Origin of the sequence: Microbacterium sp. LWH11-1.2 (assembly GCF_038397745.1) — a bacterium.
Taxonomy (GTDB): Bacteria; Actinomycetota; Actinomycetes; order Actinomycetales; family Microbacteriaceae; genus Microbacterium.
Window position 1 is genome coordinate 3,970,557 of record NZ_CP151636.1, and the last position, 113,679, is coordinate 4,084,235.

Consider the following 113,679-nt stretch of genomic DNA (forward strand, 5'->3'; position numbering starts at 1 on the left):
CCCCACTGTCCCCACGGCGACCGCGGAAGGCGCGATCCACCACCACTCGGCCACGAGCAGCAAGGGGTCCATCCTTCGATGCTACCCAGGGGCAGGTTGCGGCACGCGGGCTTGGGCGTCTTCTGCGGCCGATTCCCACCTGACGAGGCGACCGGCCCTCACCCCTCCGGTGGCCCCTCGAACTTCTGCGGCCGATCCGAGCTTCTGCGGCCACATCGATCGGATGTGGCCGCAGAAGTTCGAGATGGCCGCGGAAGTTGCGGCGATACGGAAGCGACGCGGCTAGACCAGGGTCTCCTGCCACGCCGCATGCAGCTGCGCGAACTTGCCGGTGCCGCTGATGAGCGCGTCGGGGGTGTCGTCCTCGATGATCTGCCCGTGCTCCATCACCAGCACACGATCGGCGATCGCGACCGTCGAGAGGCGGTGCGCGATGATGATCGCGGTGCGGTCCTTGAGCAGGGTCTGCAGCGCGTCCTGGATCAGTCGCTCCGACGGGATGTCCAGCGAGGCCGTGGCCTCGTCGAGGATCAGCACCGCCGGGTCGGCGAGGAACGCGCGGGCGAACGAGATCAGCTGACGCTGTCCCGCCGACACCCGGCCACCGCGCTTGTTGACGTCGGTGCCGTATCCGTCGGGCAGGGACGAGATGAACCCGTCAGCGCCGACGGCCCGAGCCGCCGCGCGGATCTCATCCAGCGTCGCGTCCGGCTTGCCGAGCGCGATGTTGTCGGCGACCGTGCCGCTGAACAGGTACGCCTCCTGCGTGACCATGACGATCGCGCGGCGGAGATCCTTCGGATGCAGCGAGCGCAGGTCGACGCCGTCCAGCGTGACGTGTCCCTCCGACGGATCGTAGAACCGCGAGATCAGCTTCGCCAGCGTGGACTTGCCCGCGCCGGTCGTGCCGACGAGCGCGATCGTCTGACCCGCGGGGATGTCGAGCGAGAAGTTCGGCAGGATCGTCTTCTCGCCGTTGTAGCCGAAGGTCACCTCGTCGAAGTTCACGTGTCCGCGCGACTCCCACAGATCCACGGGCTTCTCGGGGTCCGGCACCGTCGGCACCTCTTCGAGCACGCCCGACACCTTCTCCAGCGCGGCCGTCGCCGACTGATAGGAGTTCAGGAACATCGCGATCTCCTGCATCGGCGCGAAGAAGTTCCGTACGTAGAGCACCGCGGAGAGCAGCACACCCACCGTGAGCGCTCCATCGGAGACCCGGATGCCGCCCCAGAGCACGACGATGCCGAGCACCAGCGCTGCGACGCCCATGAGCCCCGGCTCGAACGTGCCGAACAGCAGCATCGACCGGCGGTTGACGTCGCGGTAGTCGCCCGCGACCTCCTGGAACGACGTGTCGTTGCGCGGCTCCTTGCGGAACGCCTTCACGGCGCGGATGCCGGTCATCGTCTCGACGAACTGCACGATCACCTTCGCGCTGATGACGCGGGACTCGCGGTAGACGAGCTGAGAGCGCGAGTAGAACCAGCGCATCAGGAAGAACAGCGGGATGCCGCCGACCGCGAGGATCAGCCCCGACTGCCAGTCCCAGAAGCACAGGGCGATGAACGTGAACAGGCCGAAGAGCACACCGGAGACGAGCTCGTTCAGACCTCCGTCCAGCAGCTCCTTGATCGAGTCGAGGTCGCTCGTCTGACGGGAGATGATGCGCCCCGACGTGTACGACTCGTGGAACTCCAGGCTCAGCCGCTGCGTGTGCAGGAAGATGCGCTTGCGAAGATCGAGCAGCACCGCCTGTGTGAGCTTGGCGGCGATGATCACGTACCAGGCGATCAGGATCGAGGCCAGGAGCCCCGCGAGCAGGTAGATGCCGCCGACCATGAAGGTCGGCATCCAATCGGCGTCGTTCAGCACGGCCGGCAGAGCGCGGTCGAGCCCGATGCTGATCAGGATCGGGCCGGCAACCTGCAGAGCGGTCGAGACCACCAGCACGGCAGCCGCGAGCACGATCTGCGGCTTCAGCGGACGGACGAGGGATCCGAGCAGACGGAGGGACCGACGACGGATCTCCTTGCTCTCCTCGCGGGTATACCGGGAACGATCCTCGTCCTGGGTTCCGGTGATGGCGGAGCTCATCGCTGCACCTCCTTCTTCATTTCGGTTGCTGAGTCCGACGAAGCATCGTCGGCGGCCGCCATCTCGAGGCCCTCGCGGACCTCTTCGGCGACCTCGAGCTGCTCGTCGCGGATCACGGGGATCGCCCCGGTTCGTGCCGCCTCCTCCGCCTCGAGGCTGGAGATGACATGACGGTAGTGCCGACTCGACTTGAGCAGTTCGGAGTGCGTGCCGACCGCGGTCACACGCCCGGCCTCGAGCAGGGCGACGCGGTCGGCGAGCGCGACCGTGGAAGGACGGTGCGCCACGATCATGGCCGTGGTGTCGGCGAGGACGTGCCGGAGCGCCTCCTCCACGAGGGCCTCGGTGTCGACGTCGAGTGCGGACAGCGGGTCGTCGAGCACGAGAACCTTCGGCTTCGCCGCCACCGCACGGGCGAGGGCCAGCCGCTGCCGCTGGCCGCCGGAGAGGCTGAGCCCCTCCTCGCCGATCACGGTCTCCACGCCGTCGGGCAGGGAGTCCACGAACGCCGCCTGAGCGACCTGCAGCGCCTCGCGCAGCACCCGCTCGCCCTCTTCGCTGTGCACGTCGAGGTCGGCACGGCCGAGCAGCACGTTCTCGCGGACGGTCGCCGAGAACAGGGTCGCATCCTCGAACGCCATGGCGATGTGCTGCCGCAGCTCGGAAAGCGGGAGATCGCGCACATCGACGCCGTCGAGCGTGACCTTGCCGCCCGTCACGTCATACAGACGCGTCGGTAGGGTCGTCAGCGTCGTCTTGCCGCTTCCGGTGAGTCCCACCAGCGCCATGGTCTCGCCGGGGCGCAGCACCAGGTCGATGCCGTCGAGGAGGTCGCGCTCGTGTGCGCCGGCGTCCTGGTAGCGGAAGTGCGCGTTCTCGAACGCGAGCTCTCCCCGCGGGTTCTCGATGTGCACCGGGTGCTCCGGATCCGTGATGGTGTTCGTCTCGGAGAAGATGTCGAACACACGGTCGGTCGCCGTGCGGGCGTCGAGCATGAACGAGAACAGGAAGCCGATCGACTCGATCGGCCACCGCAGCACGACGGCCATCGCGAAGAACGCGAACAGCTCTGCCTCGTCGATCGCGCCCTGGGAGATCAGCCAGATACCGGACATCAGGCTGAGTCCGAAGGCGATCTGCGGCATCAGGTCGAGCCAGAACCAGATCGACGCGATCGCGCGGGCCTTGCTCATCTCCGTCTCGCGGAGCGTCTCGGCCTGACGGCTGAACCGGCTCAGGGCGTGCTTGCCGCGGCCGAAGGCCTTCAGCACGCGGATGCCGTGCACGCTCTCCTCGACGCTGGTGGCGAGGTCGCCGGCCTGGTCCTGGCTGCGGCGGGTCAGCGCGCCGTAGCGCTTCTCGAACAGGTATCCACGCACCCACAGCGGGATCGCGGTCACGAGGAAGATCGTGCCCAGCAGCCAGTGCCAGCGGAAGAGCAGCGCCGACCCGATGGCGATCGTGAGGATGTTCACGACGAGCAGCACGAGGCCGAAGGCGAGCCAGCGCCGGATGAGGCCGATGTCCTGCATCATGCGGCTGAGCAGCTGACCGGACTGCCAGCGGTCGTGGAACGACACCGGCAGCGTCTGCAGGCGCGAGTAGAGCGTCGTGCGCATCTGGTACTCGACCTCGGTGGCCGGGTTCAGCACGAACTGCCGGCGCAGCCACACCATGACGGCCTCGCCGAGCGCGAGGGCGAAGACGACGACGGCACCGACGACGATGGCGCTGATCTCGCCGGACCGCACGGGTCCGCCGATGATCTGCTCGAGCACGATCGGGATCATCAGGGCGATGATCGCGGCGATGAGCGCACTGGCGGCACCGCCGGCGAGCCGCCAGATGACCGGCTTCACGAAGGGCTTCAGGCGCCACAGTGCAGCCGGAGTGGAGAGAGTGGAAGAGGGCGAGATGTTCTGCGAGGAAGGCGAGGAGGACATGTCTCTCAGATGAGTTTCGTATGGGAAAACGGTTGCGGAAAGGGACGGATGACAGCGCGGACTCTGCGAGCCCGGCATCCGTTGCGAGAGAAGCGGCTCTAGATGAGCGGACGCACCGGGGTCGAGCCGAGAGCGTCGATCCGCACAGCGGCGATCGTGGTCATGATGTCCTCCTCAGGGGCTCGGCGGCGTCGCCCGGTCGGCGCGACAGCCCACCAGCCTATTCCTGTGAACCAGCTGAAGGCAAGAGTCATTCCCGATTGATCGGATCGCCCCGCGCCACGGAGGTCGCAGCCGCGGCTCAGCTTCGCGTCGTGCGCCCGAGCTCGGCCCTCAGCAGACGATGCAGGTTCGCGCCGAGCACCGAGAAGATCTCCTCTTCGCCCCAGCCCCGCCGGAGCAGCGCCTCGGTGACGAGCGGGAGCCCCGTCGGCCCTTCGAGTCCCGGGATATAGCAGTCGACCGGCACGCCTTCGACCAGCTCCTCCACGCAGCAGGGGGCTGTCGTGTCTTCGAGGACCTCGCGGACGAAGTCCGGCCCCATGCCGACGTGGTCGATGCCCGCGATCGAGACGACATGCTCGAGGTGATCGACGACGGTGTCGAGCGTGTGGGTGTCGGCGTGCAGGTACGACGCGAAGAAGTTGACGCAGACGAGCCCGCCGCCTGCGGCGATCGCCGCGATCTGCGCGTCGGTGAGGTTGCGATGGTGATCGAACAGGGCTCGCGCCGACGAGTGCGACGCGATGACGGGGCGGGTCGCGAGTTCGAGCACGTGATCGACGCCGGCTGCCCCGAGGTGACTGACGTCGAAGATCATCCCGATCCGCTCCATCTCCGCGAAGGCCCGGATGCCGGGGCGCGTGAGCCTGCTCCCCGCGGCATCCTCGCCGCTGCCGTCCGCGAACGCACTGCGACCGAAGTGCGCGACGGAGCCCATGCGAACGCCCAGCCGGTGCACGGTCTCGAGCAGCTCGACGTCTTCGGCGATGCCCGGCATGCCCTCGAGTGCCAGCACGAGCGCGATGCGCCCCTCGGCGACCGCCCTGTCGATGTCGGCACCGGTGAGGCAGAGGGCCACGGCGTCGGCGTTCCCCTCCGCGAGGCGGTGCGCGGCCTCGATCATGCGGAGCGTTCGCCGCAGAGCGCCTTCGGGGCGATAGAACTCGTCGATGAAGACGGGAAGGATCTGCAGATCGACGCCGCCGGCCTGCAGCTGCGGAAGCCACTGCCTGCGGAAGAACGACGCCCACTCATCCGACGGCCGAGTCGCGACCGCGCACAGCAGATCGTTGTGCGCGTCGGCGACGAGGGCGCTGCGGTGGAGCGCGGCTGCTCGGTTATCGGTCATGCGCCCATCCTGCCGCCCTGGGACACCTGATCCGGGCATATCGCCCGAACGGCGCGAGAAGTAACGTGATCGTCACGCAGATCTCAGCGTGCGGAGGACTCTCTGGCCAGCAGGCTCTCCTTGACCGGGAGGCCCCAGGCGAAGCCGCCGAGGCTGCCGTCGGTGCGCAGCACGCGGTGGCACGGCACGAACAGCGCCGGTGCGTTCCGCGCGCAGATGGATGCCGCGGCGCGCACGGCACGTGGGTTGCCCAGTCGTGCTGCGAACGAGGTGTAGGTCAGGGGCTCTCCCGCGTCGATCGCACGCAGCTCAGCCCAGCCGGCGAGCTGCAGCGCCGTTCCGGTCTGCTTCACGGCGACCGCGTCGATCGCGGAGAGGTCCCCCGCATAGTAGGCGAGGGCCGCAGCGGCGGCATCCGTCTCTCCGTCGCGGATCGCCTCAGGGCGGGCGGAGGCTGCCAGCCGGCCGACGATCGCGTCGGCGTCGGCCGTCCAGCCGGACGAGAGCACGCGCTGCCGGTCGTCGACGAGGATCGTGAAGGGGCCGTCGGCGGTGTCGATGGTCTGGATGATCGCGGTCATGATGTCTCCTTCGAAGTGACGGTTCGGGTGATGCGGGCGGGGCGAATCGGTGCGGCTCGCCAGAGATGCGCGCTCAGGTAGCTGCGCCAGGGAGCGGCGCGCTCTGCCCAGGCCGTGAGCGCCTTGGGCTCGCCCGGGAGGCCGGAAGCCGCGGCACCGGCGCGCAGCGCCACGTCTCCGGGGAGCAGGATGTCGGGATCGCCGAGCACCCGCATCCGCACGTAGTCGGCGGTCCACGGACCGATACCCGGCATCGCGAGCAGCGCGGCGCGTTGCTCCGCTCCGTCGTCGCCGACGGTGAGGCGCAGGGACCCGTCTGCGAGGGCCGCGGCGGCTCCGGTGATCGCTCGGATTCGGGCGGCCGGCCCGCGCAGCACCTCGGTGCCGCGCTCGGCGATCGCCGCCATCGTCGGGAAGAGCAGACCGCTCTCCGTGCGCTCCCCCAGCGCCTCGGCGAGCCCGCTGAGCGCGGTGCGCGCCGCCACGACGGTGATCTGCTGTCCGATCATGGCGCGGATCAGCATCTCGTGCGGGTCGGCCGATCCGGGAACGCGGATGCCCGGTGTGCGCGCCACGAGCGGCGCGAGCTCAGGATGGGCGGAGAGAGCCTCCGCGACGGCGATCGGGTCGGCGTCGAGGTCGAAGATGCGGCGGACGGTCGCGACGAGAGGCGCGAGGTCGGAGAGCCGTGCGACGCGGGCGCGGAGGCGCAGGCGCTCGGCGGCATCTTGGCGCACCTCGAACCAGGCGGCACCTCCGCTCATGCGCAGGTGCCGGGAGAACGACGTCGGCGTCGCCTCCTCGACCCCCGGCAGCGCCCGCGCCGTCATCCAGTCGAAGATGCCGCTGGCATCGAGCGGGCCGCGGTACGGGAGCACGAGGTCGATCACGCCGGAGGCGACCTCGATGCCGGACGACCGTCGGCGCGCACGCAGCTCGCCGGGAGTGAGTCCGAACACCTCGCGGATCGTGTCGTTGCCCTGCCGGATGCTGGCGAAGCCGGCCGAGAATGCGACATCGGAGATCGACATGTCGGTTCCGACGAGGAGCATCCGCGCGGTGTGCGCCCGATGCGCCCTGGCCAGCGCGAGGGGACCCGCGCCCAGCTCGGCGCTGAGCAGTCGGGTGAGGTGACGCGAGGAGTACCCGAGCCGTGCAGCCAGCCCCGGCACGCCTTCGCGTTCGATCACGCCGTCGGCGATCAGACGCATCGCTCTGGCCGCCGTGTCGCCGCGGACGTTCCAGGCGGGAGAGCCGGGAGCCGCCTCCGGCAGGCAGCGCTTGCACGCACGGTAGCCGGCCTCGTGGGCGGCCGCGCTCGTCGGATAGAACGTGACGTTCTGCGGTTTCGGCGTGCGCGCGGGGCAGCTCGGCCGGCAGTAGATGCCGGTCGAGCGCACCGCCGTCACGAACTGCCCGTCGAAGCGCGTGTCGCGGGCGTTGATCGCCCGATAGCGTTCGTCGAAGTCGGTCAGGGGGAGGCTCATGCCCCCACTCTGTCACGACCCGCCGACATCGACTGGCGGGAATCGGACATCGCTGTGGACGCCCCGGATCAGTGGAAGAAGTGCCGCTCCCCGGTGAAGAACATCGTCACACCGGCCTTGCGAGCAGCATCGATGACCTCTTCGTCGCGCACCGACCCACCCGGCTGCACGATGGCCGTGACACCCGCGTCGATGAGCACCTGGGCGCCGTCCGCGAACGGGAAGAACGCGTCGGACGCCGCGACCGATCCGGCCGCGCGATCTCCCGCCCGCTCGACCGCGAGGCGGCACGAGTCGACGCGATTGACCTGGCCCATGCCGACGCCGACCGTGGCGTTGTCCTTCGCGAGCACGATCGCGTTGGATTTCACCGCGCGGCACGCCTTCCACGCGAAGATGAGGTTGACCATCTCGTCATCGCTCGGACGCTCACCGGAGACGAGCTCCCAGTTCTCGGCGACGGATCCGATGTCGTCGGGGAAGCGGTCGGCGTCCTGCAACAGCAGGCCACCGGAGACCAGACGCACGTCCATCCGCTCCTGCTGCCAGTCCTCCGGCAGCTGCAGCAGGCGGAGGTTCTTCTTCGCCTTGAACACCTCGAGCGCGGCCGGCTCGAACGAGGGCGCGACGATGACCTCGGTGAAGATGTCCTTCAGGTTCTCGGCCATCTTGAGGGTCACCGTGCCGTTGGCGGCGATCACGCCGCCGTACGCCGACACCGGGTCGCACTCGTGCGCGCGCAGGTGGGCGCTGGCGATGGGGTCGAGGGCGTTCGGCGCGGTGGTGGCGATCCCGCACGGGTTCGCGTGCTTGATGATCGCGACGGCCGGCTTCACCATGTCGTAGGCGGCACGCAGCGCGGCATCCGCGTCGACGTAGTTGTTGTACGACATCTCCTTGCCCTGGAGCTGCGTCGCCTGCGCGATGCCGTGGCCGCCGGCGCGCGTGTAGATCGCGGCGCGCTGGTGCGAGTTCTCGCCGTAGCGCAGCGTGGCGAGACGCTCGGCCTGGATCGTCAGGTGCACCGGCAGGTCGTCCGGCTCGCCGAGCGTTCCCTCGGCGAACCACTGCGCGACGGCGGTGTCGTAGGAGGCGGTGTGCGCGAACGCCCGGGCGGCGAGTTCGCGGCGCTGCGACAGCGAGGTGCCACCTTCGCCGATCGCCGCGACGACCGCGGGATAGGACTGGGGAGAGACGACGATCGCGACGTTGGCGTGGTTCTTCGCCGCGGCGCGCACCATCGCCGGCCCGCCGATGTCGATCTGCTCCACGACGTCGTCGCCGACGGCACCGGAGGCGACCGTCTCGACGAACGGGTAGAGGTTCACCACGACCAGCTCGAACGGGGCGATGTCGAGCTCCTGCAGCTGACGCTCGTGGTCCGCGAGGCGGAGGTCGGCGAGCAGACCGCCGTGGACCTTGGGGTGCAGCGTCTTCACGCGTCCGTCGAGCATCTCCGCAACGCCCGTGACGGCGGCGACGTCGGTCACGTCGAAGCCCGCATCGCGGATCGTCGCGGCCGTCGATCCGGTCGAGACGATCTCCACTCCGGCGGCGGCCAGCGCTTCGGCGAGCACGAGCAGATCGGTCTTGTCGCTCACCGAGACGAGCGCGCGCCGGATCGGCACGGTGTCGCGATCGCGGTAGAGCGAGGGGTCGTGGCGGGGGCCGGCCATGGTGGGCTCCTTCGTGCGTGAGGTGCGTCGGGTGGAAGCTGTCAGGGTGCGGGGGTCAGTGCGAGCTCGCCGGTGGCGATGGCGCGCACGACGTCGATGAGCAGTCGACGCTCGACGGGCTTGATGCGCTCGTGCAGGCTGTGCTCGGTGTCGCCGGGCAGGATCGGCACGCGTTCCTGCGCGAGGATCGGTCCGGTGTCCACACCGTCGTCGACCACGATCACGCTCGCACCGGTCTGCTCGACGCCGGCGGCCAGCGCGTCGCGAACGCCGTGGGCGCCCGGGAACTCCGGGAGGAACGCCGGGTGCGTGTTCAGCAGCCGCGGCGAGTACTCCGCGACCAGCGCCGGCGGCAGCAGGCGCATGAGCCCGCTGAGGACGACCAGATCCGGAGTCCAGACGGCGAGCTGTCGTCCGAGCTCTTCACCCCACGCCTCGCGACTGTCGTGCTCGTGCCACGGCACCGTGAAGCTGGGGATGCCGAACTCCTCGGCGTGCGCCAGCCCGTCGGCTTCGCGGTCGGCGCCGACCACGACGACCCTGGCGGGGAAATCGGGGTGACGAGCGGCCTCGAGGAGGGCGCGAAGGTTCGAGCCGGTGCCCGAGATGAGAACGGCGACCGTGAGCACGCGCCCAGTCTACCGGGGCGCGGGCAGTGCTCCCGCCTCGCATCCGCCGTCGTCCGAGGGCATCAGTCGAGACGGTCCGAGGGGTCGCGCTTCGGGATCGTGAACCCGCGGGGGTCGTCCAGCGGCGCCGTGTCGTCGAACGGGGAGGGGCCGGTGGTGCGTGCCGCGTCGGATGCCGGCGCCGGGTCGCCGTCCACGAGCGGCTCGGCCGACATCTCGGCCAGCCACCGATCGGTGCGCTCCTCCGCCAGCTCGTCGCGATGTCGCGGCGACAGCAGCAGGATCGCGGCCCCGAGGAGCACCTCGCCGCCCAGGGCGAGGGCGAACGGGAGCGGCGACGGCCCGACCTCTGCCAGTCGACCCGGTCCCATCGACCCCGAGGCGAGCACCGCGGCGAGCGCGGCGATCCCCGCGGTCACGGCGCCGATGCCGAGTGCGATGACCGTTCGCTGGGACATGCCGAGCGGCGTGCCCTCCCACACCAGGCGGGAGCGGACGGCCCAGCCGGCGAAGGCACCGGCGGCGATCGGCACGAGCACGATGATCAGCATCCAGATCGAGCTGTTCTCCGGGAGCAGGCCGAAGACCGGGATGCCGGGGACCACTCCCAGCTGCGTGCCCGCCGGCGACACCGCGGTCCCGGCGCCGACCGCGAAACCCGGTCCCGCGATCCAGGACGCCACCCACACGATCAGCGTCGGCAGGTAGACGAGCTGGCCGAGCGTCATGACCGTCAGCCCGAGCACGTCGACGCGGGCCGCCTGGAACAGGGCGACGACCTCCCCGCCGCGCAGCGCGATCATCACGGCGAGCGCCGTGGCCGCCGCGCCCGTCACGGCGACGATGACGATGGCCGTGCCGCGCACGATCGCGGCCGGGACCGCCGCCCAGTCCTCCCTGGCGTCGAGCGCGTCGTGGATGCGATCCAGCAGGCCCCCGTCGCCCTCCTCCCAGGCGACGCGGACTCCGCCGCACATCGCGCCGACGAGGTACACCGCAGGCGGGAGGAGGATCGCCAGGAACAAGGGGGTCTGCGCCGCCGCGAGCTCTGTGCTGAGCGCGACGCCGGTCGCGATGAGGGCGAAGACGGCCGAGCCGGAGAGCGCGCCGAGGAGCCAGGCGCCGGCGGTCGCGGCACGCTTGCCGGAGCGTGCGGCGAACAGCAGGGTGAACAGCAGGAATGCGAGCGGGGTGATCGATACGGCGAAGCTCGCGGCTTCGGTCGGGAGGCCGAGCGCGACGATGAGCTCGTCGGGGATCGTCACCGCGAGCGGCACTCCGTGACCGAACTCCCACAGGGTGCCGGTGAGCGGCCAGAGCGCACCCCAGTCGGCGGTGACGCCGAACGCCAGCGTCCAGAGCAGCGTCAGCGGCGCCAGGAGCACGGCGAGGCCGACCGCGGCGGCGATGGCGGCGTCGAAGGCGGCGAGGAGCGCGACGAGGAGGCGTTGCATATCGAATCGAGACTACGACGAGTTCCCGCTCACCTCCTGGGGGCGCGCGCTGGTCGGACGACACGATAGCGTCTTCTCCGGAGGTTCCCCCGATGACAACTGCCCCGTCCCCCGCCCACGCGCCCACTGAGCCCACGAGCGCTCTCGATCGCTACTTCGAGATCAGCAAGCGAGGATCCACGGTCGGCACCGAGATCCGCGGTGGCCTGGTGACGTTCGTCACGATGGCGTACATCGTGATCCTGAACCCGATCATCCTGTCGGGCAAACCCGATGTCGCGGGCGACATGCTCGCCTTCAACGCCGTGGGAGCTGCCACCGCCCTCACCGCCGGTGTGATGACGATCCTGTTCGGACTCGTCACGCGCCTGCCGTTCGGCTTCGCGGCAGGTCTCGGCATCAACGCCTTCGTGGCCTTCTCGGTGGTCGGCCAGGTCACCTGGCCCGAGGCGATGGCGCTCGTGATGATCAACGGCGTCATCATCGTGCTGCTCGCGGCCACCGGACTGCGGAAGGCGATCTTCGACGCGGTCCCCTTCCAGCTGAAGATCGCGATCACGGTCGGAATCGGCCTGTTCATCGCCTTCATCGGCTTCGTCAACTCCGGCTTCGTCACCGCGACGGGCGCCTCCTCTCCCCCGGTCGGCCTCGGCGTGAACGGCTCGGTGGCGACCGTGCCGAGCCTGCTCTTCGTGATCACGCTCCTGCTCACCGGCATCCTGGTGGCGCTGCGGATCAAGGGCGGCATGCTGATCGGACTCGTCGGCGGCACGGTGCTCGCCGTGATCGTCGAGGCGATCTGGCACATCGGCCCGCGCGGCTTCGACGACGAGGGGAATGTCGTCAACCCCGGCGGCTGGGGGCTGACCGTTCCCGCGCTGAACGGCTCGCCTGTGAGCGTTCCGGACCTCAGCCTGGTCGGCGCCGTCGACTTCACGTTCGACTTCGGCAAGGTCAGCGTCGTCGCGCTGGTCATGATCGTCTTCACACTGCTCTTCACGAACTTCTTCGACGCCATGGGCACCATGACTGGCCTGGCCAAGGAGGCGAACCTCGCCGATGACAACGGCGACTTCCCCCGCATCAAGTCCGCACTGATCGTCGAGGGTGTCGGCGCGATCGCCGGCGGCGCGACCTCGTCCTCCTCGAGCACCGTGTTCATCGAGTCGGGTGCGGGCATCGGCGAAGGGGCGCGCACCGGCCTCGCGAACGTCGTCACCGGCGTCGTCTTCCTGCTCGCGATGTTCCTGACGCCGCTCACGTCGATCGTGCCGACCGAGATCGCCGCTGCCGCGCTGATCATCGTGGGTGCGATGATGATGGCGCAGATCCGCCACATCGACTTCGGCGACTTCCGCGTGCTGCTGCCGGTCTTCCTCACCGTGTCGGTCATGCCGCTGACCTACTCGATCGCCAACGGCATCGGCGCGGGCTTCGTCAGCTGGGTGCTCATCCACGCGTTCTCCGGCAAGGCCAAGAGCATCAGCCCCCTGCTGTGGGTGGTCGGCGCGGGCTTCCTGATCTTCTTCGCGCGGGGCCCGATCGAGGCGCTGTTCGGCATCGGGATCTGATATCCCGATATGAAGGAGGGGGCGGATGCTGCGGCATCCGCCCCCTCCGTCTTACGCTCGTCGTCGTGACGGATCCCGGCGACGAACAGGAGTTCACGCTGCTGCATCGGATGAACACCTGGGGTCTGTCGAGCGATCGTCCGGGGAGTCTGAGCTGGGAGTACCGCGGGCAGGTCTGGCAGGCACGCCGCCCGGCCGACGGCGATCCTCCCTCGGAGGTCAGCGTCCGATGCCCCCAGTGCTACGAGACCCTCGCGCTCCGCGTCGAGTCGGTGCGAGCGATGCGTCGGCGGAAGACCATCCTCCGATGCGCAGCCCTGCTCCTCGCCCTCATCGGCGTACTCGCCATCGTCTCGTGCGCCGCCCAGGTCGGCGTGGCCGACGACAGCTCTCTCGCCGACGGCATCCGCTCGTCGGCGAGTGCCGGGGCAGCCATCAGCACGCTGCTCGTGATCGCGTCGCTCACGGCGGCGTGGACGCTGATCCTCACGGCCGCGAACCAGGTCGGAGTGCAGGGCCACGGCGCGGGAGCTCCGGCCTTCGCCCGGCATCGTGTGCAGCAGGGCCCGTCGTCACCGGCCCCGTAGCGATCCCGGCGGCTCTCTGGTAGACCGGAGGCACCTCCCGAGAAGGTGGATCCGATGTCCGCATCCGACGCGGCCGCAGGCGCCCGCTATGTCACCGACGGCGGTCTCGAGACCGACCTGATCTTCCACCATGGCGTCGAACTTCCCGACTTCGCCGCGTTCGTGCTGCTCGACGACGAGCGTGGCCGTGGCCTGCTGCGGGACTACTACCGCGGGTTCGCCGAGGTCGCGCGCGCGCACGGTGCCAGTCTGAGGCTCGAGTCCGCCACCTGGCGGGCGAGCGCGGACTGGGGTGCGCGACGGGGGTACGACGCGGCAGCCCTCCGCAGATCCAACGTCGCCGCGGTGGACCTGCTCCACGATGTCGCGGCGGACTTCCGCGATCTGCCCGAGGTCCGCCTCGTCGGGGTGATCGGTCCCCGCGGCGACGGCTACCGACCCGGCTCATGGGACGCCCGCAGCGGAGCCGACGACGCACTCGCCTACCACCGGGCGCAGGTGCGGGCGCTCAGCGATGCCGGAGTGCACGTCATCGCGGCGTACACGCTCACGGATCCCGCCGAGGCCATCGGCATCGTCCGCGCCGCACGCGAGGCCGGGATGCCGGTCGAGATCTCCTTCACCGTGGAGACCGACGGGCTTCTCGCCTCGGGACGCACTCTGGCGGAGACGATCGACCTCGTCGATGCGGCCGCCTCGCCGGACGGCTATCTGTTGAACTGCGCGCATCCGGAGCACCTCGACCGCGCGATCGATCCGACGGTCACCGCGCGGATCATCGGCATCCGTCCCAACGCGTCTCGTCTGTCGCACGCGGAACTCGACGAAGCCGAGCAGCTCGACGACGGCGATCCGGAGGAACTCGCCGCCCGCACCGTCGAGCTACTGCAGCGGATGCCGGCTGTGCGCGTGATCGGCGGATGCTGCGGCACCGACGTGCGCCATATCGCGGAGATGTGGCGTCGGCTCAGCGCGCACGAATCCGGCTGAGGCGACGAGGCTCCGTCGCCGAGCAGATCTCAGGCGAACGCGGCGGCGAACTCGGGTGCCGGCTCGATCGGCTCGATCACGTCGATGAGCACGCCGCCCGGCGCCTCGACGATGAAGTGCCGCTGGCCGAAGGCCTCGTCGCGCAGCGTGAGGCGTTCAGGGAGCTCGCGCTCCCCCACCAGCCGGGCATGCTCGGCGGTGGCATCGGCGACCTCGACGTTGAGCAGCAGTCCACGCACCGGCTCACGGAAACCGGCGGGGATCGTCTCATGCCGCCGGTCGAGGATCGCGAGCTCGCCGCCCTCGAAGCGCAGGCTCACGTACCAGTCGGTCTCGAAGGTCGTCTCGAAGCCGAGCTCGTCTCGATAGAAGGCCGCGGCTTCGGCGACGTCGTCGACCATCAGCACGGGGTAGAAGCTCGTGATGTGCATGCGGATCTCCTTTACATACTCTGTGTTTGTATCTTCGGGTCTAGAATACATACACACCGCACGTAAAGGAACCCTATGCCTCGAGCCTCCGCCGCCGACGCCGCCGCGACCGCCCGCCGGATCCTCGAGGTCGCCGGCGCCCACTTCGCCGAGCACGGCTACGCCGCAGCATCCGTCGACGAGATCGCTCGCGCAGCGCAGGTCACGCGCGGCGCCGTGTACCACCACTACACGTCGAAGCCGCTCCTCTTCGCGGCGGTGGCCTCCGCGCAGCAGGGGCTCGTCGCCGACGCGATCATGTCAGCCACGGCGGACAGCGCCCCGGATGCGGCGCTCCGCGACGGCAGCCACGCGTTCCTCGACGCGATCACGCGCGGCGCGGCCGCGCGCGTCCTGCTCGTCGACGGGCCTGCTGTGCTGAGCTGGGAGGACTGGCGACGGTTCGATGCCGAAGGCCCTGCCGTGACGTTGCACGAGGGTCTCGCCGACGCCGGGATCGCGCCGGCGCTGCGAGATGCACTGACGGCGGCACTCTCGGGAGCCATGAACGAGCTCGCGCTCTGGTTGTCGGAGCGGCCGGCGGATGCCGCGGCTCGCGCCCAGGCGCACGACGCGCTCGACCAGCTGCTGGACGCTGTGGTTCCGCAGACGTCCTGACCGCGGCCCAGGGCCCCAATTCTGCGGCCGACTCGAACTTCTGCGGCCTCCAGGGCGGCGGATGGCCGCAGAAGTCACGAATGGCCGCAGAAGTTGAAGCGCCCGGGCATGAAAGAAGGCCCCAGAGTGGAGTCCGGGGCCTTCAGATCAAGCGTAGCTCAGGTCAGAGACCTTCGACAATCGCACGCATCAGGTCAGCGGTCTCGGACGGCGTCTTGCCGACCTTGACGCCGGCGGCCTCGAGGGCCTCCTTCTTCGCCTGCGCGGTACCGGCCGAGCCCGAGACGATGGCGCCGGCGTGGCCCATGGTCTTGCCCTCGGGAGCGGTGAAGCCCGCGACGTAGCCGACGACCGGCTTGGTGACGTTCGCCTTGATGTAGTCGGCCGCACGCTCCTCGGCGTCGCCGCCGATCTCGCCGATCATCACGATCGCCTTGGTCTCGGGGTCTGCCTCGAACGCGGCGAGCGCGTCGATGTGCGTGGTGCCGATGACGGGGTCGCCGCCGATGCCGATGGCGGTCGAGAAGCCGAGGTCGCGCAGCTCGAACATCATCTGGTAGGTCAGGGTGCCCGACTTCGACACGAGGCCGATCGGTCCCTTGCCGGTGATGTTCGCCGGCGTGATGCCGACGAGCGCCTCACCGGGCGTGATGATGCCGGGGCAGTTCGGCCCGATGATGCGGGTCTTGTTGCCCTTGCTCTGGGCGTACGCCCACGCCTCGGCCGAGTCGCCGACGGGCACGCCCTCGGTGATGACGACCAGCAGCGGGATCTCGGCGTCGATGGCCTCGATCATGGCGTCCTTCGTGAAGGCGCCGGGGACGAAGGCGATCGACACGTCGGCGCCGGTCTCCTTCATGGCCTCGGCCACGGATGCGTAGACGGGGAGCTCGACGGCGTTGCCGTCCTTGTCGGTGTGCGCGACCGTGGTGCCGGCCTTGCGGGCGTTCACGCCGCCGACGACCTGGGTGCCGGCCTTCAGCATGAGTGCCGTGTGCTTGGTGCCCTCGCCGCCGGTGATGCCCTGGACGATGACCTTGGAGTCCTTGTTGAGGTAGATCGACATTTCTTCAGTCCTTGTGTCTCAGGCGTTGGCGAGCTCGGCGGCCTTGTCGGCGCCCTCGTCCATGGTGGCGGCCAGGGTGACGAGCGGGTGCGCGTACTCGGCGAGGATCGCGCGACCCTCGTCGACGCGGTTGCCGTCGAGACGCACGACGAGCGGCTTGGATGCCGTGGCACCCAGCGTCTCGAGGGCACCCTTGATGCCGTTGGCGACGGCGTCGCACGCCGTGATGCCACCGAAGACGTTGACGAACACGCTCTTGACCTGCGGGTCGCCGAGGATGACGTCGAGGCCTGCGGCCATGACCTCAGCCGAGGCGCCGCCGCCGATGTCGAGGAAGTTGGCGGGCTTCACGCCGTTGTGGTTCTCACCGGCGTAGGCGACCACGTCGAGCGTCGACATGACGAGTCCTGCGCCGTTGCCGATGATGCCGACCTCGCCGTCGAGCTTCACGTAGTTGAGACCGGACGCTTTGGCCTTGGCCTCGAGCGGGTCGGCGGCATCCTTGTCCTCGAGCGCCTCGTGCTCGGGGTGACGGATCTCGGAGGCGTTGTCGTCGAGCGTGACCTTGCCGTCGAGCGCGATGATGTCGCCCTCTTCGGTGCGGACCAGCGGGTTGACCTCGACGAGCGTCGCGTCCTCACCCTTGTAGACGTCGAAGAGCTTCACGAAGACGTCGGAGACCTTCTCGACGAGGTCCTCGGGGAAGTTCGCCGCGCGGGCGATCTCGACCGCCTTCTCCTTGTCGATGCCGGTGAGCGGGTTGACCTCGACGCGCGCGAGCGCCTCGGGACGCTCGACGGCGAGTTCCTCGATCTCCATGCCGCCCTCGACCGAGCAGAGGCTCAGGTAGGAGCGGTTGGCCCGGTCGAGCAGCACGGAGAAGTAGAACTCCTCGGCGATGCGTGCACCCTGGGCGACCATGACGCGCTTGACGACGTGGCCCTTGATGTCGAGGCCGAGGATGGCCTTCGCTGCCTCGTAGGCCTCGTCGGGGGTCTTGGCGACCTTGACGCCGCCCGCCTTTCCACGGCCGCCGGTCTTCACCTGAGCCTTGACGACGACCACGCCGCCGATCTTCTCGGCTGCCGCCCTCACCTCTTCAGGAGTGTCCGCGACGATGCCGGCGAGGACCGGCACTCCGTACTTCTCGAAAACGTCTCGTGCCTGGTACTCGTACAGATCCACTGTGGTTCCTTCACTGGGCTGCTGTCTGGTAATTCTCTCGATGTCGAGACATCGACCAGTCCCCCAGCCTACTACCTCCGCCCGAGAGCTCCCGCGGCGCACCCTGCCCGTATACCGGTCGGTTCCCGCGGATTGCACCCCCGATTGCGCTATCGCGCGGACGATCTAGGCTTTCGCTATGCGAGACTTCCCCGAACCGCGCGCCGCCGTCGTCGCCGCAGCCCTCGAGCTCTTCCAGGATCAGGGGTTCGACCAGACCTCCGTCGAGCAGATCGCCAAGGCGGCCGGAGTCTCGCGATCCACCTTCTTCCGGCAGTTCGGCGGCAAGGAGGACGTGGTCTTCGCCGACCACGAGGTGCTCCTGGAACGGCTCAGGGAGTTCCTCGCGGAAGGACATGACGACCCCTGGGGCGCCGTGTGCGCGGCATCCGAATCCGTCTTCGCCCACTTCGCGCACGATCCGGAGCTCGCACGACGCCGCTACCAGATCGTGCGGCAGGTGCCGGTGCTCCGCGAGCGCGAGATCATCACGGTCTTCCGCTACGAGCGACTGTTCGACGACTACCTGCGCGGCGCCCTCCCCGGCGTCGATCCCCTGGACGCCGTCGGCTTCGCCGCCCTCGTGACGGCCGTGCACAACCACGTCCTCCGCCAGCTGCTCCGCGGCAAGAAGAAGGTGCCGCTGTCGACGCTGCAGACGGCCCTCGCCGATGTCCGGCGGCGCTACGGCGTGGGAACGGATGCCACCGCCGGAGCTCCCGACGATGTCGTCGTCGCAGTGTTCCCGCGCTCGATGCCGATCGCCGAGATCACGCGACGATTGAAGTCGAAGCTCGACTAGCGACGGCTTCCACCGCCTCCTGGCACGCCGATCGAGATCCTGGGCGATGACTTTGTCGCCTCGCGCTAAGGTGAGCGCGCTATATATCGCGGGATCACGGGATACATGCACCTTCCGGGGTGACTCGTGGAAATATGGCCGAGGGTAGGAGGCCCTCATGATCGTCATCGTCGGTGTGGCACTCCTCGTTCTGGGGGCGGTCGTGGGCAAAGTCGGCCCGAAACTTGGCACCACCCTCGCGATCTGCCTCGTGTTGGGATGGTTCGGAGTGCTGGCGTGGTTCGGCTCGACAGGCAACCTGAGCGGCCCTGTGATACAAGATCTGGCGCTCTATCTCCTGATCGGTCTCACCGCTTTTCTTGTGGGCTCGAACCTGACGAGTAGATCCTCACGCTCGCGGAGAACGCACCAAGATCTGTGACGACGGAGATCTGATCCACCTCGAAGGGTGTCGCCAACCAGCAGTTGGCGACACCCTTCGCTCGTTGGCGAACCCTCAGGCTGAGATGCAGGAAGATGTTGATTCGTGGGACCGAGTATCGAGGAGTACGATACTTGGTGCCACGAAGGAGTGCCCATGAGCATCGAAGCCCCCCTCCCCGGCGAGCGTGTCTCGTCGTATGACATCACCGGCCGCCAGGACAGCGACTACTACGCCGTCTTCGCCGACATCCCCGCCGCCGACCGCGAGGCGTGGGACCGCGCAAAGGCCTACGTCGACGAGGTCGCTCCGCAGATGGCGGATGCCTGGGACCGCGCGGAGTACCCGCTCGACGCCGCCCGTCGCATGGGCGAGATGGACCTCGTCGTCGACGGCATCGACCACCCGTCGCTGACGCGCCTCTCCCCGCTGGCCGCAGGTCTCGTCAACATGGAGATCTCCCGCGGCGACGGCTCACTGGGCACGATCCTCGCCGTGCAGGGCGGCCTCGCGCTGCGCACTCTGGCGCTCTTCGGCTCCCCGGCCCAGCAGGAGAAGTGGCTGACCGCCCTCGCGGACGGCTCGGTCCTCGGATCCTTCGCGCTCACCGAGCCCGACCACGGATCGGACTCCGTCTCGCTGGAGACGGTCGCCCGGCGCGACGGCGACAGCTGGATCATCCGCGGCGCGAAGAAGTGGATCGGCAACGGCGCCTCCGGCGGGATCACTTTCGTGTGGGCCCGCGTCGACGATGAGGCGGCCGCCGAGCACGGCGCCGTGCGCTGCTTCCTCGTCGAGCAGGACACCCCCGGATACACCGGCACCGTCATCCGCGGCAAGGCGTCGCTGCGGGCGATCCACCAGGCGCACATCCGGCTCGACGACGTGCGCGTCCCCCTCGACGCGGTGCTTCCCGGCGCTGCGAGCTTCAAGGACGCATCGACCGTGCTGTACGCGACGCGCTCCGGCGTCGCGTGGTCGGCGCTCGGCCACGCCACCGCCTGCTACGAGGCGTCGCTGGCCTACGCCAAGGAGCGCGTGCAGTTCGGCAAGCCCCTCGCGAAGTTCCAGATGGTGCAGGAGCGCCTGACGCACATGCTCGAGGACCTCACGGCCATGCAGCTGTACTGCCGTCGCATGGCCGACCTCGAGAACGCCGGAGATCTGCGACCGACGCAGGCCTCGCTCGCGAAGTTCCACAACACGCGCGCGGCGCGCCGGGTGGCGTCGACCGCGCGCGATCTGTTGGGCGGCAACGGCATCCTGCTGGAGAACGGCGTGATGCAGCACATGGCCGACATCGAGGCCATCCACACCTACGAGGGCACCGAGAGCGTGCAGGCGCTGCTGCTCGGCCGCGACATCACCGGGATGAGCGCGTTCGCCTGATCCGCTGCCGGCCGCCAGCGATCCTGACGCATCATGCAGATGAGCCGGTCCCGCCCGTCCCAGCTCGGAACCCGCACGAATCCGCGGGATTCGTAGAGGCGCACGGCTGCGGCACGCCAGTCCCAGACCGACAGACGCACGGGGCCTTCGGCTGCGGCGACAGCGGCGTCGAGAAGAGCGGAGCCGATGCCGCGGCCACGAGCGGTGGGCGCCGCCCAGAGACGCTTGATCTCGGCCGCGCCGTCGAGCCGCGCCAGGACGACGACCCCCATCGTCACCTGGTCGACGTCGGCGAGGAGCACGGGGAAGCCGGCGTACGCGGCGGCAGGATCGTCGACCTCGGCGCGATATCGCTCAGGGAGCGCATCGCCGCCGTCGTGCCGCGGCGCGAGTCCCTCTCGGTGCTTCTCCGCCTCGGTCTGTCGGAGGTAGGCGCCGACGGCGGCGGACACGACGGCGGCATCCGGTCCGGAGAGATCCGCCGGACGGATCACGGGAGCGGAAGCATCCACTGCCATGCCCGGGCTCCGGGTCAGCTGCAGCCGCAGGCGCCGGCCGGCGTCTTGACCATGAAGCAGACGTCGCACACGCCGTAATCGCGATCGGCCACGGGCGTGGGCGCACGCTCGCCACGAGGAGCCGAGACGCGCGGCGTCGTCGTGCGCTTCGGCTTGGGCTGCGCGATCGGCATGAACTCGGTCGGGTGATTGACGTAGAAGTACGGCGCACGCCCCTCGCTCGGCTGCAGGCGCAGCGGAGCCGCGCCGATCACGAGGCGCTCGTCTTCGGTGAATCCGTTCGTGTAGGTGCGTCCGATGTGAAGGGAAGCCCCTTCACCACGACGGATCGCCTCGATGTAGCGACCGCGGTCGATGTACGAGCTGATGCCGATCGCCTCGACGATGGCCGTGATGAACGCGTAGTTGGAGATGTCGATGCGGTGCGCGCGCAGCGCTTCGTTGAGCGAACGGTATGGACGGGAGGTGCCTGCGGGGGTCGGCCCCTGTACTTCTTTCATCCTCTCCAGGATCGCACGTCTGAGCGCCGGCTTCGACCGCTTCTCTGCCGCTGCCGTGCAAGACTGGCGTGATGGCACGGGCGACGATCATCGGCGCAGGTCCCAACGGACTCGCGGCCGCCGTCGCGCTCGGACGCGCCGGCTACGACGTGCACGTGCTCGAAGCCTCCGACACGGTCGGCGGAGGCATCCGGACGCAGGAGTCCACGCTCCCGGGATTCCGGCACGACGTGTGCTCGGCCGTGCATCCCGCGGCCGTCTCGTCGCCGTTCTTCCGGGCATTCGGACTCGCCGAGCGCATCGAGTGGATCCATCCGGAGATCTCCTACGCCCACCCGCTCGACGGCGGACGCGCCGCGATCGCCTGGCACGACATCGAGCGCACGGCCGCAGGGCTGGGCGTCGACGGGCAGGCATGGCTCGCCCGTGTGCGGCCGTTGAGCACGCGCATCGAGGGTCTCGTCGACTTCACCGGCAATCAGCTGCTGCGCGTTCCGCGCGACCCGGTCACCGCCGCCCGCTATGCGATCAGGATGCTGGATCAGGGCACGCCCTTGGCCGGACGCGCATTCCTCGGCGATGCGGCCGCCGCCCTGATGTCGGGAGTCGTCGCGCATGCGAACTCTCCGCAGCCGACGCTCGCGGGCGCCGCCGCCGGGATGCTCCTCGCCGCGTTCGGCCACGCCGGCGGCTGGCCGTACCCGCGCGGCGGCGCGCAGCAGATCGCCGACGCGCTGATCGCCGACATCGAGTCCTACGGCGGGACCATCGAGTCAGGCGTCCCTGTCACCGACCTGCGGGGGCTCGACTGGGGCGATCCCGCGCGGGGCGATCTGCTGCTGCTCAGCACCTCGCCGCGCCTCGCCCTCACCCACGCCGATGTGCCCGCCGCCTACGCCAGGGCGATCTCGGCCTACCGCTACGGCGCGGCTGCGGCCAAGGTCGACTTCGCGCTCGACGGCCCGATCCCGTGGACGAACCCCGACGTCCGACAGGCGCCGACCGTGCACCTGGGCGGCACGCGCGCGGAGATCTGGGCCAGCGAGAACGCCGTCGCGGCCGGACGCGTCAGCGAGCGCCCGTATGTGCTCGCCGTGCAGCCCTCGGTGCTCGACCCCTCGCGCGCGCCGAAGGGCAGAGCAGTGCTGTGGGCGTACATCCACGTGCCGAACGGATCGGATCTCGACCCCACCGAGCTGATCACCGCGCAGGTCGAGCGCTTCGCACCCGGTTTCCGCGACCTGATCCTCGCGCATCACGCCGTGCCGGCATCCTCGCGCGAGGCGATCAATCCCGCGGAGATCGGCGGAGACATCTCGGGCGGTGTGTTCGACATCCGGCAGGCGCTGCGACGGCCGACGCTGTCCCCTGTGCCGTGGCGGACGCCGATGCGCGGGGTCTACCTGGCCTCGGCATCGACTCCTCCCGGTCCCGCGGTCAGCGGCATGGCCGGCTGGCACGCGGCGCGCACCGCCCTGCGCGATGCGGGGACGCCGACGGACCTCGGCGACCTGTTCGCCTGAGCCGGTCCCCCTTCCGCCGCACGACCCCCGCGGCCAGGATGGGACCATGCGCTACGACATCCCCTCCCCGATGCTCGCGAAGGCCGTCCCGGCGGTGCCCGACCCGGCGAAGACGCCCGGCGGACTGCTGTACGAGCCGAAGTGGGACGGCTTCCGCGGCCTCATCGCGTGGGACGGCGAGACGGTCGAGATCGGCTCCCGCGGCGCGAAGCCGCTCACCCGGTACTTCCCCGAGCTCGTGGAGGCCATCCCGGCGCTCCTCCCCGGTCCGTGCCTCCTCGACGGCGAGATCGTCGTCGCCACCGGACCGCAGGGCGCCCAGCGCCTGGACTGGGAGGCGTTGAGTCAGCGCATCCACCCCGCGGCCTCCCGCGTCGCCAAGCTCGCGGCGGAGACGCCCGCCATGTTCATCGCGTTCGACCTGCTGGCGTACGGGGACGACGATCTGCTCGGCCAGTCCTTCGAGACCCGCCGCGCCCGTCTCGAGACCGTGATGGATGCCGTCGAGCATCCCCTGCACATCACACGCACCACACGTGACCGCGACGCCGCCGTCCGCTGGCTCGCCGAGTTCGAAGGCGCGGGCCTCGACGGGGTCGTCGCCAAGCCGCTCGATCAGCCCTACGCTCCCGGCAAGCGCACCCTCTTCAAGATCAAGCATGCGCGCACGGCCGATGTGGTCGCGCTCGGCTACCGGATCCACAAGTCCGGTTCTGGCGTCGGCTCGCTGCTCGTGGGGCTCTACGATGACGACGGAACCCTGCGGCAGGTCGGCGGCGTCGCCGCGTGGAGCGATGCGCGTCGGCAGGAACTGGTCGAGGAGCTCGCGCCCCTCGTCGAACGCGACGAGAGCGGCGACGCGGTCACCGGCGAGGGCGAGCGGTCACGGTTCAGCGGCGCGAAGGACGTGTCGTTCGTCCGGTTGCGCCCTGAGCGCGTGCTCGAGGTGCGCTACGACCAGCTCGAGGGCGCGCGCTTCCGCCACACCGTGCAGTTCGAGCGCTGGCGTCCCGACCGCGATGCCCGCTCCTGCACCTACGACCAGCTCGACACGGTCGCCGGCTACGACCTCGCCGACGTATTGTCCTGAGGCAGCATCAGTCGCCTGTCGGATTGCCCTCGGCATCCCAGTTGCCGGCGACCTTCTTGCTCGGCTGCACACGCGGCGGCTCCCCGGGCATCTTCGGGAACTCCGGCGGGAAGGACAGCTCACCGAGCCCGTTCTCCTTGTCGCGCTCCCACCACTCGAGCAGGGTGTCGATGCGTCCCGGCGAGGTCTGCATGTCCGCCCAGGGGTCGCCGACGTCCGCGAGCCGCTGCGGGATGCTGCGCACCGTGAACACGGTCGGGTCGAGCCCGTCGAGCTCCTCCCACAGGACCGGTGTCGAGACGGTCGCACCCGGCAGGGCACGTGGACTGTAGGCGCCGGCCATCGTGCGGTCCCGGTTGGCCTGGTTGAAGTCGACGAAGATCCGCTCCCCGCGCTCCTCCTTCCACCAGTTCATGGTGACCTGCTCCGGCATCCGGCGCTCCAGCTCCCGCCCGGCGGCGATCACGGCATGACGCACGTCGAGGAACTCATGCGTCGGCTCGATGGGGGCGAAGATGTGCAGACCGCGGTTGCCGCTGGTCTTGGCGAACGCGTCGAGGCCGGCCTCGCGAAGCACCTCGCGCAGCGTGTGTGCGGCGGTGACGGCATCCGCGAAGTCCGTTCCCGGCTGCGGGTCCAGGTCGATGCGCAGTTCGACGGGGTTGTCGGCATCCGTCGCCAGCGACGCCCAGGGATGGAACACGATCGTGTTCATCTGCACGGACCACACGATCGCGCTGGCGCGGTTGAGGACGATCTGCGGATGCTGGCGCCCGCTGTTGTAGGTCATCATCTCGGCGTCGACGAAGTCAGGCGTGCCCTTCGGCGGGTTCTTCGAGAAGAACCCCTCCTTCCGCGGCTTTCCCGCCGCTTCGATGCCGTCGCGGAAGCGCTCGAGGGACACGGCCCTGTTGCCGTTCGCGTTGAGGAATGGGATCGACACCGACTGCACGTACTCGGCGAGCTCGGCCTTGGTGATGCCGAGGTCCGGCCACACCACACGGTTGGGGCTGGAGAGCACGACCTCGCGCTCTCCGTCGGAGTCGGCGACGGTCAGGGTCACGCGTTCGGAGGCCATGCTCCGACCCTAGGGTGCCGACGGATTCCGGGGAAGACCGCGCTCAGTCGTCGAGGTCGACCGCGAGCACCAGGACCGGTGCGAGCGCGTCGCGCTCGACGACGATCGACGGCCCCGCGGTGTCGACGATCACGCCGGCCATCTCGGCGTGACTCGAGAGCACCTTGGCGAGCTGCTCGGGTTCGAACGGCAGCGGCCGATCGCCCCGGCCGAGCGCGATGACCTCGAGCGGATGCGAGAAGAGCTGCAGGAACCGCCGACCGTCGGTGGTCTGCGCCTCGGCGATGCCGACCTGACCGGTGCCGCTGCCGTCGTTCACGGCCACCCACATGCGCTTCGACGCGAGCGCCTCCCCGACCTTCGCGGCGGAGTCCTGTTCCCGCGGCGCGGCGAGGAGCGACTTGACCGTCATGTCGACGTCGGCCTGATCGAGCGTCTTCTGCAGCAGCTCGGTCGGGAACACCACGCGGTGCGGTGCGGAGGCGTTGTCCACGATGAGACCCGCGAAGTCGCCGGACACCACCTGCTGCAGCACGGAGGTGACCGGCTGCGCCACCGCCGAGCTCGCGGCGGGATCGTCTTCCAACTGCACCGAGTCGCGCACGGCGGCAGCGGAGCTGAACGCGAGCATGAACTGGCGCTCGGCATCACGGACGACCGCGACCGCGAGCGGCTTGCCCTCGCTGATCTGCGTGCGCGCGTCGCCGATCACGCGGATGTACAGGTGCCCCTGCAGAGCCTGGCGCATGACGCCGAGCAGCTGCTCGTTCGTCGCGCCGGCCTCGACCTCCTTGAGGGCCTCGCGGAGCAGGACGTTGTCCTTCATCCCGGCGATGGTCTCGGTCTGCTCGGGCGGCAGGCTCGGCGCGAGCGGGAGCCGCCGGTCCTGCGGAATCGCGAGCTGCGGGGCGGGCTGCGCCGCCGACGGCCGCGGAGTCGGCAGACCCGACGGGGCCGACGGAGAAGCGGATGCCGCTGCCCCGGGCGCCGCCTCGGGGTCGGGCAGAGCGACCTCGGGGCCGGCTTCCTCACCGACGCCGCGGAACGCCTGGACGGAGATGCCGATCGTGGGCGCCGCGGCGACCGGTTCGGCGACAGCCGTCTCGGCTGCGTCGTCGGCGGGCGTGCGCGATTCGGTCTCGGGGGCGTCTGCTGCCGGGGCGACGGCGTCGTCGCTGGACTTCTTGCGGCGGGAGAAGAGGGCCATATGAGCCAGCCTAACCCGCTCGCGAGCCCTAGATCTTCTCGATCGGCGCGACCTTGATGAGCAGCTTCTTCTGCCCCGCGGTGTCGAAGCGCACGTGCGCGATGCGCTTCGCGCCCTCACCGGTCACGGCATCGACCCTGCCCTCGCCGAAGTCGACGTGACGGATGCGATCACCTGCGGTGAGCTCGAGGTCGCCGTTGTCGCGCATCTTGGCGGTGACGCGGTTGGGGAACTTGTCCATCGCTGTCGAGAGCGGCTTTAGCGAATCCCTGCCCGGCAGCGCCTTGACGCCGAACCGGTCGCCCGAACCCGAGCCCGATCCGCCGAATCCGCCGGAACGACGCGCGTTCAGGGCACGCGACTGCATGCCCCCACGCGAGTTGACGTCGCCCGGCGACTGGCGCCAGTCGATCAGCGCCGCGGGGATCTCCTGCAGGAAGCGACTGGGCATCGCGACCGTGACCTCGCCGAACTGCGCCCTGGTCATCGCGAGCGAGAGGTGCAGCCGCTTGCGGGCCCGGGTGATGCCGACGTAGAACAGTCGGCGCTCCTCCTGGGGGCCTCCGGGCTCGCCCGCCGAGATGCGATGCGGGATGAGGTCTTCCTCGACGCCCGTGACGAACACGGCGTCGTATTCGAGGCCCTTCGCCGTGTGCATCGTCATCAGGGAGACCGTTCCGGACTCGTCGTCGAGGTCGTCGGCATCCGACACCAGCGCGACCTCGGTGAGGAAGTCGACGATCGTGCCCTCGGGGTTGTTGCGCGCGAAGTCGCGGGCGACGGCGACGAACTCGTCGAGGTTCTCGACGCGGGCCTCGTCCTGCGGGTCGCGGCTCGCCCGGAGCGAATCGAGGTACCCGCTCTTCGAGAGCAGCAGGCTCAAGCCGTCGGCGACGGTGGTCGGGGCCGGGAGCTCGCCGGATGCCGGGAGCATGATCGCCGTGGCCTCGGCGAGAACGGCGTCGAGGTGCGCGATCGCGGCCTGGATCTTCGGGCCGAAGCCGAGTTGCGCCGAGTTGGCCAGGGCATCGCGGAAGCTGATGCCGTGCTCCTCTGCGAAGCGAGCGATCGCGGTCTCCGTGACGTCGCCGATGCCGCGGCGCGGCTTGTTCAGGATGCGGCGCACCGACATCTCGTCGGCCGGGTTCGCGACAGCGACGAGGTAGGCGAGCGCGTCCTTGATCTCGGCGCGCTCGTAGAACTTCGTGCCGCCCATGATCTTGTACGGCACCGCGGAGCGGATGAAGATCTCCTCCAGCGCGCGGGACTGCGAGTTGGTGCGGTAGAACACGGCCATCTCCGAGTACGGCATGCCGGCTCGGCGCAGCACCTCGATCTCGTCGGCCACGAACTGCGCCTCATCGTGCTGCGAGTAGCCGGTGAAGCCGATGATGGCGTCGCCGTCGCCCTTGTCGCTCCAGAGCTTCTTGTCCTTGCGGTCGAAGTTGTTGCCGATGACGGCGTTCGCCGCGGACAGGATGTTCTGGGTCGAGCGGTAGTTCTGCTCGAGCAGCACCACCCGCGCACCCGGGAAGTCGCGTTCGAACTCGCTGATGTTGCGGATGTCGGCGCCGCGGAACGCGTAGATCGACTGGTCGGAGTCGCCGACCACCGTGAGCGAGGCACCGCCGAGGGCGGGGGTCGTCTCAGGTTCGAAGATCATCATGCCGTTCGAGGCATACGGATCGGGAGCGTCGGAGGAGACCGGCCTCGTCAGCTCGTGGATCAGCGCGTACTGCGCGTGGTTGGTGTCCTGGTACTCGTCGACCAGGATGTGCCGGAAGCGGCGCCGATAGGTGTCGGCGACCTGCGGGAAGGCACGGAAGAGGTACACCGTCTGACCGATGAGATCGTCGAAGTCGAAGGCGTTGGCCTTCTGCAGCTGCCGCTGGTAGTCGGCGAACAGCTCGACGAAGATGCGCTCGGTCGGGTCGCTCATGTTGGCCTGGCGGGCGTACGACTCGGCATCGGAGAGCTCGTTCTTGAGCTTCGAGATGCGCGACTGCACGGAGGCCGGGGTGAGGCCGTAGGCATCGGCCTCGTGCTCCTTCACGAGGCGCTTGATGAGCGCGCGCGAGTCACCCGAGTCGTAGATCGTGAACGTCTTCGTGAACCCGAACTGCTCGGCCTCGCGGCGCAGGATGCGCACGCACGCGGAGTGGAACGTCGAGATCCACATGCCGCGCGCGGCGTCGCCGATGAGTCCGGCGACGCGCTCGCGCATCTCGCCCGCAGCCTTGTTCGTGAACGTGATCGCGAGGATCTGGCTCGGCCACGCCTCGCGGCCGCGGAGCAGCGACGCGATGCGGCGCGTGAGCACGCTCGTCTTGCCGGATCCGGCGCCCGCGACGATGAGCAGCGCGGGTCCGCGATAGGTGACGGCTTCGAGCTGCTGCGGGTTCAGTCCGGCGAGGAGGTCGTCCTGTCCCTCGGCCCCTGCGGAGCGGGGACCGGCGGTTCCGGGGACGATGAGGGGAGCTTCGGTCATGGCCTTATGAGTCTAGGCCGCGGCACCGACACCGCGGCACGGCGACGACGGCCGTCGAGAGACAGGAGGGGTGCACGAGCGAACTCGCGCACCCCTCCTGTCGCGGGTCGGTGTCAGGCGGTGCGTCGGCGCCGACCGACGGCGATGCCACCCGCCGTCAGCAGCATCAGCGCGAGCGCGATCGCTGCGATGGGCAGCTCCGCTCCCGTGGCCGCCAGACCGCCGGATGCCGCCGTGATGCGGATGTCCGCCCACCCGAGCAGCGTGCCGTCGGCCGCGTAGACCGCGATCCGGTGTGCACCGAGCGCGGCATCCGCCGGGATCGTGACGTTCAGAGCGCCGGATGCCGAGAGCGATCCGGTCGCGATGCGCACCGGGTCGGAGTACATCCACACCGCGACGTCCTCGCCGGCGGCATCCGCTCCGACCGTGACGGTGACCTTCTGGCCTCGCGTCGCGACCGCCGGGTCGACCGTCACGCCGTTGCGGTTGCCGTCGACCAGATCCGTGCCGGGCAGCGGCGGCGTCTCGCCACCGGGGTTCTCCCCGCCGGGGTTCTCGCCGTCGACACCCGGGAGGGTCCCGACGCGCAGCGCCTCCGACGCGAAGCCGTCGGCGAACCACCAGACCGGGCGCTGACCGTCGACCGACAGCGAGGCCGGAGCCGTGGCGAAGCCCTCGTTGTTGATGTCGGGCATCCCGGCGGGGCGCGCGTAGTGCGCGACACCCGGCTTCGCGGTGCCGTTCAGGGTGATCTCGGCCGAGCGGCCCTGGCATCCGTCGTCGCAGACCGCCCACAGCGTGTTCCGCACGCCGTCGTAGTCGAGCGCCATGACCCCGGGGAGGCCTGGGGCGATCTCCGACACCAGCGTCGCCGTGCCGTCCGCGGCGAGCGCGAAGGCGTAGACGTGTCCGTTGTCCTCGACGGCGACGAAGAACAGCCCGTCTCCGTGCCCGGCGTATGCCGACGGGTCGTACGCGGCTCCGGTGTTGTCGTCGAAGAGCTTTCCGGCGAGCGCCGCGTCAGGCACCCACTGGACGGCCTCCATGCCGAGGTTGGCTCCGACGGCCGGCAGCAGCGCGGTCAGATCCCACTCCTGCTCCGCGACGAGGTCTCCCGCCGCGGCATCCGGGGCCACCTTCAGCACGACGTTCTGGTTCACGCCCTTGGCGCTGTTGTCGCGTTCGGAGGCGACGTAGACCGCGCCTGCGCCGTCGACCGTGATGCCCTCGGTGTCAGGACCTGCGGCTCCCGGGTCCTCGGCGTCCTTCTGGAAGCGGACGCGCTTGCCGTCCTCCCAGCCGTCGACCTTCTCCACCGAGCCGTCGGCATGCGCCTCGAGCTTCCAGATGCGCCCTTCGCCGTTGTCGACCGCCCAGAGGAACAAGCCGTCGGCGGTCTCCTGCACGTCGAGGCCCGAGCTGTCCTCGAGGAAGGTCGGGACGCCGTCGAGCGCGCGCACGTCGGCGGAGCCGGGCCACGGCGAGACCGTGACCTCGCCGTCGCAGACGTTCGCCGCGCCCTTCGTGGACTCGGTCGTGGTCGCGAAGACCCCGGTGGCGTCGGGGCAGCGGCCCCACGTGGTCGCCGCGTGGCCCTCACCCCAGGTGGTCTCGTCGATCAGCAGGTCTCCGTCGAACAGGCGCACCGTGTCGCCGCCGCCGAGACCGAAGCCCAGCTGCTCGCGCTCGACGACGAGGTATCCGCCGGCCGCGATCGAGGTGCCGGCGGGGATCGCATACGCGTGTGCGTCGTCATCGTCCTTCACGACGACGCCCGAGACGTCGAGGGCCGCCGTCGTCGGGTTCACGAGCTCCACCCAGTCGTCCGGGGAGCCGCCGTCGGACTCGACCTCGTTGATGCGCACGGGGTTGCCGCAGGCGTTGCGGAGTCCCTTGGTCGACACGGCCACATCGGCGAACTCGCCCGTGCCGTCGGCGCAGCGCGCCCAGACGCCCTCGGCGTGCGCCGCGTAGACGTGCTCGTCGACCGTGTTCCCGTTGGCGTCGCGGATCGTCACGGTGTCGCCGTTGCCGAGCCCGAACACGAAGTTCGCGGGCTGGTCGAACACGAAGAAGGCGCCGGGCTCGAGGATCGTGCCGGCCGGAAGCGGCGTGGTCTCCGCGGCATGGCCGTTCGGATCGTTGTCCATCACGGACCACCCCGAGAGGTCGACCGCCGTCGCTCCGGTGTTGACGATCTCGACCCAGTCGGTGGCATCGCCGTTCGACTCGATCTCGTTGATGACGACGTCCGGCATCACGCAGGAGTTCGCCGCACCCGGGGTGGGGTGGGCCAGCAGGAACGCGCCCTCGCCGTCGGGGCAGCGTGCGAGCGTCGCTGCGGCGAAGTCCCCGTCGATGGCCGCGTGTCCGGACCAGGGCAGCGTGTCGTCGATCATCGTGCCACCGGCGTCGTAGAGACGGATGCGGTCGGCGCTGCCGATGCCGATCGGATCGCGGAATGCCGCTTCCGCGCCTCCGACGAGTCCGATCGTGCCCTCCTCCACGACGAGGAAGGCTCCCGCCTCGATCGTCGTGCCGGGCAGGAACTGCCAGCGGTGGTCATCCGAGTTGTCGCGGACCTCGTAGCCCGAGATGTCGAGTGCCGCGTCGCCGGGGTTGTGGAACTCCACCCAGTCGGCCGGCTGCGAATCCACCTCGTTGATGACGATCGCACCGTCGACGGGGGTCACCGAGCAGTCGTTGGCCGCACCGGGTGTCGCTGCCGTCGCGTGCGCCCACTCCCCTGTGCCGTCAGGGCACCGCGACCAGTCCGACAGCGGCGCGGTGTTCTCGTACGCGTAGGCGTCGATCTCCGCACCGGCCGGGTCGAACAGCACGACCTCGTCGCCCTTGCCCAGCCCGAAGCCGAAGTCGACATCCTTCTGAAGAACGAGGAACTCCCCCGGCGCCAGCGACGTGCCTTCCGGCGCAGATCCGAACGTGTCGCGCTTCTCGTCGGAGATGTACCAGCCGTCGAGGGCGACCGACTCGGTGCCGGCATTGTAGAGCTCGACCTGATCGGCGAGACCGGTCGCTGCGTCGTCGTAGATGATCTCGTTGAGCACGAGACCCGCGGACGCGGTGACGCCCGGAGCCTCCTCGACGGGACGGATGCCGGGATCGGCGCCGACCGCGGCGACCGGGGTGGCGAGCAGGGCGGCGGCGCTGAGGGCGCAGACGGCCGTGACCGCCGCTGCGTAGTGCAGGCGGGGCATGGAGGACTCCTGGGTAGGGGTTCAGACGGGTAGGCCTACAGACCACCGACTCCGCGTGGCCGCGCGGCGACTCGCACGTGCACGGGAGGTGAACGACGGGTGGCCGTTCACCTCCCGTGCCGCGTGGGCTCTGGCTCAGGCGATGCGGGTGCCCGGCGGAAGCCGTCGCGCCGGCGTGCGGGTGCGCGCCCACGCCCCGGCGAACAGGGAGCCGGCGATGACGAGCTGCACTCCCAGCCCGACGAACCAGCTCGGCACGGTCGAGTCGAGGACCTCCTGCGGTGTCCGACCGGTGACGCCACCGCTCGGATCGCACTCGTCCCAGCGCTGCTCGAGGGGTGACAGCTGCGCGCTGCGCACCCCGTACTTGATCTGCCCGAACAGGTCGACGGGGTAGCCGTCGGCGGAGAGCTCGGTCGGGGTCGCATCCGCGAGCACCACGAACGGGTTGGCGGCGAGCGCCCACCAGACGAGATCGAACCGCGGCACCTCGTAGCTGTTGCTCTCCCAGCGCTCGCAGTCGACGTTCCCGGAAGAGTCGTACGGACGGTGATAGCTGGTCGCCTCGCCGCGCACCGCCATCCCGCCGAGGAGGAAGACGATGAGCGTGCCGATCACGAGCACCGACACGACGAGGTAGGTCGTCGCGACCGAGAACAGCGGACGCGCGAGCAGTCCGCTCAGTCCCACGCCGATCGCGGCGACCACGACGATCTCCACCGCGAGGACGAGGAGGGAGACGAGCAGGACGGCGGCGTTCGCTCCGCCGCCGAGCAGGGAGAACGCGAGGAACGGCAACGCCACGACGAGGAACGCGCCGCCCGTCGCGATGGCGGCGACGAGCTTGCCGATCATGATGTCGCCGGTCGAGACGGCGGTGACCTGGACCGCGGCGAGCGTCGCGGCATCGCGGTCGCCGTTGATCGCGTTGCCGCTGAGCGTCGGCGAGACCAGCACCACCAGCAGCAGGACGATGTTGACGACGATCGAGTAGACCCCGGCTCCGACGGCGTCACCCCAGGAGTACACGGCGAACGCGAGCCCGGTGATGCCGAGCAGGACGAGCGCGAACACCCCGAGGAGGACGTACCAGCTGACGCTGCGCAGGCGCTGGGTCAGCTCGAGGCGGGCGACGGTGCCGATGTGCGCGAGACTCATGCGCCTGCCTCCGTTCCGGCCGGGGTCTGCGGGAGGTTCAGGAACGTGTGTTCGAGCGCGCTCTGCGCGGGGGCGAACTCCGCCACCGGGAGCCCGGCCTCGACGAGGCGGCGCAGCGCCTGGGCCGCGCCGTCGTCGTCGGTGAAGCCGACCAGGACGGCGCCGCGGTCGGATCCGAGCGACTCGGGAGCGAGGCCCAGCAGGGAGGCGACCTGCCAGGCGTCGGCGTTCATCCGCTCCGGCGTCGCTCCGGCGAGGCGGACCCGCCATGCGCGCACCGACGCCTGGGCCGGGGCCGCGTCGACGACCGACCCGGCGACGAGGAACACCGCATCGTCGACGACCTCCTCCAGCTCGGAGAGGATATGGCTGGAGATCAGGACCGTGCGGCCCTCCGCCGCGAAACGGCGCAGCAGGACCCGCAGGTGCACACGCGCCTCGGGATCGAGACCGGATGCCGGTTCGTCGAGCAGCAGCACCTGGGGGTCGTGCACCAGGGCGCGGGCGAGGCCCAGCTTCTGCTTCTGTCCGCGGGAGAGCACCTTCGCGGGTGCATCGGCGAGGTCGCCGAGCCCGACGAGCGCCAGCAGCTGCTCCGCGCGGGTCGCCGCCTCGGGCTTCGGCATGTCGTAGAGGCGAGCCGTCGTGACGATGGTCTCGCGGGCGGTGAGCGACGGCCAGGCGCCGAGCGCATCCGGCATCCACCCCAGTCGCCGTCGAGCGGCGAGCGGGTCTACGGAGGGGTCGACGCCGCCGATGCTGATCCGGCCGGTGTCGGGAGCAAGCAGGGAGGCGAGCATCAGAAGCAGCGTGGTCTTGCCCGCGCCGTTCGGCCCCACGAGTCCGGTGACGCGCCCCGGCTCCGCGCGGAGGGTGGCCGCCCGCACGGCCTGAACCGTCCCGAATGCTCTGCTGACGACTTCCACGACGATTCCGGTCATGCGGTCAGTCTGCCATCCGGGTGCAGCGCGGCCCGGGAGCTCGGGGCGGATGCTCAGCCGGCTCGGATCGCAGGTGACACAATCGATCCATGCGCACGATCCTCAACATCATCTGGGTGATCCTGGCGGGATGGGCTCTGTTCCTCGGCTACATCCTGGCCGGCGTCCTGCTGTGCATCCCGATCATCACGATCCCGTGGGCGATCGCCTCGTTCCGCATCGCGCGGTACGCGATCTGGCCGTTCGGCCGCGAGGTCGTCAGCAAGCCGACCGCCGGCGTCGGGTCGTTCCTGGGCAACGTGCTCTGGGTGATCCTCGCGGGCTGGTGGCTCGCGATCGGGCACATCATCTCGGGTATCGCGCTGTGCATCACGATCATCGGCATCCCGATGGGCATCGCCGACTTCAAGATGGTCCCGGTCTCGCTGATGCCGCTCGGCAAGGAGATCGTCTCCACCCGCAGGGGCGCGTTCGACCGTACGCTCGGATCCTGACGCCGCGAGGTCAGCTGCGGAAGAAGCTCACGCCCAGGTCGGGGTGGTCGACGAAGACGCCGTCGACGCCCGATCGGGCGATCACGCCCCACTCCGACTCGTAGTCGCCGAAGGCTCCCTTGCCGCCGGGCCCTCGGAACTCCGCCGCGAGGAACGCGTTCTCCGGGCGGCATGTCCATGTGAAGACCTTGAGCCCGCGCGCGTGCGCGTCCGGCACGATCGTGCTGCCGCGGGCGAGCAGCATCTTCTTGTTCACGCTGATCCCGTCGACCTTGCCGACCAGCTCGTCGAGGCCGTGCGGCGTGACCGTCGCCTTGTAGGTGAGCGCCTGCTTGCCCTCGGCGACGAGCAGGTCGTACGGGCGTCCCGCCGCCTCGATGAGATACACGTACGACGCGGAGATCCCGCGTGCGCGCAACTGGCCGAGCACGGTGGACTCGAAGCACTCGATGATCAACGGCAGCTCGCCGTCCGCCCAGCCCGCATCGCGGAGCTCCCTCTCGATGAGCGGTGCGAGATCGAGCCCGATGCTGGCGAAGTACGTCGCGTGCTTGACCTCGAGCACGACGCCGATCTCGCGACCGTGCTCCACCGAGCCCTCGCGCACGATGTCGAGCACGTCGCGCAGGCGGAGGATCGCCTGCGCGTCGTCGAAGCTCGCACTGGAGGCGCGCACCTCGGGCAGCCGCTCGCGCCCGCGCAGGGTCGACAGCTCCGCCCAGGTGAAGTCCTCGGTGAACCAGCCCGTCAGCGCCTGCCCGTCGACGCGCTTGGTCGTCTTGCGGTCGGCGAACTCCGGATGCCGGGCGATGTCGGTCGTGCCGGAGATCTCGTTCTCGTGGCGGACGACGAGGACGCCGTCCTTCGTGGCCACCACGTCGGGCTCCACCGCGTCGACACCCATCGCCAGTGCGAGTTCGTAGGAGGAACGGCTGTGCTCCGGGCGGTAGCCGGGCGCACCGCGATGCCCGATGACGAGGGGCGATTTCCTTGGCACGCTCTCAGCGTAGAACACCCCACACCCGCCACCACGCGGGTATCGTAGAGGAAAGCGACCTACGACCCCCTTTTGGAGTGAGGCCCACCAATGAGCAACTTCGCCTTCAACAACCCGGCGTTCAAGCAGCAGGATCCGCGCAATGTCGCGACCTACCCGGGCGGACCGCAGGCCGCTCAGGGTGCGCAGAACGCCTCCTTCCAGCACGCCACGATGGATGCCGCGGCCAACGCGCAGCTCGAGGGCATGTACGCGGCACCTCCCGCCGGCGCCATCGAGACCGACCGGATGTCCGTCGAGGACACCGTCTGGAAGACCGCCGGCCTGTTCGCCATCCTTCTCGTGACCGCGGCCGTCGGCTGGGTCTGGACGCTCGGCGGGGTCCAGATGAACCCGTACGGCGGCGTCTCGATGCTGCCGTGGATCATCGGCGCCCTCGGCGGCTTCGTGCTCGCCATGGTCATCACCTTCACGTCGCGCAAGAAGGTGCGCCCCGCGCTGATCTTCGCCTACGCGGCTTTCGAGGGCCTCTTCGTGGGTGGCATCTCGGCGTTCTTCGAGGTCATCTACCCCGGCATCGTCTTCCAGGCGACCCTCGCGACGGTCTCCGTCGTCGGCGTCACGCTGGCCCTCTTCGCCAGCGGCAAGATCCGCGCCTCGAAGAAGGCCACCAAGGTCTTCATGATCGCCATGGTCGGCTACCTCGTCTTCTCGCTGCTGAACCTCGTCCTGATGTGGACGGGCGTGCTGCCCGAGGGACAGGCGTTCGGCCTGCTGAGCGCGTCGATCGCCGGCATCCCGCTCGGACTCATCATCGGTGTGCTCGTCGTCATCATGGCCGCGTACTCGCTGGTGCTCGACTTCGACCAGATCCAGCAGGGCGTCCGCAACGGCGCTCCGCGCCAGTTCGGCTGGATGGGCGCCTTCGGCATCATGGTCACGGTCGTCTGGCTCTACGTCGAGATCCTGCGCATCATCGCGATCGTCCGCAGCAACTGATCACGATGATCAGCTGATCAGAGACCTCGTCGAGAGGCCCGTCTCCCCGGGGGAGGCGGGCCTCTTGCCATACCCGGGGAGGTGCGCGCAAGGGGGTGTCCTCGCGGATGGTCGAACGGCATAGTCATCTGCGAGACCCGACACCACGGGTATTCGCAACACAAAGGAGCAGACCATGAGTTTCCTCGGATTCCTTCTTCTCGGCCTCATCGCCGGCGCCATCGCCAAGCTGATCCTCCCGGGCAAGCAGGGCGGCGGCTGGATCGTCACGCTCCTGCTCGGCGTGGTCGGCGCCTTCCTGGGCGGCTGGCTCGGATCCGTCATCTTCGGTGTGGGCCTGGAGGAGTTCTGGAGCCTGCAGACCTGGCTCCTCGCGATCGGCGGCGCCATCGTCGTGCTGCTGATCTACGGCCTGATCGTCGGCCGCGGCAGCAAGGCTCGCAACTGAGCGGATACTGACGCCCGCACAGCACCCCAGAGACCCGTCCCTCCGGCAGCATCAGCTGCCGGAGGGGCGGGTCATCTTTCGTGTCCGTGCGCCTTCCGATCCAGCAGCGCTCTCTCCCGGTCATTTCCGGCCAGCCCCGCTGCCACGGCGAACTCGCTCCGCGCCTCCTCCTCGCGCCCGAGACGCAGGAGCAGCTCGCCGCGCGTCGCGGGCAGCAGATGGTAGCCGCGCAGCACGCCCGACGACGACAGCTGGTCGATGATGCGCAACGCCGATGCCGGGCCCGTGGCCATCGCCACCGCGGCCGCACGGTTCAGCTCGACCACAGGTGAGGGGGCGATGCGTCCCAGCGCTTCGTAGAGCAGCACGATCCGGTCCCAGTCGGTGTCGTCGACGGATGCCGCGACGGCATGGCACTCGGCGATCGCTGCCTGCAGGCTGTAGGCGCCGCGACCGCGACCGACGGCATCCGCCGCAGCGAGAGCCGCACGACCCCGCGAGATGCGGCTGCGATCCCAGCGGCGCCGGTCCTGATCGGCCAGCAGCACGGGGTCGCCGTTCGCGTCCACCCGAGCGGCGAACCGTGCCGCCGTCAGCTCCATGAGCGCGAGCAGGCCGTGCACGTCGGGCTCGCCGGGCATCAGCGCCGCCAGCACTCTGCCGAGCCGGATCGCCTCGTCGCTGAGCTCCGGCCGCATCAGGTCCGGGCCGCTCGACGCGGCGTGCGCCTCGTTGAAGATCAGATAGAGCACCCCCAGGACGGCTCCGAGGCGCTGCGCGTGCTCCTCGCGGGGCGGCACCTCGAACGGGGCGTTCGCGGCGGCGAGCGTCTTCTTCGCACGGACGATCCGCTGCTGCACGGTCGCCGTCGGCACGAGGAACGCGCGGGCGATCTCCTCGCTCGACAGACCGGCGACGACGCGCAGGGTGAGTGCGACCTGCGCCTCCTTCGAGAGCACCGGGTGACAGGCGATGAAGATCAGGCGCAGGACGTCGTCGTCGACGGCATCCGGATCCCACAGCATGTCCCCCGCTTCCGCCTGCTCCCGCTCCAGGTCGTGGGCGAGCAGCGCGACGCGCTCGTCGAGCCGCTCGCGACGGCGCCACCCGTCGATGGCCTTGCGCTTCGCGACCGCGGTGAGCCAGGCCGCCGCGTTGCGCGGAACTCCCTCGACGGGCCACTGCCGCAGCGCGTCGACGAGCGCCTCCTGCGCGAGATCCTCCGCCAGGCCGAAGTCGCCGACGATGCGGGTGAGGGCTCCGACGATGCGCGCGGATTCGATGCGCCAGACGGCGGCGACGGCGCGCTCCGTCGACCCCTGATCGGGGGCGGAACGCGCCGTCTCGCTGCGCGGGGAGTCGTCCATCACTGCTGTGCGCGCTGCGCCTGCTCGTCGCGCCAGCCCTCTTCCTTCTGGATCCACTCGTTGTCGGCGGGGAAGTCGGACATGTCGGTGACGCGGCGCACCTCGAGGAAGGAGCCGGGTCCGAGGGGTGCGCGGCTCGCCCACTCGGCAGCCTCCTCGCGACTGGAGACCTCGATGATCCAGAACCCGTTGAAGAGCTCCTTGGTCTCGCCGTAGGGGCCGTCAGTGATCAGGGGCGTCTCGGCGCTGAAGTCGACGACGAATCCCTCGGCGGCGTCGGTGAGGCCTTCACCCGCGGCCAGCACGCCGGCCTTGATCATGGACTCGTTGTACTTCCCCATCGCCTCGATGACCTCTTCGAACGGCATCTCCTTGAAGGACTCCACCGCTTCGTCGGTCGCGCGCATGATGAGCATGTACTTCATGATGTTCTCCTTGTTCGAGGGGCCGTCTCTCGACCCTCTCATCACAGACGTCGAACGGGAATGCCCCGGATCGACATCCTCGGGAGATTTTCTCGAGATTCTCTCTCGAGGCCGTTCCGGTCGCGCGCGGAGCTCAGCGACGCGAAGGACGCGATACCGCGTCCCGGATCACCGCGGCGAGAGCGGCGAGGGAGTGCTCGGGGTTCCAGGCCGCTGCGACCGCGGGGGCCTCGGCGCTGAGCCGCGCGCGCCACTCGTCGTCAGTGAGCACGCGCCGCAGGGCGTCGCCCAGGGCCTCGACGTCGCCGCCGGGGACCAGGACTCCCCCGCCCTGCTGCAGCACGTCACGGATGCCGTAGCGCACGTCGTAGGCGATGACGGGCGCACCATGCAGCAGCGCCTCGACCACTCCGAGCGGCTGGCCTTCGAACGCCGTGGACGTCACGACGACGGACGCACGATCGAGCACCCGCCCCGGGTCGTCGGTGTAGCCCGCGAGCAGGATCCGCTCCCCCGCATCGAGCTCGTCGAGCAGGGTCTGGATCTTCTCGTGCTCGGCTCCCTCGCCCCAGATCTCCAGCCGGGCGCCCGGAACATCGGCGGCGAGGAATGCGCGGATCGCCTGATCGACGCGCTTGGCGGGAGCGAGCCGCCCGAGCACGACGACCAGGCCGTCTTCGCGCAGGTCATCCCGCCGCTCGACCGGTGTGATGGGGTTGGGGACGACGACGTGCCGCGCCGCGTCGCCGAACCGGGCCACCACGTCGTCGCGCTGCGTCTCGGTCGGCCACACGACCGCGTCGAACCGGTCGGCCAGCGCGAGCCAGCGCTTCCAGAACACGCTCATCGGCGCATCCGGCGTGTACGGCGCCTCGAGGTGGATGGTGTGGATCGGGTGGATGATGCGCACACGGGGATCCGACCAGTCCGCGACGAGCTCGCCGAGCTGTCGGGACTCGCAGATCACGACGATGCGGCGGTCGCCGAAGGACGCCGTGACGTGGTCGAGCCACGCACAGTACAGCCCGCGGAACCCGCGGACACCGCCCACGACCTCCCCCGATGCATCGTGGATCAGCACGGGCTGCTCGGTGAGATGCCAGTCGGGATTCCCGGGGATGACCGGCAGCGCCGCGAACGGGCGGCCGTCGGCGTCGTCGAGCACCCGGTACTCGATGCCGGGCTCGGGTGCCGCCGCAGCATCCGCCGCCGCGAGGAGCCAGGCCGCCGCTCCCCCGCCGGGCGCGGCCGCCTCGTCGAAGAGATTGCGCATCCGCGACAGGTCGGTCAGCTCGCCGTGCTCGGCGAAGAACGCCCGGTGCTCCGCGTGCGCGGCCGCCGTACCGGGATCGAAGGTGAGCAGCTGCGGCCCACAGCCGTCGGCGACGCCGGCACGGGCCAGCTGCCGGGCGCGGGCGAGCGAGGCGATCGTGTATCCGCCGTCCCGGCCCGGGATCAGACGGCTGGACAGCACCAGGTACTCGGCGTCGGGGAGCTCCCCGGCCGCCGTATCCGGGGACACGGCGTCCCCTACTCCCACTCGATCGTTCCCGGCGGCTTCGACGTCACGTCGAGCACGACGCGGTTCACGTCGCGGACGCCGTTCGTGATGCGGTTCGAGATCTTCGACAGCACGTCGTACGGCAGGCGCGTCCAGTCGGCCGTCATGGCGTCTTCGCTGGAGACCGGACGCAGCACGATCGGGTGACCGTAGGTGCGGCCGTCGCCCTGCACGCCGACCGAGCGCACGTCGGCGAGGAGCACGACGGGGCACTGCCAGATCTCCTGGTCGAGGCCCGCCTTGGTGAGCTCCTCGCGGGCGATGGCATCGGCCTCGCGCAGGATCTCGAGACGATCGGCAGTGACCTCGCCGATGATGCGGATGCCGAGACCGGGGCCGGGGAACGGCTGGCGGCCGACGATCGCCTCGGGGATGCCGAGCTCACGGCCGATCGCGCGGACCTCGTCCTTGAACAGCGCGCGCAGCGGCTCGATGAGCTCGAAGTCGAGGTCGTCGGGAAGTCCGCCCACGTTGTGGTGCGACTTGATGTTCGCGGTGCCCGCTCCGCCGCCGGACTCGACGACGTCGGGGTACAGCGTCCCCTGCACGAGGAACTTCACGGGAGCGCCGCCCGAGGCCTTCGCCTCGGCGACGAGGTCGAGCTGCACCTTCTCGAACGCGCGGATGAACTCGCGGCCGATGATCTTGCGCTTCTCCTCGGGGTCGGTGACCCCCTTGAGGTGACCGAGGAAGGTGTCGGCGGCATCGACCGTGATGAGTCGGACGCCGGTGGATTCGACGTAGTCCTTCTCGACCTGCTCGCGCTCGCCCTTGCGGAGGAGCCCATGGTCGACGAACACGGCGGTCAGCTGGTCGCCGATCGCCTTGTGCACGAGAGCCGTCGACACCGCGGAGTCGACGCCGCCGGAGAGGGCCGAGATGACGCGGGCGTCGCCGACCTGCTCGCGGATGCGCTCGATCTGCTCGGCGATCACATTGCCGCTGTTCCAGTCGGAGGCGAGACCGGCGCCCTTGTGCAGGAAGTTCTCCAGCACGCGCTGGCCGTGGTCCGAGTGCTTGACCTCGGGATGCCACTGCACGCCGTAGAAGCCGCGCTCCTCGTTCGCGAACGCCGCGACCTTGGTGGCGTCGGTGGTCGCGAGGACCTCGAAGCCCTCGGGAGCCTTGGCGACCTGGTCGCCGTGGCTCATCCACACGTTCTGCTCCGCCGGCTGGCCGCCGAGCAGGGTTCCGCCGTCACCCGAGATGACGGCATCCGTCGCGCCGTATTCGCGCAAGCCCGTGTGGGCGACCTCGCCGCCGAGGGTCTGCGCCATGTACTGGAAGCCGTAGCAGATGCCCAGCGTCGGGACGCCGAGGTCGAACACGGCCGGGTCGAGGCGCGGAGCGCCCTCCTCGTAGACGGACGAGGGCCCGCCGGAGAGGATGATCGCCACCGGGTTCTTCGCCGCGATCTCCTCGGCGGTGGCGGTGTGCGGCACGATCTCGCTGTACACACCCGCCTCACGCACACGGCGGGCGATCAGCTGCGCGTACTGCGCGCCGAAGTCGACGACGAGAGCAGGGCGCTGCTCGGTCTCGGAATGCTCGGTCAACGGACACCTTCCGGGGCATTGTTCGGGTGGGTCGCCGAGCTTGTCGAAGCGTCTGCGGCCTCCCTGGTGGCGAGATAGGTCTTCACGTCGCGGGCGACGATCGTCTCCATGATGAACGAGAGCAGCGGGATCACACCGCCGAGCGCGAGCAGGATGAAGCGCAGGAACGGCCAGCGCATCAGGCTCCACATGCGGAAGCACGCGAACAGGTAGACGACGTAGAACCAGCCGTGCGCCACGAGGATGAACAGCGACAGGTTGAATCCGTCGCCCGTGGATTCGAGGCCCTCCGGGCCCTCGACGACCGGAGCGAACCAGAGCGGTCCGCCCGAGCCCCCGGCGAAGAGTTCGAGGTGGATCGGCGTGTACTTCAGCACCATCTCGGCGACCAGCAGGAGCAGCATGACTCCGGTGATGATCGACGCGATCTGGTAGAACTTCAGCGCACCGCGGATCGCCGGAAAGCTGGCGACTTTCGGTTCGGGCATGAGTCCAGTCTAGACGGCGCGCGAACAGTCCGATTCAGGTGTCGGCACCGCCTCCGCGCGTGCACGACTTCGGAGATCGAAGGCGAATCCCCGGGCGTCCGGTCCGTTCCCGCGGCGTGTCGGGCCCCATCTCCGCGGTTGTGCACGGGATGCCGCTCAGGGCGCCGGCGGACGAGCGACCAGCAGCTCGCCGTCTCCGCTGACCTCGAGACGGCCCGCGGCTGCGGGGACGAGCACCGTCGCGCCGGCGGCGAGGTGCTGCCCGGCGAGATCGACCGTTCCGCTGACCACGACGACGATCGCGAAGCCCGGCTCGACGACGGCAGCGCCGTGGACCGGCATCCGCTCCAGGCGGAAGTACCCGTCGGCATCGCGGGGGAACACCGAGCCCGACGGCGGCGCCGCATGCACGAGCGCTCCCATCTCGGCGAGACTCCGCGCCGTCCTGGTCACGGCGGCGAGCGCGAGGTCGAAGCCGAGGCCCAGGTGCCCGTGCTGAGGGCCGTCGATCTCGAACCCCTCCCACTCGAGCAGGATCGACAGATCCTCGGGCTGCTGCAGCTCGACGAGGAGCACGCCGGCGCCGATCGCGTGCAGCTCTCCCGGCGGGACCCAGACGACGTCGCCCGGCTGCACCTCGACGGCGTGCAGAAGGCCGAGGAGCGTACCGACGTCCTGGCGCGCGACGAGATCGGCGAGGGCCTCGACCGCCACATCCTCGCGCAGCCCGACGTGGACCGTGCCGCCCTCGAGGATGTACCACGCCTCGGCCTTGCCATGCGCGCGGCCGAGGTGCGAGGCGGCGAAGTCGTCGTGCGGGTGGGCATGCACGGGCAGGCGCTGACCGGCGTCGAGGAGCTTGACCAGCAGGCGGGCGTCGGAACCCCAGCGCCGCGCGTGACGCTCGCCGAGCCAGGCGACGGGATCGACCTCGATCGCGTCGCGGAGGAGCCGCCCGTCCGGGAGGCTGGTCAGGCCGAGAGCCTCCTCGCCACGGATCGTCGTCGTGGACCCGACCCAGTCCTCCGGCTCACGGGGAGCCGCCGCCGCTTCCCCTCGGAACGCGGAGATCCGGGCGCCGCCGCGGTAGAAGCGTTCCGGCGGGCGATTCGAGGGAAGGTTGATCGGTTTCACTGCTGTTCTCCGTTCCGGGCGTGGGCCGCGAGGAATCCGCCGACGAAGGTGTCACCGAGGCCGATGGTGGTGGGCGATGCGACATCGAGGGCGAACGCGGCGACGCCGACGGCATCCGGGGTGGTTTCTTCGATCGCACGGACGAGCGAGACTCCCCCGTCGTGCCGCTTCATGGCGGCCGTCTCGTCCGCGTCGGCGGCGGTGAACCCGTCTCCGAGACGATAGCGGGTCGCGGCCACCCGCACCGCGCTCTCCAACGCCGCACGATGCCGCGACGCGTCGGGTCCGACCGCGAGCGCCCAGTAGCGCGTGTGCACCACGAGGGCGGGCACGGGGATCAGCCGGTGGATCTCCCCCAGCGCCGCGGCGACCTGCGCCGGATCGAGCAGATCGACAGCCCGGCCGAGGTACTCCTGCAGCTCGTCCTCGTTCATGCCGTACACGTGGATGTGCGGCAGCAGCCGCGCGCGCACCGTCTCGGCGAACGCGCGGGTGTAGAAGCCGGCGTCCTCGTAGTACACCAGAGCCCCCGCCGCCAGGCGCGCCATCGCGGTGAGGAGCTCGCTGAGTCTCCGCACCAGCAGGTCGTGGTCCTGCATCGTGTTGAACCCCGAGATGAGGAACGCGGAAGCCTCCGCGAGCGCCTCGGAGAGGCCTGCGGCGATCGCCATCGTCCGATTCGGCGGATCGTTGGCGAAGATGAGCCGATTGGCCCCGGATGAGACCACCTCGCCGTCGGTCAGGCGCACACGCGCCCCCGCCGGATACTGCACGATCAGGTGCGGATCCAGCGTGTCCCCGTCAGCGGACGACAGGATCGTGATCCTGTCGGGAAGAAGGCGACGCACGTTGTCGTCGATGCTCACCAGATGCTGCACGCTCGGGATGCCGAGACCGTCGAGCACGAGACCGGCGCGGACTCCCGTGCCGCCGAGGGTCACGTCGTAGACGAAGTGCGCGGCGAAGCGCTCGACGACCTCGGAGGAGGCGACGAAGCGCTCCGCCCCGATCCCCTCTGCGGCGAAGGCGAGCACGGCGACCAGGAGTGAGCGCTCGTCGACGATCGGCCCCGTCGTGGTGAGGTCGCCGACGCCCACCCCATGCGCGCCGGCGAGCCGTTCGAGCACCGCGGAGTCCCACCGCAGCTCGTAGTCGACCGTGCCGCCGAGCCCGAGCACCAGCTGCCTGCCCACATCGCCGATCATCCGTCGAGCGCCCTCCCCGTCGATTCGTGCGTCAGTACAGGCCGGCCTTGCCGTCGGCACCGAACAGCTTGATCTTCTCAGCCGCCGTGGCCTTCATGGCGGCGATCGGCTCGGGCTGGATCGCGTTCGGCTCACGCAGACGCTCGTCGGTGCCGAGGATCTCGCGCATGCGGTTGTGGTACGCGACCTTGATGTCGCTGGAGATGTTGATCTTGTTGACGCCGAGTTCGACGGCGCGGCGCAGCTCGGAGTCGGGGTTCGACGATCCGCCGTGCAGGACGAGCGGGATGCCGACGGCGGCCTTGATCTGCTCGAGCAGATCGTGACGCAGCTCGGGGTTCTTCTCGGCCGGGTAGAGCCCGTGCGAGGTGCCGATCGCGATGGCCAGGCTGTCGACCCCGGTCTCCTGCACGAAGCGCACCGCGTCGTCGGGGTTGGTGTAGATGATCTCCGCCGCACCCGACTCGCCGTAGCTGTCGTTCGCGCCGATCGTGCCGAGCTCGCCCTCGACCTGCACGCCGACGGCGTGCGCGGCCTCGACGACCTTGCGGGTCAGCGCGACGTTCTCCTCGAACGGCAGCAGCGAGGCGTCGATCATGACCGAGGTGAAGCCGGCCTGGAACGCCGTGATCATCTGCTCGTACGTGCCGCCGTGGTCCCAGTGGATCGCGACCGGGACGCTCGCCCGATGGGCACGCGAGCGCATCGCGGTGATCAGATCGGTCGTGATGTGCGAGACCTCGTCGGGGTGGATCGCGATGATGACCGGGGCGTTCAGTTCCTCGCTGATGTCGATGATGCCGGTGAACATCGCCCAGTCGCTGATGTTGAACGCCGGGATCGCGAAGTTGTTCGCATTGGCGACGTCGAGGATGGATTTGCCGGTGTAGAGCACGTGTTTCTCCTGTTTCGTGGTGGTCGTTGGTCCGGTCGGACGGAGGTCAGCTCTTCACAGAGCCGGCGGTCAGCCCGCTGATGAAGTAGCGCTGGAAGAAGAGGAAGAGCAGCAGCACGGGGATCGAGCCGAGCACGCTCATCGCCATGATCTGGTTCCACTCGTAGGAGTGCTGTCCCATGAGGAGCTGGATGCCGATGGGGACGGTGCGCATGTCGATCGTGCGCGTCAGGGTCAACGCGAACAGGTACTCGTTCCACGCGATCATGAAGGTGTAGATGCCGACCGAGACGATGCCGGGGACGGAGATCGGGACGAGGATCCGCCAGAGCGCCGTCATGGAGCCGGCGCCGTCCACGCGCACGGCCTCGTCGAGCTCGCGCGGCAGGGTGTTGAAGTAGCCGGTCATCATGATGATCGCGTACGGCAGGGTGAACACCATGTACGTGAGGATCAGGCCCGCATACGAGTTGTAGAGGCCCAGCGCCACCATGAGGCCGAAGTACGGGATGAGCAGCGTGATGGGCGGCACCGCCTGCACGCTCACGATCACCACGTTCAGGATGCGCTTGCCGCGGAAGTCGAACCGGCTGAACGCGTAGGCCGCCTGGATCGCGACGATCAGGGTGAGCACGGTCACCGCACCGGCCACGATGTAGCTGTTCAGGAAGAACCGCATGGTCTCGGGGTTCGTGAAGATCGCGATGTAGGCGTCGAACGAGAACGTGTCGGTGATCAGCCGCGGGGGCAGCTCGAAGATCTGGGTGTTGGACTTGAACGAGCTCGACAGCATCCAGAGCACGGGTCCGGCGGCGAAGACCGCGCCGATGATCAGGCCGATGGACACACCCGCGGTGGCGACCCGGCGCTTGCCCTTGACGGTGAGAGCCATGGTCAGTCCCTCGCTTTCTGGTGACGGACGTAGAACACGGCGAGCACCATCGACATCAGCAGCACGAGGACGGCGGAGGTCGCGGCGAGCGAGAAGTCGTACTTGGCGAACGCCAGCTTGTACGTGAAGGTGCTGAGCACCTCGGTCACGTCGATCGGACCACCGCCCGTCGTCATCCAGATGAGGGCGAACTGCTGAGAGGTCCAGATCAGGTCGAGCAGCACGAGGCTGACGATGATCGGCCGCAGCTGCGGGATCGTGACATTCCAGAACCGCTGGATGGCGCTCGCGCCGTCGACGGTCGCCGCTTCGTTCAGCTCACCGGGGATGCCCTGGAGCCCGGCGAGCAGGCTCACCATGAAGAACGGGTACCCCGCCCAGATGTTGATGAACGTGATGGTGCCGAGCGCGAGCTGCGGCGAGGCGAGCCATTCGATGTCTGTGTTCAGCAGGAAGTTGATCACACCGTTCGGAGCGAGCAGCATGCGCCAGAGCACGGCGATCACCGCGACCGTGAAGAGCCACGGAAGGACGTAGAGGGCCCGGAAGATCGCGCGGGCCGCATGGTGGAGCAGCGTGCTGTTCAGCATCATCGCGAAGCCGAGGCCCAGGATGAGGTGGGCGATCACACTGCCGATCGTGAAGACGAGGGTGTTGCCGGTCGCCTTCCAGAATCCGGGATCGCCGAGGATCTCGACGAAGTTCGCGATGCCGACGAACTCGGGCGACTTGTTCAGGATGACGTTGTCCTGGAACGAGTAGCCGATCACCATGATGATCGGCACGATCATCAGCACGAGCAGCAGGATGATCGTGGGCGACAGGAAGGCGTAGGACTCCGTGGTCTTGCGCAGCTGACGTCGCCGGCGCGACAGCGGCACTCCCGTGACGATCACCTCGGTGTCGTCGGTCGTTCTCAGGCTCATGGGAACCGGTGCTCCTTGGTTGGTCGGGTGCCGCACCGCAGTGGCGATGCGGCACCCCGTTCATGCGGGAGGCGGGAGGCGGGAGATCAGAACTCCGCTTTCCAGGCCTCCTGTGCCTTCTTGAGCGCATCGTCGATCGACTGCTGACCGTCGAACGCCGACTGCAGCTGCTCGCCGAGCTGACGCATGAGCTCTTCCGCGACGGGAAGACCCGTGAACTCGTTCGCCGGGTAACCCGCCTGGTAGATCTCGAACGCCTTCTTGAACAGCTCGTCGTCCTCGACGAAGGCCGGGACCGATTCCGAGTTGCCCGGGAACGCGTTGGCCATGGTCGAGAGCTCCGAGTTGGTCTCCTCGCTCATCAGGAAGGAGACGAGCTTGAAGGCGGCGTCCTTGTGCTCCGAGTTCTCGGCGACGCCGATGCCCCAGGATGCGTACGGGATTCCGCGTTCTCCGTCGTAGCCGTCCTCCGCGGGGAGCGCGGAGATGGAGAACTTCAGGTCGGGGTTCGTCTCTCGGATCAGGTTGATGTGCGCGAGCGAGTCGATCATCATGCCGGCACGGCCGTTGGTGAACTCCTCGACCTTGTCCTGCTCCTTCATCGTGAACGATCCGGAGGCGATGACGCCGTCGTCCCACAGGCCGCCGATGTACTCGACAGCCGAGGTGACGTCGCCGTTGGTCAGGTCGGGCTGCCCGTCCTTCAGCATCGAGCCGCCCGACGCCCAGACCCACGACATCACGTCGTTCTGCACGCCGTTCGGTGTCTCGAGCGACAGCGGGAGCACCCAGCCGGAGACGTCTCCGCCGAGGGCTGTGACCTTGGCTGCGGCATCCGCGAACTCCGTGCGGTTCGTCGGCGGCGCGGTGACGCCGGCCTGCGCCAGCAGGTCGTCGTTCGTGAACATCGGATAGACGAAGTTCACGACCGGGATCATGTAGGTGCTGCCGTCGACCTGGATCTGGCTGGCCAGCTGACTGTCGTCGTAGTCGTTCTCCTTCATCAGCGCGGTGAGATCGGCGATCACACCCTGCGAGGCGAAGTCGTTCACCCAGGCGCCGTCGAGTCCGACGACGTCGGGCATGGTGCCGGATGCCGCTCCGGCGAAAAGCTGCTCCTTGGTCGACGCGTACGGACCGCTGACCAGTTCGACCGTGATGCCCGGGTTCGCCTCCTCGAACTTGTCGATGAGCGCGCGGAACTCGCCGTCAGGCAGCTCCGGCTCCCACCACTGAGCGAACTCGATCGTGACATCCTCGCCGTCGCCGCCCCCGTCGCCTGAGGTGCTGGGCGTGCAGCCCGCCACCGCCAGAAGGGCAACCGTCGCGGTCGCGGCGCCGACGATCATTCGGGTTCGTCCGCGCCCTCGTCCCACTGTGCTCATCACTTCTCCTCTTCGAGATCGTGCCGCATGACGCGCTTCAATGCTTCTTCATGCGGTTTTGAGCCATGTTATGCCGACATCTGCGTGATCGTCAAGGGCAACTTTGTCGCATTTCCTCCTGCCTCTCCCAGAATCACAGGGATTTCCTGCACCGATCGCTAGTGTCGCTGATGTGCGTCTTTTTGCATGACTATGCGGTGTTGGTCTCTCGAATGTGCTAAAGATGAGGTCATGGATGCTTCCGGAACGGCGCGACGCCGCCTGCCTGCGGGCAGAAAAGCCGACCTCGCCAGCTACGTCGAGCAGACCGGGCAGGTGACGGTCAGCGATCTCGCCGAGCACTTCGGCGTCTCGATCGACACGATCCGCCGCGACCTCGACCAGCTCGACCGCGAAGGCGTGCTCGTCCGCACCCACGGCGGGGCGGTCAGCTCCGCGAGCGGCCCCCTCAAGGACCGCGCGCTCGACGTGCGCATGCGCGTGCAGACCGAGGAGAAGGAGCGGATCGCGCGCGTGGCGGCCGGGCTCGTCGAGGACGGCTCGGTCATCATGCTGAACGCCGGCACGACGACCCTCGCGGTCGCACGAGCGCTGCGAAACCATCACGACCTCACGATCGCCACGAACAACCTCCGCATCCCGGGCGAGCTCTCGCCGTCGGCCTTCCGCGACCTGTACGTGTTCGGCGGAGCCGTGCGCTCGATCACCCAGGCGACCACCGGACCGGTGACGTTCACCATGACGCCGGGCGGACCGGAGGTCGACATCCGCTGCGACCTGGCACTCATCGCGGTCGGCGCGATCGATGAGGCCGGATACTCGACCTCGAACCTCGGCGATGCGGCGATGATGTCCGAGATGATCCAGCGCGCGGAGCGGACCGCGATCCTCGCCGACTCCACGAAGCTGGGTCGCCGCTTCTTCGCGCAGATCGCGCTGCTCGACCGCGCCGACTACCTGATCACCGACGCGCCGCCGCCGGCGCGCATCGCCGCCGCCCTCGCGCAGGCCGACGTGCAGGTGCTCACTCCCTGAGTCGACGACGCCCGGGCAGACGCGGATCGGTCAGGATTCGAGAAGCGCCGCCCGCTGCTGCTCCGTAGCGTCGATGACATGAACACGATCATCGATTCCGTCACCCTCGACGTCGCCGACCTCGAGGCCGCACAGTCCTTCTACGCAGACACGTTCGACCTCGGCGATCGTCTGCGATTCCGCACCTCGGATGCCGAGACATCCGGGTTCCGCGGATACACCCTCTCGCTGGTGGTCTCGCAGCCGGGGAACGTGCACGCCCTCGTCGACGCCGCCGTCGCCGCGGGAGCCAGCGTGGTCAAGCCCGTCGCGAAGTCGCTCTGGGGCGTGGGCGGCACCGTGCAGGCGCCGGACGGGGCGATGTGGAAGATCGCCACTTCGTCGAAGAAGGACACCGCTCCCCCGAGCCGCTCCGTCGACGAGATCATCCTGCTCCTCGGCGCCGAGGATGTCGTCGCCACGCGGACATTCTACACGGAGCGTGGCATCCCCGTCGCGAAGAGCTATGGCCGCAGCTACGTGCAGTTCGACACCGGGACGAGCCCGATCGGACTCGGGCTCTACCGCCACGCCTCGCTCGCGAAGGATGCGGGCGTGCCCGCTGCCGGCTCCGGATCGCACCGGCTCACCGTCAACGGCGCACTCGGGACCGCGGTCGATCCCGACGGCTTCGCCTGGGCCCCGGTGGAGGTGTACTCCTGAACGACGGAGGCCGTCGGGATCTCTCCCGACGGCCTCCGCTCTGTCATCCTGTGTGCAGGATCACCACCACCCGGTGAGCAGATCCCACAGCCAGTCGAGGATGTCCCCGATGGCGCCGCCGATGCCGCCGGCGCGGTTGACCGTGACCGTGGCCGTCGCCTCGTCACCGTCCGCCTGCGCCACCGCCACCGTGTACTTGCCCGGCTGCGTCTTCTTCGGAACCGTCACCGAGGTGCTGAACGAGCCGTCGTCGCCGACCTGGATCGTGCCGACCTCGATGGCCTGCCCCTTCTTCGGGCGCAGCTCCACCGTCACGGTCTCACCGGGCTGGTAGCCCTCGCCGGTGATGGTGAGCTTCTTGCCCGCCGTCACCTTCGAGGAGCCGAGCGCGATCGTGCCGGCGAACTCCTCCTCGCCCGCGATCGTGAACGGCACCTGCACGGTGGTCCCGGTGCCCGCGACCGCGACGGTGAGCTGCTGCTCCCCGAAGACGCCCGACGGCACCGTGAACGTCAGGCTCGCACGCCCGACCTCGTCCGTGGTGTCGACGATGGCGGGATCGATCGCTCCGGCCGCGAGCTGCGTGCCGCCCAGCGAGAGCGACACCTCGCCCGGAGCCGGCTCCCCCGCGCTGAACGCGAGCGAGGAGAGCGAGACCGTCACCTGGTCGCCGGCGCTGTAGCCGTCGGCATCCGCCGGGCTGATCGCGACGCCGACCGCGCGCTGGGCGTAGTCGGGACTCGCGGTCTTGTTCGCATCGAACCAGTCGACCATGGACTGCAGGTCGATCTTGCCGGTGTCGCGCTTGCCCGTACCGTGCTTGAAGGTGGAGAAGTTGTCTCCACCGGCGGCGAGGAACGAGTTCGCGGCGACCGTGTAATCGGCCGCCGGATCGATCGGCGTGCCGTCGAGCGTGATCGACGTGATCCGCGAGCCCTGCGCCCCTGCGGGGTCGTAGGTGTACACGAGCCCTTCGGAGACGCCGAGCTTCAGGAACGGCCGCGCCGAGCCCGCCGGCTGCCACTGCTCCTCCAGCACGCCCTTCAGCTGCGCGCCCGTGAGGGTCAGCGTCACCAGCGTGTTCGCGAACGGCTGGACCGTCGCCGCCTCACGGTAGGTGACGTTGCCGTCGGGGTCGGATGCTCCGGTCGAGGCGTACGCGAGGTTCGCCCGGATTCCGCCCGGGTTCATCAGCGCGATGTCGGCATCGGTGGACCACTTCTGCACGTCGGCGACGAAGTTGCCGATGGTGGACTCGCCACCGCGGTTCTCCGAGCCGCTGGTCTGACGCGCGCGGTTGAAGTCGGCGGTGATGTCTCCGACCTTGATCGCCCCCAGCACGTCGGCCTCGGCCTTCGCCTCGGCCACGATGTCGGCGACCTCGGGGACGGCCGGGTACAGCGGCGCACCCGCAGCCGTGAGGGGCTTGATCTCGTTGGTGATCGAGATCAGCTCCTTCGTCTTCGCGTCCACCTGGATGTTCATCAGACCGAGGTTCTCGCCGTACTGCCCCGCCGAGACGACCGGGCGGCCGTCGATGACGTGGTTGTACGCGAGGTGCGTGTGCGCCGAGACGATCGCGTTCACGTCGTCGTCGACGCCGTAGACGATCTCGCCCAGCGGCGATTCCGGGGTGATGGCCCCGACATCGACGCTCTCCGCCCCCTCGTGGACGAGGAGGATGACGACATCCGCCTCGCCGTTGGACTCATCGCCGTCGCGCAGGTCGTCGGCCACCGCGTTGACCGAGTCGACGATGCTGCGCACCTCGAGGTCGGCGATGCCTTCCGGCGACACGAGCGAGTCGAGGTCCTCGGTGACGGCGCCGACGAACCCGACCTTGACGCCGTCGAGCTCCTTGACCCATGCCGGGGCGAGCGCAGGCTCACCCGTCTCCGTCACGAACACGTTCGACGAGATGTACTCCCAGTCCGCGCGGTCCTGCACGCGATCGCGCAGGTCCTCCCAGCCCTGGTCGAACTCGTGGTTGCCCGCGGCGCTGACGTCGAGGCCGGCGGCGTTGAGCGCGTCGATCGTCGGGTTGTCGTCATTGATGAACGAGGTGAACGTCGACGCGCCGATCAGATCGCCGGCTCCGGCGAAGATCGTGTTCGGGTTCGCGTCGCGGAACTGCTTGACCGCACCCGCGAGGACGGCCGCGCCTGCGGCGGCGCCGTCGGCCTCGATCCGACCGTGGAAGTCGTTGACCGTGACGACGTCGATGCTCACCGGCGGGATCTCCGAGGAGACGCCGACGATGATCGGGTCGTGGTCGCTGGAACGGTAGGGCGTGCCCGACTCGGTGGCGCCGAACGCGTAGCCGCGGTCGCTCCACTCCGGCGAGTTGATGCCCCAGACGCCGGCGCCCGTGATCGACGCGGCGAGCGACGGCGACGCGATGACGTGGTCGAGCGAGCCGAGCTCGCCGTCGAACGTGTACGTGTACTGACCGGCGGCCCTGTCGGCGACCAGGTCGCTCCAGCCGTTCGCGGTGAAGACGTCGATCGGGTCTTCCTTGCCGTAGGCGTTGAAGTCGCCGATCAGCAGCATGTCGCCGCTGCCCGATGCCTCTTCGAGGTCGGTCGTGAACTCCAGGAGCGACTGCGCCTGCGCGACGCGGTCGGCGTTGAAGAAGCCCTGGCCGTCGGCGGGCTCTGCACCCGCACCCTGGGGCGGCGACTTCGACTTGAAGTGGTTCGCGACCACGGTGACGACCCGGCCGTCGATGTCGAACGCCTGGGCGATCGGCTCACGCGCGTTGCCCCAGACGGTCTCGTCGGTGACGGTCGCGCTGTCGCCGACGGTGGTGACGGCATCCTTCTTGTAGATGATCGCGTTGGTGATGTAGTCCGTCGTCGCCGCGTCGTTCAGCGCGTCAGGGGTGGGCACGTAGTCCCACACGTCGCTGCCGGCGTCCTCGTTGAGACCTGCCACCAGGTCCTCGAGGGCCGAGTCGATCGGCTCGCCGAGCTTGACGGAGTTCTCGATCTCCATGAGCGAGACGATCTCGGCATCCAGGCCGTTGATCGCCGCGACGATCTTCGACTTCTGGATGGCGAACTGGGCCGCATTCGCGGCACCGCGGGCATCGGGGTTCTCGGACGTCAGCGTCGTGAAGTAGTTGTAGACGTTGAACGAGGCCACCTGCACATCGCCACCGACCTCGGGAGCCGACTCGGTGCGCGGGTTCGTCGCCGCGAAGCCGACCTTGAGGTCTGCCGGAGAGGCATCGTCGATCGGGATGACGGGCTGCAGACGCCAGTCGTCGAAGCCCCACTGCAGCACGTAGCCGTTGTCGCCGAAGTCGACGGTGTCGCCGTTGCGGACCACCGCGTCCTTCGTGAAGTACGGCTGGGCACCGGGGTGGCCGTTGTTCGTCACCTGGATGGACCAGCCGTCGTCGAGCAGCAGGCGGTTGGCCCGGTTGGCCGCGGCGATGGCCGCCGCCGCGTCACCGGGGCGCGTGGTCTCGGTGCTCTTGACGTTGAGGTCCGCGCCGGCGTTGAGCCAGAGCGTGCCGAAGTTGAAGAGCTGGTGGCTCGAGGCCAGACGGTATGTTCCCTCCGGAGCCACATACATGTTCTCGTACTGCTCGCGGTCGGCGCCGCGCACGGTGTCGGGAAGCGGAGTGACCGCGGGGACTCCGGCGCCTGCCGCAAGCACCTCGATGTCGGTCACCGCGCCGGGGTTCAGCTGCGTCTGGCCGAAGTACTCGCCGACCGCGCCGGTCACGGAGACGAGGTCGCCGATCGCGAGGGTCGGGGCCAGCGCGTTCAGGAAGACGAAGATGCCGTCGGATGCTCCGGGCGTGGCGTCGGTCGCGCCGCCGGAGCCCTGGGTCTGGATGACGATCCCCTTGTAGCCGCCGGTGCGGTAGTCGGCGGTGACGACGCCCTCGACCGTGACGGTCTGGCCGCTCAGCGGTGAGACGTCGGCCGTGCCCTGCACGTCGGCGATCGCGACCGTGGTCGGATCGGGATCGGGATCGGGGTCGGGATCGGGGTCGGTGCCGCCGGTGCCCTGCGGGGTGATGGTGGCCGAGAGCGTGAAGTCGACGCTGTTGTCGTCGGTGTCGGCGCCGCCTGTGCGGTTCAGCGACTTGACGTCGGTGTTCCCCGCCGGCGCCGTGGCCGCCGCGGTCTCGAAGGTGTTGGAGGTGCCGTAGCCGAGAAGGTCGACCACGCCGTCGACGCCCGCGACCGAGCCGGGGGTGAGGGTGACGGCGGCCGTGCCCTCGACGAGCGCGAGCGTGCCGGTGGTGCCGCTCGGGGTCAGGGTGCTGACCGCGTCGGGAGCCGGGAGGTCGGCGCCGTTGGCCCCGTTGCTGTTGCCCTGCACCAGGTAGTAGCCGCCGGCCGGGATGACGCCGGTGAGCGGCGCGACGCCGTTCGAGGGCCCGGTGCCCGTCGCGGAGCGGTACTGCAGCGACATGCCGTCGAGGGTGACCGGCTCGGAGGTCGGGTTGTAGAGCTCGACGAACTTGTTCTTGAAGGCGGCCCCTGCGCTGCCACCGGAGAGGTAGGCCTCGTTGATCACCACCCCCGTCCCTGCCGGATCGGCGAAGGCGGGCACGGCGGTCAGCGAGCCGAAGCCCAGCGCTGCCACACAGGTCGCGGCGAGAGCGCCGACGCGCCCCCGGTTTCTACGGTGAGCGACGGGAGCCATGCGGTTCCCGTCCTCTGGAGCGGACATCATCGGTGCGGTCTCCTCGGTCGGTGGTGCGACATCTCTCATGAATCTGTCACGGCGCGCACCGGGGTCTCCCAGCCCGCACACATGTTGCGAGCATACGGAGCGCTCCGGACATCCTCAATGGAGTTCTCCGATTCGTCACCGACCGCTCACCGGATGGCCGCGGCGACCCCCGACGAAGGTCCATATCCCGGCATTCCGGCGCACATGTGCGCACGGATCTCCGCGCAGATGCGCGATGTGATCAGGCTGTTTCCGCGGTCCGCGCCTCGTCGAACTCCTCGACCTCGCGCTCCCAGGCGTCTTTCGCCAGGCGGTACCAGAGGTAGAACGCGAAGCCCGCGAAGATCGCCCACTCGACCGCGTAGAAGATGTTCAGCCAGTTGATCGGCGATTGCTCTTCCGGCGCGGGAGAGGAGATCTCGATGAGCCCGGCCGTCGCCGTGGTCGAGGCGAGATACGGGCGGTACACGTCGAGATCCGCGGTGTCGCTCCACCGGCTGAGAAGCGCCGCCGTCGACATCCGATCCATCCGCTCCGGGTCGGTGCGCGGCGGGACCGCCGGGCCCTCGTCGGAGATGATCCTGCCGCTGATCGCGACCTCGGAGCCGTCGTCCTCGGCGGCGAGGCGCTCGACGGCCGCATCCGCCGCTTCGCGGTCGGGCGCCCAGCCGATCGCGACCGCGATCGACGTGCGGTCGGCGACTCGCAGCTGGCCGGTGACCCAATATCCCTCGACGTCGTCGTTGAACCGGCTCGACACGACGAGGAAGTCGCCCTCGACCCACGTCCCCGATGTCTCGACGCGCTGGCCGACGAGAGGCTCGGGAAGGTACTGCCCCGGTTCCACGACATCGGTGAGCGGCCGCACCTGCTCGGTCGCCCCCGCCGGGGGCGGATCCGTCTCGATCGCGCGCTCGAGCTGCCACTGCCCGAGCCACGCGAACACCCCGGCGACGACGAGGCACAGCAGAAGCATCCCGATCCAGCGTCCCCGGAGCATGACCTCACGAAGGGTCGGCGGGAACGGCGCAGGAGTGGTCACGGTGACGCGCGGAGCCTCAGGCCTCGTACGGGGCGAGCACGACCTCGACCCGCTGGAACTCCTTGAGGTCGGAGTATCCGGTGGTCGCCATGGACTTGCGCAGCGCGCCGATGAGGTTCGCGGTGCCGTCGGCGACGGGCGCGGGACCGTAGAGGATCTCCTCGAGCGTGCCGATGCCGCCGACCTCGACGCGGCGTCCGCGCGGCAGCTTCGAGTGATGGGCCTCCGGGCCCCAGTGGAACCCGCGGCCGGGAGCGTCGGTGGCGCGGGCGAGCGCGACGCCGAGCATGACGGCATCCGCTCCCATGGCCAGCGCCTTGACGATGTCGCCGGAGGTGCCGACGCCCCCGTCGGCGATGACGTGCACGTAGCGGCCGCCGGACTCGTCGAGGTAGTCGCGTCGCGCGGCGGCGACGTCGGACACCGCGGTGGCCATCGGCGCGTGGATGCCGAGCGTCGCACGGGTCGTGGAGGCCGCTCCCCCGCCGAAGCCGACGAGCACGCCCGCGGCGCCCGTGCGCATGAGGTGCAGGGCCGCGGTGTAGGTGGCGGCGCCGCCGACGATCACCGGGACGTCGAGGTCGTAGATGAACTTCTTGAGGTTCAGGGGCTCGTCGACGCTGGACACGTGCTCGGCCGAGACGGTGGTGCCGCGGATGACGAACAGGTCGACGCCGGCCGCGGCCACGGTGTCGTAGTGCTCCTGCGTGCGCTGCGGCGTGAGGGAGCCGGCGACCGTGACGCCCGCCTCGCGGATCTCGGCGAGCCGGCGCGTGATGAGCTCGGGCTTGATCGGCTCGGAGTACAGCTGCTGCATGCGGACGGTCGCCTCGCCGTCGTCGAGCCCGGCGATCTCCGTGAGCAGCGGCTGCGGGTCTTCGTAGCGCGTCCACAGTCCCTCGAGGTCGAGCACGCCGAGGCCGCCGAGCTGCCCGAGCATGATCGCCGTCTGCGGGCTGACGACAGAGTCCATCGGCGCTCCGAGCACCGGGATGTCGAAGCCGAACGCGTCGATCGTCCACGCGGTCGAGACATCCTCGGGGTTGCGCGTGCGGCGCGAGGGCACCACCGCGATGTCATCGAACGTGTACGCGCGGCGTGCGCGCTTTCCTCGGCCGAGCTCGATCTCCATGGTCACCCGTCCAGCCTACCCGGCCCCCGACGGGGTCTGCGGCTGCGGAGCCGGTCAGCGGGAGCGCACGACCCGCCTCTCGTCCCAGACCGGCGCATCGGACTCGTAGACCTCGCCGTCCGAGCCGAACACCAGGAATCGGTCGAACGACCGGGCGAACCAGCGGTCGTGCGTGACCGCGAGCACCGTCCCCTCGAAACGCGCGAGCGCGTCTTCCAGCGCCTCGGCCGATTCCAGGTCGAGGTTGTCCGTCGGTTCGTCGAGCAGCAGCAGCGTCGCACCGGACAGCTCAAGCAGCAGCACCTGGAGCCGCGCCTGCTGCCCACCGGAAAGCGAGTCGAACGTCTGCTGCGCCTGCCGGACGAGCCCGTACCGATCCAGCGCTGAGCTGGCGGCATCCCTCGGCATCCCGGCGCGGCGGTCGTCTCCGCGGTGCAGGATCTCCAGCAGCGTGCGCCCGACGAACTCGGGGTGCGCGTGCGTCTGCGCGAAGAGCCCCGGCACGACCCTGGCGCCGAGCGTCGCCGTGCCCGTGTGCGGCACCTCGCTCAGCTGCTCTCCGGTGGACGTGACGTGACCGAGGGTGGCATCCGGATCGCTGCCACCCCTGGCCAGAAGCCGCAGGAAGTGCGACTTCCCCGACCCGTTCGAGCCGAGCACCGCGACGCGATCGCCGTACCAGACCTCGGCGTCGAAGGGCTTCATCAGACCGGTGAGCTCGAGGCCTGCGGCGACCACGGCCCGCTTGCCCGTGCGCGACCCCCGCAGACGCATGTCGAAGTCCTGCGCGGGGGGCCGCTCCTCGGGCGGACCGGCCTCCTCGAACTTGCGGAGCCGCGTCTGAGCGGCCTGATACCGCGACGCGAAGCCGTCGTTCGCCGAGGCCTTCACCTTGAGGTTCGCGACCAGGGTGCGCAGCTTCTCGTGCTGCTCGTCCCAGCGTCGCCGGAGCTCGTCGAGCCGGTCCATCCGATCGGTGCGCGCCTGCTGATAGGTCGCGAAGCCGCCGCCGTGCACCCACGCGGTGGAACCTGCGCCGCCCGGTTCGAGAGTGATCAGGCGGTCCGCGGCACGAGCGAGGAGTTCGCGATCGTGCGACACGAGGAGCACCGTCTTGGGCGTCTGCCGCAGCTGATCCTCGAGCCAGCGCTTCGTCGGCACATCGAGGTAGTTGTCCGGCTCGTCGAGCAGCAGCACCTCGTCGGGACCGCGCAGCAGCGCCTCCAGCGCCAGTCGCTTCTGCTCGCCGCCGGAGAGCGTCGTGAGCTCGCGGAAGCGCGCACGCTCGAACGGCACGCCGAGCGCCGCCACCGTGCACTGATCCCACACGGTCTCGTGCTCGTAGCCACCGGCATCCGCGTACTCCGCGATCGCCGACGCGTACGCCATCTGGGTGTCGTGCTCGTCGCGTTCGATCAGTGCGTTCTCCGCCGCCTCGAGCCCCTGTGCCGCCCCGCGGATCCGCTGCGGAGCGACGCTCACGAGCAGTTCGTGCACGGTCTGACCCTGGCGTCCGTGCCCGACGAACTGGTCCATGACGCCGAGGCCGCCGTCGATCGTGACGACGCCGTCATCGGCCGGCTGATCTCCGCGGATGATGCGCAGCAACGTCGTCTTGCCGGCGCCGTTCGGTCCGATCAACGCGCTGGTGGACCCCGCACCGACCCTGAATGTCGCCTCGTCGAGAAGCGGTCTGCCGTCGGGGAGAGTCAGAGACACTCCGGAGACATCGATGTAGCCCACTGTCCGTGGCCGTCCTTCCGCCCGCGAACAGCGAGCCGACCAGGCTATCAGCCCGCGATGGAACGGAGTGACCGGGGTCAGGGACGGAGCTGGGTGATCCGGCCCGACTCTCCCCACGCACGGTCCGTCGTGACCACCGTCACATCGAGACGTCGGGCGAGCGCGAGGCACAGCCGATCCCCGAGCGACAACCCGCTGCCGCGCTTCCACATCGCTGCGGCGACCTCGGCGTCCGCGTGCTGCACGGGCTCGATCACCAGCTCATAGCTGCGCAGCAGTCCGGAGGCGACGCCCCAGTCGGCTCCCGACGCTCGGACCTTCTGGGCCACCTCCGCCCAGTTCGCCGCCCCGATGACCGCACCGTCCAGAAGCTCCTCGACGGCATCAGCGCCCGGCTCGGCCTGCAGGAACGCCAGGACGGCTGACGCGTCGAGAACGGTCACTCGATCTCGTCCTCCGCAGCCGCTGCGGACCGACGATCGGCGAGAAGCGCCGCGACGAGGTCCTTCCCGGCGAGCTGCGACCGCACCAGGGACTTGGCCTGCTCCCGGGTGACCAGGATCACTCCGCCGTCCGTCTCGATCATCAGCAGCCGCGCACCCTGTTCCCAGTGCTGCCGCGCACGGAGCTCGGCGGGGACGACCAGGCGGCCCCGGTCGCCCATCGGAGCGACAAACGTGGTATCCATGAGATCAGAGTACCACTACGTCCTAACCGATGGGTTTCAGGAGAGCGCGCTCGCCGTGGGAACCGTGTTCGCGAAGAGGTCGAGGACCGGGCAGTGCGCGTCGACGACCTGGCGGAGGTTCTCATACTGCTCGGGGCTGTCGGGGCCCGAGATGTCGACCTTCACCCGGATGTCGTGGAACCCGGCACGGCCCGACTCGTCGATGCCGAAGAGCTTCCGCACGTCGAGATCCCCCTCGGCCGTGATCTCGATCTCGTCGATCGTGAGACCGAGCGCCTGGGCGTAGAGCCGGTACACGACCACCTGGCACGACACCAGCGCGCCCAGCGCGTACTCGACGGGGCTCGCGGCCACGTCGTCTCCGGCGAGCGCGCTCGGCTCGTCCACGAGGAACCGATGCTTGCCGGCGCGGATCTCGGTGGCGACCGACCCGATTCCTCGGCCGCTCACCCGGTAGGTCAGCTGTGCGCTGCTCGCATCGGCGGCGATGCGCTCGTTCCACGCCGTTCCCGCATCGGTCAGGCGCTGTGCGCGCTCGGCCGGCGTGACATCGGAGACGGCGGTGATCTGGTCCTGGAGAAGAGTCATGCGGCGACCGTAACCGGGGCGTCGGCGCCCGCGCACCCCCGACGTCACAGGGGTTCACGGCCCGTCATCGACCGTCACGAAGGACGGGGGGCGACGGACTCAGTCCGCGCGGCTCAGGGTCCGCAGCGTCTCGGTCTTGGCCGCCGAGGGCAGCACGAAACGGAACTCCGTGCCGACGCCCTCTTCGCTGCGCACATCCATCGTGCCGCCGTGGGCGAGGACGATGGCGCGCGTGATCGTGAGACCGAGTCCGACGCCGGGCACGGCGTTGCTCGTCGCGGTCGACGCCCGGAAGAACCGGGTGAACAGCATCCCCTGTTCGTCCTTCGGGATGCCGATGCCGGTGTCGCTCACCGACAGCTCCACTCCGCCGTCGACGGGCCGCACGCGGGCGGCGACACGACCACCGCGGGGCGTGAACTTGATCGCGTTGGAGAGCAGGTTGTCGAGCGCCTGTCCGATCCGGCCGGCATCGATGAGGATGCGGACGGGCTCGGGAGCGAGCTCAGCGGTGATCTCGATGCCCTCACGCTGCGCGTGCGGCCCCGCCGACGCCACGGCGGAGCGCACGAGCTCGCCCACGTCGACCTCCGCGCGGTCCAGCGGGAACCGCCCCGACTCGACCTGCGCCGTGAAGAGCAGATCTCCCACGAGGTTCAGCAGCCGCTGGGCATTGCGCTCGATGATGGCGACGAACTCCTGCTGCTCCTCGCTGAGCGGCTGTCCTGGATCGCTCTGGAGCAGATCGAGGAAGCCGATGATCGCGCTCAGCGGCGTCCGCAGCTCGTGCGAGATCATCCCGACGAACTCGTCCTTCATCCGCGCGACCTCGACGGCCTTGCTCTCGTCGGTCACCACGAGCAGATACCCCTGCTGCGTGCCGGAGGCGTCGCGGTGGGGGTTCACGGTCACCCGCGCGGGAACCGAGGTCCCCGCCGACGTCACGATGTCGACGTCGTCCTCGACGTTCTGGTCGTCGTCCGCGCCGGCGAACAGCGCCCTCAGCCCCGGTGGCAGGTCGGAGTCGGCATCCACACGCTGTTCCTTCGTGCAGTCGCTCGCGAGCGCGGTCAACGACGCCTCCGCGAAGAAGCGGTCGACGCGCACGTCGTCCATCGCCTCGCTGAACGAGACGCCGAACAGCCGCTCCGCCCCCGGGTTCCAGGCGGTGATCGTGCCGTTCCGGTCGGTCGCGATCACGGCCTGCGCCGTGATCGACGACCACAGCCCCTCGTACGATTCCACCAGCGAGCGGTACTGATGCTCCTTCTCCCGCAGCTGCACGATCATCTTGACGTTGTCGGCGAGCGCCGCCGTGCGTTCGCCGACCAGCTCCTCCGCCTGCTCGGCGCGCACGCGCTGCTGACGGGAGAGCTCGTTGATCACCGCGGCGACGGCGGCGAACACCAGCGGCCCGATGACTCCGCGCAGCCAGTCGACCGCGCTGTGCGGCGGATCGGCGAAGTACGGCATGAGCAGGGCGATCGAGGTCAGTCCGCCGACGACGAAGACGTAGCGGATGCCGGGCGCCGCGGCGATCCAGATGACGGGCAGCAGCACGAGCGAGGAGAAGAGCGAGCTCGCCCCACCGGTGCCGGTGCGGAACAGACCGAGTCCGACGATGTCGATCAACGGGACGAGCAGGACGACCCACCCGTCGTACACCCGGCGAGCGCTCAGCACGGCCGAATGAGCGGTCGCGGCCAGCACCAGTCCGACACCGCACACCACCGCGACGAGGTGCGTGACGGGCAGATCCGGGATCCACCAGGTCAACAGCACGGCGGCGACCGTCGCGATGAGCGTGGGGGCCTGCTTCACGAGCGGGCTGGGGTTGTCGAAGACCTGGTACCACCGGTTCTCGGCGCGGTCCAGCGGGGTCGCCCTCATCGTGTCACCCGCTCGACGATGCCGCGCAGATCCGCACCGGTGATCGGCTTGGGCAGCGCCGCATCCGCCGGCGGATAGTCCGCGGCGTCGAGGACCGAGCTGATCACGAGGAAGCACTCCGGGAAGCGCTCCTGGACGCGTCGCGCGCACTCCTGACCGGAGATCCCCGGAAGCAGCAGGTCGATCACCGCCAGGACGGGATCGATCTCGTCGAACGCGGCGATCGCGGATTCGGCGTCGTAGGCGACGAAGGCGTCGAACCCCTCGCGGTCGAGGTAGCGACGCAGAAGGGCAGCCTGATCGACGGTGTCCTCGACGACGAGGGCCAGCGGCCTCCCGCTCATCGGAGGAGCAGCTCTCGCACGATGACGATCACGGCGACGACGGCCAGTGAGAGGAGCGCCTGTGGGACGAGTCGGCGCTCCCGACGTTCATCCGCGGCGATCTCCTCCACCTCGGAACCCTGCGGCGGCGCATCCGTCATGAGACGACCCGTCCGATCTTCTCGGTCTTTATCCACGAGGCGTCAGCACGACGCCACTCCTTGATGTACGAATCCACGGTGATCGCGCACAGCAGCGAACCGTATCCACAGATGTAGACGAGCAGTCCGGCGAAGAACCGGCCGCCCGGAAGCGGCTCGACCGCGCGGGCGAGCCAGATCCCCAGCATCGAGATCGGCCCCCAGAGGTAGAAGATCACGGCCCAGGCGAAGCGGCTCTCGTCGGTCAGGGCGAGACCGACCTGCGCGAGCCCCTCCTCGAACAGCCAGGGGAACAGTGCGAGCGCCATGAGGATCAGCGCGCCGAGCCCGGGGAACATGACCGCCTCGCGCCACGACTGCCTGCCGATACGGGGATCCAGCTGCACGGCGTAGAGCATCGAGAAGAGGTAGACGCACGCCGCGGAGATCCACATGAAGCGGAACACGAACTCCGCGATGTCGCTGTGCAGAAGGAGGAGTATCAGCAGGGCCGACGCCGCCAGGAGCATGAAGGCGGGAAGGAGCAGGATGACGAACCACGCGAGCCCGAAGGTGAAGCTGCCGAGGTTGTGGGTGCGGCTCGGCCGGAACCAGAGCTTCCGATAGATCGACGTCAGTTGCACGTTGCCACGGGCCCACCGGAGCCGCTGCTTCCAGAGGCTGTCGACCGTGCGAGGCTCCTCCGCGAGGACGACGGCGTGTGGCTCGAACACCATGCGCCGTCCCTTGAGCTGGCCCTCGAAGGTCGTCATCGTGTCCTCGGCGAGGGTCCCGGTCGGGATGCGCCCGCCGATCGCCTCGAGGTTCGCCCGGGAGTGCAGCTGCGCCCCGCCGGCGAGGCACGCGATCGCGCCGCCGACGTTCTGCACCCGTCGGGCGGAGAGCTGGCCGATCACGTACTCGATGGCGATGAAGCGCGTGAGGTAGTTGCGGTCCCGACTCCCCTCGGCGATGTACGCGGTGACGGCCCCGACCTTCTCATCGGCCAGGTGCCGACTGAGCTTGCGCAGCGAGTCCCTGGCGAAGATGACGTCGGCGTCCATGATGAGCACCGCCTCGGTCCAGGCGTCCGCGAGGACGACGTCGAGTCCGTGGTTGAGGGTGTGCGCCTTGCCCTCGCCGCCCTTGTCGCGACGCAGGTGCACGACGCGACCGGGATGCGCCGCCGCCATGGCCGTGACGATCTCGGGGGTGTCGTCGGTCGAGGCGTCGTCGACGACGAAGATCCGCAGGCGCTCCGGGGCGTACTCGAGCTGCAGCAGCCGTTCGATCGCCGGCCCGATGACGAGCCCTTCGTTCCAGGCGGGGATCACGACGGCGATGTTCGGGTGGTACGGCGCCGCCTTGGCGTAGTGGTTGCGGAACGCGTGCAGCGGCAGCGTGAGGAACTGCAGCGCGGTGTTGATCACGGGCAGGGTGCCCACCAGCACGCATAGCACCAGGAACACGACGAGCGTCGCCTCGGGCCAGGTGAGCTCCGCCATCAGGCGTCGCCCTCCGCGTCGAGGAGCTCGAGGACCCGTGAGTAGCGTCCGACGTCCGTTGCGACGTGGCTGTCGGTGGACGCCACGATCCGCGCTCCCGATCGGCGCAGCGCGGCGAGCGAGCGGATGCCGGGGCACCCCCACTTCTCGTTCACCTCGACGAGCGTGTCGGTGGCGGCGGCGGCGCGCGCCCACGCGTCGGTGCGCTCGTCGCCGAGGTCGTCCTCGGACAGGCCGATCTTCGGCAGGATCGAGAAGCAGTGCGCGAGCTGGTTCCCCGGGTGCCGCTGCATCGAGGCGATCAGCGCCGCGACGAGCTGGTCCAGGACATCGTCGGTCGCCCAGCCGTCCGCGATCCGCTCACGCACGGCGGTCGGCCCGAGCGGCCCGTCGATTCCGGGGAACTGGTGGTCGGCGATGAGGATGCGGTCGATGCCTACGGGAAGAGCGGGGATGTCGAGCGTGCCCGCTGCATCGAGGATCTTCGCCTCGACGCCGGTGAGGATCTCGAGGCCGCCGGGCACGGACAGCTCCCGGACGGCGGCGAGGTACTCGGGCACCCAGGTGGTGCTCTGTCGCACGTGATCCACGAGGCGCACCGTGCTCAGCCCCGCGGCCGCAGCCGCGGCGACGTTCTCGGCGAGCGTCGACACGGCGTCGTCGGAGAACGTCGAGTGGACATGGTGATCCCCGCGCAGAGCGGCGTGGCTCACAACTCCTCCTGGTGCCCCGCGTGGGCGGAGACGAGCAGGTCGTCGACCTCGACGATCACATCCTCGAGGAAGCGCACCGAGGCGACCTCCCGGAACGGGACCCGCGTCGGGAGCTCGATGCCGAGGAAAAGATCGGCGACGAGCGAGGGGATGTCGACACCCGCGGCGATCGTCAGCGGGAGCGCTCCGGGGAAGCGCGGATTGACCTCGAGCAGCACGGCGCGGCCGGTGCGATCCCGACGCAGCTGCACGTTCGCGACGCCGACGAGGCCGATCGCCCTGGCGATGGACGCGGCCGTGTCCTCGAGCTCCGGGTCGCGGACAGTCTGCCCCGCGATCGCCACACCCGAGTCGACCCTGGCGCGCGTCCGCGGGACAGCGGCGACGACGTTCCCCGCCGCGTCCGCCATGACGTCGACCGAGTACTCCTCCCCCGGGAGGAAGTCCTGCACGATGAGTCCCTCGTCGGTCGGCAGCGCCTCCAGCGCGGCACGATCGGGCACGAGCCGGATGCCGCGGCTGCCGGCGCCCTGGCGCGGCTTCGCGAAGACCGGGAACTCCCAGTCGACCTCCTCGGCATCGGGCCCTGCGAGGACCGTACGCGGGGTGCGGCCCGTCGCGGCGCAGCGCTCGGCGAGGGCCAGCTTGTCGAGCGCGGTGTTCAGGGTGTCGGCCGAGGGCGCGGCGAGCACGGCCGGTGCCAGCTCTCCCCGACGGTCGGCCAGCGCGATGAGCTCCACGTCGACCGTCGAGATGACGAGATCGAGCGCATCCTCGGCGACCATCCGTGCGATCGCGGGAACGAAGTCCTCGTCGCGACCCGGAGGGACGAGGCGGCGCTGCGCCGGCGGGACCAGGTAGATCCCGCTCGCCCAGCCGTCCATGTCGGCGGCGAACACGGTCAGGTCGGAGCGGCGGAGGAGCGAGCGGATGACGGCCACCCCGGCCGGACCCCCCGCACCCGTCACCAGCACGCGCTTCGTCATCAGCTCTCTCTTCTCGTGAGTTCATGGGCGCCGACGAACTCCGCCGTCTCGCGCACCACCTCGAGGGGCTCCACGGCCTTGCCGCCGCCGAACCGCGACCAGTAGCGCGCCGTCGCGGTGACGAACTCGGGTTCGAGGTAGTCGCGGCTGGCGGTCTGCGACTGGAAGCGCTCGAGGAGTCGCAGCTTCTGATCGAGGTACTGGTCGATGCGCACGAACCGCGTCGGACGGAAGTCGATCGTGGCCGACGGGCTCTGGTAGCACGCCACGGTGCCGACGCGTCGGGTGGCGACGATGGTCGCCTCGCTCACGGCTCGGTGATCCTGGTGCCGATCGTGAGCGGAGTGCGTGTAGACGATGGTCGGCGTGATCTCCTGCACGACCTCCTCGATGAGGCGCACCGTCGTCCCGCCCCCGGAGATCTCGGTGTCCACCAGATCCTTGACGAAGAGCCGCGCGCCCAGCATGTCGGCGGCCGCGAGGGACTCGCTCTGCCTGCTGTCGGCGTCGCCGCCGCGGGCACCGCGCGAGAGGGTGAGGATCGTGATGGCGTCCCCGGCGTGCGCGTGGGCTGCGAGCAGCCCTCCGACGCCGATCTCGACGTCGTCCGGATGCGCGCCGATGGCCAGCACGGTCTCCTTCGGCCGGGCTTCCTCACGGCGACGTCGGCCTTCGGCGGCGAGCCGTGTGACGACCTCGATCAGGCGGGCGTTGTCGAGCGGCTTGGTGAGGAACTCGTCGGCCTGCGCGCGCAGGGCCGACACCGCGTACTCCACCGAGACATGCGCCGTCATCACGATCACGGGGACGTTCGGGCTCGTGCGCCGCAGCTCCGCGAGCAGCTCCAGACCGCTCAGCCCCGGCATCTCGATGTCGGTGACGACGACGTCGGGGCGCACCTCCGCCATCCGCTCGATCGCGACGCGGCCGTCCTGCGCGATGTCGACGATGCAGCCCGCGCGCCGCTCGAGCACCGTCTTCACGAGCAGAGCGACGTCGGGGTCGTCATCGACGACGAGGACGCGCGGAGCTTCGTCAACCATAGAGCGGCTCTCCTTGGGGAGGATCCCTGCCGATGCGAAGATCGGCGTCGCGGTCTCGGTGCCCTACCACCGGGTCCGCGGGGAAAGTCGAGCGGGGTACGTCGATTCTGGCATAGGCGCCAGCGCCGCTGCGCAGCGCCGGATCGCGGTGCGGCGCGCTCCCGTGTCAGACGGCCCTGGCTGCGCGCTTCTCCTGCTGATACACCCGGATCGCCTCATAGCGCTCGGCCGAACGGGCCTGTCGCTTGGCCGCTTCCGCCGCCCGGTTCTTCGGCGGAGCCGAGGTCACCAGGTCGTCGAGCAGCTGACGGGCCGCGCGGGCGATCTCATCGACGGCCCGGTCGAAGACCGCCTGGTTCACGCGGGAGGGCGCGTTCGCTCCAGAGATCTTGCGGACGAACTGCAGCGCCGCGTCGTGGCACTCCTCGTCGGTCGCGGCGGGTTCGAGGTTGTTCAGCGGGACGATGTTGCGACACATACCGGCACGCTACGCCGGGCCGACGACGGACGGAAGAGGTCGATCCGGTGAACGGCATGGTGCGACGCGGGTGCTGCTCGCTACGCTCTGGCTACGAGAACCGGCGACGGCCGATCCGCCGTCTCCCTGGAACAGGAGAGAACATGACGATTCCCCAGCCCCCCGATTCCCCGCAGACTCCCCCGGCCTGGAACGGCGCGCCCACCCCGGATCCCACCGCCGCCTACGCGCCGCCCGCGCCCAACGGCGGCGCTCCCTACGCTGCAGCTCCGGTCTCCCCTCCGGGTCGCGTGCTGTCGATCATCGGCCTGGTGCTCGCCTTCGTCGCGGCGCCGATCGGCCTGATCCTCAGCATCGTCGCGGCCGTCAAGCTCGGCAAGGCCGGTGCCCCCAAGGGCATCGCCATCGCGGGCATCATCGTCGGCGCGGTCATCACCCTGCTGTACATCATCGGCATCATCCTGTTCGTGACGCTCTTCGCGGGCATCATCGGGACGTGCGCGGAGCTCGGCCCGGGCGTGTGGACCGTCGACGGCGTCACCTACACCTGCAGCTGATCTCCCCGGAGAGAGACGAAGGGACCGGATGCCGCACGGCATCCGGTCCCTTTCCGTCGAATCCCTACTTCTTGTAGTTGGGCGCCTCGACGACGATCTGCACGTCGTGCGGGTGCGACTCCTTGAGACCCGCCGAGGTGATGCGCACGAACTTCCCGCGGGTCTTGAGCTCTTCGATCGTGCGCGCGCCGACGTAGAACATCGACTGACGCAGGCCGCCGACGAGCTGGTACGCGACCGCGGCGAGCGGGCCGCGGTACGGCACCTGCCCCTCGATGCCCTCGGGAATGAGCTTGTCGTCGCTCGGGACGTCGGCCTGGAAGTAGCGGTCCTTCGAGTACGAGGTCTGCTTGCCGCGGGTCTGCATCGCGCCCAGCGACCCCATGCCGCGGTACTGCTTGAACTGCTTGCCGGACTGGAAGACGATCTCGCCCGGCGACTCGTCGGTGCCCGCGAGGAGCGAGCCGAGCATCACGGCGTCCGCACCGGCGACGAGGGCCTTGGCGATGTCGCCCGAGTACTGCAGGCCGCCGTCGGCGATCACCGGGACACCGGCGGGACGCGCGGCGAGCGACGCCTCGTACACGGCCGTGACCTGGGGCACGCCGACACCGGCCACGACGCGGGTGGTGCAGATCGAGCCCGGTCCGACGCCGACCTTGACGGCGTCGACGCCGGCATCGACCAGCGCCTGGGCGCCCTCGCGCGTGGCGACGTTGCCGCCGATGACGTCGATGTGCTCGAACGTCTCGTCGGCCTTCAGACGGCGGACGAGGTCGATGACGCCCTGCGACTGGCCGTTGGCCGTGTCGACCACGAGCACGTCGACGCCGGCATCGCGCAGCGCCTCCGCCCGCTCCCACGCGTCGCCGAAGAATCCGATCGCGGCACCGACGCGGAGCCGGCCCTGGTCGTCCTTGGTGGCGAGCGGGTACTTCTCGCTCTTGTCGAAGTCCTTGATGGTGATGAGGCCGGCGAGCTTGCCGTCCTCGTCGATGAGAGGGAGCTTCTCGACACGGTGCTTCGCGAACAGCGCGATGACCTCGCCGGCCGCGACGCCCACGGGGGCGGTGACGAGGTTCTCGCTCGTCATGACGTCCTTCACGAACGTGGTCTGCCGCTCGAAGCCCGAGACGAAGCGCATGTCGCGGTTGGTGATGATGCCGACGAGCTTTCCGTCGTCGTCGATGACGGGGAGACCTGAGATGCGGTACTTGGCGCACAGTGCGTCGACCTCTTCGACCGTGGCGTCGGCCGTCGTCGTGATCGGGTCGGTGATCATGCCGGACTCGCTGCGCTTGACGCGGTCGACGTGAGCGGCCTGATCCGCGATCGACAGGTTGCGGTGCAGGATGCCGATGCCCCCCTCACGCGCCATCGCGATCGCCATGCGCGATTCGGTGACCGTGTCCATCGCGCTCGACAGCAGCGGGGTGGCGACCGAGATGCGGCGTGTGATGCGCGACGACGTGTCGGCCTCGCTGGGGATGACGTCGGTGTGCCCCGGAAGGAGCAGCACATCGTCGTACGTCAGTCCGACGAAGCCGAAGGGATCGTGCTGGTCCATGGAAGCTCCTCCTGCGCGAGTCGCGCGAATCCGAGTGCGAGTGGGGTGGTCGACGTCGGCCGGTGCGGGTCGAAAACCCGTATGAAGATTCTAAGCGAGACACGCCCGCGAACATTCCCGGAAGCGCCCCTCGTCCGCACGGGATGCCGCCGGTGTAGGTGAATCGCAAAACGCGCACTACGCTCAAAACGTCGTCCACCCTGCGGTTCACACCCGATGCCGCAGAGAAAGCACTCACAGTGGAGGTTGCGTGGGACCCACAACAATCGCCGTGCAGCGAAAACGACCCTGGGTGGTCGCTTTCCTCGGCATCCTCATGGCGCTGACCGCGTTCCTGGTACTGCCTCCGTCATCCGCCTCGGCGGAGACCTCCGACGACGAGCAGGAGGTGACGGACTTCTACTTCGCCGGGGTCATCACCTTCGACGACGAGCCTGTCGAGGGCGTCGTCATGCAGATCGAGGGCAACGGATTCAAGGGTGAGACCGAGACCGACGTCGACGGCAAGTGGCGGCTGTACGTGCCCGAGAAGGACAAGTACACCCTCACCGTCGACGAGAAGACCCTTCCGGACGGCGTGATCGTCGACGCGAGTCTGCTGCCGGAGGGCACGCAGCCCATCGCCGGCACGACAGCCTCGTTCGAGGTCGAGTTCGGCCTCACCGGCACCAAGATCATGAACCTGTTCCTCGGCGAGGGGCAGCGGATCACCGTCTCGTTCCTCGATCAGCTGCTCTCGCGACTCGTCGGCGGGCTGAACTTCGGTCTGCTTCTCGCGCTCGCCTCGATGGGCGCGGCCCTGATCTACGGCACCACCCGGCTGTCGAACTTCGCCCACGCCGAGATGGTCACCTGGGGCGGCCTCGTCGCCCTGGTGACGACCACGTTCTGGCAGCTTCCGCTGTGGGTCGGCATCATCGCGGCGGTGATCGGCGGAGGGCTCTTCGGCTGGGCCCTGGATGCCGGCATCTGGCGGCCGCTTCGGCGGCGCGGTCTCGGTGTCGTGCAGCTCATGATCGTCAGCATCGGCCTCTCGCTGGCGCTCCGCTACGCGTTCCAGTACCTGATCGGCGGCGGTACGCGGCAGCTTCCCGGTGCCAGCCCCGCCCCGATCCAGTTCGGTCCGATCTCGCTGTCGTACATCGACATGATCGGCATGGGCGTGAGCATCATCGTGATCCTCGGCGTCGCCTTCTTCCTGACGCGCACCCGCATCGGCAAGGCGACCCGCGCGATCTCGGACAACCCGCAGCTCGCCGCGGCATCCGGCATCGACGTCGACAAGGTGGTCCGCTACGTCTGGATCCTCTCCGGCACGCTCGCGGCGATCTCCGGCATCCTGTGGGCGTACTTCCGCCCCGGCGTGAAGTGGGACATGGGCGCGCAGATGCTGCTGCTCATCTTCGCCGCGATCACGCTGGGCGGCCTCGGCACCGCGTTCGGTGCTCTCGTCGGCTCGCTCATCGTCGGCATCGCGGTCGAGGTCTCGACGCTCTGGATCCCCTCCGACCTGAAGTACGCGAGCGCTCTGGTCGTGCTCATCGTGATCCTCCTCGTCAGACCCCAGGGACTGCTGGGCCGCAGGGAAAGGTTGGGCTGACGCCATGGACTTCGGAAGCATCTTCTCCAACACCGCCGTCTACCTGTTCAGCCCGGTCACCCTGGCGTACGCCCTGGCGGCGACGGGTCTCGCGATGCACTTCGGCTTCGCCGGCCTGCTCAACTTCGGTATGGCCGCGTTCATGGCGATCGGCGGCTACGGCTACGCCATCTCGGTGCTCACCTTCGGGCTCCCCTGGTGGATCGGCATGCTGATCGGTCTGCTCGGCGGCGCGCTCTTCGCGGTGCTGCTCGGCATCCCGACCCTGCGTCTGCGGGCCGACTACCTCGCGATCGCGACGATCGCGGCCGGTGAGATCGTGCGCCTGCTGTTCACCACGCAGGTCTTCGACGAGTACACCAACTCCGCCGACGGCCTCGCCCAGTTCAACGGCGGCTTCCGCGACGCGAACCCCTTCCCCGTCGGGACCTACGGGTTCGGGCCGTGGACGTACAGCGCCGACGATCTCTGGAACCGCGTGTTCGGGCTGATCGTGCTCGTCGTCGCGATCCTGCTGGTCTGGGCTCTGATGCGCAGCCCGTGGGGCCGTGTGCTCAAGGGCATCCGCGAGGACGAGGACGCCGTGCGCTCGCTCGGCAAGAACGTCTTCGCCTACAAGATGCAGGCGCTCGTCGTCGGCGGCGTCATCGGCGCGGCGGGCGGGATCGTGTTCGTCCTCCCCTCTGCCGTCGTCCCCGGCAGCTACACGACCTCGCTGACGTTCTTCCTGTGGACGGTCCTCCTCCTCGGCGGCGCGGCCACCGTGATCGGGCCGACGCTCGGAGCGATCCTCTTCTGGGTCGTGTTCGCCTTCATGGCGAACCTGCTGCCGGCGATGGCGAAGGCGGGGATCCTGCCGATGTCCGACAGCCAGGCCTCGACGCTGGTGTTCATCTTCATCGGCATCGCGCTGATGCTGCTCGTGATCTTCCGCCCCCAGGGCATCCTCGGCGACAAGAGGGAGATGACCTTTGTCAAGTGAACTGACCCCCGAGGCGGTCCCCGAGGGGACCGCCGCCCCGGCGACCGGGAGCATCCGTCGCCCGAAGACCACCGGTCTGACCAAGGGCGAGGTGAAGCCCGGCGTGGCGAAGGTCGATCCGATCCTCATCGCCGACGGCGTGGAGCGGCGCTTCGGCGGACTCACCGCCGTCGACGTGGACCACCTCGAGATCCCGCGCGGCGCGATCACGGCGCTCATCGGTCCCAACGGCGCCGGCAAGACGACGCTGTTCAACCTGCTCTGCGGCTTCGACAAGCCCAACAGCGGCACGTGGTCGTTCGACGGAAAGAACCTCTCCGGCGTGCCGTCCTTCAAGGTCGCACGGATGGGGCAGGTCCGCACGTTCCAGCTGACGAAGTCGCTGTCGCTGCTGACGGTGCTCGAGAACATGAAGCTCGGTGCTCCCGGCCAGCGCGGCGAAGGGTTCTGGTCGAGCCTGTTCCCGTTCCTGTGGCGCAAGCAGGACACCGAGATCGAGGCCAAGGCCCGCGACCTTCTGGCGCGGTTCAAGCTCGACGCCAAGGAGCAGGACTTCGCAGCCTCGCTCTCGGGAGGGCAGCGCAAGCTGCTCGAGATGGCCAGGGCGCTGATGAGCGACCCGACGCTGGTCATGCTCGATGAGCCGATGGCCGGCGTGAACCCCGCGCTCACGCAGTCGCTGCTCGACCACATCCTCGATCTCAAGGGCCTCGGCATGACCGTGCTGTTCGTCGAGCACGACATGCACATGGTCCGCCACATCGCCGACTGGGTCGTGGTCATGGCCGAAGGACGCGTCGTCGCAGAAGGACCGCCGGACGAGGTCATGGCGGACCCCGCCGTGATCGACGCCTACCTCGGCGCCCACCAGGACGTCGACCTCGGCGCCGTGACCGGCCGCATCCCCGTGATCTCGGAGATCGACCCGGTGAGCTTCCGCGAACAGGTCGAGGCCGAGGTCGAGGCCGAGGAATCCGCCGACGACGCCGAGGAGAAGAAGGCATGACCGACCAGACGCCTGTCCGGAACGAGATCAAGAACGACGATGTCATCGTCGAGCTGAAGGACGTGCACGCGGGCTACCTGCCCGGCGTGAACATCCTCAACGGAGCGAACCTCGTCGCGCACAAGGGCGAGCTGATCGGCATCATCGGCCCGAACGGTGCCGGCAAGTCCACCCTGCTGAAGGCGATCTTCGGCATGGTGAACGTGCGCGAGGGTGATGTCACGCTCCACGGTGAGAGCATCGTGGGACTCAAGGCCGACAAGCTCGTCAAGCGCGGCGTGGCCTTCGTCCCTCAGACCAACAACGTCTTCCCGTCGCTCTCCATCGAGGAGAACCTCCAGATGGGGCTCTACCAGAACCCCAAGATCTACGCCGAGCGTCTGGAGTTCGTCAGCAGCATCTTCGCCGAGCTCGGCAAGCGGCTCAAGCAGCGTGCCGGTTCGCTGTCCGGCGGTGAGCGGCAGATGGTGGCGATGTCGCGCGCGCTCATGATGGATCCGTCGGTGCTGCTGCTCGACGAGCCATCCGCCGGCCTCTCCCCCGTGCGCCAGGATGACGCGTTCATCCGCGTCTCCGACATCAACAAGGCCGGCGTCACGACGATCATGGTCGAGCAGAACGCCCGGCGCTGCCTGCAGATCTGCGACCGCGGCTACGTGCTCGACCAGGGACGGGACGCCTACGAGGGCACCGGTCGCGACCTCCTCAACGACCCCAAGGTCATCGGCCTGTACCTCGGCACGCTCGGCACCGAAGACGCCGCCTGACGCGGAAGAGAAGAGGGGCGGATGCTGCGGCATCCGCCCCTCTTCCGTGCCAGGACGCTTCGACAGGCTCAGCGACCCAGAGGGCTGGGTCCCTGAGCCTGTCGAAGGGCTGAGCCTGTCGAAGGGCCGAGCGCACGACGAAGGCCCCGGATGCTGAGCATCCGGGGCCTTCGCGTGTGATCAGTTCGTGCGGGTGATCAGGTTGTCCGCACCGTACTTGTAGGTACCGATCGAGGCACCCTGCGGGTCGCCGTTCTCGTCGAACGTGACCTCGCCGGAGTAGCCGTCGTAGTCGGCCGTGCCACCGTCGTTGATGATCTTGGCGCAGTCAGCGAAGCTGGTGCACTTCTCACCGTCGCCGGTGCCGCCGGAGACCTCGGCCATCTTGGCCGCGATGTCCGCGCCCTCGGTGGAACCGGCCGCGAGCGACGCGAGAGCGACGAGGACGACGGCGTCGTATGCCTCGGCGGCGTACGTGAAGTCGTTGACCTCGGGGTTGCCCTCACCGGTCCAGAACGTCTGCAGACGCTCGGTGAAGTCGTCTTCGAGCGCCGGGCCGGGCTTGGTGCCCTGCGCGCCCTCGAGCGAGAACGAGAAGTTCGTGTCGGGCGAGGAGCCGTAGTCCGACAGGTTTCCGTCGACCAGGTACCACTTGTCCGGCGTGATGCCGGCGTTCTGCAGCAGCGGGGCGATGGTCTTGAACTGGTCGAACGACACGATCGCGACGGCATCCGGGTTGGCTGCCTTGATCGTCTCGACCTGAGCGTCGAACTGACCGTCACCGACGTTGTACGAGGCGTCGGCGACGACCTCGCCACCCGCGCCCTCGAAGGTCGACTTGATGTTGTCGAACAGACCCGTGCCGTAGGCGTCGTTCTGGTAGATGACGCCGAGGGTCTTGTGTCCGTCTTCGGCGATCAGGTTGCCGAGGACCTCGCCCTGCAGCAGGTCGCTGGGAGCGGTGCGGAAGTAGAGTCCCTTGTCGTCCCAGTCGGTGAAGTCGGGGCCGGTGTTCGACGCCGAGATCTGCAGGATGCCGGCGCTCACGTTGCCGTCGAGGATGAGGCGGGAGACGCCGGATGCCGCAGCGCCGACGATGGCGGTGACGCCCGCGCCCTGGAGCTTGGTGATCGAGGTCTCGTACGCCTTCGTGTCGGTGTCGCCCTCGTCTTCGGCGGTCAGGTCGATGGTGACGCCTGCGGCGGCCTCGTTGACCTCGGAGACGGCGAGTCCGACGCCCGACTCCATGGGCGGGCCGAGGAACGACAGCGAACCGGTCTGCGGCAGCAGAGACCCGAGCTTGAGTGTCAGGTCGGCGGCCGGCTTGTCGTCGCCTTCGGAGGGCGAGCCCTCCGGAGTGCTGCTGCAGCCGGCGATGACCATTGCGGATGCGCTGAGAAGCGCGATCCCTGCGAAGACCTTCGCGCTGCGCGAACCCTTCAGTGCGTTCATGATGCTCCCTTGCGTAACTGAACGTGGATTGTGACCACGCTCGGGTGCTCTAACACTAGAGCGTGGGACACGCCGTCAGGGGTCGCTAGTGTTTCGGTGCGTTAACGATCCGACACCGAGTCCGGCCTGCGACAGGACCGGGGATCAGACCGGTTCGGGCTCGGCGGCGGCGCGGCCCCGGCGAGCGGCCAGGATGAGGTCCACCACGAAGACGATGATCGCGATCCACACGATGATGAATCCGGCCCATCGCTCGGCCGGCATCGGCTCCCCGAGGACCACGACGCCGAGGATGAACTGCATCACCGGGGTGACGAACTGGATCATGCCGATCACCGTGAGGTCGATGCGTCGTGTGCCCGCCGCGAAGAGCAGCAGCGGAACGGCCGTGACGACGCCGGCGAACCCGAGCACCAGGGCGTGACCCCAGCCGTTCGCCCCCATCGTGATTCCGGCGGGCGTCTGCGCGACGATGATCAGCTGCACGACGGCGATCGGGATCAGCCAGAACGACTCCAGCGTCAGCCCGCTCACCGCGTCGACGGCCGGACCGATCTTCTTCTTGATCAGCCCGTAGACGCCGAACGACGCCGTCAGCGACAGCGCGATCCAGGGGAACGAGCCGTAGGCGACGACGATCACGACGACCGCGATCGCGGCGATGGCGATGGCTGCCCATTGCAGACGGCGGATGCGCTCCTTGAGCACGAAGACGCCGAGCAGCACGGTGGTGATCGGGTTGATGAAGTAGCCGAGGCTGGTCTCGACGACGTGGCCGGTGAGCGTGCCGAGCACGAACACCTGCCAGTTGACGTAGATGAGGAGGCCGGCCAGCGCCGTCCAGCCCAAGAGCTTCGGCTGCCGCAGGATCACACCGAAGGCGGCCCATCCGCGCGTCACCGTCAGCAGCAGGAGGCAGAAGACCAGCGACAGCAGCACTCGCCAGGCGACGACCTCCCACGGCCCGGTCGGCACGAGGAGGAGGAAGTAGAGCGGGAGGATGCCCCAGAGCAGATAGGCGCCGCCGGCGTAGGCGACTCCGGCGGTCCGAGTGGCGCGGGTCGTCTCAGAGGGCACTGCACAACCCTATGCCGCGCGACAGTCCGCGGACGCCACATGGCCATGGACCGAAGGAGTCCGGCAGGAAACCGACGCCGTCTGGCGGAAAGCAGAAGGGACCCGGATGCCGAAGCATCCGAGTCCCTTCCGAGGAACGCTGGTTCAGCGGACGACGACCGCGAGCACGTCGCGGGCCGACAGGACGAGGTACTCGTCTGCGCCGAACTTCACCTCGGTGCCGCCGTACTTGCTGTACAGGACACGGTCGCCGACGGCGACGTCGATCGGAACGCGGTTGCCGTTGTCGTCGATGCGGCCGGGGCCGACAGCCACGACCTCGCCCTCCTGGGGCTTCTCCTTGGCGGTGTCGGGGATGACCAGGCCACTCGCGGTGGTCTGCTCGGCCTCGACCTGCTGGATGACGATGCGGTCCTCGAGCGGCTTGATGGAAACCGACACGGTCTACCTCTTCTTTCTTGACGCTGACACGAAAGACTTGTTCGCACTCTCAACCCGAGAGTGCTAATCCAGTCTATGCGCTCGGCTGGCACTCATGCAATGCGAGTGCCAATGCCACCCGCCGGCTCGGCGACGGGGGCGGGGGAATTAGGCTGAGGGCGTGGAGATGTCCGAGCTGCGAGCCCTGCTGACCCCCGAGGGGCTCGAGCTGCTCGATGAGCTGGGCGCCCTCGACTCGACCGCCGAGGTCGCTCGCGCCGTCTCCCGTCTGCGCGCGGCAGGGCACTCTCCCGATCTGGTCTCCGCCGTGGTCGGTCAGGCGCACCTGCGCTCCAAGGCGACGGCGAAGTTCGGCGCGTTCGCCGGTCGGATGCTGTTCACCCGCGCGGGGCTCGAGCAGGCCACCCGGCTCGCCGTCGCCGCGCGGCACGCGCAGCGCATCCGCAGCGTCGGCATCACGCGGGTCGCCGACCTCGGCTGCGGCATCGGCGGCGACGCCCTCGCCTTCGCCGGCGCGGGACTCGACGTGCTCGCGGTCGACGCCGACGAGGTCACCTCGGTGATCGCCGCCTACAACCTCGCCCCGTTCGGGGGTTCCGCGGTCGTCCGTCACGGCACGGCGGAGGACGCTCTCGACGTGCCCGGCGAGACACCCGGCGCCGTCTGGATGGACCCCGCGCGGCGCACCGCCGGCCACAGCGAGACGCGACGCGTGTCCGCCGACGACTACTCCCCCTCCCTCGACTGGGCCTTCGACGTCGCCGCACGGATGCCGACGGGCATCAAGCTCGGCCCCGCGCACGACCGCGACGCGCTCCCGTCCGACAGCGAGGCGCAGTGGGTGAGCGCCGACGGCAGCGTGGTCGAGCTGGTGGTGTGGAGCGGTGCTCTCGCGCGCGAAGGCGTGCGTCGTGCGGCCCTCGTGATCCGCGGCGAGCGCTCGCACGAGCTGACCTCCGGCGCGGACGCCGACGATGCTCCGGTCCGCGAGCTCGGCGCTTTCCTGCACGAACCGGACGGGGCGGTCATCCGTGCGCGGCTCATCGGCGACGTCGCGCGGAGCCTCGATGCGGGGATGCTCGACGAGCACATCGCCTACCTGACGTCGGATGCCGCGGTGACGAGCCCGTTCGTGCAGTCGTTCCGCGTGCGGGAGACCATGCCGGCCACGCCCAAGGCGATCAACGCCGTGCTGAAGGCGAACGGGATCGGCCGACTCGAGATCAAGAAGCGCGGGGTCGACGTCGATCCCGCGGCCTTCCGCAGGAAGCTCACACTGCGCGGCGACGCGGAGGCCACGCTGATCCTCGTGCGGGTGGGCGACCAGCGCCGGGCGATCCTCGCCGACCGCGTTCCCGCCGCGGCCTGACCGCCGTCACTCGCCGGGATCGTCCGGCGGAGCCTCGACGCGGATCGGATCGCCCGGAGGGGACTCGATGCGGACCGTGTCGCCGGGGGAAGAGGGCGACGTGAACGAGGAGTCCCTCGTGATGGTGAGGAACGGCGTCTGGTTCTGCGTGTTCTGCACGCCGATCGTCCAGGAGACGGGGACCCCGCCGTCGATCCCGTCGACCACCGCGAAGAGCCCCGCACCGGGCAGGTCGAAGGTCGTGCTGCACACCGGGCGCTCCTTCGGGGCGTCGATGATCATGCACTGCTCGAACGAGGTCGCGTCATCGCCGTCGGCGAACCGGGACCCCAGCCACACCGGCTCGTCCTGGAAGTAGCCGACCAGCGACAGCCCCATCGAGAACCCCTGCTCGAACAGCTCCGTCGCCCTGGCGCGTTCGTCGCCCTGGAACTGGTTCACCATCGTGAGGTTCGGCGTCCACCGCTGGATCGAGACCATGGGCTCGCCCGTCGTGGAGAACATCATGTAGACGTTCACGCTGGTGCCCGAGGCGACGGCGGGATCGGCATCCGCATCGACGGTGTCCGGCACCATCACGAACGTCGACAACCCGAACGGACCGACGGCGTCGCGGTCCTCACAGGAGTCGGACGACGCCTCCTGCACATCCATCACCACGCAGATCAGTCGTCCGTCCTCTCTCGTGCCGTACCAGACCAGGGCGTCGTCGTCCTGCCCGACCGCGCGCAGCGTGCCCGGGTCGTATTCGCCCTGCTCGTACAGTTCGAGTCGCCGCTGCTGCTGCTCCTCGGTGAGAGGGATGACCTCGGGGCGCTGAGCGAAGAGCGCCCAGCCCGCGCCCACGCCGATCGCGAGCAGCAGCGCCGAGGCCGCGGCCACCAGCCCCCACCGGCGTCGAGGAACCGCGAGCCACGCGCTGCGCCGCCGCTCGCCACCCATCTCGGCGGTGCTTCCCTTCTCGGCGGCGGGGCCGGCGGTGCCGTCGGTGCCCGCGAACGGTTCCTGCGCCTCGGCGCCGGGCGGCACCGCGGCCCCGCGCGAAGCGATCGCAGCTGTGCCCTGCGGCACGTGCTCGCGATCGATGAGCGTCGGCGGCTCGGCCGCGCGTGCCGGCACCGGCGGCGTCGTCGAGAGCATCAGCGCCGGCCGCGCGTCCTCGAGCTCACGCAGCCGTCGCGCCTCGGCATCCGTCAGTCCACCGGCGCGCCCGTAGGCCTTCCGCTGCAGTCTCCCCCGCTCCTCGGCGTCAGTCTCCCCCGGCACCGACCTCACCCCGCTCCCGGGTGATCACGAGGGCTGACGGTCCGTGCGGCGAGAACTCGAAGGTGGTCGTCGTGCCCGTCTGCGGATCGACGACGTTCAGGACGAGCCCCGCGCCCTGTTCCACGATGGTCTGCGGGTCGGCGCACACCATCGGAGACGGAGAGAGGGACCCGTCGTAGATGAGACATGTCCCCGGCGAGTCGAGCTGCATCGCGCTCCAGATCGGCACATCGCCGTCGTAGCCGGCCACCCAGATCGAACGCGGGTCGAAGCCCTCGTCGGCGAGCTTCTCCGCGATGCGCGTCTCGTTCTCGTTCGCGTAGATCATGCCGGCGGATCCCGAGCTGTAGTCGTAGCTGCTGACGGCGACGGCGGGTTCCCCCGATGCGGCGAACAGCAGCTGGGCGGAGACTTCGCGCTGCGTGACGCCGACGGAGTCGACGATGAGCGACCCGTACATGCCGGACTCGGCGACCATCTCGGTGAGCTGGCAGATCGGTGAGGTGCTCTCGCCGTCACCGAGGATCAGGCACGTGCGCCGACGCTCCTCCTTCGTCGCGGTCCAGACGACCACGCCCTCCTCGACGGCCAGGGCGCGGATCGACGACGGGTCATAGTCGCCCTCGGCTGTCAGCGCGTTCTGCCACACCTGCTGCTCGGCGGTGAGGGCGACCGCCGCGGCACGGCTCTGGCCGAACAGGAGCCATCCGATCCCGACGCCGCACAGGAGCACGGCCACGGCCGCGAGCGCGATCCACCGCGCGGGCGGGCGCAGCGGAGCGGGAGCGGATGCCGGAGCCTCATCGACCGGCTCCCGGACGGCCGCGGAGGTCGCGGCGGAGGCGGGTTCCGCAGGCTCGACGGCTCCCGTGACGCGGCTCTCGGTGATGCTGCCCGCGGCGCGGGCGTCGACGGCTGTCTGTCCGCTCTCCGGTGCGACGCTCGACACCCCACGCTCGACCGCGCCTTCCTGCAGGCCGCGCAGTCGCGCGGCCTCGGCGTGCGAGAGCCCGCCGTCGCGCCCGTATGCCCGCGCCTGCAGTGCACGCATCTCCGCGAGCTCGTCGGCGTCCAGCATCCGGCTATCCGAGCCGCTCGAACTGCATACCGGCCCAGACGAGCCAGCCCAGGCTGTAGACCGTCGCGCAGAGGCCGAGCACCAGCGCCCAGCGGGCGATCGCGCGGCTCTCGACCGGCCGACGCAGCGACATGATCGCGGCGATGACCGAGACGACCGCCACCGGGATGCCCCAGCCGACGAAGAAGGATGCGCCCAGCGCGACGATCGCGGCGAGGAGCGCCCACGGCGCCAGCCGGGTGTCGTCGATCACGGCGGTGTCCGTCGTGGGCTCCCACTCGGTGTCGTCGACGGCGTCGAGGTCGGGCCCGCTCACGACCACGGGCTCGATGCCGACCGGTCCGGTGGGGAGCTTGGCGTACCCGTCCCGGCGTGCACCGGGGATCCTGGTCGCACCCGCCGGCCGCTCGACCTCGCCGCTGGGGCGCTCGATGCTCGGACGCGGGGCCGGTGCGGTCCCCTCGGCGGGGGTGCGCGGGAGATCGCTCATGCCGGAACCGCCTCCGCGACCTGGATGTCCGTCACCGGGAGCGTGGAGTCCGCCCCGAACGCGAGGGTCGACGGTCCGCGCCCCGAGGAGATCAGCTCGGCGGCCAGTGCCGCGATCATCGCGCCGTTGTCCGTGCACAGCGAGAGGGGCGGGATCCGCACGGTCACGCCGGCCGCCTCGGCACGCGCGAGGGCGACCTCGCGCAGGCGCCTGTTCGCGATGACCCCGCCGCCGAGCAGCAGCCGGGGAACACCGAGATCCGCGCAGGCGGCGAGGGCCTTCGTCACCAGCACGTCGACGACCGCTTCGCGGAAGCTCGCGGCGACATCGGCGACCGGGATGGCCGCGCCCCGGTTCGCCTCGTCGGCCTCGAAGCCCTCCACCCAGCGGGCGACGGCGGTCTTCAGCCCCGAGAAGGAGAAGTCGTAGCGGTGCTTCGCCAGATCGGACGCGCGGGAGAGCCCCCGCGGGAAGCGGATCGCGTCGGGGTCGCCGTCGAGGGCCGCGCGGTCGATCTCCGGCCCGCCGGGATACGGCAGCGAGAGGAGTCTGGCCACCTTGTCGAAGGCCTCTCCGGCGGCATCGTCCATGGTCTCGCCGAGCAGCTCGACGTCGGTCGTGAGGTCGCGCACGTGCAGCAGCGAGGTGTGCCCGCCGGACACCAGCAGTGCGATGGTCGGGTACTCCAGCGGTTCGGAGTCGGGGGTCAGGATGTCGGCGGCGATGTGGCCGACGAGGTGATTGACGGCATACAGCGGCTTGTCCAACGACACGGCGAGGCCCTTCGCCGCACCGACGCCGACCATGAGCGCGCCCGCGAGGCCCGGCCCGCTGGTGACCGCGACCGCATCGAGGTCGTCGAGTGTCACCCCGGCCTCGGCCAGTGCCGCGTCGATGGAGGGCTGCAGCGCCTCGAGGTGCGCCCGGGCGGCGACCTCGGGAACGACGCCGCCGAAGCGCGCGTGCTCGTCCATGCTCGAGGCGATCGTGTTGGAGAGCAGGGTGCGCCCGCGGACGATGCCGATACCGGTCTCGTCGCAGCTCGTCTCGATGCCGAGCACCAGAGGCTCACTCATGCGTTCGCCTCCTGCGGCTCATCGGCGGACAGCGGATGCCGGCGCAGGTCGCGCCGCATGACGATGGCGTCCACGTCGTCCGGCTGATAGTAACGAGGACGTCTGCCGATCTCCTCGAAGTGCTCCGCGAGATAGAGGCCGGCCGCCGCAGGGTTGTCCGCACGCACGTCGAGGAAGACCTCGCGCGCACCGCGCTCCCGTGCAGCCGCCAGCAGGGCACGCAGCAGAGCGCGTCCCCGTCCCTCGCCGCGATGCTCGGCGAGGAGGGCGATGGTCTGGATGTCGGCATCCGCGCTCCCCTGCAGCGCACGGATGCCGCCGTAGCCGATGACGACGCCGTCGTGCTCGTCGATCAGGTACTGTCCGTGCGGACTGGCGAGCTCGGCGGCCATGGTGTCGGCGCTCCACGCGTCCGTCGGGAACGAGCGGTTCTCGATCAGCATGATGGCGTCCAGGTCGGCAGGGATCGCGGGGCGGAGCGTCATGACCGGACCTTCTTGGGTGCCCCGGGCAGGGTGACGTCGGGATGGCGCATGTAGAGGGGCTCGTCACCCGCGAGCGAGCGCCCGGCGGCGAGCGCGCGGGCACCCACGCGTGCGAGGTCGGCACCGGAGAGCGTCGAGACGTCGACACGGCGGATGCCTACGAGGTGCGCGTCGGCATCGACGGCCTTGACGAGGACGGTCTCGGCGACGACGCGCGGGATGCCGTCGGCATCCGCTCCGTCGAACACCGTGATCGCGACTTCGCGGCGGCGGGCATCGGTGACGATCGCGAAGGGGCCGGACTCGGTCTCGAGAGCGGTCAGCGCGGCTCCGAGGTGGCTGGGCACGGACACCACGGGGATGCGCCGGCCGAGCGCGAACGCGCGGGCGGCGGCGATGCCGATGCGCAGGCCGGTGAAGGGGCCGGGGCCCATGCCTGCGACGACATGCGTGATGTCCCCGGGGCCGGCCTCGGCGAGCACCTGGGCGAGCAGGACGCCGATGACCTCGGCGTGACCGAGAGGATCGACGGTCGCCGCCTCGGCGCGCCGGGTCCCGTCGGCGTCGATGAGGGCGACGGCGGTGCCCAGGGAGGTGTCGACGGCGAGGATCACCTCTCCAGGGTAGTCCGGCCCGCCGGGGGCACGCTCGTCGGCGCCTCGACCTCTGCGGCGGGCGCATCCGACGAGGTCGACAGCTTCCATCGGTCTCCGCCTGCCGCACGGGCGCGGACCGCCGCCGCTCCCGCCGCGGCGGCGAGCTCGTCGTAGTCGTATCCGGTGGAGGCGACCGTCGCCCAGCCGATGCTCGCCGACGCCCGGATGCCGTCGATGGGGTCGCCCCGCTCGATGGTCGAGATGCGGGTGAGGATGTCGCGCATGTGGAACCGGACCGCTTCCTCGCTCCCTCGGATGATGACGATCGCCCGGGTGTCGTCGATGCGGATGGCGTCTGCGGCAGCGGGAAGCGCGTCCTGGATGTCGTCGTGGAACCGGTCGGCGATCATCGCGAAGGTGGAGCCTGTCGATGCCTCACGCAGATCGGCGGGGTCGTCCAGGCGCACGTCGAGGAGCGACCACACCTGCTCGTTCTGGGCGCCGGCCTTCTGCAGCCGCCACCGGGCGCGCTCGATCGCGGCCTCGATCGCGGAGGGCGGTGTCGCCTCCGCCCTGACCATCAGCACCAGGGTGAAGGCGGCGCACGTGCTCAGCACGAGCGTTCCCACCGCGTTCATCCCGCGCAGCGTGCTGAGTTGCTCATCGGTGCTCACCCCCTGGTTCATGGCGGCCGCCACGGCTGCGGTGACCGCGACCACGATGAACGCGCACGAGGCCAGGGCGAGCGGGAGGAGGATGTCGCGTGGGCCCGGCTGCCGGCGCAGCAGCTCGTAGCCGACGAAGGCGGCGAAGACGCCGCTCACGACGAACACGGTGTGGAAGGTGAGCAGATACACCGGCGTCTTCGCCGTCAGCACCAGCAGCGACGGGACGATCGCCAGGTAGACCGCCACGGGCCACCAGACGACCCGCCGGCGCAGATGCATCCGCAGCCCGATCCAGACGAGCGGCTCGAAGCACAGCAGGAGGCCCGACGCGGCGGCTCTCATCAAGGGGTCCGACGTCTGGTTCCCGGCGAGCCAGAGATATGCGCCGAGCACGCCGAGCCCGAACGCGGCCCCCCAGGTGACGGTCGCCCTGCTGGGACGCGCCAGCGTCGCGAGGGTGAAGACCAGGGCGGCCAGGACCGTCACGACGGCGACCATGCTGGTCGTGATGTCGACGTGCACGGGCACATGGGCGGGCACGATCATTCCAGGACCTCTTTCACTCGCCGCTGCGGAAAACGCAGGGTGACGGTCGTGCCGGCGCCGACTCCGCTCTCCACGCCGATGCTTCCTTCATGTGCCTCAATGATGCCCCGGGCGATGCCCATGCCGAGTCCGGTGCCCGCGATACCCGCCTGGACGGCGCGGTCGGTGCGGAAGTACGGGTCGAACAGGCGCGGCAGCTCATCGGCGGCGATGCCCGTTCCGGTGTCGCTGATGACCACTTCGGCCTGCCCGTCGGCCGCCGTGCCGAGGCGGACGTCGATTCGGCCGCCGGCCGGCGTGTACTTGACCGCGTTGCTGAGCAGGTTGTCGAGCACCTGCCGCAGTCGGAACGCGTCGCCGTAGATGACGAGGCTCTCCGCACCGCTGATCCCGAGCTCCTGGCGATTGCCGGAGATGAGGGGCGCATATGACGCCGCGGACGCCTCGACGACCTCGCGCAGATCGACGGGTTCGAACGGCTCCGCCGGCGCGCTCTTCGTCGTCTCCAACGTGCTCGCCACGAGACCCTCCATCCGCTCACCCGCGTTCGCGATGACCTCGAGCTGCGCGGTGACCTGTGGAGCGAGATCGTCGCGCTCCAGCAGCAGATCGACGTGGCCGATGATGGCCGTGAGCGGATTGCGCAGCTCGTGCGAGACCACGGCCGCCAGCGCGCGGCGCTCCTCGGCCGCCTCCAGCAGCTCGGTGATGTCGTCGATCACCACCAGCGTGACGTGCGCGCCTTCCGCCGCGGCGGCGATCGGCTGCGTGCTCACCTGAAGGGCGCGCCAGTGCCCCTCGCTGTCGAAGAGCCAGACCCGCTCGTCGTGCAGGCGCTCGCCGTTCGCGGCGCGCGCCAGGGTCGTGCGGCCCGGCGGCACGGCGGCACCGCGCCGCCGGTCGTACTCGACCGCGGCCGACGCGAGCGTCTCGCCGAAGCGGCCTCGGCCGTACAACGCGCGGTAGGCGTCGTTCATCTGGAGGATCCGCCCGTCCCCGGCGACGACGACGAGAGCAACGCCCAGCGCGTCGATGATCTGGGTGACCCGGCGCTGGTTGGTCTCAGCCCGTTCGGCCGCGCGGTTCACCTGCTCCGAACGCCGCTCGAGAAGGCGTCGTGCGGCCCGTGCCCGCTGCGAGCCGATGCGCACCGTGACGCCGAGGAAGCTCAGCGTGATGATGACGGTGAGGACGCGCAGCAGCAGATCGGCGGTATCCCCCGTGCGCTCGGCGAAGAGCACGAGGCAGACCCCGCAGAAGGCCACCCCGGCGAGCACCCAGGGCATCGTGAAGTACGTGGCGAGCCACGTGACGGGGAAGACCCAGAGCAGTCCGAGCCGGATGTCGGGTGCACTCGTGGCGAACCCGACGGCGAGCGCGTCGAGCAGCGGAAGGACGGCCACCGCCCGGCGCGGGAGCCGGTGCCATGGCAAGACGAAGGCCAGCAGCGTCGTGACGACGACGAGGGCCAGCGCCGCGATGAACAGCGGGATTCCCAGCGTCTCCGGCGTGAATGCGGTGATCATGACGACGATCGCCACGATGCTGGCTGTGAACACCAGCTGCCATCGCCAGATCGAGACCGTGCGGATCATCCTCGCCCGCCCTCCGGTCGATCCTCAGCTTTCACGCAAGATTACTCAAAGATCGGGTCACTGCGCTCTTCAGGCGGCCTCCCGGCTCTAACATCCTGAGTGGGGGCTGACTCTGCGACTGGGGATTCGCAGGCGCTGGGCCGCGCGAGTTAGGGGATTCGCAGGCGTCGGGGCCGCGGCTGGGGAGCCGCGGCCTCACCAGCAGACCTACCGCGTGTCGTCGTCCGCGGGGGTGAGACGGTAGCCCACGCCGCGCACCGTCTCCACATACCGCGGCTCCGCGGAGCTGTCGCCGATCTTGCGTCGCAGGTTCGCGATGTGCGTCTCGATGGCGCGCTTGTCGGGCTCGCTGACATGACCGGACACCCCGGGAGGGACGCCGCGCAGTCCGAGAGCCAGCTCGGCCTTGCTGCAGACCCTCCGCTGCGCCGTGAGAAGCGCCGCGAGCAGCTCGAACTCGGTCGGGGTGAGGTCGATCCGCCGCTGCCCCACCAGGACGATCCGGGTGTCGAGGTCGAGGCTGAGGTCGCGGTGCACCATCCCCCGCCACGTCAGCACCGTCGCGTCGGCGCTCGGTGCCGGTGGAGTGTCCGCCACGGTGCGGGCCGCCGGCACGCTGCGCGGGTCCTCGCTGCGCGGACGGCGGAGAAGCGCCTCGATCCTCGCCCGGAGCTCGCGCGGCCGGAACGGCTTGACCAGGTACTCGTCCGCGCCGGAGGTCAGCCCGAGCACGACATCCGACTCGTCCGCCAGCGCGGACAGCATGATGATGAACGTCGAACTGATCCGACGGATCCTGCGGGCGACCTCGAAGCCGTCGATCCCCGGAAGGTTGATGTCGAGCGTCGTGATGACGGGAGCGTGCTCCTCGATCGCGGCGATGCCCTCCAGGCCCGAACCGGTCAGGACGGTCCGGAAGCCGGCAGCGCGGAACACCTCGTCGAGCAGCGACCTCACATCGGCATCATCCTCGATGATCACGGCCACGAGAGCGCCGATGCTTCGCTCGCTCATGATGCCGCCTCCTTGCGGATCGTGACGACCCGCGGGGCGTCGGCATCCAGCTCCGACGGGTCGATGTCCCCGCCGCCCACCGGGCGCTCGAGCTCGATGTCCCACCACGAATCCGCGAGCTCCTCGGCCATCCCGCGGCCCCACTCGATCACGACCACCGACCGCGCGAGATCGAGATCGAGGTCGTCGAGCTCGGCGGCGGAGCCGAGGCGGTACGCGTCGACGTGCACGAGCGGTGCCCGCCCGACGAGGGACGGATGCGTGCGCGCGATCACGAAGGTCGGGCTCTGCACGGGTCCGCGCACGCCGAGGCCCTCCGCGAGTCCGCGCGTGAACGTCGTCTTCCCTGCGCCGAGCGGACCGGTGAGGATGAGCAGATCTCCCGCCGCGAGCTGCTCGCCGATGCGCAGGCCGAGCTGCTCCATCTCCTCCGAGGTGGCGATCTCCCGGCGCCCGAGGAACGCGGTGTCGACGCTCATGATGCCCGCCGGGGCACCCGATGGCCGATGCGCGTGACGATCTCGTAGTTGATCGTGCCCGCGGCATCCGCCCACTCCGCGGCCGACGGCACGCCGAGTGTGGGGTCGCCGAACAGCACCACCTCGTCGCCGATCGAGACCGGGGTGTCGCCGACGTCGACGACGAACTGGTCCATCGCGACGCGCCCGACGTTCAGGAAGCGCCGCCCGGCGATCGACACCGGGAGCCTGCCGGAACCGCTGCGGGGGACGCCGTCGGCGTACCCGAGCGGGACGAGCACCAGCGTGGTGTCGCGGTCGGTGCGGTGGTCGTAGCCGTACGAGACGCCGGAACCGGCGCTCACTCGGCGCACGGCCGCGATCGATCCGCGCAGGGTCATCGCGGGGCGCAGCCCCAGTTCGGCGGAGCGGCGATCGTCGAACGGCGAGAGTCCGTACAGCCCGATGCCGATGCGGACCGCGTCGAGGCGCATCTCGGGCAGGTCGATGGCCGCCGCAGTGGCCGCGATGTGCCGGATTTCCGGACGGATGCCGAAGGACGCCGCAGCGGCGACGCCTTCCTCGAATCGTGCGAGGGCCGCCCTGTCGTCTTCGGGCGAGGTGTTCGAGAGGTGGCTGAACAGGCCGACGATGCGCAGACGTCCGATCCGCTCGAGCCGTGCCGCCTCCGCGAGCACGCGCGCCCAGTCCGCCGGGGCGATGCCGTTGCGCGAGAGTCCGGTCTCGAACTTCAGGTGCACGCCGACAGGTCGGTCGACGCTCGCCGCGGCCGCCGCGGCCTCGAGCTGATCGAAGGAGGAGATCCCGAGCTCGATGTTCTCGGCGGCGGCGCGCTCGAACCGCTCCCCCGGCGCATGCAGCCACGCCATGATCGGGGCGTGCACGCCCTGCCGGCGCAGCTCCAGCGCCTCGGGGATCTCGGCGACGCCGATGCGGGTGGCGCCGGCGGACAGGGCGGCGACGGCGGTGGCTGCCGCACCGTGGCCGTAGGCATTCGCCTTCACGACGGCGATGATCTCGACGCCGGTGAGTCGACGGAAGTGCCGCACGTTGTCGGCGATCGCATCGAGGTCGATGGTCGCTTCGCGGAACGGGACGGTCACAGTGGCGCTCCTTCGGCGACGACGAACGCGGCGGCGAGACCGGCGTCGTGGGTGAGGGTGAGGTGGAGCGTGAGGATGCCGCGCTCCTCGACGACGGCGGCCGTCGAACCCGAGAGGACGAAGTGCGGCTTGCCCGAGGACTCCGAGGCGATCTCGATCTCGGTCCAGTGCACGCCGTCCGAGCCGCCCAGCGCCTTGATCAGCGCTTCCTTCGCGGCGTAGCGCGCGGCGAGGGAGGGAAGACGGAGGGCCCGCTCCGACGGCGCGAAGAGTCGCTCGCGCAGACGTGGCGTCCGCTCCATGGTCCGTTCGAACCGCGGGATGTCCACGAGGTCGATGCCGGTCCCGATGATCACCCGTTCAGCCTACCGAGCCGTGGCGGTTGGCCGCCGGTTCGATGGGGTTCGGCAGTTCGTCGGTCAGGATCACATCTGCAGGTCGAATCGGGCCTATCCGACCTGCACGTGTGATCTCGACCTGCAGACGGCCGACGACGAATACTGCACAGCCGTCGCCGCGCCGATATCCATCCACAATCCCCTCCTTCCAGACTGCGGCACGGCCGGAGTGTCGGAGGCTCGGGACATGATGGATCCGGCCTATCTCCTCGCCCGCTTCGGCGGCGTCGCACGGGGAACCACACTCCAGGATTACGGATGCTCGCGCACGAGGATCGCGGCCGCGGCGGATGCCGGCGAGATCCGGCGTGTGCGACAGGGGGTCTTCGCTCTGCCGAAGACGGATGCCGGAGTCCTGGCGGCCGCCGCACACGGGGGCAGCCTCACCTGCGCTGCGGCGCTGCGCGCCCACGGTGTCTGGATGCTGCCCGCTCCGAACCACGAGGTTCACGTCTGGATGGGACGGAGCGGCCGTCCGCACCCCCACGAGGGATGCTCGTGCACCACCCACTACTCGCCCGGCTCCGCGGGTCTCGGACTCGCCCCCGTCGTGGTCTGCCTGATCCACGCCTACCGCTGCCTCGACGAAGAGGCCTTCTTCGCCGCGTATGAGTCAGCCTGGAACAAGCGTCTCATCGGCGCCCACGACCGCGCACGGATCCGCCGCGAACTGCCCCGAGCGGCCGGCTGGTTGCTCGATCTCGCGCGGCCGGATGCCGAGAGCGGGCTCGAATCCCTGCTCAGACTGCGGCTGCATCTGCACGGCATCCGCCTGGACTGTCAGGTCTCGATCCCCGGCGTGGGCCGGGTCGACTTCGTCGTGGCCGGGCGGATCATCCTCGAGGCCGACGGCAGGGAGAACCACACGCACGCCAAGCGACATGACGATCTGCGAAGGGATGCCGCGGCATCCGCCCTCGGATTCGAGACCCTGCGATTCGATTACGCCATGATCGTGCACGACTGGCCGACGGTCCTCGCCGCGATCGTGCCCGCGCTCGGACGATCCCGAGGGTGAGGCGGAGTCGGAGTCGGAGTCGGATCGCAGGCTGAGAATACATCTGCAGGTCGAATCAGCCCGATCCGACCTGCAGATGTATTTTCGACCTGCAAAGTGCAGGGACTGTGAAGGGGGCGACGTGCAGACCGCCGAGAGTGCCTACTCGACCGTGACGGACTTCGCGAGGTTGCGCGGCTGGTCGACGTCGAGCCCCTTGGCCGTGGCGAGCGCCATGGCGAAGATCTGCAGCGGCACGACCGCGAGCAGCGGCTCGAACATCGGACCCGCGAGCGGGATGTGGATGACCTCGTCGGCGAAGGGCAGCACCGCGGCATCGCCCTCTTCGGCGATCACGATGACCCGCGCGCCGCGGGCGCGGATCTCCTGGATGTTCGAGACGACCTTTGAGTGCACGAGCGCCGAGTGACGCGGCGACGGCACCAGCACGAACACGGGCTGACCCGGCTCGATGAGCGCGATCGGACCGTGCTTGAGCTCGCCGGCGGCGAAGCCCTCGGCGTGGATGTACGAGATCTCCTTGAGCTTGAGAGCTCCCTCGAGCGCGATCGGGTAGCCGACGTGGCGGCCGAGGAACAGCACCGAGCGGGTGTCGGCCATCCAGCCGGCGAGCTGGGTGACGTGCTCCTGCTCGCTCTCGAGCACGCGGGCGACCTTCTCGGGCAGAGCGGCGAGCTCTGCGACGTCTGCCGACGCGTCGGAGACCGTTCCACGGACGCGGCCCATGTGCAGGCCGAGCAGCAGAAGCGCGGTGATCTGCGCCGAGAACGCCTTGGTCGACGCGACGGCGACCTCGGGACCGGCGTGCGTGTAGACGACGGCATCCGACTCGCGCGGGATGGTCGCGCCCTGCGTGTTGCAGATGGAGAGGGTGCGGGCACCGCGCTCGCGGGCGTACTTGACGGCCATGAGCGTGTCCATGGTCTCGCCCGACTGGCTGATCGAGACGACGAGCGTGTCGGCGCCGATCACCGGGTCGCGGTAGCGGAACTCGTGCGCGAGCTCGACGTCGACCGCGACGCGCGCCCACTGCTCGATCGCGTACTTGCCGACGAGCGCTGCGTAGGATGCCGTGCCGCAGGCCGTGATGATCACGCGGTTGATGCCGGTGAAGAGCTCGTCGAGCCCGTCGAGCTCGGGGATGACGACCTGGCCGTCCTGGATGCGGCCGCGGATCGTGTTCGCGACGGCCTCGGGCTGCTCCGCGACCTCCTTGGCCATGAAGCTCGACCATCCGCCCTTCTCGGCGGCGGCGGCGTCCCAGGAGACGTCGAACGGCTCGGCCTGGACCGGCGCTCCGAAGAAGTCGGTGACGGTGACGGCATCCGGGGTGATCGAGACGATCTGGTCCTGCCCGATCGCGAGCGCCTTGCGGGTGTGCTCGATGAACGCGGCGACGTCGGAGCCGAGGAAGTTCTCGCCCTCCCCCAGGCCGATGACGAGCGGGGAGTTGCGGCGAGCGCCGACCACGAGCCCCGGGTGGTCCTCGTGCATCGCGAGCAGCGTGAACGCGCCCTCGAGGCGGTTCACGACGCTGCGGAACGCGAGCTGCAGGTCGCCGCCGTTGCCGGCGTACTCGCGGCCGAGGAGGGCTGCAGCCACCTCGGTGTCGGTCTCGCTGCGGAACACGACGCCGTCGGCGAGGAGCTCCTCGCGCAGCGCCGAGAAGTTCTCGATGATGCCGTTGTGGATGACGGCGAGCTTGTCGTCGTCGGCGAGGTGCGGGTGCGCGTTGACGTCGGTCGGACCGCCGTGCGTCGCCCAGCGGGTGTGGCCGATGCCGGTCGAGCCGTCCGAGAGGGGTGCATCGGCGAGCGAGTCGCGCAGCACGGCGAGCTTGCCCGCCTTCTTGCGCATCCCGAGCGCGCCGTCTCCGTCGATGACGGCGACGCCGGCGGAGTCATATCCGCGGTACTCGAGGCGGGCGAGGCCGGCGAGAAGGATGTCCTGGCTGGGGCGCGGGCCCACGTATCCGACGATTCCACACATGCTTCAAAGATAAGCGGCAAATTTTGCGAGTCGTCCGAACAATAGCCCGGGGCCGCTCCCGTGGCAGTTCAGAAAGTCAGAGCTTGCGGAGCAGGACGGATTCGACCGTGTGGTCGGCGCCCTTGTTCAGGACCAGACGCGCGCGGTGCTTGGTGGGCATCACGTTCTCGACGAGGTTCGGCATGTTGATCTCGTTCCAGTAGCCGAGCGCCGTCGTGATCGCCTCCTCGTCGGTGAGGTGCGCGAAGACGTTGAAGTACGACGACGGATTGCTGAACGCGCCCTGCCGCAGCGCGAGGAAGCGGTCGACGTACCACTTCTCGATGTGCGAGGTGTCGGCGTCGACGAAGATCGAGAAGTCGAACAGATCGCTGACCGCGACGTCGTTCGGCGCGGGCGGCGGCTGCAGCACGTTCAGCCCCTCGACGATCACGACGTCGGGCCGCCGTACGACGACATGCGCGTCGGGGACGATGTCGTACCGCATGTGCGAGTAGAAGGGAGCGCGCACCTCGGGGGCCCCGCTCTTCACCTCGGTGAGGAACTCGATGAGGGAGCGTCGGTCGTACGACTCCGGGAAGCCCTTGCGCTCCATCAGGCCACGGCGCTCGAGCTCGGCGTTCGGGTAGAGGAAGCCGTCGGTCGTGACGAGCTCGACCCGGGGCGTGCCGGGCCAACGGCTCATGAGCTCGCGCAGCAGTCGGGCGATCGTCGACTTGCCGACGGCGACCGAGCCGGCGACGCCGACGACGAACGGCGTCGTCGTGTCGTCCTCCTGCAGGAACGACGAGGTCGCCGCTCCGAGGCGCTTGGTCGCCGTGGCGTAGAGGCTGAGCAGGCGGCTGAGCGGCAGGTAGACCTCGCGGACCTCGGTCATGCTCAGCCTGTCGCCGATGCCGCGGACCTCGACGACCTCGGTCTCGCTGAGCGGCTGATCGAGGTCGGCGGCCAGACGCGCCCATTCCGCACGACCGATCTCACGATACGGAGACAGCGGCTGCGCAGAGTCGACGGTGGTCACTGTTCCATCGTATCGGGGCACGAGTAGTCTCTTCCCGTGCGCCTGGGAGTCCTCGACATCGGTTCCAACACCGTCCACATGCTCGCCGCCGACGTCCGCCCCGGCGGTCGCCCGCTCGCGAAGACGAGCGACCGGACGGTGCTGCGCCTCATGCGCTACCTCACACCGGAGGGCGCGATCTCCGAGGAAGGGGTCGTCGCGCTCGAGGAGGCGGTCGCGCAGGCGCGCAGGGTCGCCGACAGCGAGAAGGTCGACGAGCTCCTGGCGACCGCGACGAGCGCCGTGCGCGACGCGCAGAACGGCGTCGACGTGATCGCCCGCATCGAGGCCGCCCTCGGGCAGCCGCTGCAGGTGCTCGACGGCGAGACCGAGGCCGAGCTGACCTTCCTCGCGGTGCGCCGCTGGTTCGGGTGGTCGGCGGGGCAGCTGCTGCTCCTCGACATCGGCGGCGGCTCGCTCGAGATCGCGGCGGGTGCCGAGGAGATGCCGGATGCCGCGGCATCCGTCCCTCTGGGCGCCGGACGAATGACCGTGCAGTTCCTGCCGAACGACCCGCCCGGCGAGGAAGACGTCGAAAGGCTGCGAGCGCACGCGAAGAAGACGCTCGCCGCCGTGCTGCCGCAGTTCCTCGCGCTCCCGCGTCCCGATCATGTCGTCGGCTCGTCGAAGGCGATCCGCTCGCTCGCCCGACTCGTCGGATACCCGGCACCCGGCTGGTCGGGGACCGATCGGATGCTGCTCCCCCGCGCTTCGCTCGGCTCCTGGATCCCGCGTCTCGCGCGGCTCCCGGCATCCGCTCGTCAGGAGCTCCCCGGGATCACGCCGGACCGCACGTTCCAGATCGTCGCCGCGGCGGTCTCGCTGCATGCGGCGATGACCGTGCTCGACATCGAGGAGCTCGAGGTGTCGCCGTGGGCGCTGCGCGAGGGCGTGCTGCTGCGCTACATCGAGCAGCTGAACTGGAGCGGCACCCGAAGCTGAGAACCGGGGTCGGCTGCGGTGGCTAGCATGGCGGCATGTCCGCTCCTGCCGTCGTCCGCGCCCACACCGGCGCCGTCGTGGCGCGGGCGCTGCTGGTCGGCTACCTGCTCTTCGTGGGCTTCACGGTGTGGCTGCCCGCGACGGTCTCCGCCAAGGTCACGGGTCTCGTCGGCATCGTCGCCACCTGGGTCGCGGATGCCGGGATCGCGTCGTACTCGCGGAGCGCCTTCGTGCTGGAGATCCTCGCCAACGTGGCGCTCTTCGTGCCCGTCGGCCTGCTCCTCGCACTGGCCTGGCCGCGCCTGCGGCTGTGGCAGACCGTGCTGATCGGCGCGCTGATGAGCGTGGTCATCGAGACCGTGCAGGGGGTGATGCCCTCGCGGTTCCCGACGCTGTCGGACGTGATCGCGAACACCACGGGCACGCTGATCGGCGCGCTGATCGTGACGATCATCCTGTCTCTCGCGGGCGTCGGCCGACCGTCTCCTGCGCGTAGGCTGACGGCGTGAACGCGCATTCTCAGGACGGTCCGCCCGCCGGCATGAGCCGCCGGGAGTGGCGTGAATCCCAGGCACCCGCCGCCGCGCCCGAGGCTCCCCCGGCGGAAGCGCCGGTCATGCCCGACTTCCTCGGGGGCCCGCCGCCCGCCGAGCAGCCGAGCGCGAGCCTCACGATCCTCACCGTCTGCACGGGGAACATCTGCCGCTCCCCTCTGGCCGAGGTGCTGCTGCGCGGCAGGCTCGAGCCGCTGGGCGTCCGCGTGCACAGCGCCGGGACGCACGCCCTGGTCGGCCACGGCATGCCCGAGCCCGCCCTCGACCTCGCGCTGAAGGCCGGTGCGGATCCGCAGGTCGCCGCCGCTCACCAGGCCCGCTATCTCGTCGAGCCGATCATCGGCGACGCCGACCTCGTCCTCGCGATGGCTCGTGAGCACCGGTCGCACGTGGTCAAGATGATGCCCAATCGGCTGCGCCGCACGTTCACGGTCCGCGAGTTCGCCCGCCTCGCCTCGACCCTGAGCACGGAAGACGCGCGCCGCGCAGCGGATGCCGCCGGCGGATCGCCGCAGGATCGGTTCGCCGCCGTGCTCCGCGCCGTCGCCGACCAGCGCGGCCTGACGCCGTCGGCTGCCGAGGACGACGACGTGGTCGACCCCTACCGACGCTCCAGCGAGACGTATGCGCGCTCCGCCGCTCAGCTGGTTCCGGCGCTCGACGAGGTCGAGCGGATCGTGCGCGCGGCACTCGGCTGAGCCTCGTCTTTCCCACGGCAGGCGGTGGTTCACCGTATGCTCGATGTCGTATCTGCATCCCGAGTTCCCCACGGGATGCATGAGGGGATAAAGAGTTGGAACTCAGAGACTACGTGCGCATTCTGCGCGCGCACTGGATCGTGATCATCGTCGCCACGATCATCGGAGCCGCCGCGGCCTTCGGGTGGAGCGCCATCCAGCCTCGCGTGTACTCGGCCGACACGACCGGCATCGTCACCGCGGTCGGCGGCGACGGTACGAGCGGCAGCGCCCTCGTGGGCAACCAGCTCGCCCAGAGCCGGGTGAAGTCGTACCTGAACCTGGGCTCGTGGCGCGCCGTCGCCGAGCACGCGATCGACGAGCTCGACCTCGACACCTCCCCCGACGTCCTCGTCAACCACGTCACGGTGACGAACCCCGTCGACACGACGGCGCTGAAGGTGACCGCGACGGGTTCGACGCCCGAGTCCGCGCAGGCGCTCGCTCAGGCCTGGCTCGACGGCATGGCGATCGAGATCGAGAAGCTCGAGGGAGGGACGACGACGTCCCCCGCCGCGATCTCGCTCATGGTGGGCGATTCCGCGCGGCTCCCCTCTGCGCCCTCGTCTCCGAACACCCGCCTGAACCTCATCATCGGCGCCCTCGTCGGCCTCGCCCTCGGGCTCGTGTACGCGTTCGTGCGCCACACGGTAGACCGTCGGGTCCGGCACCCGCGCGACATCGAGCGCGAGACCGGCGTCTCGGTCATCGGCACGCTCCCGCTCGAGAAGTCGATGTCCGACGAGCGCCAGGTGATCGACTTCTCGCTGGAGTCGCAGCACGGCGTCTCGCACCACACGATCGAATCGATGCGCGAGCTGCGCACGAATCTGCAGTTCATCGACGTCGACAACCCGCCGCGCGTCATCGTCGTCACCAGCTCGGTGCCCGGCGACGGCAAGTCGACCGTGTCGGTCAACCTCGCCTCGAGCCTCGCCGCCGCGGGCCAGTGGGCGATCCTCATCGACTGCGATCTGCGTCGCCCGGTCATCGCCGACATCTTCGGGATGTCCAAGGATGTCGGCCTCACCGACGTTCTCGCCGGGCGCGCCGACCTGCAGGATGTCGCGCACCGCCCGTCGCGCGACGTGCCGCTGGCCGTCGTGGGGGCGGGGCGCATCCCGCCGAACCCGAGCGAGCTGCTCGGCTCGCACCGCATGCGCGACTTCCTGGCGGAGATCAGCAAGTCCGCGATCGTGATCCTCGACTCCCCTCCGGTACTGCCGGTCACGGATGCCGCCGTGCTCGCGGCCGGCGCGGACGGCGTGCTGATCGTCGTGTCGTCGGGGAAGACCACCTTCGACATGCTGCAGCGTGCCATCGAGAACATCACCCGCACCACGGGTCGCGTGCTCGGCGTCGTCCTGAACCGCGTCCCCCGCAAGGGAGCCGAGTCGGCGTACTACGGCCGCGAGTACTACGGCGCGTACGAGCGGTACGCACAGAAGGAAGAGGACACCGAGGCGGATACCCCGGAGCCGGGCGTGCGTCGTCGCGGAGCCGCTCAGGTCTGAGTCGTCGGCGCCTGCAGGAGCCCGTCCTCGACCAGCTCCTGGAGAGCTGCCTGCACGATCGAGCGCGCGTCGCCGGTCTCGGGCTCGCCGTGCGCGCTGACGACCGCCTCGACGATCTCCGCGAGGGTGTGGCCGTGCGCCGCCGCCCACAGGGACGGCCCGATGCCGTCGAGCACGTGGACCTGTCCTCCCGTCGGCGTCCGCTGCAGGATCGCGATGCGACCGTCGAGGCCGAGCTCGTCGGCCGTCGCCGCGCGCGCGAACGCGTCGGTGCGCGTCGGCGCGGCATCGGATGCCATCGGACGGGGTGAGACCGCGTCCACCGGGCGGAGCTCGGTGCGCAGCAGACGCTCGATGATCGGATCGATATCGGCGACCTCGCGATACCGCAGCCGCACAGCGCCGCCGGTGGCCTCGAGAAGGGCCGCGATCCGCTGCAGCGGGGCCTCTCCGTCGCACAGGTAGCTGGTCTGGGGTCCGAGCAGCTCGAGGGCCTCCGCGACGTCGAGCTCCTCGAGCGACGGCTGCTCAGGGCCGTCCGCTGACCGATCGATCACGACGATCTTCGCGACGCGCAGCGAGGACGGGAGCGGACGCCCTCCGTCGAGACTCGACAGCGCCACCTGCGCCTTATGGGTCGAGTGCGCCTCGATGATCGACAGCGGCTTCCGATACGGTTCGACACCGCCGTCGGGGGCGATCGCGATCGTCTCATCGCTCACATACGCGTACCGCCGGGACAGGTGCCGTGCAGCCGTGGTCTTGCCTGTGCCCGACGGCGCGCTGAGCACGACGACGCGACCGCTCTCGTCGGCGAGGCCGGCCGCGTGCAGCATCCACACCGGATCGGCGCGACGGTGCGCGAGGGCGGCGATCGTCACGTCGGTCGAGAGCATCGAGAGCGCTGCGTCGTCTTCGAGTCCGTCACGCACCGCGACGATCACGTCCGGCGTCCGAGCTCCCTCGTACCAGGCATCCGCCCATGCCTCATGGGCACGGATCCGGAACTCCGCATCACGACTCGAGACATCGACATCGACGACGGCACCGACCGCGCTGACGAGAAAGCGATCAGGCATGGGAACAGCCTATCGACCGGGATGGAGCCCTCATCGAACGCACGAAAGAACACATCGCGCGCATTTAACGAACAATCTGCGCGGTGTTCTTCACTTCGATGTTCGAATTCCGCTGCTCGTCATAGCGTGACGGTATCCAGGACAGGGGAATCCTCGCGAGAAGAAATCCTCTGACTCCAGAAGAAAAGCGGAGTAACGGTCACCGCGACGGTCTTCGAGACGGTAGCGTATCGACCACGCGAAGCCAGAGTGCGGGTCGATCTGAGGGGGTCGACGAGCACGGATCAGTCTGGCGCGCGTTCATTCGGCGCACGGAAGGGTGATGCGTGGATCTCGGCAACGTGAGGGAGATCGGTCCGCAGGAGCTGATCGATCACGGCATCCGGCCGGTCGGTGACCGGGCCTCCCTGCGTGCTCGGGAACGGACTCCCGGCTCCGTCATCCTGCTGACCATGAGCGGCACGTCGAGCGAGGTCGCGATCGACACGCTGACCGCTCACCCGGAGCACGCGGTCTTCGCCTTCATCCAGGCCGAGGCCCTCTGGTCGAGGATGCAGGACGAGCCGTGGCTGCAGATCGAGAACGGCATGGTGATCGCCGCTCCCGGCCTCACGCGCGGATTGCGCTGTCAGGGCGCGTGGAGCGCGACCGTCGCACTGGTGCCCCGCACGGCGATGGCGTCGTTCGTCTCGACCCTGCCGACCGACGCCCGGATCTTCCCCGAACGTCGCCTGCTCGACCGGGCGATGCAGGACTTCGTCGAGGGGCTGCTGGATGCCGACGAGCGGGCGACCGCGATCGAGCGCTACGCGGTCGAGCAGCTGGTCGTGGAGATGGGCGGCGCGATCCTCCTGGACCGGGTCGGCGCCGTCTCGGGTCAGGGCTCGCCGCGCGCTGTGCTGCGCGACCGTGCGATCGCAGTGATCGCCCAGCAGTGCGGGGATCCGAGCCTGACGCCGACGCAGGTCGCCCGCGAGGTGCAGTCCTCGCTCCGTCAGCTGCAGCTGGTCTTCGCCGAGGCCGAGAACAGCGTCGCCGGCGAGATCCGCCGCCAGCGCGCACGCCTCGCGCGCTCGCTGCTCGTCGACAGCCGCTACGACGTGCTGAGCATCGAACAGATCGCGCAGCGCTCCGGGTTCCAGTCGCCGATGAGCCTGCGCCGGGCCCTCGACGAGGCTTACCGGGCGACGCCGCGCGCCCTCCGCGCACGTCGTCGCGCATAGCTCGAAATCGGTCTTTTCGCTCAGATCGCGCAGGTTCGGCGCACAATGCGCTGACTTCCTCCATTCGATGTTCTCGGCCGTTCTCCCCCGCCTACGTTGATGCCTACGAAGAGGCTCCTGGGGGATGCAGACGAACGTGTCGCCTCTTCGCGACACAACGGGGAACCGTATCTGCATCTATGAGGGAGGGCACTCACGTGACCGAAGAAATCCAGAAGAACAGCGGCTTCTCGCGCCGCACCGTCGTCAAGGGCGCCGCATGGTCGGTGCCGGTGATCGCGGCTGCCGTCGCCACGCCGCTCGCCGCGGCATCCGGCGGAGACATCGGAGCCTTCGCGCTCGACGGCTCCTGTGGAGTCCTCGGCGTCCTGGGCCCTGGGTTCACGCTCGAAGCCAGTGCCACCGAGCCGATCCCGGCGGGTACCACGGTCACCATCACCGGTGGCGGCATCGCCAACATCGGTGTCTTCAGCGTCACGGGCGGCACGGCTGCCGTCAACGTCCTGTCGCCCACGAGCACCCAGATCGTCCTGAGCGCTCCGGTCCCGGCCGGCGGCACCATCGCCTTCCGCACCACGCTTTCGATCTCGGTCGCGTTCACGCTGAACGCGACGACCACGCTCCCCGCCGGTTACACCGGCACCGGTGGCAAGCCTGCCGGCTCGGTGAGCTCGACCCTCATCCTCTGCTCGGCCACCTGATCGGGCACCAGAGGATCTGAGAAGTCAGACCACCAGAGCGGCCGTATCCTTCGGGGTCCGGCCGCTCTGCTGATCCGCCAAGATGAAGTCATGCACGCATTCGTCGTCCCCCTGACGGTGTTCCTCGCCGTGGTGTTCGCCGTGAGCGCCCTCGGCAAGCTCCGGTCCACCGACCGCGGGAGCGCGTCGTTCGCCGCCCTGCAGATCCCGGTACGCCACCCGGATGCCGCTGCCGTCGCCCTGATCGCTGCGGAAGCCGTGGTCGCCGTCGGACTCGTCTCCACCGGGGGATGGCTCTTCGTCGGCTTCGCCGGGGCCGCGCTCGTTCTCACGGCCGGTCTCCTCTTCGTCGTCGTCCGGGCGCACCGGAAGGGCGCCACCGATGACTGCGGATGCTTCGGCGAGTGGATCCCGTCCGCGATCGGTCCGCGACTGATCCTGCGCAACGTGATGCTGACCATCGCGGCCTCCGCCGTGCTGGCGTCGTCGATCCTCGTTCAGGCGCTCCTCGGTGGGCCCGTCGGGGTGCCGCTCGCCCTCTCGTCGCCGTCGTCGGTCGTGCCGGCGGTCGGAGCGCTCGCGGCCGCGGCGCTGATCGCGGTGGCCACCTGGGCGACCGTCCGCGCCTCCACGACGACCCCGGCTGCCTCATCGCCCGCTGACCGCGGAGCGGGTGCGGTCGTCGTGCCGGAGACGGGCGAGATCGTCGATCTGCTCGCCGCAGGCTCCCGCGCCCGCCTGCTGGTGTTCGTCTCGCCGGGCTGCCACGCCTGCGAGACCGCTCTGACGGCCCTCACAGCGGCCGAAGACGACCTGAACGGGCTCGTCGACCTCTACGTCGTGCAGAGGGCCGCGTCGGGGGCTGCGGGCACCGACTCCGCCCACGCCCTCCCCCGGGCCGCGCGCTTCGCGCTCGACGTCGGCGGATCGCTGAGCGCGAGTCTGGGCACAGGCCGGGCGACCCCGGTGGCCGCCCTGATCGGCACCGACGGGCTGCAGGCCGGTCCCCTCGCGGTCGGCAGCGACGAGACGGCGCTGCTCATCGACAGCATCCGCGCCCTCGCGACCGCCCCGCCGGCGTGAGCCGCCGCGGGTCTACGCCGTGCGGCGGATCGCCTTCGGTCGACCCGTGAGCCAGCCCATGACCCATTCGACGGGCCCGGTGCCGACGAAGCGCCACCACAGCCATCCGATGAGGATCATGCCGGGCACGATGACGAGCCAGCCCGGATAGAAGTTCTCGGCAGGACGACCGTAGGCGTTGTTCCAGAGCGCGATGAGCCCGACGTGCAGCAGGTAGAGCGAGAGCGCGACCTGGCCGCAGGCGCGGAGCGGGACGAAGATCGCGCCCCAGACGCGCTGCGCGCGCTCCCGACGGACGGTCGCCGCGAGGACCACGCAGACGTAGACGGCGAAGACGAGACCGAAGTCCTTGAGGGTGTCGAGGTAGTCGCCCGACTGCACCGTGCCGAGACGCTGGCCGACACCCCAGGCCAGGTATGCCAGCGGCGCCGCCGCAGCGAGCACCCAGAGCAGGCGATCCCGCTTGAGGCCGTGACGGATGAGCAGCGCGCCGATGAGGAACATCGGCAGCAGGTTGACGACCCGATACTGGGGGCCGAGGAACAGCCAGGTCATGACCTCTCGCACCGGGTCGCCGCTCGTGTAGGCCCACACCCAGGTGCGGGCGAGGGCGAGCAGGGGCTGGCTCACGACGAGGATCACGACGGTCACCGCGATCACGACGGGCGTACGGGCGAGCAGGATCGGCGCCCCGATGATGATGAGCAGACCGAGGTAGGCGAGCACCACGGCCACCCACGAGCCCCAGGAGGCCATCCAGACGCCCAGGACGACGAGGAAGAGGCCCCGGAGCGTCTGCTGGAGCAGCGTCGTCCCCACGCGTCCTCCGCGCCGCCACACCAGCTCCGCCGACATCCCCATCACGAGCGCGAACAGGGGCGACGCGACGTCGCTGAAGTTCGCCGTGATGAACTTGACGGCCCACGGGGCGTTCGGCACGAAGGATGCCGCGTGGGCGATGAGCATCGCGATGATCGCGAAGCCGCGCAGGACATCAGGAATGAGAAGGCGACTCGGTGCAGACCGGAGCCGCGCGCGGGCCTCCGGCGCGTGCGTCGCCGCACTCGCAGAATATTGGTCCATTCCCTGACAGTATTGGCTGGACCCCCGTGCGCGCGACCTGGAGACCGAGATGACGACCGCAGAATCCCCTGCTCCTCGTCGCCGCAGAATCGGCGGAGTGTGGATCAACGTCGCGCTCGCGCTGGCGCTCACGGCCATCATCGTCGCGTTCCTCGGGCAGCCCTCGTCCGGGTCGATGTCTCCGACGCTCGAGCCCGGCGATCGGATCGTCGTGAACAGGCTCGCGTTCCTCGGCTCCGACCCCGCTCCCGGCGACATCGTCGTGTTCCGGCCCGACGACAGCTGGGGCGAGAAGCCCGCCGCCGGCAACTGGGCGACCGGAGCGCTGCAGTGGATCGGCGAGACCACCGGCATCCGCCCCTATGTGCTCGTGAAGAGGGTCATCGCGGGCGAGGGGCAGACGGTCGAGTGCTGCGATGCCGAGGGGCGGGTCCTCGTCGACGGCGAGCCGCTCGACGAGCCCTACGTCGTGAAGGACCTGCCGTTCGTCAGCGGCGAGCTCGACTGCGACACCACACCCCTGTCGACGCGGTGCTTCGCCGAGGTGACGGTGCCTGAGAATTCGTACCTGGTGCTGGGCGACAACAGGGCGAATTCCGCGGATTCCGTGTTCCTGTGCCGCGGTGTCGCCGACCCGGACGACGGATGCTGGCGCTGGATGCAGCGGGACTCGGTGTTCGGCAAGGCCGGGCCGATCCTCTGGCCCGTGTCGCGCTGGGGCGGACCGTAGGCGCTGCAGATCAGCCGCAGCCGGGCGTCTCCAGAGTCACCGGCGTCGCACGCACCATCGGTGTCGTCCAGACGTCGTAGGCGCCGTAGTCCGCTCCCGTCGTGCCCTCGGCGCCCTTCATCGAGACCGTGATCGTCGCGGCCGTCTGCGGGGGTGTCACGACGTTGATGCGCACGACGGAGCGCCCGAGGTGCGTGCCCTCCGCGATCAACGCGAAGCTCTCCGCTCCCTCGACATTCCACGAATCGATCGTCGCGCCGACGGGAGCGTAGACGACGACATCCGTCGCGATGTGCCCGGGCTCGTAGTACGGCCCCGTGATGAAGTACGGGAGCGCATCGGCCTGCTCGGGCGTGATGTTGTTCGCGAACGTGATGGTCTGCTGGAAGGTGGGCGCTCCGGTCGCCGTGCACTGGTCGGTGCTCGAGACCACGCTCGCATCCGCGTAGTAGTCGGTCTTCGCGCCCGTCGTGTCGTTGAAGTACACGCCGGCGATCGTCTTGTCGTCGTTGGTCGCGGGAAGCGTGCCTGCGAGGCGGGTGTCCGACATCATCGCCTCGATGTCGGGGTTCGACGACCAGATCTTCATCCGGCTCTCATCGCTCGCCTGACGCAGGGCGTCGAACAGCGCGAGGGGGTTCTCGACGCCTGCTGTCAGCGTGGCGAAGATCTGCGCGGCGGCGGAGGCGAAGAAGAGATCCTGGGCGGACGCGTCAACATTGTTCCCGTTGATGACCTCACCGTAGTTGAAGTACACCTCGTTGAGCAGGAGCGAGACAGCATTCTCACTCGTGAGCGTCTCACCGGTGGCGAGTTGAATCGGGCCCGTCGCGTTGAGAATGTAAGAGAGCGCTACGGGATCGGTGGAGATCACGTCATCAAAGGGCGGAAGCCCTTCGTCTGCCCACCACGCGCGCATGATGTCGACAGTTGTGGGAAAGTCGGGCGTTGCGGTCATGTTGGGAATCCATCGCCCGATGATGTCGGAGTACAGGTTCTCCGTCTCCGCGTCGAGCGGCGAGATGCTCTCGGGACGAGCGTTCGCGAACTGCACACTCGTCGCCTGCGTCGTCAGCTCGATGCGGCCCTCGGTGGCAGTGACGAGCGCGAGAGCGGCGGGGTTGCCACCCGACGCCCGCAGCTCCGAGTTGCCCTGGAACATCAGGAGATAAGTGCGAGGTGTGCCTTCGCCCAGTGCCGCCGGAAGGACCTTGAGTATCGGCGACAGCGTGCCGAGCGTGTCGTCCACACCGGAGACGGCATCGTCCAAGGTGGTCAGCGCCTCGGTCACCTGAGGCAGCAGGAACGTGCGGTCAGCGTTCTCGATCCGCGTGCTCACGCCGGCGAAGGTCGCGGCTCCGGTCGAGACGACCTTCTCGAGATCATGCACGGCGGCCAGATCAATGGCGCCGTTCACCGGCTTGAAGGCGGTGAGATCGAGTTTGGGCAGTGAATTCACAGCGAAGTCGGCGACATCGTCGATGCTCTCGGCCGCCGCGCGCACAGCGGCGAGGTTCTGGCCGACGACCGGAACCCATTCCGCGACGCGCCAGTCCCAGCCTTCCGTCTCGGCGACGGCCCGTGCGGAAAGCTGCTTGAGCGAAGCCGCGTCCGCCGCTGCGCCCTCCGTGTCTCCAGCCACGACCTTCGCGGGCATGCCGCTGGCGATGGGCACGGCCGGAGTGAGTGAATCACGAACCGACAGAGCCTTCGATGCCGCGACTGCGGTCAGTGCTGCGACCGCGACGAGAAGAAGGAAGACCACTCCGACGATGATCCAGACGACTCGCCGACGACGGGGTCGCTTCGACTTACGCCGACCTCGGTCGGCGTTTGCGCTCGCGCTCGCGCTGGCGTTCACGTTGGCGTTTGCGCTGGCGCGCAAGCTGGCTCGGGTCTGGTGCGAGGAGGACATCGGTCCTATTCAATCGCAACTTCTTGACACTCCGCTCGATGAGCTGCCGAGTCGGGAGCAGCCGTGAGGACGACTCAGCGTCGAGAGATCAGTTTCCGAACGCTCACTCCGACGCGTCGCACTCGTGCCCTCAGGACTGCCAGCCTCGTCGCCGACCGGTCTCCCATGGCAATTCGCATGGTGTCCGAGTGAGGCCAGACGAGCCGATACAGCACGGCTGGTCTCTGCCGGATCGGCAGCAGGCGCAGCGCCTTGAAATGTCGACGGGAGGAGGCGGTCTCTAGACGCATGCCCCAATCCCTCGGCGCTGCCGCTGTTTTGAACGGCGCCGCCTCCTGGCCGAAGACCCTTTCGAGGGGGTCACTCAAGACGAACCCTGCGTCGAGACGGCTGACGACCGGAAGCACGGAACGCCCGCCACGTCGAAGCACGAATTCGGACTTCTCGATCGCGGACGCGCCCGCGGGTACGCCGTCGTATGGACGCATGTCATGAAGCGCGGCGATCACCGCGTGCTCGGGAACCCTCGGCGTTCTGGCCATCGCTCCGGCGAACAGTCTCATCTCGGAACCTGCGTACAGCGCTTCGAACGCCTCAGTGGGCGGCAGCCCGATCCCGGGAAAGGACGTGTGTACATCCACCGCGCAGCCCCACTCGCCGGCGACGAGGGTAAGCGAATGAGTGACGGTCGTTCCGGTGAAGGGAAGGAACAGCGGCGTCCAGCCCCAGGCCTCCATCGCCCCCGCGAGCTTGCGATCATCGCCGGGACGAACCCAGCAGTCCACGTCTCCGGAGTGCTCCCGGACACGCAGACCCTGCGCGTGCAGAGTCGGCCCCTTGATGAACAGAATGTCTATGCCTTCCGACGCAGCTACGTTCGAGATCAGCGCGTAGACGAGTTCATGGAACAGGGAGACGAGCCATGGCCTATTCAGTTCTCGCACGCGCGACGGGTGCCCCTCATCACCGGAGGCGAGGCCCATCTCCGCGAGACCTCGAGCGACCTCCTGCTCATGCGCGCTGAGCGAGGCGACCGTGACCGGCCCTGCCGCCATCCGACGCCATAGTTCGGCCCCTTCTCCCAGGAGAAAGACGGGTCCGCCTGGGGTAGCGGGAACAACGACGATGTCGAACCCGTCGGCTGCGTACTCGCTCTCGACTAGGTCAAGAGCCCCGAACCCGATAGCAATCCAGACCGACACGCATTCATACTCGCACATGGTGTCAGCATCAAGTCGCCTAGCGCACGAAGGATCGCGGAGACGGACGCTGTGGTCGGGTCGAGGCGACAGACTGCTCGTCATCTTGAGGCTCTTCCTCGCTTCGGGCGATGAGGAGCAGCATGGCGAAGTAGATCCAGGTGGTCGACGGCTCGATCGCAGAGCTGTGCATGGTCAAGATGAACGGCAGGCAGACGATACCGACCGCGACGACCATCCACCCTCCACTCGAGAACCGATTCGGTCGGCGGCGAGCGCGTGACGCCATCTGCAACATCCTGAACAACCAGATGATGAAGACGACGAACACGATTGCGCCGTACTGAGAGAGCACCTCGATGAATCCATTGTGCGGATTGACGATACCCAGCGTCTGGCCACGCGCCCCGCTGAGGTCGACGTAGTCTTCGAACGAGCCGGCTCCGCCGCCGAGCGCGAGATTGCTCCCTGCCAGCGTCAGCCCGGCGAGAACCAGTTGCCAGCGAACGAAGGTCGAGATGTCGATGGGAATGCTCAGTCCGATGAACTCGATCGCGTAGCCCGAGGTTCCCGCGTACTGTGCGTAGCCCTCGAAGGGATTTTGTGCGATGCCCTCCAGGACCAGGATCAACGCGACGAGCGTCAATAGGAGGAACATGATCATCAGTCCCGGCCGAGCGCGAAGCGCAAGGAAAATCGAGACCAGCACGAAAACCGCGAGGATGAGCACTCCTGTGCGACTGTTCGTCGCAGCCATGAAGACCGGAACGGTTATGATCGCCAGGGCCGCGGCCAATCGGGTTCCCCGCCCTCGTGAGCGGCTCCAGAGGACGACGAGCGCAATGTAGGAGAAGAGCAGGAACGTCGCGTAGTTGTTGGGGTTGTAGAACGAGACCGTGATGCCCCACCCATCCAACGCCCTCTCGTCAGCGTATGAGGAACTCAACGAGAATCCGGTCACGATCTCGATGACGGCATAGACGGAGATGACGCCGTACGCAAGCAACCAGCCTCGGAGCAACGCCATCAGCAGCGCAACGGGTGCTCGCGCAATGGCGATCGCGATGAGGATCGCGAGGCCTGTCAGCAGAGACAACAACTCCGAGAAGGTATTCGACGACGGTCCTGCCACCAATAGACCAACGGCAGTGACGAACAGCCAGGTGACGGCGAGAATCAGCGTGATTGTCCGAGTCGCCGAACGAGTCTGCCCCTTCTTCGAGAGAAGCGCGACGATGAGGAGCAGCACAGCGGCCAGCCGGAACGCGAACAGCGAGCCGATCCCGGGGATGAGCGGACCGAACGCTGCGAGCGCAGGAAGGAGGTAGACGACCGCCGCCATCACTCGACCCACCGCCGGCTTCGTCGAAACGCTCGCCGCATCTTCTGTCGTCGTAGATCCGGTTGCGACGGCAACCGGTCCGACCCCGTCGACAGGCACTCGACCTGTGCCCCAGACCATCGGCTGCTCCTCTTGAGTCATGGCGGCGATGGCCGACGTTCGCTCCATCCATCCGAGGGAACGAGTTCTGATTGCGCTCGTTCCGCAGGCGCCTGCCCGTCTCAGAACGCGATGAGTGATTCAACACTATGCGATGCTCTGGACGACCTCAACCTGCCGCCGACACCGACGAGCGTGGCTCGGTGACTCGCATTCGCTGCTCGCCTACTTCGCGTTCCGGCTAATGGTCGCGCTGTGTCAAGGCGGCGCGTCGTGCGATCCACCCGGCCAAGCCCAGGTTGAAGACGAGCAGAATGCTCTGGACGATGCTCATGAGGACGATCGCCAGATACATGTCGCTGCTGAAGAGCGCAAGGACTGCGATGGGCGCCGCAGCGTAGATGACTGAGAAAGGCAACCCGATGTGTTGCTTGTCGAGAACGACGAACAACGTCGAGATCGGAGACGCGGCGAGATTCAAGTACAACCAAGGGGTCAGCGCCTGCGCGTACAAGCCTGCATCGCCCCACTGCGGGCCGAGTGCCCAGGGAACAAGGTAGGGACTGAGAACGAAGATCAACGCGAACGGCAGAATACCGAAGAGCAGGGACTTTCCCACGCTGGAGCGCACGACCTGCGGCAGGTCCTGTCGCGGAGTAGTGGCGAGACGCGGAAAGTACACCTGACTGAGAGCCGACCCGATGAGTGCCGCCGGGACGTTCACCAGGCGCCAAGCCTGGGAGTACTGTCCGAGGGCGTCGAGAGAGTATTGCCCGATGACGAGATTGATCCCGTTCAATCGGAAGGAGTCGACAAGAGTCTGCGGCGTGGTCAGCGCGGGCATTCTCCAGTACTTCCGCAGAAGGTAAGACCACCGCCGCCGAGCGAATGCTCCCGCAAGATGATTACGCGAACCATCGGAGACCGCGAGAACCGTGACCGCAAGCAGTTGGCCCAGGAGGAGTCCGACGACGAGTCCAAGGCCTCCGCCGAGGGCAGTGAAACTCATCGCTATCTGGGCGCACGCCACGAGCACTGCGAGCAATATGCGGTTTCGACTGAGCACTCCATACATCTGGGTGCGCGTGAACCAGAAGGTGAGCAGGCTCAGCCACCCGAGCACGAAGACTTCCACCCCGATGAGCAGAATCAACCACCGCCACGTGTCAGACAGATCGGAGGGCCACAGAGCCACGAGGACGCAGACGGCCGTGACGAAGATCGAGCTCGCGGCAAGGAGGCGACCGGTGAGCTTCTTGACTGCTGCCGCCTCTCTCACTGAGCGAGGGAGAACGATCGCCAGCTCATATCGCAGTGTCGCAAGCACCGCTATCAGCAGGGTCACGGAGACGAAGATCGAATACTCACCGAACGCCTCGGGGCTGTAGAGACGGCTGAGGATCGGCATCGCCGCGAGAGTGGCGAGCTGCGCGACCAGAGACCCGGAGATCAGCGTGACCACGCTGCGGCCCATACCGCGTGATCCGTCAGCCGACATCGGCGCCGCGCCCCTCTCGGGTCTGCGCATCGGCGAGAAGCTCAGACACGAAGACTCGGTAGTTGGCTTCGCTCGACCACGCTCGTTTCCAGTTCTCGCGACTCGCATCGACATACCGACGGTAAGCGGCCGGGTCGGATTGAAGGAGACCTTCCACGCGATCGGCGATCTGACGAACCGTCGGATCAGCAGGCAGCAACCCGTCGAACATCCCCAGACTTGTATCTATCGTCTCCCCGTTCCCGCCGACGTCGGTTGCCAGAATCGGAAGCCCCTGGGCAAGCGCCTCCATTATCGAGACAGGAACTCCCTCTGATTCCGAGACGTTGATGAACGCGGACGCGGGGTTACGGGCGTACCAGTTCCGCACGCCACCGTTGTCCAACTCGCCGACGAATTCGAACGTTCCGTCCGGCAATGCACCGGCCGCGTAACGCTTGAGGTCCGCGGCATAGGGTGAGTCCGTCGGCCCGATGTGCTTCCAGTGCACATCATGCCCCCGCGATTGGAGCTCGGCCACGGTGTCGATGACGAGTTCGAGGCGCTTCAAGGGCACGATGAAGGCGCACGAGACGAGTGTCGCCACGGACTGCTCAGCATTCCCGGCGTTCTCGGCAGGCGCGGTTCCGAGATGAGCGATCGACATCTTGTCTGCGTGATCCGGCCAGCGACGGCGCATGTAGATACAGCCGGCGCGGGATACGGAGAAGATCCGCGTGACGCCCCGAAGAATGTCGTCCCGCATGGGCAGGTAATTCGAGATCCGACGTTCCGCATAAACGTCGAACCCGTGAGCGCGAGCGACGATCTTCCCCCGAGCGAACCCCATGGCGCGCCTGACATCGATAGCGATGGCGGCCGGCAGATCAAGCCAGTAGGCGTAGAAGACGACGCGCGATCGATCGCGAAGGAACATACCAACTCGACGCCGCACCGTGTTCGCCCTGACATGCACCGCGATCCGGAATCTGAGATCTTGCAACTTGCCGCGAAGGTCAGTCGGCGCGCGCAGGGCATGAAGCAGGGCTCCGAGCGTTTGAGGCAGGTGCAGGACGATCTGCCGAGCAGCGGCCCGCGGCACGCTGGCTCTTACCGCACCGAGCACCGTGACGTTGGAGGGGACTGCTCTGGGTTGCCGCGCGAAAGCCGTGACCGAACTGGGAACGATGAGCACTCGGTCGAACTGGCGAGAAAGCTCTGCCACCTCTGCATGGAGGAAGGGCTCACCGTTTCCGTACGGGTAAGCCAGCGTGAACAGGACGACGACCGTCTCTGCGCTTTCGCCGCTATCTTCTGCTCTCACCACGTCGTCTCAAAACTCTCTTCGCGCAAACTCCGGCAATCAGCCGTCCGTGTGCGACGCCAGTCTGACGAACATTTTGCTCAGCCCTGGCTGGACCGCCAGTTCCCACGTGAACTCTCGTTGTGCTTGTTCAGCGCGATCCTTCAGGCGGCTGCCGGTCTCCGTGCTCTCATCGGCGAGCTTCATCATCTGGTCCAGCATGAGATCCGGGTCGCCCCCGTGACCGCTGATCCCAACCGCGAACGACTCCGCGAACGCCCTCTGCGCACGCCGGTCAGTCACGACGTCGACGAGTCCCGCCATAGCGTACTCGTAGTTCTTGCTGGGGACCGCAGACTCATTCTGTCCGTCCGGCATGAGAAGCGAGAGTCCATATCCCATATCCGACAGCAACGCCGGCATCTCATGGGTCGGCCGCGTGGGCACGAGTCGAACGTTTGCGGGACTCGAAGCCGCCGCGAGCAATTGCTCGAAATCGGCCTGATGGTCAGGTGAGGGGTAGCGAGCGATGACATGGAATGTGAATGGCAGGGACCGTTCCGCCGACCGGGTCGCCAATCGTACGAGCAACTCTGTGCCGTACTCACGGCTCAGAGTACCGATGTGCACCACATTCCAGCGCCGGGATTCGAAATCAGCGGCGGGAAGCCCACGGAACTGGGCGAGCAGCGGAAAGTTCGGAGAAACCGATACCGGCACTCCCGCTGCACGAAAGCTCTCGGCCATCTTCTCGGTCACGACATTCGCGCCACCGAGCTTCTTCGCCATCGTCACTTGGTACCACTCGAGCGCCTTCGCGACAGCGCGTCGAAAGACCGACGGAATCGGCAGCTTCTCCGAATAGTAGGACGCGTAGTATTCGTGCACGTCGTAGAGTACGGCCTTCCCCGACTTGCGCTGCCAACGTCTCGCGGCGGCCAGGAAATAGTAGTCGTGGATGTGCCAGAGAACTGCGGGGAGCGGCCGTGCAGCCCGGGCGACTGCCTTGACCAACCCGATTCGTTCCCGCGCGTTGCGCGGCGAAGGAAGGATGGTCTCGCTGACCGCAGGATCATTCGACGCTTCGCCGTCCCCCAACCAGATGAAGTGCACTCTGAACCCCGCCTCGAGAGCCACCTGTGCGCACCGGACTATGCGGCGATCACCTCTGGGGTGCACCGTCGGAACGACGAGCAACGGCGAGGATTGCGACACTGCGGCGGGAACGACCAACTGCCATGCATCTGTGCCAACGGTTCGACCGGCGAGGCTGAGCTCGTCGCCTTCGCCCTCATTCATGCAGACCCAGCCGTGCGCGGTGCGAGTGAGCGGTCGACAGGATGAAGGCCGTCGCCCGCCACGCGGTGTTGTCGATCTCGTATCCGGCGGGCAGCGATGCCAGATCAGCGGGGATGCTGAGCCGAGCCTTGACAGCACGCAGCACGCTCGCCGGCGTCAGCCCGGTCGTGATGATGGCACCGGCGTCCAGGGCCTCTGGGCGCTCGATGAAGTCGCGGACGGTCACGGCGGGGAAGCCGAGCGTGCTCGACTCCTCGCTGATCGTGCCGCTGTCCGAGAGCACCAGCTTGGACTCCTGCTGCAGCTTGATGTAGTCGTGGAACCCGAACGGCGGGTGGAAGGTGATGCCGTCGACCGCCGCGGCGTCGTCGAGCGCTTCGATCCGCTTGCGCGTGCGCGGATGCGTCGACACGAGGATCGGGATGCCGTACCCGCTCCGCAGCGCCTGCAGCGAGGCGATCGCGGACCGGAGACGTGCCGGGTTGTCGACATTCTCCTCGCGGTGCAGGCTCACGAGGAAGTACTCCCCCGGCGTGAGTCCTGCTCGTTCGACCGCGTCGCTCGCCTCGATCTGCGCCCGGTTCTGCTCCAGGACCTCGCGCATGGGCGAACCCGTGAGCAGGATCTTGGAGGGGTGCAGGCCCTCGGCCAGGAGGTTCCGTCTGGCGTGCTCGGTGTAGACCAGGTTGTAGTCCGCGACGTGATCGACCAGGCGGCGGTTCGTCTCCTCCGGCACGTTCTCGTCGAACGAGCGGTTGCCCGCCTCCATGTGGAACACCGGGATCTTCATGCGCTTCGCGATCACCGCGGAGATGCAGCTGTTCGTGTCGCCGAGCACGAGGAAGGCATCCGGCTTCTCCTCGCGAAGAACCTCTTCGGTCTTGGTGAGGATGGATCCCAGCGCCGCACCCAGCGATGAGGTGTCGGCGTTGAGGAAGTGATCCGGCCGGCGCAGCCCGAGGTCTTCGAAGAACACCTCGTTGAGCTCGTAGTCGTAGTTCTGCCCGGTGTGGACGAGAACCTGGTCGGTGTGCTCGTCGAGCATCTTGATCGTCGCGGACAGGCGGATGATCTCCGGCCTGGTGCCGACGACCGTCATCACCTTGATTTTGTCGGCCATGGTCACACTGCCTCGGCAATCGTGTCGGGGTTCGCGGGGTCGAAGATGTCGTTCGTCCAGAAGGACGTGTACAGCAGGTCCTCGCCGATGTTCGTGATGTTGTGCGCCCACATCGTCGGCATGTCGACGGCACCGGGCGCGTCGCCCGAGACCTCGAAGGACACGACCTCATCAGAGTACAGGCGGCGCAGCGAGATGCGGGCTCGGCCCTGGAGCACGGTGAAGCGCTCGATCTTGCGGCGGTGGAAGTGGTCCCCGCGGGTGACGCCGGGAACCGTCGTCGAGAACGACGACTGGCCGGGACCGCCGTGCGAGCGGATGATCTCGAAGAACGACCCGCGGGCATCCGCGTGCCGGGTCAGATCGATCGGCGACTGCGCGGGGAACGTGTACGAACGATACGTGTTGAAGAGGTCGCGGTCGAAGTCCTCGGCCACGCTCGGGATCTCGCCGCGGCCGTACAGCTCGGCGTACCCCTGCAGGCGGGCGAGCAACCCCGACACGGTCTCGTTCTGCTGCAGCTCGCCGAGGGCGGTGAGGGGCACCGCCCCGCTGAGGATGTCGGCGGCGTTCTGCGCATGCAGCAGCGTGAGCTGCTTGTCGTTCTCGACCGTGGGGCTCTCCCCCGCCGCGATCAGGTGGCTGAACGTCGCCGTGACCGCGTTGTAGAACGGACGCCCGTGCTCGCCGAACAGGTTCGGGAGCCGCACGTCGACGAACTCCGCTCCGATCGTGGATGCCGCGTCGGCGAGGATCTCCGCAGCCTTGGCCTTGGCCTCTCCGTAGACGGAGCCGTTGGTGGCCTGCGTGGAGTTCGCGTAGACGACCACCGGAGGCGGCGTCGCCGCGGCGAGCAGGGCCGACGCGAGCTGCTCGGCGAACGCGATGTTCCCCTCGCTCACCTCCTGGTCGGTCGCACGATTGATTCCGGCGATGTGCACGACCCGGTCGCTGCCGTCGACCGCGGCCGTCGCCTTCGACGCCTCGAATGCGGCTCCGACCGGGATCGCCTCGAAGGGCGTCCCCGATTCCTTCATCGCCGCAC

Annotated in this window: 105 protein-coding genes (2 of these 105 running past the window's edge); 29 read left to right on the forward strand and 76 right to left on the reverse strand. The window is 69.0% G+C overall.

Going from position 1 to position 113,679, the window contains the following annotated elements:
- The 10 genes from MRBLWH11_RS19380 to MRBLWH11_RS19425 form a co-directional block, all read right to left on the reverse strand.
- A protein-coding gene (locus tag MRBLWH11_RS19380; RefSeq protein WP_341946027.1) for a hypothetical protein crosses the window boundary here: on the reverse strand, positions 1–72 show its 5' portion. Its footprint begins 744 nt before the window's first position; the window shows 72 of its 816 coding nt (coding positions 1–72); the start codon lies at positions 70–72; its stop codon lies beyond the left edge, outside the window.
- Between the two features lie 210 nt (positions 73–282).
- On the reverse strand, positions 283–2,097 hold the full coding sequence (locus MRBLWH11_RS19385; RefSeq protein WP_341946028.1) for an ABC transporter ATP-binding protein: 1,815 nt from the start codon (positions 2,095–2,097) through the stop codon (positions 283–285).
- A complete protein-coding gene (locus tag MRBLWH11_RS19390) occupies positions 2,094–4,040 on the reverse strand; it encodes an ABC transporter ATP-binding protein (RefSeq protein WP_341946029.1) in 1,947 nt (648 codons plus the stop codon). Before MRBLWH11_RS19390 ends, MRBLWH11_RS19385 begins: the two co-directional genes overlap by 4 nt.
- Positions 4,041–4,138: 98 nt before the next feature.
- A complete protein-coding gene (locus MRBLWH11_RS19395; protein WP_165808020.1) occupies positions 4,139–4,294 on the reverse strand; it encodes a hypothetical protein in 156 nt (51 codons plus the stop codon).
- 47 nt (positions 4,295–4,341) lie between these two features.
- A complete protein-coding gene (locus MRBLWH11_RS19400) occupies positions 4,342–5,391 on the reverse strand; it encodes a membrane dipeptidase (protein WP_341946030.1) in 1,050 nt (349 codons plus the stop codon).
- 83 nt (positions 5,392–5,474) lie between these two features.
- The gene (locus MRBLWH11_RS19405) at positions 5,475–5,972 is read right to left on the reverse strand and encodes a methylated-DNA--[protein]-cysteine S-methyltransferase (RefSeq protein ID WP_116634626.1); all 498 of its coding nucleotides are present in this window, start codon (positions 5,970–5,972) and stop codon (positions 5,475–5,477) included.
- Positions 5,969–7,459, reverse strand: coding sequence for an AlkA N-terminal domain-containing protein (locus tag MRBLWH11_RS19410; RefSeq protein ID WP_341946031.1), 1,491 nt, complete (start codon positions 7,457–7,459; stop codon positions 5,969–5,971). The genes MRBLWH11_RS19405 and MRBLWH11_RS19410 overlap by 4 nt, the downstream gene beginning before the upstream one ends.
- Before the next feature lie 68 nt (positions 7,460–7,527).
- Complete coding sequence (gene purH, locus MRBLWH11_RS19415) at positions 7,528–9,135, reverse strand: bifunctional phosphoribosylaminoimidazolecarboxamide formyltransferase/IMP cyclohydrolase (RefSeq protein WP_116634624.1); 1,608 nt, start codon at positions 9,133–9,135, stop codon at positions 7,528–7,530.
- Positions 9,136–9,176: 41 nt separating this feature from the next.
- Positions 9,177–9,764 carry a phosphoribosylglycinamide formyltransferase gene (gene purN, locus MRBLWH11_RS19420; protein WP_341946032.1) on the reverse strand — a complete coding sequence of 196 codons (588 nt, stop codon included), beginning with the start codon at positions 9,762–9,764 and terminating at the stop codon, positions 9,177–9,179.
- 62 nt (positions 9,765–9,826) lie between these two features.
- Positions 9,827–11,218 (reverse strand): DUF6350 family protein, encoded by a 1,392-nt coding sequence (locus MRBLWH11_RS19425; RefSeq protein ID WP_341946033.1) that lies wholly within the window; start codon positions 11,216–11,218, stop codon positions 9,827–9,829.
- A gap of 92 nt (positions 11,219–11,310) precedes the next feature.
- On the opposite strand from MRBLWH11_RS19425, the gene MRBLWH11_RS19430 reads away from it, so the two are divergent.
- The 3 genes from MRBLWH11_RS19430 to MRBLWH11_RS19440 all read left to right on the forward strand — a co-directional run bounded on the left by MRBLWH11_RS19430 (position 11,311) and on the right by MRBLWH11_RS19440 (position 14,366).
- On the forward strand, positions 11,311–12,789 hold the full coding sequence (locus MRBLWH11_RS19430) for an NCS2 family permease (RefSeq protein WP_341946034.1): 1,479 nt from the start codon (positions 11,311–11,313) through the stop codon (positions 12,787–12,789).
- Positions 12,790–12,854: 65 nt separating this feature from the next.
- A complete protein-coding gene (locus tag MRBLWH11_RS19435) occupies positions 12,855–13,376 on the forward strand; it encodes a hypothetical protein (RefSeq protein WP_341946035.1) in 522 nt (173 codons plus the stop codon).
- 54 nt (positions 13,377–13,430) lie between these two features.
- Entirely contained in the window at positions 13,431–14,366 is a 936-nt protein-coding gene (locus tag MRBLWH11_RS19440; protein WP_341946036.1) for a homocysteine S-methyltransferase family protein, read from the forward strand.
- A gap of 29 nt (positions 14,367–14,395) precedes the next feature.
- On the opposite strand, the gene MRBLWH11_RS19445 is transcribed toward MRBLWH11_RS19440, so the two are convergent.
- Entirely contained in the window at positions 14,396–14,797 is a 402-nt protein-coding gene (locus MRBLWH11_RS19445) for a VOC family protein (RefSeq protein WP_341946037.1), read from the reverse strand.
- Between the two features lie 75 nt (positions 14,798–14,872).
- On the opposite strand from MRBLWH11_RS19445, the gene MRBLWH11_RS19450 reads away from it, so the two are divergent.
- Positions 14,873–15,454 carry a TetR family transcriptional regulator gene (locus MRBLWH11_RS19450; RefSeq protein ID WP_341946038.1) on the forward strand — a complete coding sequence of 194 codons (582 nt, stop codon included), beginning with the start codon at positions 14,873–14,875 and terminating at the stop codon, positions 15,452–15,454.
- A 163-nt stretch (positions 15,455–15,617) separates the two neighbouring features.
- Here the strand turns inward: MRBLWH11_RS19450 and sucD are convergent, their stop codons facing one another.
- A complete protein-coding gene (sucD, locus tag MRBLWH11_RS19455) occupies positions 15,618–16,520 on the reverse strand; it encodes a succinate--CoA ligase subunit alpha (protein WP_116634616.1) in 903 nt (300 codons plus the stop codon).
- A gap of 18 nt (positions 16,521–16,538) precedes the next feature.
- On the reverse strand, positions 16,539–17,705 hold the full coding sequence (sucC, locus tag MRBLWH11_RS19460) for an ADP-forming succinate--CoA ligase subunit beta (RefSeq protein ID WP_045252498.1): 1,167 nt from the start codon (positions 17,703–17,705) through the stop codon (positions 16,539–16,541).
- A 178-nt stretch (positions 17,706–17,883) separates the two neighbouring features.
- Here sucC and MRBLWH11_RS19465 point away from each other — a divergent pair, with 178 nt between their 5' ends.
- From MRBLWH11_RS19465 to MRBLWH11_RS19475, 3 genes are all read left to right on the forward strand, one after another.
- Positions 17,884–18,546, forward strand: a complete 663-nt coding sequence (locus MRBLWH11_RS19465; protein WP_341946039.1) for a TetR family transcriptional regulator — start codon at positions 17,884–17,886, stop codon at positions 18,544–18,546.
- A gap of 157 nt (positions 18,547–18,703) precedes the next feature.
- Positions 18,704–18,967: a hypothetical protein gene (locus tag MRBLWH11_RS19470; protein WP_341946040.1), complete on the forward strand. Its 264-nt coding sequence runs from the start codon at positions 18,704–18,706 to the stop codon at positions 18,965–18,967.
- Positions 18,968–19,123: 156 nt separating this feature from the next.
- On the forward strand, positions 19,124–20,356 hold the full coding sequence (locus MRBLWH11_RS19475) for an acyl-CoA dehydrogenase family protein (RefSeq protein WP_341946041.1): 1,233 nt from the start codon (positions 19,124–19,126) through the stop codon (positions 20,354–20,356).
- Here MRBLWH11_RS19475 and MRBLWH11_RS19480 read toward each other — a convergent pair.
- Positions 20,284–20,874: a GNAT family N-acetyltransferase gene (locus tag MRBLWH11_RS19480; RefSeq protein ID WP_341946042.1), complete on the reverse strand. Its 591-nt coding sequence runs from the start codon at positions 20,872–20,874 to the stop codon at positions 20,284–20,286. The genes MRBLWH11_RS19475 and MRBLWH11_RS19480 overlap by 73 nt on opposite strands.
- A 14-nt stretch (positions 20,875–20,888) precedes the next feature.
- A complete protein-coding gene (locus tag MRBLWH11_RS19485) occupies positions 20,889–21,374 on the reverse strand; it encodes a hypothetical protein (protein ID WP_116634612.1) in 486 nt (161 codons plus the stop codon).
- Between the two features lie 71 nt (positions 21,375–21,445).
- Here MRBLWH11_RS19485 and MRBLWH11_RS19490 point away from each other — a divergent pair, with 71 nt between their 5' ends.
- Positions 21,446–22,897, forward strand: a complete 1,452-nt coding sequence (locus MRBLWH11_RS19490) for an NAD(P)/FAD-dependent oxidoreductase (protein ID WP_341946043.1) — start codon at positions 21,446–21,448, stop codon at positions 22,895–22,897.
- 46 nt (positions 22,898–22,943) lie between these two features.
- Positions 22,944–23,987, forward strand: a complete 1,044-nt coding sequence (locus tag MRBLWH11_RS19495) for an ATP-dependent DNA ligase (RefSeq protein WP_341946044.1) — start codon at positions 22,944–22,946, stop codon at positions 23,985–23,987.
- 7 nt (positions 23,988–23,994) lie between these two features.
- Here MRBLWH11_RS19495 and ligD read toward each other — a convergent pair whose 3' ends face one another.
- From ligD to MRBLWH11_RS19525, 6 genes are all read right to left on the reverse strand, one after another.
- On the reverse strand, positions 23,995–25,065 hold the full coding sequence (gene ligD / locus MRBLWH11_RS19500) for a non-homologous end-joining DNA ligase (protein WP_341946045.1): 1,071 nt from the start codon (positions 25,063–25,065) through the stop codon (positions 23,995–23,997).
- 43 nt (positions 25,066–25,108) lie between these two features.
- Positions 25,109–26,272, reverse strand: a complete 1,164-nt coding sequence (locus MRBLWH11_RS19505; protein ID WP_341946046.1) for an SseB family protein — start codon at positions 26,270–26,272, stop codon at positions 25,109–25,111.
- 28 nt (positions 26,273–26,300) lie between these two features.
- Positions 26,301–28,760, reverse strand: a complete 2,460-nt coding sequence (locus tag MRBLWH11_RS19510) for a UvrD-helicase domain-containing protein (RefSeq protein WP_116634606.1) — start codon at positions 28,758–28,760, stop codon at positions 26,301–26,303.
- Between the two features lie 113 nt (positions 28,761–28,873).
- A complete protein-coding gene (locus MRBLWH11_RS19515; protein ID WP_341946047.1) occupies positions 28,874–31,981 on the reverse strand; it encodes a lamin tail domain-containing protein in 3,108 nt (1,035 codons plus the stop codon).
- Between the two features lie 135 nt (positions 31,982–32,116).
- Entirely contained in the window at positions 32,117–33,139 is a 1,023-nt protein-coding gene (locus MRBLWH11_RS19520) for an ABC transporter permease (protein WP_341946048.1), read from the reverse strand.
- A complete protein-coding gene (locus MRBLWH11_RS19525) occupies positions 33,136–34,080 on the reverse strand; it encodes an ABC transporter ATP-binding protein (RefSeq protein WP_341946050.1) in 945 nt (314 codons plus the stop codon). Before MRBLWH11_RS19525 ends, MRBLWH11_RS19520 begins: the two co-directional genes overlap by 4 nt.
- 89 nt (positions 34,081–34,169) lie before the next feature.
- Here MRBLWH11_RS19525 and MRBLWH11_RS19530 point away from each other — a divergent pair, with 89 nt between their 5' ends.
- Positions 34,170–34,574: a YccF domain-containing protein gene (locus MRBLWH11_RS19530; protein ID WP_116634602.1), complete on the forward strand. Its 405-nt coding sequence runs from the start codon at positions 34,170–34,172 to the stop codon at positions 34,572–34,574.
- Positions 34,575–34,584: 10 nt separating this feature from the next.
- On the opposite strand, the gene MRBLWH11_RS19535 is transcribed toward MRBLWH11_RS19530, so the two are convergent.
- Entirely contained in the window at positions 34,585–35,571 is a 987-nt protein-coding gene (locus tag MRBLWH11_RS19535) for a glycerophosphodiester phosphodiesterase family protein (protein WP_341946052.1), read from the reverse strand.
- Positions 35,572–35,661: 90 nt separating this feature from the next.
- Between MRBLWH11_RS19535 and MRBLWH11_RS19540 the strand changes: the two genes are divergently transcribed.
- Together MRBLWH11_RS19540 and MRBLWH11_RS19545 are read left to right on the forward strand one after the other, a co-directional pair.
- Complete coding sequence (locus MRBLWH11_RS19540; RefSeq protein WP_116634601.1) at positions 35,662–36,570, forward strand: Bax inhibitor-1/YccA family protein; 909 nt, start codon at positions 35,662–35,664, stop codon at positions 36,568–36,570.
- 175 nt (positions 36,571–36,745) lie between these two features.
- Positions 36,746–37,018, forward strand: coding sequence for a GlsB/YeaQ/YmgE family stress response membrane protein (locus tag MRBLWH11_RS19545; protein ID WP_116634600.1), 273 nt, complete (start codon positions 36,746–36,748; stop codon positions 37,016–37,018).
- 71 nt (positions 37,019–37,089) lie between these two features.
- Here MRBLWH11_RS19545 and MRBLWH11_RS19550 read toward each other — a convergent pair whose 3' ends face one another.
- From MRBLWH11_RS19550 to MRBLWH11_RS19600, 11 genes are all read right to left on the reverse strand, one after another.
- Positions 37,090–38,385 carry an RNA polymerase sigma factor gene (locus MRBLWH11_RS19550; RefSeq protein ID WP_116634599.1) on the reverse strand — a complete coding sequence of 432 codons (1,296 nt, stop codon included), beginning with the start codon at positions 38,383–38,385 and terminating at the stop codon, positions 37,090–37,092.
- Complete coding sequence (locus MRBLWH11_RS19555) at positions 38,385–38,810, reverse strand: YciI family protein (protein ID WP_116634781.1); 426 nt, start codon at positions 38,808–38,810, stop codon at positions 38,385–38,387. The genes MRBLWH11_RS19550 and MRBLWH11_RS19555 overlap by 1 nt, the downstream gene beginning before the upstream one ends.
- Before the next feature lie 133 nt (positions 38,811–38,943).
- Positions 38,944–40,332, reverse strand: coding sequence for a glycosyltransferase (locus tag MRBLWH11_RS19560; RefSeq protein WP_341946054.1), 1,389 nt, complete (start codon positions 40,330–40,332; stop codon positions 38,944–38,946).
- Positions 40,333–40,340: 8 nt separating this feature from the next.
- Complete coding sequence (guaA, locus tag MRBLWH11_RS19565; RefSeq protein WP_116634597.1) at positions 40,341–41,927, reverse strand: glutamine-hydrolyzing GMP synthase; 1,587 nt, start codon at positions 41,925–41,927, stop codon at positions 40,341–40,343.
- Positions 41,924–42,415, reverse strand: a complete 492-nt coding sequence (locus MRBLWH11_RS19570; RefSeq protein WP_116634596.1) for a DUF3817 domain-containing protein — start codon at positions 42,413–42,415, stop codon at positions 41,924–41,926. Before MRBLWH11_RS19570 ends, guaA begins: the two co-directional genes overlap by 4 nt.
- Before the next feature lie 156 nt (positions 42,416–42,571).
- Complete coding sequence (locus tag MRBLWH11_RS19575; protein ID WP_341946055.1) at positions 42,572–43,549, reverse strand: class I mannose-6-phosphate isomerase; 978 nt, start codon at positions 43,547–43,549, stop codon at positions 42,572–42,574.
- Complete coding sequence (locus MRBLWH11_RS19580) at positions 43,546–44,742, reverse strand: ADP-dependent glucokinase/phosphofructokinase (protein WP_341946056.1); 1,197 nt, start codon at positions 44,740–44,742, stop codon at positions 43,546–43,548. Before MRBLWH11_RS19580 ends, MRBLWH11_RS19575 begins: the two co-directional genes overlap by 4 nt.
- A 43-nt stretch (positions 44,743–44,785) precedes the next feature.
- Positions 44,786–45,649, reverse strand: coding sequence for a ketose-bisphosphate aldolase (locus MRBLWH11_RS19585; RefSeq protein ID WP_116634594.1), 864 nt, complete (start codon positions 45,647–45,649; stop codon positions 44,786–44,788).
- Between the two features lie 46 nt (positions 45,650–45,695).
- Entirely contained in the window at positions 45,696–46,541 is an 846-nt protein-coding gene (locus MRBLWH11_RS19590; RefSeq protein ID WP_341946057.1) for a carbohydrate ABC transporter permease, read from the reverse strand.
- Between the two features lie 2 nt (positions 46,542–46,543).
- Positions 46,544–47,467 carry a sugar ABC transporter permease gene (locus MRBLWH11_RS19595; RefSeq protein WP_116634592.1) on the reverse strand — a complete coding sequence of 308 codons (924 nt, stop codon included), beginning with the start codon at positions 47,465–47,467 and terminating at the stop codon, positions 46,544–46,546.
- Between the two features lie 86 nt (positions 47,468–47,553).
- Entirely contained in the window at positions 47,554–48,852 is a 1,299-nt protein-coding gene (locus MRBLWH11_RS19600; protein WP_116634591.1) for a sugar ABC transporter substrate-binding protein, read from the reverse strand.
- A gap of 231 nt (positions 48,853–49,083) precedes the next feature.
- Here MRBLWH11_RS19600 and MRBLWH11_RS19605 point away from each other — a divergent pair, with 231 nt between their 5' ends.
- Together MRBLWH11_RS19605 and MRBLWH11_RS19610 are read left to right on the forward strand one after the other, a co-directional pair.
- Positions 49,084–49,887: a DeoR/GlpR family DNA-binding transcription regulator gene (locus tag MRBLWH11_RS19605; RefSeq protein ID WP_116634590.1), complete on the forward strand. Its 804-nt coding sequence runs from the start codon at positions 49,084–49,086 to the stop codon at positions 49,885–49,887.
- A 78-nt stretch (positions 49,888–49,965) separates the two neighbouring features.
- Positions 49,966–50,589, forward strand: coding sequence for a glyoxalase (locus MRBLWH11_RS19610; protein WP_341946060.1), 624 nt, complete (start codon positions 49,966–49,968; stop codon positions 50,587–50,589).
- Between the two features lie 60 nt (positions 50,590–50,649).
- On the opposite strand, the gene MRBLWH11_RS19615 is transcribed toward MRBLWH11_RS19610, so the two are convergent.
- The 15 genes from MRBLWH11_RS19615 to MRBLWH11_RS19685 form a co-directional block, all read right to left on the reverse strand.
- On the reverse strand, positions 50,650–55,254 hold the full coding sequence (locus MRBLWH11_RS19615; RefSeq protein ID WP_341946062.1) for an ExeM/NucH family extracellular endonuclease: 4,605 nt from the start codon (positions 55,252–55,254) through the stop codon (positions 50,650–50,652).
- A 271-nt stretch (positions 55,255–55,525) separates the two neighbouring features.
- Complete coding sequence (locus tag MRBLWH11_RS19620; RefSeq protein ID WP_341947865.1) at positions 55,526–56,284, reverse strand: SURF1 family cytochrome oxidase biogenesis protein; 759 nt, start codon at positions 56,282–56,284, stop codon at positions 55,526–55,528.
- A gap of 58 nt (positions 56,285–56,342) precedes the next feature.
- Entirely contained in the window at positions 56,343–57,458 is a 1,116-nt protein-coding gene (locus MRBLWH11_RS19625) for a GuaB3 family IMP dehydrogenase-related protein (protein ID WP_116634586.1), read from the reverse strand.
- Positions 57,459–57,512: 54 nt separating this feature from the next.
- Positions 57,513–59,201, reverse strand: a complete 1,689-nt coding sequence (locus tag MRBLWH11_RS19630; protein WP_341946064.1) for an ATP-binding cassette domain-containing protein — start codon at positions 59,199–59,201, stop codon at positions 57,513–57,515.
- A 77-nt stretch (positions 59,202–59,278) separates the two neighbouring features.
- Positions 59,279–59,644 (reverse strand): type II toxin-antitoxin system VapC family toxin, encoded by a 366-nt coding sequence (locus MRBLWH11_RS19635; protein ID WP_341946065.1) that lies wholly within the window; start codon positions 59,642–59,644, stop codon positions 59,279–59,281.
- Positions 59,641–59,889 carry an AbrB/MazE/SpoVT family DNA-binding domain-containing protein gene (locus tag MRBLWH11_RS19640; protein ID WP_341946066.1) on the reverse strand — a complete coding sequence of 83 codons (249 nt, stop codon included), beginning with the start codon at positions 59,887–59,889 and terminating at the stop codon, positions 59,641–59,643. The genes MRBLWH11_RS19635 and MRBLWH11_RS19640 overlap by 4 nt, the downstream gene beginning before the upstream one ends.
- Before the next feature lie 36 nt (positions 59,890–59,925).
- Positions 59,926–60,477 carry an OsmC family protein gene (locus MRBLWH11_RS19645; RefSeq protein ID WP_341946068.1) on the reverse strand — a complete coding sequence of 184 codons (552 nt, stop codon included), beginning with the start codon at positions 60,475–60,477 and terminating at the stop codon, positions 59,926–59,928.
- 99 nt (positions 60,478–60,576) lie between these two features.
- Entirely contained in the window at positions 60,577–62,367 is a 1,791-nt protein-coding gene (locus MRBLWH11_RS19650; RefSeq protein WP_341946070.1) for an ATP-binding protein, read from the reverse strand.
- Complete coding sequence (locus MRBLWH11_RS19655) at positions 62,364–62,711, reverse strand: response regulator (RefSeq protein WP_116634580.1); 348 nt, start codon at positions 62,709–62,711, stop codon at positions 62,364–62,366. Before MRBLWH11_RS19655 ends, MRBLWH11_RS19650 begins: the two co-directional genes overlap by 4 nt.
- On the reverse strand, positions 62,708–62,851 hold the full coding sequence (locus MRBLWH11_RS19660; RefSeq protein ID WP_165807993.1) for a hypothetical protein: 144 nt from the start codon (positions 62,849–62,851) through the stop codon (positions 62,708–62,710). The genes MRBLWH11_RS19655 and MRBLWH11_RS19660 overlap by 4 nt, the downstream gene beginning before the upstream one ends.
- Entirely contained in the window at positions 62,848–64,335 is a 1,488-nt protein-coding gene (locus tag MRBLWH11_RS19665; protein WP_341946073.1) for a glycosyltransferase, read from the reverse strand. Before MRBLWH11_RS19665 ends, MRBLWH11_RS19660 begins: the two co-directional genes overlap by 4 nt.
- On the reverse strand, positions 64,335–65,048 hold the full coding sequence (locus tag MRBLWH11_RS19670; protein ID WP_341946075.1) for a PHP domain-containing protein: 714 nt from the start codon (positions 65,046–65,048) through the stop codon (positions 64,335–64,337). The genes MRBLWH11_RS19665 and MRBLWH11_RS19670 overlap by 1 nt, the downstream gene beginning before the upstream one ends.
- Entirely contained in the window at positions 65,045–66,034 is a 990-nt protein-coding gene (locus tag MRBLWH11_RS19675) for an ATP-grasp domain-containing protein (RefSeq protein WP_341946077.1), read from the reverse strand. Before MRBLWH11_RS19675 ends, MRBLWH11_RS19670 begins: the two co-directional genes overlap by 4 nt.
- Positions 66,034–67,077 (reverse strand): response regulator, encoded by a 1,044-nt coding sequence (locus MRBLWH11_RS19680; RefSeq protein ID WP_341946080.1) that lies wholly within the window; start codon positions 67,075–67,077, stop codon positions 66,034–66,036. The genes MRBLWH11_RS19675 and MRBLWH11_RS19680 overlap by 1 nt, the downstream gene beginning before the upstream one ends.
- A gap of 166 nt (positions 67,078–67,243) precedes the next feature.
- A complete protein-coding gene (locus MRBLWH11_RS19685) occupies positions 67,244–67,555 on the reverse strand; it encodes a DUF2277 domain-containing protein (protein WP_341946082.1) in 312 nt (103 codons plus the stop codon).
- 143 nt (positions 67,556–67,698) lie between these two features.
- Between MRBLWH11_RS19685 and MRBLWH11_RS19690 the strand changes: the two genes are divergently transcribed.
- On the forward strand, positions 67,699–68,112 hold the full coding sequence (locus MRBLWH11_RS19690) for a hypothetical protein (RefSeq protein ID WP_341946084.1): 414 nt from the start codon (positions 67,699–67,701) through the stop codon (positions 68,110–68,112).
- Positions 68,113–68,176: 64 nt separating this feature from the next.
- Here the strand turns inward: MRBLWH11_RS19690 and guaB are convergent, their stop codons facing one another.
- Positions 68,177–69,679 (reverse strand): IMP dehydrogenase, encoded by a 1,503-nt coding sequence (gene guaB / locus MRBLWH11_RS19695; protein ID WP_341946086.1) that lies wholly within the window; start codon positions 69,677–69,679, stop codon positions 68,177–68,179.
- A 292-nt stretch (positions 69,680–69,971) separates the two neighbouring features.
- On the opposite strand from guaB, the gene MRBLWH11_RS19700 reads away from it, so the two are divergent.
- Genes MRBLWH11_RS19700 through MRBLWH11_RS19715 form a run of 4 tightly spaced genes read left to right on the forward strand, consistent with a single transcriptional unit; the run spans position 69,972 to position 74,034 of the window.
- A complete protein-coding gene (locus MRBLWH11_RS19700; RefSeq protein WP_116634572.1) occupies positions 69,972–71,279 on the forward strand; it encodes a branched-chain amino acid ABC transporter permease in 1,308 nt (435 codons plus the stop codon).
- Between the two features lie 4 nt (positions 71,280–71,283).
- The gene (locus MRBLWH11_RS19705) at positions 71,284–72,261 is read left to right on the forward strand and encodes a branched-chain amino acid ABC transporter permease (RefSeq protein ID WP_341946088.1); all 978 of its coding nucleotides are present in this window, start codon (positions 71,284–71,286) and stop codon (positions 72,259–72,261) included.
- 52 nt (positions 72,262–72,313) lie between these two features.
- Positions 72,314–73,267 carry an ABC transporter ATP-binding protein gene (locus tag MRBLWH11_RS19710; protein WP_341947867.1) on the forward strand — a complete coding sequence of 318 codons (954 nt, stop codon included), beginning with the start codon at positions 72,314–72,316 and terminating at the stop codon, positions 73,265–73,267.
- Positions 73,264–74,034, forward strand: a complete 771-nt coding sequence (locus tag MRBLWH11_RS19715; protein ID WP_116634570.1) for an ABC transporter ATP-binding protein — start codon at positions 73,264–73,266, stop codon at positions 74,032–74,034. Before MRBLWH11_RS19710 ends, MRBLWH11_RS19715 begins: the two co-directional genes overlap by 4 nt.
- 180 nt (positions 74,035–74,214) lie before the next feature.
- Here the strand turns inward: MRBLWH11_RS19715 and MRBLWH11_RS19720 are convergent, their stop codons facing one another.
- The 3 genes from MRBLWH11_RS19720 to groES form a co-directional block, all read right to left on the reverse strand.
- A complete protein-coding gene (locus MRBLWH11_RS19720; protein WP_116634569.1) occupies positions 74,215–75,486 on the reverse strand; it encodes an ABC transporter substrate-binding protein in 1,272 nt (423 codons plus the stop codon).
- Positions 75,487–75,630: 144 nt separating this feature from the next.
- On the reverse strand, positions 75,631–76,563 hold the full coding sequence (gene rarD, locus MRBLWH11_RS19725) for an EamA family transporter RarD (RefSeq protein WP_116634568.1): 933 nt from the start codon (positions 76,561–76,563) through the stop codon (positions 75,631–75,633).
- A gap of 144 nt (positions 76,564–76,707) precedes the next feature.
- On the reverse strand, positions 76,708–77,004 hold the full coding sequence (groES, locus tag MRBLWH11_RS19730; protein WP_028502311.1) for a co-chaperone GroES: 297 nt from the start codon (positions 77,002–77,004) through the stop codon (positions 76,708–76,710).
- A 160-nt stretch (positions 77,005–77,164) separates the two neighbouring features.
- On the opposite strand from groES, the gene MRBLWH11_RS19735 reads away from it, so the two are divergent.
- A complete protein-coding gene (locus tag MRBLWH11_RS19735) occupies positions 77,165–78,373 on the forward strand; it encodes a class I SAM-dependent methyltransferase (protein ID WP_341946097.1) in 1,209 nt (402 codons plus the stop codon).
- A gap of 6 nt (positions 78,374–78,379) precedes the next feature.
- Here the strand turns inward: MRBLWH11_RS19735 and MRBLWH11_RS19740 are convergent, their stop codons facing one another.
- The 12 genes from MRBLWH11_RS19740 to MRBLWH11_RS19795 all read right to left on the reverse strand — a co-directional run bounded on the left by MRBLWH11_RS19740 (position 78,380) and on the right by MRBLWH11_RS19795 (position 89,125).
- A complete protein-coding gene (locus tag MRBLWH11_RS19740; protein ID WP_341946099.1) occupies positions 78,380–79,639 on the reverse strand; it encodes a hypothetical protein in 1,260 nt (419 codons plus the stop codon).
- A complete protein-coding gene (locus MRBLWH11_RS19745) occupies positions 79,623–80,717 on the reverse strand; it encodes a hypothetical protein (protein ID WP_341946101.1) in 1,095 nt (364 codons plus the stop codon). The genes MRBLWH11_RS19740 and MRBLWH11_RS19745 overlap by 17 nt, the downstream gene beginning before the upstream one ends.
- 4 nt (positions 80,718–80,721) lie before the next feature.
- Positions 80,722–81,207, reverse strand: coding sequence for a hypothetical protein (locus tag MRBLWH11_RS19750; RefSeq protein ID WP_341946103.1), 486 nt, complete (start codon positions 81,205–81,207; stop codon positions 80,722–80,724).
- Positions 81,204–82,283 (reverse strand): tRNA (adenosine(37)-N6)-threonylcarbamoyltransferase complex transferase subunit TsaD, encoded by a 1,080-nt coding sequence (gene tsaD, locus MRBLWH11_RS19755; protein ID WP_341946105.1) that lies wholly within the window; start codon positions 82,281–82,283, stop codon positions 81,204–81,206. Before tsaD ends, MRBLWH11_RS19750 begins: the two co-directional genes overlap by 4 nt.
- The gene (gene rimI / locus MRBLWH11_RS19760; RefSeq protein ID WP_341946107.1) at positions 82,280–82,768 is read right to left on the reverse strand and encodes a ribosomal protein S18-alanine N-acetyltransferase; all 489 of its coding nucleotides are present in this window, start codon (positions 82,766–82,768) and stop codon (positions 82,280–82,282) included. The genes tsaD and rimI overlap by 4 nt, the downstream gene beginning before the upstream one ends.
- On the reverse strand, positions 82,765–83,382 hold the full coding sequence (gene tsaB / locus MRBLWH11_RS19765) for a tRNA (adenosine(37)-N6)-threonylcarbamoyltransferase complex dimerization subunit type 1 TsaB (RefSeq protein WP_341946109.1): 618 nt from the start codon (positions 83,380–83,382) through the stop codon (positions 82,765–82,767). Before tsaB ends, rimI begins: the two co-directional genes overlap by 4 nt.
- A complete protein-coding gene (locus MRBLWH11_RS19770; protein ID WP_341946111.1) occupies positions 83,379–84,578 on the reverse strand; it encodes a hypothetical protein in 1,200 nt (399 codons plus the stop codon). Before MRBLWH11_RS19770 ends, tsaB begins: the two co-directional genes overlap by 4 nt.
- Positions 84,575–86,173, reverse strand: a complete 1,599-nt coding sequence (locus tag MRBLWH11_RS19775; protein WP_341946113.1) for an ATP-binding protein — start codon at positions 86,171–86,173, stop codon at positions 84,575–84,577. Before MRBLWH11_RS19775 ends, MRBLWH11_RS19770 begins: the two co-directional genes overlap by 4 nt.
- Positions 86,174–86,380: 207 nt before the next feature.
- Positions 86,381–87,187, reverse strand: a complete 807-nt coding sequence (locus MRBLWH11_RS19780; protein ID WP_116634559.1) for a response regulator transcription factor — start codon at positions 87,185–87,187, stop codon at positions 86,381–86,383.
- Positions 87,184–87,666: a tRNA (adenosine(37)-N6)-threonylcarbamoyltransferase complex ATPase subunit type 1 TsaE gene (tsaE, locus tag MRBLWH11_RS19785; RefSeq protein ID WP_341946115.1), complete on the reverse strand. Its 483-nt coding sequence runs from the start codon at positions 87,664–87,666 to the stop codon at positions 87,184–87,186. The genes MRBLWH11_RS19780 and tsaE overlap by 4 nt, the downstream gene beginning before the upstream one ends.
- Complete coding sequence (alr, locus tag MRBLWH11_RS19790) at positions 87,663–88,769, reverse strand: alanine racemase (protein ID WP_341946117.1); 1,107 nt, start codon at positions 88,767–88,769, stop codon at positions 87,663–87,665. The genes tsaE and alr overlap by 4 nt, the downstream gene beginning before the upstream one ends.
- A complete protein-coding gene (locus MRBLWH11_RS19795) occupies positions 88,766–89,125 on the reverse strand; it encodes a holo-ACP synthase (RefSeq protein ID WP_116634556.1) in 360 nt (119 codons plus the stop codon). The genes alr and MRBLWH11_RS19795 overlap by 4 nt, the downstream gene beginning before the upstream one ends.
- Before the next feature lie 229 nt (positions 89,126–89,354).
- On the opposite strand from MRBLWH11_RS19795, the gene MRBLWH11_RS19800 reads away from it, so the two are divergent.
- Positions 89,355–90,185, forward strand: coding sequence for a type IV toxin-antitoxin system AbiEi family antitoxin domain-containing protein (locus MRBLWH11_RS19800; protein ID WP_341946120.1), 831 nt, complete (start codon positions 89,355–89,357; stop codon positions 90,183–90,185).
- Between the two features lie 141 nt (positions 90,186–90,326).
- On the opposite strand, the gene glmS is transcribed toward MRBLWH11_RS19800, so the two are convergent.
- Both glmS and coaA read right to left on the reverse strand, forming a co-directional pair.
- Positions 90,327–92,174, reverse strand: a complete 1,848-nt coding sequence (gene glmS / locus MRBLWH11_RS19805) for a glutamine--fructose-6-phosphate transaminase (isomerizing) (RefSeq protein ID WP_341946122.1) — start codon at positions 92,172–92,174, stop codon at positions 90,327–90,329.
- Positions 92,175–92,250: 76 nt separating this feature from the next.
- Positions 92,251–93,195, reverse strand: a complete 945-nt coding sequence (coaA, locus tag MRBLWH11_RS19810; protein WP_341946124.1) for a type I pantothenate kinase — start codon at positions 93,193–93,195, stop codon at positions 92,251–92,253.
- A 36-nt stretch (positions 93,196–93,231) separates the two neighbouring features.
- Here coaA and MRBLWH11_RS19815 point away from each other — a divergent pair, with 36 nt between their 5' ends.
- The 4 genes from MRBLWH11_RS19815 to MRBLWH11_RS19830 all read left to right on the forward strand — a co-directional run bounded on the left by MRBLWH11_RS19815 (position 93,232) and on the right by MRBLWH11_RS19830 (position 96,981).
- A complete protein-coding gene (locus MRBLWH11_RS19815) occupies positions 93,232–94,176 on the forward strand; it encodes a Ppx/GppA phosphatase family protein (RefSeq protein WP_116634552.1) in 945 nt (314 codons plus the stop codon).
- 35 nt (positions 94,177–94,211) lie between these two features.
- Complete coding sequence (locus tag MRBLWH11_RS19820) at positions 94,212–94,685, forward strand: VanZ family protein (protein WP_341946127.1); 474 nt, start codon at positions 94,212–94,214, stop codon at positions 94,683–94,685.
- Complete coding sequence (locus tag MRBLWH11_RS19825; RefSeq protein ID WP_341946129.1) at positions 94,682–95,428, forward strand: low molecular weight phosphatase family protein; 747 nt, start codon at positions 94,682–94,684, stop codon at positions 95,426–95,428. Before MRBLWH11_RS19820 ends, MRBLWH11_RS19825 begins: the two co-directional genes overlap by 4 nt.
- Positions 95,429–95,523: 95 nt before the next feature.
- Positions 95,524–96,981, forward strand: coding sequence for a polysaccharide biosynthesis tyrosine autokinase (locus tag MRBLWH11_RS19830; protein WP_341946132.1), 1,458 nt, complete (start codon positions 95,524–95,526; stop codon positions 96,979–96,981).
- Here the strand turns inward: MRBLWH11_RS19830 and MRBLWH11_RS19835 are convergent.
- Positions 96,972–98,060, reverse strand: coding sequence for a PqqD family peptide modification chaperone (locus MRBLWH11_RS19835; RefSeq protein ID WP_341946134.1), 1,089 nt, complete (start codon positions 98,058–98,060; stop codon positions 96,972–96,974). The two genes, MRBLWH11_RS19830 and MRBLWH11_RS19835, sit on opposite strands and share 10 nt — an antisense overlap.
- Positions 98,061–98,386: 326 nt before the next feature.
- Between MRBLWH11_RS19835 and MRBLWH11_RS19840 the strand changes: the two genes are divergently transcribed.
- The 3 genes from MRBLWH11_RS19840 (at position 98,387) to MRBLWH11_RS19850 (ending at position 101,067) form a co-directional block, all read left to right on the forward strand.
- A complete protein-coding gene (locus MRBLWH11_RS19840; RefSeq protein ID WP_341946136.1) occupies positions 98,387–99,283 on the forward strand; it encodes a helix-turn-helix domain-containing protein in 897 nt (298 codons plus the stop codon).
- A 197-nt stretch (positions 99,284–99,480) separates the two neighbouring features.
- Positions 99,481–99,984 (forward strand): hypothetical protein, encoded by a 504-nt coding sequence (locus MRBLWH11_RS19845; protein WP_165807992.1) that lies wholly within the window; start codon positions 99,481–99,483, stop codon positions 99,982–99,984.
- A gap of 90 nt (positions 99,985–100,074) precedes the next feature.
- Positions 100,075–101,067, forward strand: a complete 993-nt coding sequence (locus MRBLWH11_RS19850; protein WP_341946139.1) for a MauE/DoxX family redox-associated membrane protein — start codon at positions 100,075–100,077, stop codon at positions 101,065–101,067.
- 12 nt (positions 101,068–101,079) lie between these two features.
- Here the strand turns inward: MRBLWH11_RS19850 and MRBLWH11_RS19855 are convergent, their stop codons facing one another.
- Entirely contained in the window at positions 101,080–102,150 is a 1,071-nt protein-coding gene (locus tag MRBLWH11_RS19855; RefSeq protein ID WP_133192788.1) for an acyltransferase family protein, read from the reverse strand.
- Between the two features lie 49 nt (positions 102,151–102,199).
- Between MRBLWH11_RS19855 and lepB the strand changes: the two genes are divergently transcribed.
- Positions 102,200–102,880, forward strand: a complete 681-nt coding sequence (gene lepB / locus MRBLWH11_RS19860; protein WP_341946143.1) for a signal peptidase I — start codon at positions 102,200–102,202, stop codon at positions 102,878–102,880.
- Between the two features lie 10 nt (positions 102,881–102,890).
- On the opposite strand, the gene MRBLWH11_RS19865 is transcribed toward lepB, so the two are convergent.
- The 8 genes from MRBLWH11_RS19865 to MRBLWH11_RS19900 form a co-directional block, all read right to left on the reverse strand.
- Positions 102,891–104,645, reverse strand: coding sequence for a DUF4012 domain-containing protein (locus MRBLWH11_RS19865; protein WP_341946145.1), 1,755 nt, complete (start codon positions 104,643–104,645; stop codon positions 102,891–102,893).
- A 224-nt stretch (positions 104,646–104,869) separates the two neighbouring features.
- Complete coding sequence (locus tag MRBLWH11_RS19870; RefSeq protein ID WP_341946147.1) at positions 104,870–105,997, reverse strand: hypothetical protein; 1,128 nt, start codon at positions 105,995–105,997, stop codon at positions 104,870–104,872.
- Between the two features lie 37 nt (positions 105,998–106,034).
- Entirely contained in the window at positions 106,035–107,504 is a 1,470-nt protein-coding gene (locus MRBLWH11_RS19875; protein ID WP_341946149.1) for an O-antigen ligase family protein, read from the reverse strand.
- Positions 107,505–107,676: 172 nt separating this feature from the next.
- Positions 107,677–108,909: an oligosaccharide flippase family protein gene (locus tag MRBLWH11_RS19880; protein WP_341946151.1), complete on the reverse strand. Its 1,233-nt coding sequence runs from the start codon at positions 108,907–108,909 to the stop codon at positions 107,677–107,679.
- 13 nt (positions 108,910–108,922) lie between these two features.
- A complete protein-coding gene (locus MRBLWH11_RS19885; protein WP_341946152.1) occupies positions 108,923–110,236 on the reverse strand; it encodes a glycosyltransferase in 1,314 nt (437 codons plus the stop codon).
- Between the two features lie 39 nt (positions 110,237–110,275).
- Positions 110,276–111,514: a glycosyltransferase gene (locus tag MRBLWH11_RS19890; RefSeq protein ID WP_341946154.1), complete on the reverse strand. Its 1,239-nt coding sequence runs from the start codon at positions 111,512–111,514 to the stop codon at positions 110,276–110,278.
- The gene (gene wecB / locus MRBLWH11_RS19895; RefSeq protein WP_341946156.1) at positions 111,507–112,634 is read right to left on the reverse strand and encodes a UDP-N-acetylglucosamine 2-epimerase (non-hydrolyzing); all 1,128 of its coding nucleotides are present in this window, start codon (positions 112,632–112,634) and stop codon (positions 111,507–111,509) included. The genes MRBLWH11_RS19890 and wecB overlap by 8 nt, the downstream gene beginning before the upstream one ends.
- A gap of 2 nt (positions 112,635–112,636) precedes the next feature.
- Positions 112,637–113,679 carry the 3' portion of an NAD-dependent epimerase/dehydratase family protein gene (locus MRBLWH11_RS19900; protein WP_341946158.1) on the reverse strand. It continues 52 nt past the right edge of the window, so only the last 1,043 of its 1,095 coding nucleotides appear in the window; its start codon lies off the right edge, out of view — the gene reads right to left on this strand; the stop codon is at positions 112,637–112,639.

Excerpts from the sequence above, each read along its gene's own strand:
- MRBLWH11_RS19820 (WP_341946127.1), top strand. The coding sequence starts at position 94,212 with ATGTCCGCTCCTGCCGTCGTCCGCGCCCACACCGGCGCCGTCGTGGCG.
- MRBLWH11_RS19450 (WP_341946038.1), top strand. The coding sequence starts at position 14,873 with ATGCCTCGAGCCTCCGCCGCCGACGCCGCCGCGACCGCCCGCCGGATC.
- MRBLWH11_RS19775 (WP_341946113.1), bottom strand. The coding sequence starts at position 86,173 with ATGATCCGCACGGTCTCGATCTGGCGATGGCAGCTGGTGTTCACAGCC.
- MRBLWH11_RS19510 (WP_116634606.1), bottom strand. The coding sequence starts at position 28,760 with ATGACCGAAGCTCCCCTCATCGTCCCCGGAACCGCCGGTCCCCGCTCC.
- sucD (WP_116634616.1), bottom strand. The coding sequence starts at position 16,520 with ATGTCGATCTACCTCAACAAGGACTCCAAGGTCATCGTCCAGGGCATC.
- wecB (WP_341946156.1), bottom strand. The coding sequence starts at position 112,634 with ATGGCCGACAAAATCAAGGTGATGACGGTCGTCGGCACCAGGCCGGAG.
- MRBLWH11_RS19770 (WP_341946111.1), bottom strand. The coding sequence starts at position 84,578 with ATGATCGTGCCCGCCCATGTGCCCGTGCACGTCGACATCACGACCAGC.
- tsaD (WP_341946105.1), bottom strand. The coding sequence starts at position 82,283 with ATGAGTGAGCCTCTGGTGCTCGGCATCGAGACGAGCTGCGACGAGACC.
- MRBLWH11_RS19720 (WP_116634569.1), bottom strand. The coding sequence starts at position 75,486 with ATGAACGCACTGAAGGGTTCGCGCAGCGCGAAGGTCTTCGCAGGGATC.
- MRBLWH11_RS19515 (WP_341946047.1), bottom strand. The coding sequence starts at position 31,981 with ATGCCCCGCCTGCACTACGCAGCGGCGGTCACGGCCGTCTGCGCCCTC.
- MRBLWH11_RS19520 (WP_341946048.1), bottom strand. The coding sequence starts at position 33,139 with ATGAGTCTCGCGCACATCGGCACCGTCGCCCGCCTCGAGCTGACCCAG.
- MRBLWH11_RS19550 (WP_116634599.1), bottom strand. The coding sequence starts at position 38,385 with ATGGACGACTCCCCGCGCAGCGAGACGGCGCGTTCCGCCCCCGATCAG.
- purH (WP_116634624.1), bottom strand. The coding sequence starts at position 9,135 with ATGGCCGGCCCCCGCCACGACCCCTCGCTCTACCGCGATCGCGACACC.
- guaB (WP_341946086.1), bottom strand. The coding sequence starts at position 69,679 with ATGGACCAGCACGATCCCTTCGGCTTCGTCGGACTGACGTACGACGAT.
- tsaE (WP_341946115.1), bottom strand. The coding sequence starts at position 87,666 with ATGAGCGTCGACACCGCGTTCCTCGGGCGCCGGGAGATCGCCACCTCG.
- MRBLWH11_RS19595 (WP_116634592.1), bottom strand. The coding sequence starts at position 47,467 with ATGAGCCTGAGAACGACCGACGACACCGAGGTGATCGTCACGGGAGTG.
- MRBLWH11_RS19605 (WP_116634590.1), top strand. The coding sequence starts at position 49,084 with ATGGATGCTTCCGGAACGGCGCGACGCCGCCTGCCTGCGGGCAGAAAA.
- ligD (WP_341946045.1), bottom strand. The coding sequence starts at position 25,065 with ATGGCCTCCGAACGCGTGACCCTGACCGTCGCCGACTCCGACGGAGAG.
- MRBLWH11_RS19660 (WP_165807993.1), bottom strand. The coding sequence starts at position 62,851 with ATGACGGATGCGCCGCCGCAGGGTTCCGAGGTGGAGGAGATCGCCGCG.
- MRBLWH11_RS19390 (WP_341946029.1), bottom strand. The coding sequence starts at position 4,040 with ATGTCCTCCTCGCCTTCCTCGCAGAACATCTCGCCCTCTTCCACTCTC.
- MRBLWH11_RS19545 (WP_116634600.1), top strand. The coding sequence starts at position 36,746 with ATGAGTTTCCTCGGATTCCTTCTTCTCGGCCTCATCGCCGGCGCCATC.
- MRBLWH11_RS19890 (WP_341946154.1), bottom strand. The coding sequence starts at position 111,514 with ATGAATGAGGGCGAAGGCGACGAGCTCAGCCTCGCCGGTCGAACCGTT.
- MRBLWH11_RS19470 (WP_341946040.1), top strand. The coding sequence starts at position 18,704 with ATGATCGTCATCGTCGGTGTGGCACTCCTCGTTCTGGGGGCGGTCGTG.
- MRBLWH11_RS19800 (WP_341946120.1), top strand. The coding sequence starts at position 89,355 with ATGATGGATCCGGCCTATCTCCTCGCCCGCTTCGGCGGCGTCGCACGG.
- MRBLWH11_RS19445 (WP_341946037.1), bottom strand. The coding sequence starts at position 14,797 with ATGCACATCACGAGCTTCTACCCCGTGCTGATGGTCGACGACGTCGCC.
- rimI (WP_341946107.1), bottom strand. The coding sequence starts at position 82,768 with ATGACGCTCCGCCCCGCGATCCCTGCCGACCTGGACGCCATCATGCTG.
- MRBLWH11_RS19410 (WP_341946031.1), bottom strand. The coding sequence starts at position 7,459 with ATGAGCCTCCCCCTGACCGACTTCGACGAACGCTATCGGGCGATCAAC.
- MRBLWH11_RS19505 (WP_341946046.1), bottom strand. The coding sequence starts at position 26,272 with ATGGCCCTCTTCTCCCGCCGCAAGAAGTCCAGCGACGACGCCGTCGCC.
- MRBLWH11_RS19715 (WP_116634570.1), top strand. The coding sequence starts at position 73,264 with ATGACCGACCAGACGCCTGTCCGGAACGAGATCAAGAACGACGATGTC.
- MRBLWH11_RS19555 (WP_116634781.1), bottom strand. The coding sequence starts at position 38,810 with ATGAAGTACATGCTCATCATGCGCGCGACCGACGAAGCGGTGGAGTCC.
- MRBLWH11_RS19405 (WP_116634626.1), bottom strand. The coding sequence starts at position 5,972 with ATGACCGCGATCATCCAGACCATCGACACCGCCGACGGCCCCTTCACG.
- MRBLWH11_RS19680 (WP_341946080.1), bottom strand. The coding sequence starts at position 67,077 with ATGGTTGACGAAGCTCCGCGCGTCCTCGTCGTCGATGACGACCCCGAC.
- MRBLWH11_RS19675 (WP_341946077.1), bottom strand. The coding sequence starts at position 66,034 with ATGACGAAGCGCGTGCTGGTGACGGGTGCGGGGGGTCCGGCCGGGGTG.
- MRBLWH11_RS19850 (WP_341946139.1), top strand. The coding sequence starts at position 100,075 with ATGCACGCATTCGTCGTCCCCCTGACGGTGTTCCTCGCCGTGGTGTTC.
- MRBLWH11_RS19685 (WP_341946082.1), bottom strand. The coding sequence starts at position 67,555 with ATGTGTCGCAACATCGTCCCGCTGAACAACCTCGAACCCGCCGCGACC.
- MRBLWH11_RS19540 (WP_116634601.1), top strand. The coding sequence starts at position 35,662 with ATGAGCAACTTCGCCTTCAACAACCCGGCGTTCAAGCAGCAGGATCCG.
- MRBLWH11_RS19400 (WP_341946030.1), bottom strand. The coding sequence starts at position 5,391 with ATGACCGATAACCGAGCAGCCGCGCTCCACCGCAGCGCCCTCGTCGCC.
- MRBLWH11_RS19530 (WP_116634602.1), top strand. The coding sequence starts at position 34,170 with ATGCGCACGATCCTCAACATCATCTGGGTGATCCTGGCGGGATGGGCT.
- MRBLWH11_RS19485 (WP_116634612.1), bottom strand. The coding sequence starts at position 21,374 with ATGAAAGAAGTACAGGGGCCGACCCCCGCAGGCACCTCCCGTCCATAC.
- MRBLWH11_RS19440 (WP_341946036.1), top strand. The coding sequence starts at position 13,431 with ATGTCCGCATCCGACGCGGCCGCAGGCGCCCGCTATGTCACCGACGGC.
- MRBLWH11_RS19495 (WP_341946044.1), top strand. The coding sequence starts at position 22,944 with ATGCGCTACGACATCCCCTCCCCGATGCTCGCGAAGGCCGTCCCGGCG.
- MRBLWH11_RS19570 (WP_116634596.1), bottom strand. The coding sequence starts at position 42,415 with ATGCCCGAACCGAAAGTCGCCAGCTTTCCGGCGATCCGCGGTGCGCTG.
- MRBLWH11_RS19705 (WP_341946088.1), top strand. The coding sequence starts at position 71,284 with ATGGACTTCGGAAGCATCTTCTCCAACACCGCCGTCTACCTGTTCAGC.
- MRBLWH11_RS19615 (WP_341946062.1), bottom strand. The coding sequence starts at position 55,254 with ATGGCTCCCGTCGCTCACCGTAGAAACCGGGGGCGCGTCGGCGCTCTC.
- MRBLWH11_RS19480 (WP_341946042.1), bottom strand. The coding sequence starts at position 20,874 with ATGGCAGTGGATGCTTCCGCTCCCGTGATCCGTCCGGCGGATCTCTCC.
- MRBLWH11_RS19600 (WP_116634591.1), bottom strand. The coding sequence starts at position 48,852 with ATGAGCACAGTGGGACGAGGGCGCGGACGAACCCGAATGATCGTCGGC.
- MRBLWH11_RS19780 (WP_116634559.1), bottom strand. The coding sequence starts at position 87,187 with ATGAGCGAGCGAAGCATCGGCGCTCTCGTGGCCGTGATCATCGAGGAT.
- MRBLWH11_RS19835 (WP_341946134.1), bottom strand. The coding sequence starts at position 98,060 with ATGCCTGATCGCTTTCTCGTCAGCGCGGTCGGTGCCGTCGTCGATGTC.
- MRBLWH11_RS19465 (WP_341946039.1), top strand. The coding sequence starts at position 17,884 with ATGCGAGACTTCCCCGAACCGCGCGCCGCCGTCGTCGCCGCAGCCCTC.
- lepB (WP_341946143.1), top strand. The coding sequence starts at position 102,200 with ATGACGACCGCAGAATCCCCTGCTCCTCGTCGCCGCAGAATCGGCGGA.
- MRBLWH11_RS19640 (WP_341946066.1), bottom strand. The coding sequence starts at position 59,889 with ATGGATACCACGTTTGTCGCTCCGATGGGCGACCGGGGCCGCCTGGTC.
- MRBLWH11_RS19690 (WP_341946084.1), top strand. The coding sequence starts at position 67,699 with ATGACGATTCCCCAGCCCCCCGATTCCCCGCAGACTCCCCCGGCCTGG.
- MRBLWH11_RS19430 (WP_341946034.1), top strand. The coding sequence starts at position 11,311 with ATGACAACTGCCCCGTCCCCCGCCCACGCGCCCACTGAGCCCACGAGC.
- glmS (WP_341946122.1), bottom strand. The coding sequence starts at position 92,174 with ATGTGTGGAATCGTCGGATACGTGGGCCCGCGCCCCAGCCAGGACATC.
- MRBLWH11_RS19385 (WP_341946028.1), bottom strand. The coding sequence starts at position 2,097 with ATGAGCTCCGCCATCACCGGAACCCAGGACGAGGATCGTTCCCGGTAT.
- MRBLWH11_RS19590 (WP_341946057.1), bottom strand. The coding sequence starts at position 46,541 with ATGGCTCTCACCGTCAAGGGCAAGCGCCGGGTCGCCACCGCGGGTGTG.
- MRBLWH11_RS19655 (WP_116634580.1), bottom strand. The coding sequence starts at position 62,711 with ATGAGCGGGAGGCCGCTGGCCCTCGTCGTCGAGGACACCGTCGATCAG.
- MRBLWH11_RS19425 (WP_341946033.1), bottom strand. The coding sequence starts at position 11,218 with ATGCAACGCCTCCTCGTCGCGCTCCTCGCCGCCTTCGACGCCGCCATC.
- MRBLWH11_RS19750 (WP_341946103.1), bottom strand. The coding sequence starts at position 81,207 with ATGAGCGATCTCCCGCGCACCCCCGCCGAGGGGACCGCACCGGCCCCG.
- MRBLWH11_RS19610 (WP_341946060.1), top strand. The coding sequence starts at position 49,966 with ATGAACACGATCATCGATTCCGTCACCCTCGACGTCGCCGACCTCGAG.
- MRBLWH11_RS19475 (WP_341946041.1), top strand. The coding sequence starts at position 19,124 with ATGAGCATCGAAGCCCCCCTCCCCGGCGAGCGTGTCTCGTCGTATGAC.
- MRBLWH11_RS19395 (WP_165808020.1), bottom strand. The coding sequence starts at position 4,294 with ATGACTCTTGCCTTCAGCTGGTTCACAGGAATAGGCTGGTGGGCTGTC.
- MRBLWH11_RS19620 (WP_341947865.1), bottom strand. The coding sequence starts at position 56,284 with ATGCTCCGGGGACGCTGGATCGGGATGCTTCTGCTGTGCCTCGTCGTC.
- MRBLWH11_RS19650 (WP_341946070.1), bottom strand. The coding sequence starts at position 62,367 with ATGAGGGCGACCCCGCTGGACCGCGCCGAGAACCGGTGGTACCAGGTC.
- MRBLWH11_RS19880 (WP_341946151.1), bottom strand. The coding sequence starts at position 108,909 with ATGGGCCGCAGCGTGGTCACGCTGATCTCCGGGTCTCTGGTCGCGCAG.
- MRBLWH11_RS19525 (WP_341946050.1), bottom strand. The coding sequence starts at position 34,080 with ATGACCGGAATCGTCGTGGAAGTCGTCAGCAGAGCATTCGGGACGGTT.
- MRBLWH11_RS19490 (WP_341946043.1), top strand. The coding sequence starts at position 21,446 with ATGGCACGGGCGACGATCATCGGCGCAGGTCCCAACGGACTCGCGGCC.
- MRBLWH11_RS19855 (WP_133192788.1), bottom strand. The coding sequence starts at position 102,150 with ATGGACCAATATTCTGCGAGTGCGGCGACGCACGCGCCGGAGGCCCGC.
- MRBLWH11_RS19665 (WP_341946073.1), bottom strand. The coding sequence starts at position 64,335 with ATGGCGGAGCTCACCTGGCCCGAGGCGACGCTCGTCGTGTTCCTGGTG.
- MRBLWH11_RS19625 (WP_116634586.1), bottom strand. The coding sequence starts at position 57,458 with ATGGAGATCGAGCTCGGCCGAGGAAAGCGCGCACGCCGCGCGTACACG.
- MRBLWH11_RS19645 (WP_341946068.1), bottom strand. The coding sequence starts at position 60,477 with ATGACTCTTCTCCAGGACCAGATCACCGCCGTCTCCGATGTCACGCCG.
- MRBLWH11_RS19745 (WP_341946101.1), bottom strand. The coding sequence starts at position 80,717 with ATGCTGGACGCCGACGAGCTCGCGGAGATGCGTGCACTGCAGGCGCGG.
- MRBLWH11_RS19875 (WP_341946149.1), bottom strand. The coding sequence starts at position 107,504 with ATGGAGCGAACGTCGGCCATCGCCGCCATGACTCAAGAGGAGCAGCCG.